Annotated in this window: 105 protein-coding genes, 1 tRNA gene and 1 pseudogene; 49 read left to right on the forward strand and 58 right to left on the reverse strand. The window is 61.3% G+C overall.

Features of this window, described 5'->3' with window-relative positions; translation table 11 throughout:
• Window positions 1-73 precede the first annotated feature (73 nt).
• Entirely contained in the window at window positions 74-1,531 is a 1,458-nt protein-coding gene (locus E5X34_RS11305; RefSeq protein ID WP_292564201.1) for an NCS1 family nucleobase:cation symporter-1, read from the reverse strand.
• 305 nt (window positions 1,532-1,836) lie between these two features.
• Here E5X34_RS11305 and E5X34_RS11310 point away from each other — a divergent pair, with 305 nt between their 5' ends.
• Together E5X34_RS11310 and E5X34_RS11315 are read left to right on the forward strand one after the other, a co-directional pair.
• Window positions 1,837-2,139 carry a DUF982 domain-containing protein gene (locus tag E5X34_RS11310; RefSeq protein ID WP_042642716.1) on the forward strand — a complete coding sequence of 101 codons (303 nt, stop codon included), beginning with the start codon at window positions 1,837-1,839 and terminating at the stop codon, window positions 2,137-2,139.
• A 471-nt stretch (window positions 2,140-2,610) separates the two neighbouring features.
• Entirely contained in the window at window positions 2,611-4,656 is a 2,046-nt protein-coding gene (locus E5X34_RS11315) for an SPFH domain-containing protein (protein WP_292564204.1), read from the forward strand.
• A 159-nt stretch (window positions 4,657-4,815) separates the two neighbouring features.
• Here the strand turns inward: E5X34_RS11315 and E5X34_RS11320 are convergent, their stop codons facing one another.
• From E5X34_RS11320 to E5X34_RS11365, 10 genes are all read right to left on the reverse strand, one after another.
• Complete coding sequence (locus E5X34_RS11320) at window positions 4,816-6,177, reverse strand: Xaa-Pro aminopeptidase (protein ID WP_292564207.1); 1,362 nt, start codon at window positions 6,175-6,177, stop codon at window positions 4,816-4,818.
• 65 nt (window positions 6,178-6,242) lie between these two features.
• Complete coding sequence (locus tag E5X34_RS11325) at window positions 6,243-7,301, reverse strand: ABC transporter ATP-binding protein (RefSeq protein ID WP_292564210.1); 1,059 nt, start codon at window positions 7,299-7,301, stop codon at window positions 6,243-6,245.
• Complete coding sequence (locus tag E5X34_RS11330; RefSeq protein WP_292564213.1) at window positions 7,302-8,321, reverse strand: arginine deiminase family protein; 1,020 nt, start codon at window positions 8,319-8,321, stop codon at window positions 7,302-7,304.
• A gap of 40 nt (window positions 8,322-8,361) precedes the next feature.
• Window positions 8,362-9,171 (reverse strand): ABC transporter permease, encoded by an 810-nt coding sequence (locus E5X34_RS11335; RefSeq protein ID WP_292564216.1) that lies wholly within the window; start codon window positions 9,169-9,171, stop codon window positions 8,362-8,364.
• A complete protein-coding gene (locus E5X34_RS11340; protein ID WP_292564219.1) occupies window positions 9,168-10,007 on the reverse strand; it encodes an ABC transporter permease in 840 nt (279 codons plus the stop codon). The genes E5X34_RS11335 and E5X34_RS11340 overlap by 4 nt, the downstream gene beginning before the upstream one ends.
• 44 nt (window positions 10,008-10,051) lie before the next feature.
• Window positions 10,052-11,152 (reverse strand): ABC transporter substrate-binding protein, encoded by a 1,101-nt coding sequence (locus tag E5X34_RS11345; protein WP_292564222.1) that lies wholly within the window; start codon window positions 11,150-11,152, stop codon window positions 10,052-10,054.
• Between the two features lie 32 nt (window positions 11,153-11,184).
• Window positions 11,185-12,291, reverse strand: coding sequence for a LacI family DNA-binding transcriptional regulator (locus E5X34_RS11350; protein WP_292564225.1), 1,107 nt, complete (start codon window positions 12,289-12,291; stop codon window positions 11,185-11,187).
• 122 nt (window positions 12,292-12,413) lie between these two features.
• Window positions 12,414-13,103 carry a GntR family transcriptional regulator gene (locus E5X34_RS11355; RefSeq protein ID WP_292564228.1) on the reverse strand — a complete coding sequence of 230 codons (690 nt, stop codon included), beginning with the start codon at window positions 13,101-13,103 and terminating at the stop codon, window positions 12,414-12,416.
• Window positions 13,104-13,143: 40 nt separating this feature from the next.
• Window positions 13,144-14,079 (reverse strand): NAD(P)-dependent oxidoreductase, encoded by a 936-nt coding sequence (locus E5X34_RS11360; protein ID WP_292564231.1) that lies wholly within the window; start codon window positions 14,077-14,079, stop codon window positions 13,144-13,146.
• Window positions 14,080-14,092: 13 nt separating this feature from the next.
• Complete coding sequence (locus tag E5X34_RS11365; RefSeq protein ID WP_292564235.1) at window positions 14,093-14,818, reverse strand: class II aldolase/adducin family protein; 726 nt, start codon at window positions 14,816-14,818, stop codon at window positions 14,093-14,095.
• Window positions 14,819-15,242: 424 nt separating this feature from the next.
• On the opposite strand from E5X34_RS11365, the gene E5X34_RS11370 reads away from it, so the two are divergent.
• Window positions 15,243-17,069 carry an EAL domain-containing protein gene (locus E5X34_RS11370; protein WP_292564238.1) on the forward strand — a complete coding sequence of 609 codons (1,827 nt, stop codon included), beginning with the start codon at window positions 15,243-15,245 and terminating at the stop codon, window positions 17,067-17,069.
• 214 nt (window positions 17,070-17,283) lie between these two features.
• Here E5X34_RS11370 and E5X34_RS11375 read toward each other — a convergent pair whose 3' ends face one another.
• The 3 genes and pseudogenes from E5X34_RS11375 to E5X34_RS11385 form a co-directional block, all read right to left on the reverse strand.
• Entirely contained in the window at window positions 17,284-17,919 is a 636-nt protein-coding gene (locus tag E5X34_RS11375; protein WP_292564240.1) for a Crp/Fnr family transcriptional regulator, read from the reverse strand.
• A gap of 791 nt (window positions 17,920-18,710) precedes the next feature.
• Complete coding sequence (locus E5X34_RS11380; protein WP_292564243.1) at window positions 18,711-21,011, reverse strand: mannose-1-phosphate guanylyltransferase/mannose-6-phosphate isomerase; 2,301 nt, start codon at window positions 21,009-21,011, stop codon at window positions 18,711-18,713.
• Window positions 21,012-21,104: 93 nt separating this feature from the next.
• Window positions 21,105-21,344: pseudogene (locus tag E5X34_RS11385) on the reverse strand (phosphomannomutase/phosphoglucomutase); the annotation flags it as partial.
• 206 nt (window positions 21,345-21,550) lie between these two features.
• On the opposite strand from E5X34_RS11385, the gene E5X34_RS11390 reads away from it, so the two are divergent.
• From E5X34_RS11390 to E5X34_RS11400, 3 genes are all read left to right on the forward strand, one after another.
• Window positions 21,551-21,889 (forward strand): hypothetical protein, encoded by a 339-nt coding sequence (locus tag E5X34_RS11390; RefSeq protein WP_292564246.1) that lies wholly within the window; start codon window positions 21,551-21,553, stop codon window positions 21,887-21,889.
• Between the two features lie 144 nt (window positions 21,890-22,033).
• Complete coding sequence (locus E5X34_RS11395; RefSeq protein ID WP_292564249.1) at window positions 22,034-23,902, forward strand: GNVR domain-containing protein; 1,869 nt, start codon at window positions 22,034-22,036, stop codon at window positions 23,900-23,902.
• Between the two features lie 128 nt (window positions 23,903-24,030).
• A complete protein-coding gene (locus tag E5X34_RS11400) occupies window positions 24,031-24,825 on the forward strand; it encodes a sugar transferase (RefSeq protein ID WP_292564252.1) in 795 nt (264 codons plus the stop codon).
• Window positions 24,826-25,380: 555 nt separating this feature from the next.
• Here the strand turns inward: E5X34_RS11400 and E5X34_RS11405 are convergent.
• Window positions 25,381-26,694: a polysaccharide biosynthesis/export family protein gene (locus E5X34_RS11405; RefSeq protein ID WP_292564255.1), complete on the reverse strand. Its 1,314-nt coding sequence runs from the start codon at window positions 26,692-26,694 to the stop codon at window positions 25,381-25,383.
• 14 nt (window positions 26,695-26,708) lie between these two features.
• Window positions 26,709-27,581 (reverse strand): glycosyltransferase, encoded by an 873-nt coding sequence (locus tag E5X34_RS11410; protein WP_292564258.1) that lies wholly within the window; start codon window positions 27,579-27,581, stop codon window positions 26,709-26,711.
• Between the two features lie 294 nt (window positions 27,582-27,875).
• On the opposite strand from E5X34_RS11410, the gene E5X34_RS11415 reads away from it, so the two are divergent.
• Window positions 27,876-29,057, forward strand: a complete 1,182-nt coding sequence (locus tag E5X34_RS11415) for a glycosyltransferase (RefSeq protein WP_292564671.1) — start codon at window positions 27,876-27,878, stop codon at window positions 29,055-29,057.
• On the opposite strand, the gene E5X34_RS11420 is transcribed toward E5X34_RS11415, so the two are convergent.
• Window positions 29,050-30,180, reverse strand: coding sequence for a glycosyltransferase family 1 protein (locus E5X34_RS11420; RefSeq protein ID WP_292564260.1), 1,131 nt, complete (start codon window positions 30,178-30,180; stop codon window positions 29,050-29,052). The two genes, E5X34_RS11415 and E5X34_RS11420, sit on opposite strands and share 8 nt — an antisense overlap.
• A 188-nt stretch (window positions 30,181-30,368) precedes the next feature.
• Here E5X34_RS11420 and E5X34_RS11425 point away from each other — a divergent pair, with 188 nt between their 5' ends.
• The 4 genes from E5X34_RS11425 (at window position 30,369) to E5X34_RS11440 (ending at window position 35,950) form a co-directional block, all read left to right on the forward strand.
• Window positions 30,369-31,637 carry a glycosyltransferase family 1 protein gene (locus E5X34_RS11425; RefSeq protein WP_292564263.1) on the forward strand — a complete coding sequence of 423 codons (1,269 nt, stop codon included), beginning with the start codon at window positions 30,369-30,371 and terminating at the stop codon, window positions 31,635-31,637.
• Window positions 31,638-31,882: 245 nt separating this feature from the next.
• Entirely contained in the window at window positions 31,883-33,322 is a 1,440-nt protein-coding gene (locus E5X34_RS11430) for a DUF4214 domain-containing protein (RefSeq protein ID WP_292564266.1), read from the forward strand.
• 238 nt (window positions 33,323-33,560) lie between these two features.
• Entirely contained in the window at window positions 33,561-34,622 is a 1,062-nt protein-coding gene (locus tag E5X34_RS11435) for an NAD(P)-dependent oxidoreductase (protein WP_042642465.1), read from the forward strand.
• A gap of 5 nt (window positions 34,623-34,627) precedes the next feature.
• Window positions 34,628-35,950: a DUF4910 domain-containing protein gene (locus tag E5X34_RS11440; RefSeq protein WP_292564271.1), complete on the forward strand. Its 1,323-nt coding sequence runs from the start codon at window positions 34,628-34,630 to the stop codon at window positions 35,948-35,950.
• Here E5X34_RS11440 and rfbC read toward each other — a convergent pair.
• Entirely contained in the window at window positions 35,945-36,496 is a 552-nt protein-coding gene (rfbC, locus tag E5X34_RS11445) for a dTDP-4-dehydrorhamnose 3,5-epimerase (RefSeq protein WP_292564274.1), read from the reverse strand. The two genes, E5X34_RS11440 and rfbC, sit on opposite strands and share 6 nt — an antisense overlap.
• A 326-nt stretch (window positions 36,497-36,822) precedes the next feature.
• On the opposite strand from rfbC, the gene E5X34_RS11450 reads away from it, so the two are divergent.
• Genes E5X34_RS11450 through E5X34_RS11460 form a run of 3 tightly spaced genes read left to right on the forward strand, consistent with a single transcriptional unit; the run spans window position 36,823 to window position 39,580 of the window.
• Entirely contained in the window at window positions 36,823-38,118 is a 1,296-nt protein-coding gene (locus E5X34_RS11450; protein WP_292564276.1) for a class I SAM-dependent methyltransferase, read from the forward strand.
• Window positions 38,115-38,930, forward strand: a complete 816-nt coding sequence (locus E5X34_RS11455; RefSeq protein ID WP_292564308.1) for a sugar phosphate nucleotidyltransferase — start codon at window positions 38,115-38,117, stop codon at window positions 38,928-38,930. The genes E5X34_RS11450 and E5X34_RS11455 overlap by 4 nt, the downstream gene beginning before the upstream one ends.
• Complete coding sequence (locus tag E5X34_RS11460; RefSeq protein ID WP_292564310.1) at window positions 38,927-39,580, forward strand: PIG-L deacetylase family protein; 654 nt, start codon at window positions 38,927-38,929, stop codon at window positions 39,578-39,580. The genes E5X34_RS11455 and E5X34_RS11460 overlap by 4 nt, the downstream gene beginning before the upstream one ends.
• Before the next feature lie 77 nt (window positions 39,581-39,657).
• On the opposite strand, the gene E5X34_RS11465 is transcribed toward E5X34_RS11460, so the two are convergent.
• From E5X34_RS11465 to E5X34_RS11475, 3 genes are all read right to left on the reverse strand, one after another.
• Window positions 39,658-41,016: a glutamate-1-semialdehyde 2,1-aminomutase gene (locus tag E5X34_RS11465; RefSeq protein WP_292564313.1), complete on the reverse strand. Its 1,359-nt coding sequence runs from the start codon at window positions 41,014-41,016 to the stop codon at window positions 39,658-39,660.
• A gap of 221 nt (window positions 41,017-41,237) precedes the next feature.
• Window positions 41,238-41,993 (reverse strand): response regulator transcription factor, encoded by a 756-nt coding sequence (locus E5X34_RS11470; protein WP_292564316.1) that lies wholly within the window; start codon window positions 41,991-41,993, stop codon window positions 41,238-41,240.
• Between the two features lie 600 nt (window positions 41,994-42,593).
• Window positions 42,594-42,812: a hypothetical protein gene (locus E5X34_RS11475; protein ID WP_126060797.1), complete on the reverse strand. Its 219-nt coding sequence runs from the start codon at window positions 42,810-42,812 to the stop codon at window positions 42,594-42,596.
• A 515-nt stretch (window positions 42,813-43,327) separates the two neighbouring features.
• Between E5X34_RS11475 and E5X34_RS11480 the strand changes: the two genes are divergently transcribed.
• The 4 genes from E5X34_RS11480 (at window position 43,328) to E5X34_RS11495 (ending at window position 48,856) form a co-directional block, all read left to right on the forward strand.
• A complete protein-coding gene (locus tag E5X34_RS11480; protein ID WP_292564319.1) occupies window positions 43,328-44,785 on the forward strand; it encodes a hypothetical protein in 1,458 nt (485 codons plus the stop codon).
• A 170-nt stretch (window positions 44,786-44,955) separates the two neighbouring features.
• A complete protein-coding gene (locus E5X34_RS11485; protein WP_292564322.1) occupies window positions 44,956-45,981 on the forward strand; it encodes a GNAT family N-acetyltransferase in 1,026 nt (341 codons plus the stop codon).
• A gap of 50 nt (window positions 45,982-46,031) precedes the next feature.
• On the forward strand, window positions 46,032-47,552 hold the full coding sequence (locus E5X34_RS11490) for an oligosaccharide flippase family protein (protein ID WP_292564325.1): 1,521 nt from the start codon (window positions 46,032-46,034) through the stop codon (window positions 47,550-47,552).
• A 167-nt stretch (window positions 47,553-47,719) separates the two neighbouring features.
• Complete coding sequence (locus E5X34_RS11495; RefSeq protein ID WP_292564327.1) at window positions 47,720-48,856, forward strand: glycosyltransferase family 2 protein; 1,137 nt, start codon at window positions 47,720-47,722, stop codon at window positions 48,854-48,856.
• Window positions 48,857-48,906: 50 nt separating this feature from the next.
• On the opposite strand, the gene E5X34_RS11500 is transcribed toward E5X34_RS11495, so the two are convergent.
• From E5X34_RS11500 to E5X34_RS11510, 3 genes are all read right to left on the reverse strand, one after another.
• Window positions 48,907-49,872, reverse strand: a complete 966-nt coding sequence (locus tag E5X34_RS11500; RefSeq protein ID WP_292564329.1) for a glycosyltransferase family 2 protein — start codon at window positions 49,870-49,872, stop codon at window positions 48,907-48,909.
• 36 nt (window positions 49,873-49,908) lie between these two features.
• Window positions 49,909-51,225 (reverse strand): polysaccharide pyruvyl transferase family protein, encoded by a 1,317-nt coding sequence (locus tag E5X34_RS11505; protein ID WP_292564332.1) that lies wholly within the window; start codon window positions 51,223-51,225, stop codon window positions 49,909-49,911.
• A 288-nt stretch (window positions 51,226-51,513) separates the two neighbouring features.
• The gene (locus E5X34_RS11510; protein ID WP_292564334.1) at window positions 51,514-52,671 is read right to left on the reverse strand and encodes a glycosyltransferase; all 1,158 of its coding nucleotides are present in this window, start codon (window positions 52,669-52,671) and stop codon (window positions 51,514-51,516) included.
• A gap of 285 nt (window positions 52,672-52,956) precedes the next feature.
• On the opposite strand from E5X34_RS11510, the gene E5X34_RS11515 reads away from it, so the two are divergent.
• Window positions 52,957-53,343: a hypothetical protein gene (locus tag E5X34_RS11515; RefSeq protein WP_292564336.1), complete on the forward strand. Its 387-nt coding sequence runs from the start codon at window positions 52,957-52,959 to the stop codon at window positions 53,341-53,343.
• Window positions 53,344-53,477: 134 nt separating this feature from the next.
• The gene (gene dusA / locus E5X34_RS11520; protein WP_292564339.1) at window positions 53,478-54,476 is read left to right on the forward strand and encodes a tRNA dihydrouridine(20/20a) synthase DusA; all 999 of its coding nucleotides are present in this window, start codon (window positions 53,478-53,480) and stop codon (window positions 54,474-54,476) included.
• A gap of 10 nt (window positions 54,477-54,486) precedes the next feature.
• Here the strand turns inward: dusA and E5X34_RS11525 are convergent, their stop codons facing one another.
• Together E5X34_RS11525 and E5X34_RS11530 are read right to left on the reverse strand one after the other, a co-directional pair.
• Window positions 54,487-55,191 carry a TIGR02281 family clan AA aspartic protease gene (locus E5X34_RS11525; protein WP_292564342.1) on the reverse strand — a complete coding sequence of 235 codons (705 nt, stop codon included), beginning with the start codon at window positions 55,189-55,191 and terminating at the stop codon, window positions 54,487-54,489.
• Window positions 55,192-55,201: 10 nt separating this feature from the next.
• Window positions 55,202-55,432, reverse strand: a complete 231-nt coding sequence (locus tag E5X34_RS11530) for a DUF1289 domain-containing protein (RefSeq protein WP_292564345.1) — start codon at window positions 55,430-55,432, stop codon at window positions 55,202-55,204.
• A 165-nt stretch (window positions 55,433-55,597) separates the two neighbouring features.
• Between E5X34_RS11530 and E5X34_RS11535 the strand changes: the two genes are divergently transcribed.
• Window positions 55,598-56,593, forward strand: coding sequence for a nicotinate-nucleotide--dimethylbenzimidazole phosphoribosyltransferase (locus E5X34_RS11535; protein WP_292564348.1), 996 nt, complete (start codon window positions 55,598-55,600; stop codon window positions 56,591-56,593).
• Between the two features lie 14 nt (window positions 56,594-56,607).
• Here the strand turns inward: E5X34_RS11535 and E5X34_RS11540 are convergent, their stop codons facing one another.
• On the reverse strand, window positions 56,608-58,131 hold the full coding sequence (locus E5X34_RS11540) for a HAMP domain-containing sensor histidine kinase (RefSeq protein ID WP_292564351.1): 1,524 nt from the start codon (window positions 58,129-58,131) through the stop codon (window positions 56,608-56,610).
• A gap of 76 nt (window positions 58,132-58,207) precedes the next feature.
• On the opposite strand from E5X34_RS11540, the gene E5X34_RS11545 reads away from it, so the two are divergent.
• The 4 genes from E5X34_RS11545 (at window position 58,208) to E5X34_RS11560 (ending at window position 60,736) form a co-directional block, all read left to right on the forward strand.
• Window positions 58,208-58,831, forward strand: coding sequence for a thermonuclease family protein (locus E5X34_RS11545; protein WP_292564354.1), 624 nt, complete (start codon window positions 58,208-58,210; stop codon window positions 58,829-58,831).
• Between the two features lie 47 nt (window positions 58,832-58,878).
• Window positions 58,879-59,490, forward strand: a complete 612-nt coding sequence (locus E5X34_RS11550; protein ID WP_292564357.1) for a glutathione S-transferase — start codon at window positions 58,879-58,881, stop codon at window positions 59,488-59,490.
• A gap of 28 nt (window positions 59,491-59,518) precedes the next feature.
• The gene (locus E5X34_RS11555; protein ID WP_292564359.1) at window positions 59,519-60,136 is read left to right on the forward strand and encodes a uracil-DNA glycosylase family protein; all 618 of its coding nucleotides are present in this window, start codon (window positions 59,519-59,521) and stop codon (window positions 60,134-60,136) included.
• Between the two features lie 108 nt (window positions 60,137-60,244).
• Entirely contained in the window at window positions 60,245-60,736 is a 492-nt protein-coding gene (locus E5X34_RS11560; protein ID WP_006205209.1) for an Lrp/AsnC family transcriptional regulator, read from the forward strand.
• A gap of 22 nt (window positions 60,737-60,758) precedes the next feature.
• Here the strand turns inward: E5X34_RS11560 and E5X34_RS11565 are convergent, their stop codons facing one another.
• The 13 genes from E5X34_RS11565 to moaA form a co-directional block, all read right to left on the reverse strand.
• Entirely contained in the window at window positions 60,759-61,331 is a 573-nt protein-coding gene (locus E5X34_RS11565) for a DUF3299 domain-containing protein (RefSeq protein WP_292564362.1), read from the reverse strand.
• A 64-nt stretch (window positions 61,332-61,395) separates the two neighbouring features.
• Window positions 61,396-61,974 (reverse strand): GNAT family N-acetyltransferase, encoded by a 579-nt coding sequence (locus tag E5X34_RS11570; protein WP_292564365.1) that lies wholly within the window; start codon window positions 61,972-61,974, stop codon window positions 61,396-61,398.
• Entirely contained in the window at window positions 61,934-62,638 is a 705-nt protein-coding gene (locus tag E5X34_RS11575) for a DNA alkylation repair protein (protein ID WP_292564368.1), read from the reverse strand. The genes E5X34_RS11570 and E5X34_RS11575 overlap by 41 nt, the downstream gene beginning before the upstream one ends.
• Before the next feature lie 7 nt (window positions 62,639-62,645).
• Window positions 62,646-63,515 carry an NAD(P)-dependent oxidoreductase gene (locus tag E5X34_RS11580; protein ID WP_292564371.1) on the reverse strand — a complete coding sequence of 290 codons (870 nt, stop codon included), beginning with the start codon at window positions 63,513-63,515 and terminating at the stop codon, window positions 62,646-62,648.
• Between the two features lie 166 nt (window positions 63,516-63,681).
• Window positions 63,682-64,506: an ABC transporter permease gene (locus E5X34_RS11585; protein WP_292564374.1), complete on the reverse strand. Its 825-nt coding sequence runs from the start codon at window positions 64,504-64,506 to the stop codon at window positions 63,682-63,684.
• Window positions 64,503-65,219, reverse strand: coding sequence for an ABC transporter permease (locus E5X34_RS11590; protein WP_292564377.1), 717 nt, complete (start codon window positions 65,217-65,219; stop codon window positions 64,503-64,505). Before E5X34_RS11590 ends, E5X34_RS11585 begins: the two co-directional genes overlap by 4 nt.
• A gap of 78 nt (window positions 65,220-65,297) precedes the next feature.
• Window positions 65,298-66,083, reverse strand: coding sequence for an ABC transporter substrate-binding protein (locus tag E5X34_RS11595; RefSeq protein WP_292564379.1), 786 nt, complete (start codon window positions 66,081-66,083; stop codon window positions 65,298-65,300).
• Window positions 66,084-66,234: 151 nt separating this feature from the next.
• On the reverse strand, window positions 66,235-66,750 hold the full coding sequence (mobB, locus tag E5X34_RS11600) for a molybdopterin-guanine dinucleotide biosynthesis protein B (protein ID WP_292564382.1): 516 nt from the start codon (window positions 66,748-66,750) through the stop codon (window positions 66,235-66,237).
• Window positions 66,747-67,379, reverse strand: a complete 633-nt coding sequence (gene mobA / locus E5X34_RS11605; protein WP_292564385.1) for a molybdenum cofactor guanylyltransferase MobA — start codon at window positions 67,377-67,379, stop codon at window positions 66,747-66,749. Before mobA ends, mobB begins: the two co-directional genes overlap by 4 nt.
• A gap of 4 nt (window positions 67,380-67,383) precedes the next feature.
• Window positions 67,384-68,304, reverse strand: coding sequence for a DMT family transporter (locus E5X34_RS11610; protein ID WP_127868085.1), 921 nt, complete (start codon window positions 68,302-68,304; stop codon window positions 67,384-67,386).
• A 124-nt stretch (window positions 68,305-68,428) separates the two neighbouring features.
• Window positions 68,429-68,785, reverse strand: coding sequence for a hypothetical protein (locus E5X34_RS11615; protein ID WP_127878665.1), 357 nt, complete (start codon window positions 68,783-68,785; stop codon window positions 68,429-68,431).
• Window positions 68,786-68,898: 113 nt separating this feature from the next.
• Window positions 68,899-69,393 (reverse strand): hypothetical protein, encoded by a 495-nt coding sequence (locus E5X34_RS11620; RefSeq protein WP_127868083.1) that lies wholly within the window; start codon window positions 69,391-69,393, stop codon window positions 68,899-68,901.
• Between the two features lie 55 nt (window positions 69,394-69,448).
• Window positions 69,449-70,444, reverse strand: a complete 996-nt coding sequence (gene moaA / locus E5X34_RS11625) for a GTP 3',8-cyclase MoaA (RefSeq protein ID WP_292564391.1) — start codon at window positions 70,442-70,444, stop codon at window positions 69,449-69,451.
• A 311-nt stretch (window positions 70,445-70,755) separates the two neighbouring features.
• Here moaA and E5X34_RS11630 point away from each other — a divergent pair, with 311 nt between their 5' ends.
• Together E5X34_RS11630 and E5X34_RS11635 are read left to right on the forward strand one after the other, a co-directional pair.
• Complete coding sequence (locus E5X34_RS11630) at window positions 70,756-71,109, forward strand: DUF971 domain-containing protein (protein ID WP_127878661.1); 354 nt, start codon at window positions 70,756-70,758, stop codon at window positions 71,107-71,109.
• Between the two features lie 93 nt (window positions 71,110-71,202).
• The gene (locus E5X34_RS11635; RefSeq protein ID WP_292564395.1) at window positions 71,203-71,814 is read left to right on the forward strand and encodes a pyridoxamine 5'-phosphate oxidase family protein; all 612 of its coding nucleotides are present in this window, start codon (window positions 71,203-71,205) and stop codon (window positions 71,812-71,814) included.
• A gap of 12 nt (window positions 71,815-71,826) precedes the next feature.
• Here the strand turns inward: E5X34_RS11635 and E5X34_RS11640 are convergent, their stop codons facing one another.
• Window positions 71,827-72,279: a MarR family transcriptional regulator gene (locus E5X34_RS11640; RefSeq protein WP_127878657.1), complete on the reverse strand. Its 453-nt coding sequence runs from the start codon at window positions 72,277-72,279 to the stop codon at window positions 71,827-71,829.
• 47 nt (window positions 72,280-72,326) lie between these two features.
• On the opposite strand from E5X34_RS11640, the gene E5X34_RS11645 reads away from it, so the two are divergent.
• Window positions 72,327-73,235, forward strand: coding sequence for an alpha/beta hydrolase (locus tag E5X34_RS11645; protein WP_292564400.1), 909 nt, complete (start codon window positions 72,327-72,329; stop codon window positions 73,233-73,235).
• An 8-nt stretch (window positions 73,236-73,243) separates the two neighbouring features.
• Here E5X34_RS11645 and E5X34_RS11650 read toward each other — a convergent pair whose 3' ends face one another.
• Window positions 73,244-73,645 carry a rhodanese-like domain-containing protein gene (locus tag E5X34_RS11650; protein ID WP_040982805.1) on the reverse strand — a complete coding sequence of 134 codons (402 nt, stop codon included), beginning with the start codon at window positions 73,643-73,645 and terminating at the stop codon, window positions 73,244-73,246.
• Between the two features lie 301 nt (window positions 73,646-73,946).
• On the opposite strand from E5X34_RS11650, the gene E5X34_RS11655 reads away from it, so the two are divergent.
• Window positions 73,947-75,821 (forward strand): murein L,D-transpeptidase, encoded by a 1,875-nt coding sequence (locus tag E5X34_RS11655; protein ID WP_292564404.1) that lies wholly within the window; start codon window positions 73,947-73,949, stop codon window positions 75,819-75,821.
• Window positions 75,822-75,884: 63 nt separating this feature from the next.
• Here E5X34_RS11655 and E5X34_RS11660 read toward each other — a convergent pair whose 3' ends face one another.
• The 3 genes from E5X34_RS11660 to E5X34_RS11670 form a co-directional block, all read right to left on the reverse strand.
• Window positions 75,885-76,370 carry a hypothetical protein gene (locus E5X34_RS11660; protein ID WP_292564407.1) on the reverse strand — a complete coding sequence of 162 codons (486 nt, stop codon included), beginning with the start codon at window positions 76,368-76,370 and terminating at the stop codon, window positions 75,885-75,887.
• 101 nt (window positions 76,371-76,471) lie between these two features.
• The gene (locus E5X34_RS11665) at window positions 76,472-77,056 is read right to left on the reverse strand and encodes a hypothetical protein (RefSeq protein ID WP_292564410.1); all 585 of its coding nucleotides are present in this window, start codon (window positions 77,054-77,056) and stop codon (window positions 76,472-76,474) included.
• A 229-nt stretch (window positions 77,057-77,285) separates the two neighbouring features.
• Window positions 77,286-77,543 carry a PepSY domain-containing protein gene (locus tag E5X34_RS11670; protein WP_292564413.1) on the reverse strand — a complete coding sequence of 86 codons (258 nt, stop codon included), beginning with the start codon at window positions 77,541-77,543 and terminating at the stop codon, window positions 77,286-77,288.
• A 439-nt stretch (window positions 77,544-77,982) separates the two neighbouring features.
• On the opposite strand from E5X34_RS11670, the gene E5X34_RS11675 reads away from it, so the two are divergent.
• Together E5X34_RS11675 and E5X34_RS11680 are read left to right on the forward strand one after the other, a co-directional pair.
• Window positions 77,983-79,764 (forward strand): adenylate/guanylate cyclase domain-containing protein, encoded by a 1,782-nt coding sequence (locus E5X34_RS11675; RefSeq protein WP_292564416.1) that lies wholly within the window; start codon window positions 77,983-77,985, stop codon window positions 79,762-79,764.
• A gap of 117 nt (window positions 79,765-79,881) precedes the next feature.
• Window positions 79,882-84,108 (forward strand): cytochrome P450, encoded by a 4,227-nt coding sequence (locus tag E5X34_RS11680; RefSeq protein WP_292564419.1) that lies wholly within the window; start codon window positions 79,882-79,884, stop codon window positions 84,106-84,108.
• A 49-nt stretch (window positions 84,109-84,157) separates the two neighbouring features.
• Here the strand turns inward: E5X34_RS11680 and E5X34_RS11685 are convergent, their stop codons facing one another.
• Complete coding sequence (locus E5X34_RS11685; protein WP_126064666.1) at window positions 84,158-84,841, reverse strand: Crp/Fnr family transcriptional regulator; 684 nt, start codon at window positions 84,839-84,841, stop codon at window positions 84,158-84,160.
• A gap of 504 nt (window positions 84,842-85,345) precedes the next feature.
• Between E5X34_RS11685 and E5X34_RS11690 the strand changes: the two genes are divergently transcribed.
• Both E5X34_RS11690 and E5X34_RS11695 read left to right on the forward strand, forming a co-directional pair.
• On the forward strand, window positions 85,346-85,516 hold the full coding sequence (locus tag E5X34_RS11690) for a hypothetical protein (protein WP_181164840.1): 171 nt from the start codon (window positions 85,346-85,348) through the stop codon (window positions 85,514-85,516).
• 111 nt (window positions 85,517-85,627) lie between these two features.
• A tRNA-Val gene (locus E5X34_RS11695) sits at window positions 85,628-85,702 on the forward strand.
• Window positions 85,703-85,768: 66 nt separating this feature from the next.
• On the opposite strand, the gene E5X34_RS11700 is transcribed toward E5X34_RS11695, so the two are convergent.
• Complete coding sequence (locus tag E5X34_RS11700; protein WP_292564425.1) at window positions 85,769-86,449, reverse strand: phosphoglycolate phosphatase; 681 nt, start codon at window positions 86,447-86,449, stop codon at window positions 85,769-85,771.
• Between the two features lie 160 nt (window positions 86,450-86,609).
• Between E5X34_RS11700 and rpiA the strand changes: the two genes are divergently transcribed.
• The 3 genes from rpiA (at window position 86,610) to gor (ending at window position 89,435) form a co-directional block, all read left to right on the forward strand.
• Window positions 86,610-87,341: a ribose-5-phosphate isomerase RpiA gene (gene rpiA, locus E5X34_RS11705; RefSeq protein ID WP_292564428.1), complete on the forward strand. Its 732-nt coding sequence runs from the start codon at window positions 86,610-86,612 to the stop codon at window positions 87,339-87,341.
• Window positions 87,328-87,927, forward strand: a complete 600-nt coding sequence (locus E5X34_RS11710) for a DUF2059 domain-containing protein (protein ID WP_292564431.1) — start codon at window positions 87,328-87,330, stop codon at window positions 87,925-87,927. The genes rpiA and E5X34_RS11710 overlap by 14 nt, the downstream gene beginning before the upstream one ends.
• 119 nt (window positions 87,928-88,046) lie before the next feature.
• Window positions 88,047-89,435, forward strand: coding sequence for a glutathione-disulfide reductase (gene gor / locus E5X34_RS11715; protein WP_292564433.1), 1,389 nt, complete (start codon window positions 88,047-88,049; stop codon window positions 89,433-89,435).
• A 44-nt stretch (window positions 89,436-89,479) separates the two neighbouring features.
• On the opposite strand, the gene mgtE is transcribed toward gor, so the two are convergent.
• From mgtE to E5X34_RS11730, 3 genes are all read right to left on the reverse strand, one after another.
• Window positions 89,480-90,844: a magnesium transporter gene (gene mgtE / locus E5X34_RS11720; RefSeq protein ID WP_292564436.1), complete on the reverse strand. Its 1,365-nt coding sequence runs from the start codon at window positions 90,842-90,844 to the stop codon at window positions 89,480-89,482.
• Between the two features lie 283 nt (window positions 90,845-91,127).
• Window positions 91,128-93,020, reverse strand: coding sequence for an ABC transporter ATP-binding protein/permease (locus tag E5X34_RS11725; protein ID WP_292564439.1), 1,893 nt, complete (start codon window positions 93,018-93,020; stop codon window positions 91,128-91,130).
• A 358-nt stretch (window positions 93,021-93,378) separates the two neighbouring features.
• A complete protein-coding gene (locus E5X34_RS11730) occupies window positions 93,379-93,876 on the reverse strand; it encodes a DUF6252 family protein (protein WP_292564441.1) in 498 nt (165 codons plus the stop codon).
• A 159-nt stretch (window positions 93,877-94,035) separates the two neighbouring features.
• On the opposite strand from E5X34_RS11730, the gene E5X34_RS11735 reads away from it, so the two are divergent.
• Window positions 94,036-94,470 (forward strand): hypothetical protein, encoded by a 435-nt coding sequence (locus tag E5X34_RS11735; RefSeq protein ID WP_292564444.1) that lies wholly within the window; start codon window positions 94,036-94,038, stop codon window positions 94,468-94,470.
• A gap of 36 nt (window positions 94,471-94,506) precedes the next feature.
• Here E5X34_RS11735 and E5X34_RS11740 read toward each other — a convergent pair whose 3' ends face one another.
• On the reverse strand, window positions 94,507-95,187 hold the full coding sequence (locus tag E5X34_RS11740; protein ID WP_292564446.1) for a DsbA family oxidoreductase: 681 nt from the start codon (window positions 95,185-95,187) through the stop codon (window positions 94,507-94,509).
• A 39-nt stretch (window positions 95,188-95,226) separates the two neighbouring features.
• On the reverse strand, window positions 95,227-97,047 hold the full coding sequence (locus E5X34_RS11745) for an extracellular solute-binding protein (protein ID WP_292564449.1): 1,821 nt from the start codon (window positions 97,045-97,047) through the stop codon (window positions 95,227-95,229).
• A gap of 296 nt (window positions 97,048-97,343) precedes the next feature.
• Between E5X34_RS11745 and E5X34_RS11750 the strand changes: the two genes are divergently transcribed.
• Complete coding sequence (locus E5X34_RS11750) at window positions 97,344-97,964, forward strand: invasion associated locus B family protein (protein ID WP_126082728.1); 621 nt, start codon at window positions 97,344-97,346, stop codon at window positions 97,962-97,964.
• Between the two features lie 74 nt (window positions 97,965-98,038).
• On the opposite strand, the gene hspQ is transcribed toward E5X34_RS11750, so the two are convergent.
• Window positions 98,039-98,362: a heat shock protein HspQ gene (hspQ, locus tag E5X34_RS11755; RefSeq protein WP_042642369.1), complete on the reverse strand. Its 324-nt coding sequence runs from the start codon at window positions 98,360-98,362 to the stop codon at window positions 98,039-98,041.
• A 211-nt stretch (window positions 98,363-98,573) separates the two neighbouring features.
• Between hspQ and E5X34_RS11760 the strand changes: the two genes are divergently transcribed.
• Entirely contained in the window at window positions 98,574-99,536 is a 963-nt protein-coding gene (locus E5X34_RS11760; protein ID WP_292564452.1) for an AEC family transporter, read from the forward strand.
• On the opposite strand, the gene E5X34_RS11765 is transcribed toward E5X34_RS11760, so the two are convergent.
• Window positions 99,513-100,724 (reverse strand): UbiH/UbiF family hydroxylase, encoded by a 1,212-nt coding sequence (locus E5X34_RS11765; RefSeq protein ID WP_292564455.1) that lies wholly within the window; start codon window positions 100,722-100,724, stop codon window positions 99,513-99,515. The two genes, E5X34_RS11760 and E5X34_RS11765, sit on opposite strands and share 24 nt — an antisense overlap.
• A 102-nt stretch (window positions 100,725-100,826) precedes the next feature.
• Between E5X34_RS11765 and E5X34_RS11770 the strand changes: the two genes are divergently transcribed.
• From E5X34_RS11770 to E5X34_RS11805, 8 genes are all read left to right on the forward strand, one after another.
• Window positions 100,827-101,717, forward strand: coding sequence for a DUF2182 domain-containing protein (locus tag E5X34_RS11770; protein WP_292564458.1), 891 nt, complete (start codon window positions 100,827-100,829; stop codon window positions 101,715-101,717).
• Between the two features lie 12 nt (window positions 101,718-101,729).
• Window positions 101,730-102,344 (forward strand): DUF1326 domain-containing protein, encoded by a 615-nt coding sequence (locus E5X34_RS11775; protein ID WP_292564460.1) that lies wholly within the window; start codon window positions 101,730-101,732, stop codon window positions 102,342-102,344.
• On the forward strand, window positions 102,341-103,159 hold the full coding sequence (gene pcsA / locus E5X34_RS11780) for a phosphatidylcholine synthase (RefSeq protein ID WP_292564462.1): 819 nt from the start codon (window positions 102,341-102,343) through the stop codon (window positions 103,157-103,159). The genes E5X34_RS11775 and pcsA overlap by 4 nt, the downstream gene beginning before the upstream one ends.
• A 130-nt stretch (window positions 103,160-103,289) precedes the next feature.
• Window positions 103,290-104,267, forward strand: coding sequence for a quinone oxidoreductase (locus E5X34_RS11785; protein ID WP_292564465.1), 978 nt, complete (start codon window positions 103,290-103,292; stop codon window positions 104,265-104,267).
• 214 nt (window positions 104,268-104,481) lie between these two features.
• Window positions 104,482-106,059 (forward strand): ABC transporter ATP-binding protein, encoded by a 1,578-nt coding sequence (locus tag E5X34_RS11790; protein ID WP_292564468.1) that lies wholly within the window; start codon window positions 104,482-104,484, stop codon window positions 106,057-106,059.
• Complete coding sequence (locus E5X34_RS11795; protein ID WP_127305904.1) at window positions 106,056-107,183, forward strand: ABC transporter permease; 1,128 nt, start codon at window positions 106,056-106,058, stop codon at window positions 107,181-107,183. The genes E5X34_RS11790 and E5X34_RS11795 overlap by 4 nt, the downstream gene beginning before the upstream one ends.
• A complete protein-coding gene (locus E5X34_RS11800) occupies window positions 107,183-108,103 on the forward strand; it encodes an ABC transporter permease (RefSeq protein WP_127305903.1) in 921 nt (306 codons plus the stop codon). Before E5X34_RS11795 ends, E5X34_RS11800 begins: the two co-directional genes overlap by 1 nt.
• A 51-nt stretch (window positions 108,104-108,154) precedes the next feature.
• Window positions 108,155-109,222 carry a BMP family ABC transporter substrate-binding protein gene (locus E5X34_RS11805; protein ID WP_292564473.1) on the forward strand — a complete coding sequence of 356 codons (1,068 nt, stop codon included), beginning with the start codon at window positions 108,155-108,157 and terminating at the stop codon, window positions 109,220-109,222.
• Between the two features lie 82 nt (window positions 109,223-109,304).
• Here E5X34_RS11805 and rimO read toward each other — a convergent pair whose 3' ends face one another.
• The 4 genes from rimO to E5X34_RS11825 all read right to left on the reverse strand — a co-directional run bounded on the left by rimO (window position 109,305) and on the right by E5X34_RS11825 (window position 112,609).
• Complete coding sequence (gene rimO, locus E5X34_RS11810) at window positions 109,305-110,618, reverse strand: 30S ribosomal protein S12 methylthiotransferase RimO (RefSeq protein WP_292564476.1); 1,314 nt, start codon at window positions 110,616-110,618, stop codon at window positions 109,305-109,307.
• Between the two features lie 179 nt (window positions 110,619-110,797).
• Window positions 110,798-111,484, reverse strand: a complete 687-nt coding sequence (locus E5X34_RS11815) for a TerC family protein (RefSeq protein ID WP_292564478.1) — start codon at window positions 111,482-111,484, stop codon at window positions 110,798-110,800.
• A 267-nt stretch (window positions 111,485-111,751) separates the two neighbouring features.
• Entirely contained in the window at window positions 111,752-112,159 is a 408-nt protein-coding gene (locus E5X34_RS11820) for a DUF930 domain-containing protein (protein WP_042642342.1), read from the reverse strand.
• Between the two features lie 264 nt (window positions 112,160-112,423).
• Window positions 112,424-112,609: a DUF3606 domain-containing protein gene (locus E5X34_RS11825; protein ID WP_292564481.1), complete on the reverse strand. Its 186-nt coding sequence runs from the start codon at window positions 112,607-112,609 to the stop codon at window positions 112,424-112,426.
• A 72-nt stretch (window positions 112,610-112,681) separates the two neighbouring features.
• Between E5X34_RS11825 and E5X34_RS11830 the strand changes: the two genes are divergently transcribed.
• Together E5X34_RS11830 and E5X34_RS11835 are read left to right on the forward strand one after the other, a co-directional pair.
• Complete coding sequence (locus tag E5X34_RS11830; protein ID WP_292564484.1) at window positions 112,682-112,969, forward strand: DUF982 domain-containing protein; 288 nt, start codon at window positions 112,682-112,684, stop codon at window positions 112,967-112,969.
• A gap of 24 nt (window positions 112,970-112,993) precedes the next feature.
• Complete coding sequence (locus E5X34_RS11835; protein ID WP_292564487.1) at window positions 112,994-113,587, forward strand: SOS response-associated peptidase; 594 nt, start codon at window positions 112,994-112,996, stop codon at window positions 113,585-113,587.
• The last annotated feature ends 202 nt before the right edge of the window (window positions 113,588-113,789 follow it).

A 113,789-nucleotide genomic window follows, 5' to 3' on the forward strand; every position in this document is an offset into this window, starting at 1 on the left:
ACACCCCTCATCCGTCTCGGCGCTATCGCGCCGATCCACCTTCTCCCACAAGGGGGAGAAGGGGAAAGTGCGCTCAGGCTTTAGCCGTCCTGGCACCCGCGCCGAGCGCCATGGTGCGCAGGACGTAATAGACGGCGCCGGCGATGGCCACGCCGAAGAACCAGCCATAGACACCCCACCAGGACGGCAGCAGGCTCGTGAAGTTGGGCAGGATCGAGGAGAAGATCGCGCCGATGCCGGCGGCGATGAAGGCATTGACATGCCAGCCGCCCTGGAAGCGGAATTCGCCGTCCTCGCGATAGAGCGCCGGTACATCGACCTCGCTTTTGCGGATCAGATAGTAGTCGACCATCATCACGCCGAAGATCGGCCCCATCGTCGCGCCGATGATGCCGACGAAATGCGCTGCGCTGCCTTCCCAGGGCGCGAAGGGATAGAGCACCAGCGCGATCAACGCCGCGATGTAGCCGCCTTTCTTGAAGTCGATCTGGCGCGGGAAGACATTGGAGAAGTCGAAGGCAGGCGAGACGAAATTCGCCACCACGTTGATGCCCAGCGTCGCCACCGCGAAGGTGAGCGCTGCAAGGGCCGCCAGGAACCAGCTGTCGAACTTGGCCGAGATCTGGTCGGGGTGGAGCAGCACCTCGTGGTACACGTCGTAGGCGGCGATCGTCGTGACGCCGGCGACCAGCGAGAACAGGATCAGATTGACCGGCAGGCCCCAGATGTTGCCCTTGCGAAGGGCCGCATTGTCCGGCGCGTAGCGAGCGAAATCGCAAAAGTTGAGATAGAGCGCCGAGAAATAGGTCACCCAGATCGCCGCGGCACCGAAGAGCGCGGTCCACGACCCCGGATCGCCTGGAATGCCGGCGTCGGCGGTCTTCTCGCGCAGCACATCCATGGGAATGTCGCTGGTGAAAGCGAAAGTTCCGGACTTCACGCAGAGATAGATGGCCAGGAGCAGCATCATCACCCACACGGCGGGGCCGGCCCAGTCCTGGAAGCGGCGCACGGTCTCCATGCCCTTCTGGATGATTAGCAACTGCAAAGCCCAGATGACGACGAAGCAGATCACTTCCAGGGTCGAATGTCCCAGAAGATGTGAGCTCTTGTTGAACTCGTCGAACCATTGCAGGCGCGTCAGCAGCGCCACGATGGCGCCCGACGCCGCGGCCGTCTGAGCGCCATACCAGAAGCAGGCGACGATGGCGCGCACCAGCGCCGGAATGTTGGCGCCCCAGATGCCGAAGGAGGCGCGGGCTAGCACGGGGTAGGGCACGCCGGTCTTCACGCCGGCATAGCCGACCATGTTCATCAGCGCGTAGATGATCAGCGAGCCGATGCCGATGGCGATTATGAAATTGACGAAGCCGCCGCAGAACAGAAACAGGCTGGCCGCCAGATAGTAGCCCCAGAGGCTGTGGACGTCCGAAGTCCAGACATTGAAGATCGAAAACGGTCCCCAGTTCCTGACCGTTGCCGGAGCCAGATCCTCGTTATAGAGGTCAGGCGAAGCGCCTTGAATGGTCATGTCGTTGTTCCCCTTCTAGCAAACGCGCCCTCACGCGTTTGACCGCAGAGGTTAAGCCTGACGCCGGGGAACCGGCAAGCAATCCATTTGCCGGCTTTCGCCTTAAAGACATTCAATGAGAATCGCCGTTATACGCCGCCTCGAAGCCTGCATCGGTCGAGTCGCCATGGGCGCTCTCGATCGCACAGGTGCCGGCCGGCGGGTTCCGAAGTTTTTCCATCGGCAACCGAATTTGTTTGGAACCAATCCGCCGAACGTGCGTTTATGCGGGTTCGACTGCGCTGCGGTCGGCCGGGAGGATGATCATGGATCGCTTGCATTTCTTTACCCCAGTGCGAATTGCGCGTGGGCAGGGATACCCTGTGGAGGAAGTCGATAGCGTCTCCGAGGCGATGGTGTTCCTGCGGAAATGGCCAACGGGAAGACGCGGCCCGGTTTATCAATGCGCCCTGAATTGCTGTACGGCGGCTATGTCGGGCAAGATGTCGGCCGAGGAAGCGCGGAAAGCCTTTGTCGGCTTCGCACGCATCACCCGGCTGCTCGACGACGACATGGCGCTGCCACTGGGTGGCGCGTCGATGGACAATGTCTACGCGCTGCGGCGCTAGGCTCGTAGAATCCCTTTGAAATCAATGTGCTGCGTCGGCGATGGCGCAGCACGTCGGTCTTTTATGGTTCCCAGATTCCGCACCAGGATGGCTTGGGAGGCGATGTTTTGACTCGTCAAGAACGCCGTTTTGCTCTCTGCTAATTTCTAGAAGTCGACGCTTCGAAACAACAAAGGCGTTGAAAATACTTATACGATTTCGGCGTGAAGTATCTTTAAACCTGTTGGCGCTATCCCTACGTCATCGTTGTTATGTCTATCAAGGCAACACCGATGTAACATCACTTACGCCACGCCTTTCTCACGGGGGACTCGGGAGGCGCGGTCACTTTTCCAAACAATGAGCAGCCCGAACGTTCGACACGCCCTTGGTGCGTCGAGCGTCTCGGCGCGAAATCTCCCCGCTTTGTCAATCAACACCAGCCGGGTGGCGGCCGGGTGAATGAACCCGCGCGCTCTTAGGAGACAAGACATGGAAGCCCTAGAATATCTCGGCCCGATGAAATGGACTGCGATCGAGATCGCCGTGCCGGTTGTCGTGCTGGCGATCCTGTTCTGGCGGAGCGGCATGATCCGCTACATCCCGAACGACAGGCTCGGCATCCTGGAAAAACTATGGAGTTTTCGCGGCTCCGTCAGTGATGGCTTCATAGCGCTCAACCGTGAGGCTGGCTACCAGCCGGAAGTGGTGCGCGGCGGCCTGCATTTCTTCATGCCGTTCCAATATTCGATGCACCGCGCCAATCTCGTCACGATCCCGCAGGGCCAGATCGGCTATGTCTTTGCCCGTGACGGCAAGCCGCTGCCTCCGACGCAGACACTTGCCTCCAACACCGACGCCGATGATTTCCAGGATGTGCGCGGCTTTCTCGAAAAGGGCGGACAGAAGGGGCCGCAGCGCAAGATTTTGCGTGAAGGCACCTATGCCATCAATCTCGCGCAATTCGTCGTGCTCACCGCTCAATCGACCTATGCCGTCAATCTGAGTTCGTCGGAACAAAGCCTTTTTTCCAACATGTCCAGTTTGATCTCGGAGCGGGGCGGCTTTGAGCCGGTGGTCATCCACAATGCCGAGGACATGATCGGTATCGTCACCATCCATGACGGCCCGGCCCTGCCGGACGGCGAGATTATCGCGCCGACCGTGGCCAACGATCCGAACGACCCGAACTTCCACAACAATTTCCAGGACCCCGAGAAGTTTCTCAAGGCCGGCGGCTACCGCGGCCGGCAGCTGCAGGTGCTGGCAGACGGCAGCTACTTCCTCAATCGCATTTTCGCGACCGTCGAACTGGTCGAGAAGACGATCATCGACGTCGGCACGGTGGGTGTCGTCGTCTCCTATAACGGCCGCCACGGCACGGACATATCCGGGCAGGCCTACCGTCACGGCGAGCTGGTCGAAATCGGCGCGCGCGGCGTCTGGTCAACGCCGCTGCTGCCGGGCAAGTATGCGTTCAATACTTACGCCGGCAATATCATCACCGTGCCGACCACCAACTTCGTGCTCAAATGGACGAAGGAGCAGTTCGGCGATCACAGGCTGGATGAGAACCTGTCCGAGGTGTCGTTGATCACCAAGGATGCGTTCGAGCCTGTGCTGCCGCTCTCCGTCGTCGTGCATATCGACTATATGAAGGCGCCGCTCGTGGTGCAGCGTTTCGGTGACATCAAGCGGCTGGTCGAACAGACGCTCGATCCGATGGTTTCCGCCTATTTCAAGAACATCGCCCAGACAAAGACGCTGATCCAGCTTCTGCAGGAGCGCAGCGACATCCAGCGCAAGTCGGGCGAGGAGATGCGCGAGAAATTCAATTCCTACAGCCTCGAGCTGCAGGAAGTGTTGATTGGCACGCCGCGCGCCGCCAATGGCCAGAACAGCATAGAGCAGATCCTGATCCAGCTGCGCGAGCGCCAGATCGCAGTCGAAAAGGTCGAGACTTACAAATTGCAGGAGAGGGCGGCCACTCAGGAACGCACGTTGCGCGAGAAGGAGGCGCTCGCCGAACAGCAAGCCAAGATCACGACCTCGGCACTTACCATCGAGATCAGCGAGAACGAGGGCAAGGCGCAACTCGCCCGCACCCGCCAGGAGGCGGAAACCATTCAGGTCACCGCCAAGGCGGAGGCGGAGAAGGTGCGCCTCGCCGGCCAGGGCGAGGCCGACATGATCAAGGCCGTCGCGCTGGCCGATGCCGAACGCATCAAGGCGACCGGTTTCGCGGAGGCCGAGAAGGTGCGCGCGCTCGGCCTGGCGGAAGCCGAGGCCAGCGAGAAGAAGGTCGCGGCCTTCGGCGGACCGGACTATCAGCTCAACTCGCAGGTTCTCATGCGCTTCGCGGAGGCGATCGAGAATGGCAGGCTGCCGCTCGTGCCGCAGATTCAGATCGGCGCCAATGGCGGCGAGAAGGGGGCCGCCAATGGCCTTGTCGAGATGATGCTCTCGATGCTCGTCGCAGACCGGGTTGGACGACAAAACCTGCCGGATGCAATCCCGGAACCCCGTGAGGAGGAATGATTGGGAAATGGGCCGGTCGCACCGGCCCATTTCGCGTGGCGCGTCGATGGGCAATGTCTACGCCTTGAGGCGCGGCGCTAGGCTGAGCCACAATCCTGGACGCGGGCCCCGTGCCGGTGTCGGCGCGGCAGGCTCTTTTTTTCGACGAGGTCGGCCGCCTCAGTTCCGTATCAACAGTTTTTGGGGCGTCAGCCAGAATGGCGGCAGGCAAAGCGGGATGGCCGACAGCAGAAGCATCTCGTCCTTGACCTCGACGCCGAGCTCGTCGGCGACGAAGCGCCGGCGCGCGGCGAAGCGGGCCGCGAGCGCCGGGTAGCGCTCGGCGATCGTCGCACGCAGGCCCTTGTCGGCGAAGGTCACGGCGTCCTCGCAGTTGAGCGTCACGCCGTCAGGCATCGGCACGGGAATGATGTCGACCTGGAACGGCATGCCGGAGGCCAGGCGTTCCGTTGAGCCCGGACGTATAGGCGAATGCATCCATTCGTCGAGCCCGACCAGATGGCCGGGATTGAGGGCCGGCCGCACCCCGCCACGGGCCAGGGTAGAGATCACCGCTTCGTGGATCGCGCCGCCTTCGACACCGATTCCGGCCGTTTCATACCAGGCGATCAGTCCGTCGAAATAGGCCTTGGCCACCTCCAGGAAAGCGGTGTCGGCCTCGGCGATCAGGCCGCCGCGGGCCGTCAGGCCACCCCAGTACCCGACCGCGGTGGTGGCACCCTCGCCGCGCCGCGGCACACGGGCGGTCGGGCTGCGCAGGCCGATGACTGGGCCGCTCGCATCGTTGGAGGCGAACATCGGATGGCAGCTCATCGGTTCGCCGGCATAGCCCATGCGGGACGCGGCCGTGAGCTCGCTGTCGCCAAGAGTGAAGCCCGTGACGATCCGCCAGACCGCCATCGATGCCCTTGACGCTCCCCATTCGGCCTCGGCGATCTGGTCTGCGTCGACGACCGCCCGCAGGCCCTCGACCGGGTGCATCAGCACGCGGGTGGCGTCCACGAGGGCGGACTCTCCGACGATCGCGGCAATGGCGTCGACGATGAAGGACGGTGCGAAGAAGGTCGGCTTCGCCAAATCCCACTCCTCGCCTTCAAGATACTTCCAGCCGACGATGCCAATCCTATCGCCGGACCCGAGCCCAGCTTCGCGCAGTACCGCGACAAGATCCGGTTTCTGGCTGCGATCCTGGCCCATCAGGCTCAGTGATTGGGCAAGCATGGTGACGATGCCGGGCAGGCCGGCGATCGGCGTGTAGCCGATGTTCTCGTTGCCGGTGACTATGACGCGCTGGCCTGCCTTGCCCAGAAGCAGCAGAGCCTCCTCGAAGCGAGGCTCGAAGCCGGTCAGGAAGGCGATGTTGGCGGCGTGCTCGCGGTCGGCATACACGACCAGCCAGTCGGCGCCGGACTTGTTGATGGCGCGGGCGCAGCGCGTTTCATACGTCGCGGCCGGGATGGCGGGGCGCTCGACCGGAAGGCCGAAATCAGGGATGTCCACGTTGCGCAGGATGACGGTCATTTCTGTCCTCGTTGATGCTGTGCCGATGGCGCCGCGACGGACGACCGGCTTGGGGTGCAGGCACGCTATTCGCGCGCCAGAAATCCGATGGCCGACGGCAAGAGAGCGCAGGATGCCGCGCTGCCGGGGGTCAACTCGCGGGCTATTGCGGAGGGCGCGAGCACACTCAGTTCCTGGCCGTCGGCCGTGATGACAGTGACGCGTTCCGACGTGCCGACGAAGGACACGTCGGCGACGGTGACGGAGAACGAAACCGCGCCAGGCGCCACATCGCCCAGGGTGATGTCTTCCGGGCGGACCCAGACCGTAATCGCGCCGTCGCCGTGGCGCGTCCGGTCATAGGCTGCAGGCATCGGCATGCGGATGCCGAACAAATCGAGTTGCGCGCCGTCCGTTTGAGCCGACAGGATGTTGTTGCCGCCGAGGAAGCCGGCGACGAAGCGCGAGGCCGGCGCGCGGTATATTTCGCGCGGACTGCCGATCTGAACGATATTGCCGTTCTGGAAGACGGCAATACGGTCCGACATGGCGTAGGCCTCTTCCTGGTCGTGCGTGACGAAAACGAACGTGACGCCGGTTTCCTGGTGGAGACGCTTCAGCTCACGCTGCATGGTGTCGCGCAGCTTGCGATCGAGCGCCGAGAGGGGCTCGTCGAGCAGCAGGATCTTCGGTCCAAAAGCAAGCGCGCGGCCGATGGCCACGCGCTGCTGCTGGCCGCCGGACAATTCGCGCGGCTTGCGCGCGGCGAGCTTGTCGAGGCCGACCAGCTTCATCACTTCATCAACGCGCGCGGCGATGCGCGCCTTGTCCCAGTTGCGCACGCGCAAGGGGAAGGCGATGTTGTTCGCCACCGACAGATGGGGAAACAGCGCATAACCCTGGAAAACCAGGCCGAAGTTGCGGTCCTCGGGATCGACGCCGGTGATGTCGGCGCCGTCGAGCAGGATCGTTCCTGAGTCCGGCCTGGTAAAACCGGCGATCGACATCAGCAGGGTTGTCTTGCCCGAGCCGGATGGGCCGAGCAAGGTGACGAATTCGCCCTCGTTGATCGACAGGTCGACGCCGTCGAGCGCGATTGCCGATCCGTAGGCCTTGCGAAGCGTGCGGATGTCGAGGAAGGCCATTCAGTTCGGATCCCGAGCGAGCGGCCCTGTCGAGCAATGGATGCCGCCGCCGTTCAGTTCGATGCATTCATAGTCGAGCGTCAAGATGGTGATGCCCGCCTTGTCCAGCCGCTCGGCGAGCCGGGGAGTGCGGGTGGCATGCATGACGACCCTGCCGGGCGCGATCGCCAGGCAGTTCAATGAGAAGGCATTGTCCTCAGGCGGCAGCTCGATCAGATTCATGCCGCGCTTTTTGAGACGGTCGATGAAGAAGTAAGGGAGCTCGTTGATGTTGATGATGGCGGTCTCGTGATCGATCATCATGAAGCTGCCGTCGATGTGGATTCGATAGCCCGGCATCGGCACTTTGATCAATTCGACGCCGAGGCTGTTCAGGATCATCTCGACCTGACGGATGCCTTCCTCGTTGCAGGCGATGGAGAGCGAGCAGACCGCCGTCTTGTCGTCGATCAGCGCGAAGCCGCCACCTTCGAACACCGCTTCGCCATGCAACGTTCCCAGAATCGGGCAGCCGGCCTTTGCAAGCGCCTGAGTGACCATCAGTTCCTCGCCGCGGCGAGCGCGCCGGGCAAGGCGGGTGACGATGGCGCCGCCTTTGACACCGATGACGCTGTCACGGCAGAAGGTCGACTTGAGCGCACCGGGCGCCGCCTTCTCGGTGAGGATCACATCGACGCCTTCCGAGCGAAGCAGCGCGGTGAAGGCGTCATGGGCGGCCTGCATGGCGGCGAGATCCGGCGGCGTCTTGCCCATGAAGTACCAGCCCTTCTCCGGGTCGCCGAAGCCGCCGATCTCGGGCATTGGCTTGTTCTTGTCGACGACGTTGATCTCCTCGCCAGGGCGGTGCATCAGCACCGCGCGCAGCTTGCCGACATCGTTGGTGCAGCCCCATGGGCGCCCCCAGACCCGTGTCTGTTCCTCGGGATCGTGGAAAGCCGGCGTCGGCACCGATCCGAATGTCTGGAAGAACTTCGCCTCGCGATATTCGTGTTCGCTCATTGCGGCGGTATGTGTTGACATGTCCTTGATTTCCTTTCTGAATTTGTGGAATGGATGAGGTTCACGACCGGCGCTGCGCAAGGCGTTCCCAAACGGTCATGCGCAGCAACAGGCAGACGATGGTGACGACGAGCATGACGGTGGCGATGGCGGCCAGCGCCGGGTCGACGGCGTCGGCGATGCTTGTCCATATCTTGCGCGGCAGCGTCACCAGCCGGCGGCTGGTGATGAAGAGCGTCACCGTGATCTCGTCCCAGGAGACGATGAAGGCCAGGATGGCGCCGGCGATCGTGCCCGGCAGGATATTGGGCAGGATCACCCTGCCAAAGACGGTGGGCGGGCGGGCGCCCAGTGAGCGCGCGGCCTGGACGAGGCGCGGATCGAGATTGGACAGCGAGGCGCCGATCGCCAGAACCGCAAGCGGCATCGCCAGGATGACATGGACGATGGTGACGCCGAGCCAGCTGTCGAGCAGCGACAGCTTCGACCACAGCCGCACCATGCCGACGGCATAGATGATCGGCGGCACGATAAGCGGCGAGAGCAGAATGATGCGCAGGGTCGAGGGCCATCGCCCGGCATACACCCAGGCGCCGATGGCGAAGGCCGCCGACACGCCGGTCGCGGCGATGCTGGAGGCGAGCGCTATGCCCAGGCTGGTCAGGATGCTCGGCAGCCAGCCGGCGCGCCAGTCGGCAAGCGAGGCAAAGTGCTGGAATGAGATGCCGGTGGTCGGCAACGACAAATAATCCTTCGCCGTCAGCGCCACCGGCACGACCACCAGGACGGGCACGAACAGGAACGCAAGCAGCAGCCATGCCAGGGTCCAGGGTAGCCAGCGCTCGCCTATGCGACGCAAACGCGGGCTCATCGGCGTCCGCCCTCGAAGGCGGCGCGAAGCGCGGGACTGCGCGCGGCGACCGCGACCAGCACTCCGACGACAAGCAGCAGCGTCGTGGAGAGGGCGGTTGCCACCCCCCAGCGCAAAGTCGAGGAGATCTGCACCGAGATATATTCGGCGACCATGAGCACGCGGCCGGCGCCGAGTATGGCCGGCGTCACCAGGAAGCCGAGCGAGAAGATGACAATGAACAGGCTGGCGATCGCAAGCCCGGGCAGGCTGAGCGGCAGCCAGACGCGGGTGAAGATGGTAACGGGCCTCGCCCCAAGCGACCGCGCTGCCTGAATGATGCGCGGGTCGATTTCGGAAAGGTTGGCGTAGAGCAGCAGGATCGCGAACGGCATCATGTAGTGGACCATGCCGACGATCACGCCGAACTGATTGTAGACGAGCTCCAGCGGCTCGGCGATCGCGCCGCTGCCGACCAGCGCCGAATTGAGCACGCCGTTACGGCGCAGGATGGTGATCCAGGCAAAGGCGCGCACCAGCACCGAGACCCAGAACGGCACCATGACCATGAACAGCGCGACGCGGCGCGCGGCCGGCCGCATGTGGACCAGCGCGAAGGCGACCGCATAGCTCATGACGATCGTCAGCACGGTCGTCACCGCCGAGACGATCATCGTCGTGCGCACGACCCGCCCGATCGCGGCGCTGCCGAACATCTCGACATAGTTGCCGAAGCCGAAGGTCGGCTCGGTGAATGAGAGCGCCAGCACCTGAAGGATGGGGACCACGTAGAGACAGATCGTCAATAGCGCGGCCGGCACCGTCAGGCCGAAGGCCCAACGCTGGAAAGACGACATGGCGGCTATCCGGCCACCGGCCTGAAGCCGGTGGCCGTCCCTGATCAGCTAGAGATGAAATCGAGGAACTTGTTCTGCAGCGCGGCTTCGTTGTCGGCGTAATACTGGGCCGAGATCTTCAAGCCTGTCTTGGCGTTCTCCGGCGCCAGCGAATAGACCGCCTTGTCTTCCTCTGTCATGAGAGCGAGCGCCTTGGGATTGGACGGGCCGTTCCCCATGATGCGCAGCAGGGTGATCTGGCCCTCCGGCTCCATCGACGAGTTGATGAAGTCGAACACCTTCTTGCCGGCGGGGTTGCCCTTCGGCACGGACCATGCGCTGGCAAACATCAGGTTGTTGTTCCAGGTCCAGGTGAACTGGGGGTTCTCCTTGCGCAGCAGGTTGGCGCGGGTGTGCCAGATGTTGCCCATCACCACCTCGCCGTCACGGAAGAGCTGCTGGCTCTGCGCGCCCGACTCCCAGAAGATCAGGTTCGGCAGAAGCGGTTCCAGCTTCTTGAAGGCGCGGTCGACGTCGAGCGGATAGATATCCTGCGGCTTGACGCCGTCGGCGAGCAGGACCGCCTCGAGCTGGCCCTGGATCCATTTGCACATCGTGCGCTTGCCGGGGAATTTTTCGAGATCGAAGAAGTCGGCCCAGCTGGAAGGCGCGGTCGAGAGCTTCTTGGAATCGTAGGCGAGCACGTTGGAATAGGTGTAGTTGCAGATGCCGAATTCGGCGGCGAGGCCGTCGCCGACCAGGCTCTTGTCGACGATCGAGTAGTCGATCGGTTCGACATAGCCACCCTTGCCGAGCACGAGCGCGTCGGTCATGCCACCGTCGGTGGCGTCCCAGGTCACATTCTTGGAATCGACCATGGCGCGGATCGCTCCCGTCTCCGGGCCGGCGCCGTCGATCACGACCGGTATGCTCGACTTCTTGGTGAAGGGCTCGCCATAGGCCTTCTGGAAGGCGTCGAGCGCGGCGCCCCCCCAATTGCAGACGACGATCTCATTGGCTTCCGCCGATGCCGCGCCGGGCCGCATCGCGACAGCGAGGCCGAGGCCGGCCATGGCGGTAAGGAAGGAGCGACGGTCGATCCGACCGGATTTGAACTTCTCGATTGCTATTAACGCTGCGTCTTGACCAAAGCGGTTGCTGGACATGGCTGTTCCCCTTTTTATGTCCGTCTGGAGTCTTAGTTTTCGGTGACTTCCTCCCGGGCCGGCGCCAAGCCGCCGGTTGGCGGCTCGGAACCGGTATTGCTTGCAGACCGCCGTAGCCGGCGGCCTGATGGCGGCGCGACCGACGCACGGACGACGAGCTCGACGCCGATGCGTTCGGTGACCGCTTCTGTTTTTCTGCCTGTGATGAGGTCCAGCAGCATGGCGATGCCGCGCCGGCCGAATTCGGCCGGAGACTGCCGCACCGTCGTCAGCGCCGGCGAAAGAAGGTCGGCATTGCTGATGTCGTCGAACCCGATGAGCGAGACATCCTCGGGAATGCGCAGGCCCATGCCGCGCGCCGCGCGCATGGCGCCAAGCGCCAGCATGTCGCCGCAGGTAAAGACGGCGGTCGGCGGATCCGGCTGCTCGAACAGCTCCTTGAAAGCGCCGACAGCCTGGCTTTCATCGTAGTCGCAATGGACCACCAGCCGGTTGTCGAGCGCCATGCTCGCCGCTTCCAGCGCCTCTGCATAGCCAGACAGCCGCTCGGTCGTGCTGAGCAGGCCATCCGGGCCGGCGATCGCGCCGATGCGGCGATGGCCCTTCTCGATCAGGTGGCTGGTTGCCATGCGGGCGCCGTCGGCGTTCCTGGCAAACAGGCGCGGCGCCCGGGCGCCCGGCACATCCTCGTCGAGCAGGACCACGCCGCCGGTCCGGTTGATGCATTTGACCAGCCGGCCGTCGTCCGAATGGTTGGTGAGAAGCAGGATGCCGTCCACCTGGTGGTCCTCGATCCGCGCTAGGAAGGCGAGCTCATGATCCACCAGGTTGCGGCTGTTGAGCATCAGCAGGTTGTAGCCGTGCCGCGCCGCCTCCGCTTCGGATGCGGAGGCGATGGCGGCAAACAGCGGATAGGCGATGTCAGAGGTTATCAGGCCGAGCGTCTCGCTGCTGCCGCGCGTCAGCCGCCGGGCAATGGCGTTGGGACGATAGCCGAGGCGCGCAGCCGCCTGCTCGATCTTCAGCGCTGTCGAGTCGGGCAGGCTGATGCGGCCGTTGAGATGGCGCGACACGGAAGTTACCGAGACGCCCGCCGCCCGCGCGACATCACGGATGGTGATCTTCAATCGATCCGACAAACGCTTCAACGCTCCTGGCAGGATGATGTTGAACTTGGCTGGTAAACCGGTTTCGTAGACCGCCCAAAAAAAAGAGGCCGCCGGCTCCGGACCTGACAAGGCGAGGGCAGGGACGGGAGCGATCACAGGACGTCTCCCGCACGGAAGAACTCCTGATGCTCGCGCTTGAGGGTGGCCTGGTCGAAGTCGACATTGCGAATGTGCGCGGCCATGAGGCGCGCGGCCTCGCCAGTCTTGCCGGCGCGGACCTCGTCGAGGATCGCGCGATGCTCCGCGATGATCGAGCGGATATGATCCGGCTTCATGCCGATCAGGAACTGAACGCGCATCATGTCCGCCGATACGTGCTGGCAGGCAGCCCAGGCGCGGGGATGGGCGAAGGCGGCCGTCAGGCCCGAGTGGAAGGCCATATCGGCGCGGTGCAGGGCGCCCATGTCGCCGCTGTCGACCAGCCGTTCCTGGGCTCGCAAGGAGAGCTCGATCTCATCGAGCGTGCCGGGATCCGGATGGACGCCGCTGTTGGCGATGACCGCGCTTTCCAGGGTCGAGCGGATGAACACGGCTTCGCGCACCCGGGTCATGTCGATAAGCGAGACGCGGGTGCCGGTCTGCGGCGAAATCTCGATCAACCCCTCGTCGAAGAGGCGGGTGAAGGCCTCGCGCACCGGTGTGCGGCTGATGCCCATCGCCTGCGCGACGTCAGTCTCGGCAAGGCTGGCGCCAGGCAGGACACGCGCGGTGATGATCGCCTCGCGCAATTCCTTGTAGGCCTTGGCGGAGATCGTGTTCCGGCGCTCATTCTGCTCGGTCACGATTGGTGCATTCAGCTTCAGCATATCTGTATACTGGCATTCAGGAGTTTTGGGAGTCAAGAAGCGGCTTGCCGGAAACCAGCGGATTTCGCGGATCGTCTAGCGCCTTGATGGCCTCCGCGATCGCGGCCGCGGTCCCCTCGGGTGTTGGCAGGCCGCCGCAATGGGGTGTGATGCGCACGCTTTCATGCGCCCAGGCCCAATGGTCGGCCGGCAGCGGCTCCTGGAGGAAGACGTCGAGCCAGGCGCCGGCGATATGGCCGTTGTCCAGCGCTTGCCTGAGCGCGGTCTCGTCGAGATGATCGCCACGCCCCAGATTGACTACATAGGCGCCCGGCGCCAGCAGGCCGAAGACCCGCCTGTCGAGAATGCCGCGCGTGTGCTGATTGGACGGCAGCAGATTGACAAGCAGGTCGGCCCCCGTGACCGCCGGAACCAGTCCGCCCTCGCCATGAAAGGCGGTCACGCCGGCACGCTCGCGGGGCGTGCGCGACCAGCCCGAAACCCGGAAACCCGCTCCCGCTAGGCCCGACGCGACATGACCGCCGATCATGCCCAGGCCAAGCACCGCGACCGACAAAGTGCCGCGGTCGCGGATCTCGGAAACAGCCCGCTGCCACCTGCGTGCGCCCTGGTTGCGGCGAACGGAAAAATCGTCCTGCTGGCGGGCGAATGCCGCGTGCATGGCGTAGTCGAGAATTTGCTGTGCTTGCGCGGGATCGCGCAGGCGCAAGACAGGCATATCGTCGGGAAGGCGCGGATCGGAGGTCAATTGATCCGTGCCGGCGCCCAGGCAGAGCACAGCGCGCGTGGAAGCAGGCAGCTTCGTCATGTCCGGCGGAAATGCCCAGGTCACCAGCAGGTCGTAGTCGGTGTCCGGCGCGCATTCCGTCCAGCGGCGGAATTTCACGCCGGGACAGGCAGAGCGCAACGCGATATCGAACGCATCCGAATAGGCGAGAGGATCGGCAAGCACGACCCGCACGGCGTCAACGGCCGTCGAAGGCGAGGCCCAAAAGCCGACGCAATGCCAGCCACTCCAGTTCTGCGGCCCCGTCCGGGTCGGCCTCATATTGCGCGGCGGTGCGTTCGCACACGTCGCTGGAGGGAAGATGCACGGGCCGGCCGCTGCCAAGCACGGCAAGCTGGATGCGGCAGGCCTGCTCGAGATTGTACATCAGGGAAAACGCCTCGCCGACGGAACGGCCAACCGTCAGCAGGCCATGATTGCGCAGGATCATGGCGCGATTGTCGCCGAGATCGGCGACCAGGCGCTGCTGCTCGTCCCGGTCGAGAGCGATCCCCTCGAACGCGTGATATCCGACGCGACCGTAGAAGAGCAGGGCGGTCTGGTTAAGCGGCAGCAGGCCTTCTTCAAGGCAACTGACCGCCACGCCCGCGGCTGTGTGCGTGTGCATGACGCAGATGGCGTCGGGCCGTGCCGAATGGACCGCCGTGTGGATGACGATACCTGCCGTGTTGATCGGAACCTGCGTGCCCCGCACCTGGTGTCCTTCATGGTCGATCACCGCCAGCGAGTCCGCGGTGACTTCCCGGAACAGGTCGCCGTAACGGTTGATCAGCAGGTGGTTTGGCTCGTCGGGCAATCGTGCCGAAATATGGGTGTGGATCAGGTCGTCCATGCCGAAATGGGCAATGAGCCTGTAGGCCGCCGCAAGGTCCTGGCGCATCGCCGTCTCGGTGGATGAAGTCATTTGCAGGTCGCCTCCTGGGTTAACGATCGGCATACCTGAACTCCTGTATACAGGTCAATAGCGCATCTCGGCGTTGCGCGGCCGCCTTGGCAATGCGGCCTGCCGACGCCGCTGCACTCGGCCAACGGCTTTCGAAACGCGAAGCTGCGACAGGGGATTTTCGAAGATGTTAACTTTAGCCAATCAAAATGTTTGGTCGACTAGGTACGCCGCCGCGTTCGGCAATATAACATGCAATCATGGCACCTCGCCTCGTCACGTTGATTTCCAACACGGGACCGGCCGATGCCCCGAACATCTACTGATGTAGGTGCGGCACGCCAAACGATGAACGAGAAGTATCTGCGGGGACATCAACATGCAGAACAGGATAATCATGCTGCCGGCTCAACAGTCCAAGCAGAAGTGACTGCGGAGGAGCCTCGTGGCGGAGCAGCTTCAACAAGCCGTCTTGGACATGATCGCCAAGGGACGGTCGATCGAGGAAACCGCGGCCCATATCTGCCTTTATGCCGAACAGCTTTCTGCGGATACGCTCTGCTCGATCGTTACAATCGATCGCGAAGGGATCATCCATCCGCTGGCCGGGCCAAACATATCGAGTGACTACTGCTCGGCATTGGACGGGATACCGATCGGACCCAATGTCGGCTCATGTGGAACTGCCGCCTTTCGACGGACGCCTGTCGCGGTCCAAGACATCTTCACGGATCCCCTTTGGGGTCCCTATCAGGCGCTTGCCGGCATTTTGGCCAGGGAGCATAGCGTCAAGGCCTGCTGGTCCAGTCCGATCATGCAAAGTGACGGCCGTGTGCTCGGAGCCTTCGGATTCTATTATCGGGAGCATCGAGGACCGACTGACGAAGAGTGGTTGATCGTCAACCGATGCGTCGATCTTTGCTCACTCGCGCTGGAGCGAGAGGAAGCAAGGGCCGAAAACCAGCGCCTGGCATATTATGATCTGCTCACAGGGCTGGGAAATCGCGCCCATTTCATCAAGGCGTTGGAATTGGCTTCCAGTGCGGGCGAGGATCCACTCGCAATCTTGTTGGTTGATATCGATCACCTCGGCCGCGTCAATGACACCTTTGGTCATGCGACCGGCGACGAAGTGATCCGCAGCGTAGGCCGCACCATTGCGCGGATCGCCGCGCCCGAAAAGACTTTCAGGGTGGATGCGGATGAGTTTGCCGTGTTGATCGAGAGGATGAGCCCGGCCATCAGCCTGTCGAGAATTGCCTCGCAGATATTGAAGGCGACAGAGGAACACTCCTTTCCCGGCGAGGAGGCCACATTCTCCCTGTCGGTCAGTTCTGGCGGGGCATTGTCCAATCAATCGCAACCATGCCAGGTGCCAATACTCCTGCAGCATGCAAATCTTGCGCTTCACCATGCCAAGCAGGCGGCACGAGGAAGCTTCGTGCTCTACAATGACGATCTTGCCAGCACGATCGCTCAGCGGTTCCGCATTCTGCAAACGGCAACAAGCGCGCTGGCTGAAGGTCGCGTCGAAGCTCACTATCAACCGATCGTGGATCTGAGCAGCGAAAGAACGGTGGGCCTGGAGGCGCTTTGCCGCGTTCGCACCCGGGACGGCGAAATTATTTCGGCCGGCCTGCTGTCGGAAGCGCTGCAGGATTTTTCCATGGGAAATCTCCTGACCGACCGAATGCTGGATCAGGTGGCGAGCGCCATCAAATACTGGCTCGAGCAAGCGATACCGCCGCAATATGTCAGCGTGAACGTCTCCATGGCGGATTTTCAGAAAGGAAGCCTGCGCGAGCGGATTTCTCGCGCCTTTGCGCGTCATGGCATTCCGATCGGGCACGTCGTTCTTGAGGTGACGGAGTCTGTCTATATGGATGACCGCGATGGCAAGGTCGCCCGGGCAATCGGGGAATTGCGTGCCGATGGGCTGCTCGTGGCGCTGGACGATTTCGGAACAGGCTATGCCTCGCTCACCCATCTGCTGAACTTTCCCGTCGACATCATCAAGATCGACAAGAGCTTCGTGCATCAGATGTCCGATGGCGGCGCGGGCGAAATAATCGTCAAAGCCATTATCGATATGGCGAACGGGCTTGCCATGCGTGTCATTGCCGAAGGTGTCGAGACGGCCGATCAGGCGATGCAGCTCAAACGCCTTGGCTGCCGCTTCGCTCAAGGATACTTCTTCGACAGGGCCGCCGACCGCGATAGAACGACCGAAGCCTTACGGCTCGACATCCCGCGAAGATCGTTGCGGGCATAACGGGCGCGCGGCTTCCGCGCTCGTTTCGGCGGCATCTGCTTTCGGATGCCTCGTCCTAACTGCTCAATTCTCCCTGAAAGAGCGGGTAAGGGAAGCCTGCACCGGGGCCAGCATATAGTCGAGCCCGGCGTCAGGATGCTCCGCGTCGTTCTCCAGGAAGTCGGCCTAGTCTTGTAGAGCCGGAATTTTCGAGGGAAGCGTTTTGGAAGAGCCCTCAGTCCTTCACATAGTCGCCATCAAATCCCACAAACTTTGTCAGGCCGGCAGCATCGAGCAGGCGGACATGACCCTGGCGGAACTCGAGGAACTTGCGCTCGCGGAGCTCCCGCAACATTCGATTCACATGGATCGGGGTAAGGCCAAGGGCGTCAGCGAGATCGTATTGCGTGAGGGGGCAATCAAAGCCGTTGCGGTCAACGGCGCCAACACGCCGCAGACGCCCCGTCAATTCAAGCAGCAAATGCGCCGTTCGCTCCAAGGCGGTGCGCCGTCCTACATTGGCGAGGTGCTGAGCTATCACAGCACCGTTGCGCACCAGAGCGTCCATGATGAACGAGAACAGATGAGGCGATTTCATAGCGGCCAGCGTGAGCGTCTTGGTAGGCGCCACCAACACCGACAGTTCGGTTAAGCTCACGAACGTTTCGACGGTGCCACTTCCATATGATTGAGGCAGCACCACATCACCGGTTAAGCTAAAATCCAAAATTTGCCGCTGTCCCCCAGGTAGCTCGTGGGAAATGCAGCCCCACCCTGACTCAACGATGTATATACGATCGTTGCTGTCGCCCTGGCTGAAGATTACCGCGTCGGCTGGATATCGCTTGGCAGCCAACCCGAGCGTCTTCATCAAAGCGGCGTCGTCATCGTTAAGTCCAACGTATGACGAACGGTGCTCGTCCCCTTTCGAAAAAGAACGTGAAGCAAACGTCATCCGTACCCCTCGCCCTCAACTGCCTGTATACCTCCCTTAACCTCATCATGTATATGAAATTTCGCGTGATGAGCAACCTTTTTGAAGGCCGGAACGGGAAGGCATTGTGACATCGAACCGAGCGCCAACTCTGGCTCAAAACCAGTTGTGGTCCGGTTGATACCCGCGAGGTCGGGTATCATCTATGACTTACTTCGCTTAAAGTTCTCTCTCATTGACTCAACTATCTCACTGGCAACCAGACAGCTCCGGTTGTCCGCCTGGTCGGCAGCATTGCGCAAAGTCAGCGACGCGTCCCTCAGCAGCCCCCTGATCTCCGCCGGCGACAACACTTCCGAGGCCTCGAGTTCCAAAAGGACCGATTCACTCACATGCAGCGCGGCGAGCGCGACCGCCCGCGGCCTTGTTGCCAGCAACTTCAGGAGATCGCCACTACGCCTGCCTCTCGATTTCTTTTTTGCCATCGTCGTCTTAACTACCCGGACAAAAAGCTTCCTATTTCCAATATCTTGACGAGTGTGCGCAGTCCAAGAGACCGAGGGTTGGACCCTTCTCTTTAAGGTGTAGCAATGGTGACGGTAACCCAGTTTGCAGCGGTGACCCAGAGGCAAGGGGATACCGAATTAGCAGTACCTCGTGTTCTTCGGCATTAAAGACATCCCGCTTGGAGATCCGCCGCCGTCGCGAAGCGAGGCCCCGTCGCTTCTTCAGCCGTAGACCTGCTTCGATGAGGGGCTGTCCTTTTTCTGGGAAGGCAGCGGAAACGGTTCGACCTGTCCCTCGGTCTTGTCGAGATACTGCGTCAGCGCCGTCACCAGATGGTAGAAGATGCTGGCTGGAACCTCAGTCGCAAGCGACCGACCGCGCTCGTCGATCCTGTCCACCCACAAGCCAAGCGGTGCGGGATCGATATGCCATCTGAAAAGGCGCGCGACACGGGCTTCGATTTCGGGTTTCAGATCAGGCCCGCCGATATTGTCCAGCGCGATCGCCGCCTTGACAGCCTCGCATTGCGGCCAGCTGCGCGAGAGTCTGTCGAGAGGCATTCCTTGTCGCGACACGGCCGCATATGCCAGCCCTGTGGCTCGATTCAATCCGCTGGCAACTGCTGAGGAATAGAGTTTCCTGGCGTAAGCAGCCAAATCCTTTTGCCCGCTGGCCCGCGCGAAGTCCGCGAGCAGGGAGGCCCATTCGAAATGATGCCCCGGTTCGGTCCATTGCCCTTTGTCTCCGGGCAACGGCAGCCAGTCGGCGTCAAAATATTCGCCAAGCGTCCAACTTTCCTGATCGAAAAAATGACACCGGAAGAGATCGATCACGCGAGCCGCTCGACGAAGATATGTGCGGTCGCCGGTTGCGTCATGCCAGGCAAGGAACGATTCGAGCATGTGCATGTGCGGGTTCGAGGACCGGACGCCGTTCCAGCCGGGTGTCTCCAGGAAGCCATTCAGGCTGCCATCCTCAAGGTGGGAATCGATAAAATGAAATGTCTCCTGTGCGAGCTGCAAAGCCGTCTGGTGACCGCATCTATAGGCGTGGGCAAGCGCAAGAAGCACGCAGGAATGGTCGTAGGCATCCTCCATCGGATCGGCCACGCTTCCGTTGGAATTCAGGGCGCGCACCCAGCCGCCCCGGTCGGTGCGGCCGTGTTTTGCGATGAACTCAATTCCGTGGTCGATGAGCTTGTCGGCGGCCCCGGCCCAGCCCCGTTCCTTGGCTACAGCGAAAGCATAGATCTGGCGGGCCATCGTCCGCATCCGCTTGGGCTTGCCCAATGGCCTCGCATCGAAACCGAGCGCTTCGTGAAAGCCTCCATGAACAGTGTCGACCCCTGCGGTCGACCATAGCGGAAGAGTCTCGTTGAAAAGCCAGTGCTCGACGCGCTTGCGCCATGATCCGCTGACAATGACCCGGTCTTCCGATGCGGTGAACTTCGTCTCTAGTCGCCCGCTTTTCTCAAGTTGTTCCACGACTTTCTTCACATTCTGGCTATGGCTGACCGGGGCGACGAATATTGCGTCCGGTGTTGCGACCACCGCCACATCCTTCATTCCGATCACGGTGAGCAGCCGACCTTGGCTCCTGAGGTAGGAACCGTCGCAGTCCAGGGCGATGACATCGCCCGTTAACACGTTTCCGTTGCCGTCCGCGGGGCTGGACTCCAGCAATGATTGCCATGACCCAAGATCGTTCCAGCGGAACGAAGCCGTCACCATCGCGATGCGCTGCGCATGTTCCATGACGGCATAGTCGATGGATGTAGAAGGGATCGCCGAATAGAAGCCTTGGGGTAAGTAGAGGCCTGACACGTCGGTCCTTGCTGTCTTGAAGGCCCGTTCCGCAGTATGCCAGATTTCAGGCTGAAACCTGATCAAGGCTTTCTGCATCGTGTCTGCACGAAACAGGAAGATGCCTGCGTTCCAGTAGAACCTTCCCGACGACAGATATTTTTGCGCCGTCTCGCTGTCTGGCTTTTCGACAAACCGGGAAACCGCGGCCGCCCCATCGTCATTGGCGGCAACCTCGATGTACCCATATCCGGTCTCCGGATGAGTGGGCTTGATGCCAAACACGACAATGCTTCCCGAGTCAGCGGCAGGCATGCCCGCCTCCACGGTTTCCCAGAACTGCGTTTCGGTCGATATCTCGTGATCGGAAGGGACCACAAGCACAAGCGCATCCTTGCCGTGTTCGGAAATCGTCTGCAGTGTCGCTATTGCGACCGCCGCCGCAGTATTGCGGCCCAGGGGTTCGAAGATCGGCCTTCCACCGTTCAGTCCGAGCGGACTTATGTCAGAGATAACGCGTTCGGCATGACGTTCGGACGCTATCAGATAGATCGGCGTTTCGCTGCTCGGCCACGCCTTCAGGCGGCGGACCGTTTTCGCCAGCATGGAGCCATCCCCCGACAGATCGTGGAACTGCTTGGGATTGTCTTCGCGCGAGAGCGGCCATAGCCGCGATCCGACACCTCCGCTCATGACGAAACTTACGATCCGGTGTGCCATGCTTCAGTTCCTCTCAGAATGTCTGGTTGTACGCTCCGACCTCTGGATTGCGGCGCAGCACCGCGTCGATTGCCTCGAACATCTGTCGCCACCGCTCCGAAAGTCGTGACCGGCGATGATTTCCGGGCCGACGCCCATGCGGCGGATCAGAGTGCCGAGACCGATGCTCAGCGCTTGGGCGCCCATCAAGTTGAGTTCGGGTTCGCCCTCGGAGCCCGGATGCCCGAACCGCCAGCGCGCGTCATATTCCTGGAAACCAGTGGCCTTGATGAGCGCGCTGTTTTCGAACGCGAATGTGTTCGGCTTGGCCTGGCTGACTATCTTCAAGGTCACGGCTACCGCTCCGAAATTGTCGCAACTTTCCTAGCATGGCAGCGTGCCCCGGCCCCTTCATGAATTCGGGTAGCTCTACCCCCCGGTTCGCGCGCTATCATCCAATAGGTGATACCGATCGGTGATCGAAAGGATATCTCGCCCGGTCATAGCCATCAGGTATCGTAGGGTTGGTCCGCATCGGTGCCGACCCTGGTTGTGGCTGCATGATGCCGCTCACATCTCTCGAATTGATTTTTCGGAAGAGTGTCGATGACCGGCGCTTCAGAAGCTTGGCACGTGCGCTCGACGGCATTCAGTCGGAGATCGAAAAGGAAGCGGAGCAGCTTCGCCGGGCTCGAAACCGGATGATGGACTGTGCGGCGTTTTCCCTCGAGATGGTGGAAAATGGCGAGCGGAGCGAGCGCATGCCTGCCAAGCTCGATACTCTCGCCCGGGGCCTTGAGGCAAATCGGGCACGAAAGTTGCTGCTGGGGCATCAGATGTCATTGCTGACCACAATAAGAGACATCCTGCCGAACTTTCTCCGTTCTCATAGGGTGTAGGTCTACGCCAATTGGTGGCGTTTACCTTCCCTCGCGCCGGCGTAGTCTTTTTGGATAGTTTAGGATTGCGAGGGCCGCCATGAAGCACCTGTATCAGGGCGTCGTGCAGGAAGGATTGTCCTTCGTGCACGCCGAAGACGTTGTATGAACCGCCTTTTCGCCAACCAATGGCCTGTGGTGACCGATCAGCAGGCTAGTGCGGGACAGGAATTCATCGGCCTCTCTGACATAACCGGATTTCTGAGACACTACGTCGGAACCATCACGGCCTGTCTTGCGGCGGCTTTCTTGGTGGCATGGTTTTACAATTTGACCACGGATCCGGTTTTTACAGCCAGCGCGCAGATTCTGATCGAGCCGAAACTGCCGCAACATCTGCAGGAGGGCGGCGAAGTGAATCTGTCACTGGACACCGCCCAGGTGGAAAGCCAGATCGCCGTGATGCAATCCGAGAAGATCGCGTCCATGGTCATCGACCAGTTGAAACTTGTCGATGATCCCAAATTCAATCAGCCAGAGGCTCCGACATTGCCGGAGAGATTCAAAAAAGTCGGGAAAATCCTTGTCGGGGCTCTTGGGAACGGCACCTGGGCCACATCCCTTCAGCGACATCTCGGTTTGAGCGAACCCGATGCGCCCGTGACGCTGACGGAATACCAGAAGTCCCGGCGCAGTATGTCGATTTTCCGCAATGACCTCGACATTCGGAGGGTGGGCGTCTCGTACGCGATAGACATCTCTTTCACCTCCGCCGACCCCGAAGGCGCCGCTAATATTGCCAACGCGACTGCTAATGCCTTTGTGCATGAACAGATCGATACCAAGGCGGAGGCGGCAAAGGAGGGTGGGGCGTGGCTCGAGAAACGCCTCCAGCAACTACGCACACAGATGAACGAGGCGAGGGCGAGGGCACAAGAGTTCCGTTCCCGACACGATTACAGCGTGAGCGGTGAGGCCGGTGACGGTATCAATCCCGAACCGACTCTCGAAGAGTTGGAAGTGACTGCAGACACCTACCAGAAGATATATGAAAGCTTCTTGCAGGCTTATACCAATTCCGTAAGCCAGCAATCTTACCCGGTCGCCGATGCAAGGGTGATCACAGCCGCGACGGCTCCGCTTTCTCCTAGTGCGCCGAAGCCGAAGCTGGTGCTGGCTTTCGCGGCTGTCGCAGGGCTCATTCTTGGCATTGGCGTATCTTTCGTGCGGCATTCGTTCGATTGGACCATACGGTCGCCACGTCATATTCGCGACAATCTGGGAATGGAGTGCGTGGGTGAATTGCCCCCTACGAGCAAGCGGAGGGAATTCGGAAACGTCGACGAGGTGACCAGGCATCCTTGGTCGCGGTACAGCCAGAGCCTGAGGAAAGCGCGGACGGAAATCAGCCTCGCTGAAACGAGCAACCCGATGAAGTTCCTTGGACTAACCGCGGTCTCGAACAACAGCCAGAAGAGTGCCGTCGCAAGCAATCTCGCCACCCTTTACTCGATGTCCGGGCTGAAGACTTTGGTGATCGATGCCGATGTTCGGAGACCAACGACCACCACACGACTGATCGGGCGCTCCGATGGCCTGGGCATGGAGTGTCAGAATCCCGTTCGATACAACATCGTCCGCGCTCTGGGGCGGCGTTTCGACGTGCTTTCAAGTTTCGTCGTGGAATCAAGAGATCTGCTCGTGCCTAGGAATATGCAGGCTTTCCTCAGCGAGGTTACCGCCGGCGATCCGGCTGCCCAGGAGCTGGCTGCCTACGACATAGTCATCGTAGACCTGCCGACGCTTGAATCCGGACCCGATGATCTCGTTGTTGGATCGGTACTCGACGGTGTCGTGGTCGTCGCGGAGTGGGGCAAAACCCATGTCGACACGCTGCGAGAACTCGTCAGAACACTGCAAGCCTCCAGGACAAAGATATTTGGCGTGCTTCTCACGAACGCACGGGCGATGACGTCCAAGTACCGTGAGGTTGCGACCAGCCATGGCGCTTTCGGAAGCCGGCAAAGCGTGTAGAGCAATTCATACGTGAGGATTAGGGCGTAGCCTCTGCAGTATCGCGCTACCTCCTTTGCATTTCTTGCCCGAGAGTTCCGCACTTGGGAGACTGTTGGCGTCAAACAACTAAGAACAATGGCCGTCACATGACAAACGCCTTCGAAAAGCAGTCGCACCAGGGGGCGCCGATCTGGGCGCAGTCGGTTGTGCCGGCGGCGGTCGATAGCAGGGTTGTCCTGAATGTCGTTTCCTCGCGTGATTACGCCAGTGCCGGGGCGGTATTGAATGACCTGTCGAATGTCATTAACGGGGGAACGACAAACCCTCCGGTTGGAGGTCTGGTCAAAAGGATCATGGACCTGGTCATAGCCGGGATAGCACTCGTTTTGGCCGCGCCTGTCATGATTCTCGTCGGGGTGCTGATCAGGATTACGGCCGGAGGTCCGGCGATATTCTCGCACAGCCGTGTCGGGTTCGGTGGACGGCCGTTCAATTGCTACAAGTTTCGCTCGATGGTCGCAAATTCGGACCAGGTTCTCGACGCATACCTGGATGCCAACCCTGATGCACGCAAGGAGTGGGAAGAGACCCACAAGATCAGGAACGATCCCCGCGTTACGTTCTTCGGGCGGCTGTTGCGCAAGTCCAGCCTGGATGAGCTCCCCCAACTCATCAACATACTGCGCGGGGAGATGAGCTGCGTGGGTCCAAGACCGATCGTCAGGGATGAGCTCAGGCGTTATGGCGATCACCAGGGAGAGTATCTCGCAACGAGACCCGGCCTCACCGGCCTTTGGCAGGTGAGTGGAAGAAGCAGCATGGACTATGATAACCGCGTCGCGCTGGACAGCCAGTATGTGCGGAACTGGTCGATCTGGCTCGATATCGTGATCTTGCTGAGGACTATCGTCGCGGTCATGCGGGTCGACAGGGCCTCCTGAAACGTCGGCCGGATCACTCTTCGTTTCGATTCCGGAAGACCAACAGGGACAGGCCCACGAGGTAGGCGCCGGCCAAGAAAAATATCAGTATCAGAGATTTGCCCACAGTCACGTAGCCTGGCGATCCCAAGCTATTCCAGGCGACGATTCCGATCACCAGCAGAGCAGTCGCCGCGAGCAGCGCCGCAGCCCTGAAGCGAAAACCCAGTAGTATCCCTGCCACCGATACGGCGAGTATGCTTGTGAGCACCAATATCTCCAGTGGCACCCGCAGAACCGGTTTGGCTTGCCGCGGCAGGCAGTTTCGTCAGGGGTCAAGAGCTCAGCGTGCGCCAACTGATATGCGCCCTCGGAGTGCAAGGCAAGTGCTAAGGAAAGTGCTTGGGAATGCCGTTCGAAATATCGAAACCAGCTCTTGCAGAGGTTGGCGTTTTCCAACAATGGCCGACGACATCACCATGCGTGACTGTGACCGATCATCCAACCGCGACCTGCGGCAAGAACGGCATCGGCCGAGCCGGATGTAGCAACGGGTCGGCGCCGACATAGATCTGGTCAGTTCGTACTTCCAACAGCGTTTGTCTCCGCCTGGACGCTGGCATCCGCTGCAGGCAAGCTATCCAAGCCCGATTTCGGCAGCGGGATTTCGACTTTCACCGTATCGCCCGGCTCGACAAGAGTTGTCTCTTGGGCAGCAAGCTCTTCCGTGCCACCGTCTTTCGGCCTCACAATCGTGAAGATCGGCTTGGCCTTTGCGGCGTTTTGCCGGAGCGCCAGCAGAGCGGGGGCAGTAACTTGTGTCTCGTGCAGCAACTGCACCGCGGTGTCGGATTTGCTGGTGACCTCGTTGAGCTGTTGCTGTGTCTCGCGCAAGCTCTCTGCGATCTCGCTGGAACGCTGGTTGCCGAGGTTGAGGATTTCGATGTCGGTCTTGCTCATGTCCTGCCTGACACGCAGCATCGAGGTCTCGGCCGCCAACCGGTCGCTCTGCATCTGGGCGACGGTCCCCTCCAGGGAAAGTTCCCGCGGCGCAACGGCAAGACCTTTCTGGACGAGATTCGAGACACCGGCGAGTTCCTTTTGGATGAGCTCGATCTGTTTGTCATGGAAGGTCAGCTGTTGCTCGAGCGAGGCCAGTTCCTGTTGCAGAAATTCCTTGAGTTCGCGAAGTGAGCGGAGCTGGGTCGCCAGTGATTCCTTGCGGATGGCGAAAATCTTGCGTTCCTGGTCCATCGCCAGCGCGACGGTTTCGTTCGAAGCCCTGTCCCTCAGTTCAGAGGGGAAAGTTATATCCTCACTGCCGGCCAATTCTGCCTGCAACCGCGCCTTGCGAGCAAGCAGGCTGACATTGCTCAGAGCGAGCAGTCCGACATCGCCCTGGCTTGAGATGACCTCTCGTTGGAGCCGAGACACATCATCCTCGCGTATCGGCAAACCGCCGGCGATACCCAGCGCCTGTAGCACCGTCAGGCCGGGCCGGAAGGGAAATTCGCCGGGTTGCTTGACGTTGCCGACAATATAAAACGGTCTGTATTGCGCGATCTCCACCGCCACGTCCGGCTGGCGGCCAAGGCCCATATGTTGCATCAGCCGATCGCCTATGGAGCGGGCCAGATCGCCGGGAGCGGTCCCTTCGGCGCGTATCTGCCCGACAAAAGGCAGGAAGAGGGTGCCGTCAGCGCCGACGACGAAACTGTCGTTGAGAGCCGTCCATTCGAAGATCACATCACGCGATGCGCGCCATTCGTAAACCTTCAGCCTGACCTTGTCCTGCGGTCCAAGGAGGTACTCTGCAGCTGGTGCCGGCGAGGGGCAGGCAGCTGTTGCGGCTAATGAAATCCCTGCCACTGTTGAAAGCCATTTGCGCATTGTCATTCTCGCCGTCAGATTTTCAGGATGTATTCGGGTTCGATCCGGCCCATGGCGATGTGCAGGATCGCGAGCGCGTTGCCGAGGAGCCGGCCTCTGCGATCGACATACGGCTCGGGCCAAAGGCTCTTTGCGAGGTTGGCCGCTATGTTCCTGAACATGAGGGGAAGGGCAAAGGAGGCAGGGACCGTGCCTTTCCTTATTAGATAGATCGCATTGGCGACCTGGGAGTAGCCGAATCGCTTTCCGCTGACGCGGCCCGTCTTGATCCCGAGATGGACGCCCGTGATCGACGTCACGCATACAACGCGGCCCCTGGATCGCATTTGACTGGTGAAGTCGATGTCTTCCTGCCAGCCATAGAGGACCAGGCGCTCGTCGAACCGCAAATCGCCAATCAGCGAAGCGCGGAACGACATGTTGCATCCGTAGGCGCCAACATGATCGACCACTGATGGTCCAGTCGTTTCTCGGCCTTCCGAATCTCTTAGCGCAGCTTCTGCATCGTCCCAGGTCAGCCCGGCATTGGTAGCGCCGTCCTTGACGACCTTGCCCATCACTACCGCCCATCCGTCATTTTCAGCAAAAGCCTGCTCGATCTGCTCCAGGTACCGGGCGGACGGAACGAAATCGTCGTCGAAGAACGTTATGATGTCGAAGCGACCCAACGAGGGCACAAGGGCAGTGTTGCGTTGGGCAGCCAATCCTTTGGGCCCGAAAACACTCGACACCGAGAAAGGGCAGTGGCCCGGGAGTTCGACGTGCGTCGCATCGGGTGCCGACAGGATGACCTCGTCGGGAAGCCTTGTCTGGCCACCCAGATATCCCAGCAGGCGAGCAACTTGCTCGCTGCGACCGAGGGTCGGGATAATCACCGCAAGTTTCATTTTTCGTCCAGGTGTCGCTTGCACTGACCCTAGGACGACGCGAGGGCTCAAACAGCCTGCATAAAAGTGGGGCCGATCAACTCGGCCTACCCCTGGGCACCCGCTTTTGAAGTATTGGTCACCGGCAGCTCGCGACCATAAGCGGTAGGTGGAAAATGACCCGGAGCAATCCGTGACCGATCGGACAACTTGCGAGGCTCGTGGGACAAAACAGAAATTGAGGCTCCAAGGAGGAAGGGGACAACAATGCTGCATGAACGCTCTTCCGACCTGGCCGTCGCAGCCACGGTCGAAATGCCCATTGAGGATCTTCCGGCTGCCCCGCCCGACTTCGACAGATATGCCAGGATAGCGGTCGTCCACGACTGGTGCCCCAACTTTCGGGGCGGCGAGCGGGTCTTGGCCCAGATTTGCAAGCAGTTTCCCAATGCAGAGGTGTTCACACTTTTCGATTTCCTCCCGACCGAGGTGAAAGAGCAATACTTCCGCGACGTGGAATTCCACACTTCCGCGGCCAACCGGATACCGATGGTCCAGAAGTTCTACCGGTCTCTGTTTTTCTTTTGCCCCTTCCTGATCGAACAGTTCGACGTGACCGGGTATGATGCGGTGATCTCCTCTTCGGCCGCATTTTCGCGGGGCGTGATCACCAGACCTGATCAGCCGCATCTGTGCTACGTGCACAGCCCCGTCCGCTATGCCTGGGACGAGCAGTTTTCCTATCTGCAACAAGGCAAGCTCGGCTTTGGCCCGAAGGGAATGCTTTATCGGTACATGCTGCACCGACTGAGGACGTGGGATACGAGAACCGCTCACGGTCCGGACCTGATGCTGGCGAATTCGAACTATGTCCGTTCCCGGATACAGCATATCTATGGACGGGACGCGCGGGTTGTTTTCCCGCCCGTTGCGCTCAAGGAGTTGCCATGTGTCGACGACAAGGACGACTACTACGTCTCTGCGTCCTTCCTCGCGCCCTACAAGCGCACCGATCTCGTCATCAAGGCCTTCAACGAGATGCCATCGCGAAGGCTGGTTATCGTCGGCGAAGGCCAGCAATCTGCTAGCCTACGGTCGCTGGCAGGTCCGAATATCACATTTTCGGGGTTCCTTCCCCGCAAGGAGTATGTTGATACGCTTGCCCGGGCAAAGGCGATGGTCTTTGCGGGGTGCGAGGACTTCGGCATTGCGCTGGCCGAGGCGCAAGCCTGCGGGACGCCGCTGATTGCCTTCGGCCGCGGCGGCGCGATCGATATCGTGCGGCGCCTCGGAGCAGATCCCGAACCGACGGGGGTGCTGTTCAGGGCTCAGACCATCGAGCATCTGAAGGAGGCGGTCAAACGGTTCGAGGAAAACAGCCACCTTATCACGCCCAAAGCCTGCGCCACGAACGCACAGCGCTTTTCGGAAGAGAATTTCGACCGGGCCATCCTGGAATCGATCGGCGCGGTCCAGTCCCTTCATAGCATCATGTGAGCTCGTGCAGCCTGACGACCTTGGTCTCTGTATCGATGCCGTCGGCAGCGGCCATCGCCTGCAGGTAGCGCATCGCGCTCGCTCTCCAGCTATATGCCTCGGCTCTGGCTTTTCCCTTTGCTGCCAACCGCAGGCGCAGCGCTTTGGAGTTGCGCAGCCCCATGAAGCGGTCGAGCCATGCCAGTGGGTTGTCGGCAGCGGCATAAAGAGCTGCATTTGCGCAGACCTCCGGCAGGCTGGCACGTTCCGACACCACAACCGGACAGCCGAGCGCCATCGCCTCGACAACCGGAAGACCAAAGCCTTCGGTCAGCGAAGGAAAGGCCAGGCAGAGCGAGTCGGTCAGCAGCGCAGCCAGCTCGCTATCGGAAATGCGACCGAGCCAATGGATATTTCCAGCTTCAGCCCTGGCTGATCCTGTTTTGAAAATCTGCGAACCTGGCATGCCGACAACCGCGATCCTAAATCCGGCTTTGCCAAGGCGGTCGGACATGCCCAGAATGAGGTCCACATTTTTGTGTGGCGCGGCGCTGCCGATCATGACGATGGTATCCCGCGAGGCCGCCAGCCGCGTCGCGGCCGAGTGTTCGGGCTTCCACTGCAAGACGTGTTCGTGGCCATTCGGGGCAACGAAGACCTTTTGCGCCGAGACAATGTCGCGGCGAACCAATTCGCCCAGCGAGAAATTGGAAACAGTCGAGATGTTGCATGCTGTCTTGCCAAGGCATGGCAGCAGCGTTTTGTAAGAGGCCCTGAATCCAAGTGAATAGCTCTGTGGAGCATTCCACACATTTGCATCATGAATGCAGACAATATGCTTGCGAGCCAGAAGCGGTCCGGTATTGCACAGACTGAGCAGCCCGCCCCCGTGCAACGAGGTTGCTAGTTGGGTCTGCTCCCACAGATGCCCACCTGTGCTGCCAATTTCGCAACGTTCGATGGAATTGAGCAGGACGTCCGAGCTGCCCGGCGGACAGTGGAGCCTGATCTCGAGTCCACGGGTAAGTGGCGCACGCTCGGTGATTAAATCGTCCAGTGAACGGACGATCTCCCTTGCATAGCGCTGGACGCCAGTTGTCGATTGGGAAAGGAAACGTCCGTTGATAGTCCAGCGCCGTGCCATGTCACCCTCTCGATGTCCTAGTTTGAGACCGCCGGCGCGTGCGGTCACTACGGCCGTTGGGTCATTCGCAGGCGCGGAGGATCATCCAGCCAGGCGAGGGCAGACGCTGGAACTACCTCAAACGTTTGAGGGCCGTTGTGTCTCCTGGAGTGTTAGGGTGGCTGCTCGTCGGCAAGGCGGAGAAGGCGATGGACAATTCTGAGTTCAATGCGGCGCCGGCCGGGCGGTCCAGGCATTTGAACGGTCACAGCACTGCCGCACTGGTTGCCCAGTCGCTTCCAGAAAGCTCGCAATACCTGATTGGCCATCCCGGCAGGACATCGGCGGACTTCGAGCCGCCAAGACGACGTTGGACGATAAATGGCGACTTCACCACGCTTCGGCGCAACGGGGTAGCGCGTTACGGACTGGAGGTGACGACGGCTCTCGACGCCCTCATTTCGGAAGGGCATCCGCTTGGCCGTGATCTTGAAATCGATCTCGTGGTGCCGCGCCCGCTTGTCGAACCTCTTCCTCTGAAAGCTATAACAGTCCGGGTCGTTCCCGAGTTCAATAGGCCGCGACTTCCGCAGTTCTGGGTGCAAGCGCAACTGCCTTGGCATGTGCCTGGCGGATTGCTCAGCTTTTGCAACCTTGCGCCAGTCGTGATGAGGCGTCAGATCGCATGCATCCATGACATGCATACGAGGCTGATGCCGTCGAGCTATGCGCGGGGATTCCGTTGGGCGCATCGCCTGATCCTTCCGCTGGTTGGCAGGCGAGCCGCACGGATCACCACGGTTTCGCAACTTTCGCGGAGCCATCTGGTCAGGTTTGGGATTGCACCTGAGAAAAACATCGTCGTTACCTACAATGGCAGCGACCATGCGAAAAAGTGGGATGCGACCAGATCGTCCCTCGTCGTCAATCGAGACAGGCCATATGTCGTTTGCCTTGGCCGAGGTGATCAAGAATACAAGAACATGGGACTTTTGGCTAAGCTTGCCCCTCGTCTCGATGAAATGGGACTCGACCTCTGGATGCCGGGCGATGTCGACGAGGAAACGATCTTGCGGCACGTCCCCGAATTGCCGGGGAACATCATCCTTCTCGGGCGCATAGGCGATCACGACTTCAAAAAAGCGCTTGAGGGCGCGGTTTGCTTCCTGTTTCCATCCCGGATCGAAGGTTTTGGGTTGCCCGCCGTCGAGGCGATGGCGTCGGGATGTCCGGTCGTCGCCTCGACTTCACCGTGTCTGCCCGAAGTCTGTGGCGATTCTGCCCTCTATGCAGATCCGGACGATGTCCAATCGTGGGCGGAAAACGTTGGGAAGCTGGCGCTCGACCCGGATTTGCGCAAGCGAACGGTTGGCAAGGGCCATACCAGGGCGAGCAGCTATTCCTGGCGCTGGATTGCATGGAAGTATCTTGAACTCATGATCCAGGTCGACGCGGATTTCGGGGAAGTCTACGGATAAATGCTCAGAAGGTGTAGCCGGCCCGGTGGTTGTCGCACGAAGCGATCAATTCTATTCATCCGCGGCAGTCACCGCCAATCATCCGAGTGCTGACTCCAGAAGCGCAATCAAATAGTCATGCCGCCTGATGGCTAGGCTACAGCCTCCAAAAGAGGTAAAGCGCGGCCTCTCATACCCGTATGGGCAAATTGCTTCCGACTCCTGCAGTTCCGACTATCCCGATATTGAAAGTCGCGCAGGGAGGCATGATTGCCATGTCGTTTCGTTTCGCAGCGGCGGCTGCTTTGCTGCTGACAGCAGCCGCGCCCGCATCTGCTGATTTGCTCTGGGGGGTGAACGGCCATCCGGTGGTTTCCTACCCGGGTGTTCCAATCGAAAAACAACTCGATTTCATCAAGGACCTCGGTCTCAAATCATATAGGGTCAACATCACGGCCGAAGACGAGGCAGATACCCTGGCCCAAGTCGTCGAGGCCGGGAAAAGGAGAGGGATCGAAATCCTCCCAGTGATTACACCCGGGATGGACCTGGACAAGGAGAAACCGGACCAACTTTATGTTGAGGCCCGGAAACTGGCGGTTGCGCTCGGCACCAGGTTCAAGAACGACATCCGCGTTTGGGAACTGGGCAACGAGATGGAGGTCTACGCCATCATCAAGCCCTGCGAGCAGCGTGACGATGGATCGCAATATCCATGCGGCTGGGGGCCGGCAGGTGGAACTGGAGTGCTCGACTACTACGGTCCGCGCTGGGTGAAGGTAAGCGCAGTCCTTAAGGGGCTGTCCGATGGCATGACGGCCGTTGATCCGAGCATAAAAAAAGCCATGGGCACGGCTGGCTGGGGCCATACCGGCGCCTTCGCGCGGATGAAGCAGGATGGGATCGCCTGGGACATCTCTGTCTGGCACATGTACGGGGAAGACCCCGAATGGGCTTTCCGCGAGATTTCTTCCTACGGCAAGCCGATTTGGGTTACCGAATTCAATAACCCCTACGGAAGCCAGCGGAGCGAGCGGCAGCAGGCTGACGGCGTCAAACAGACGATGACACGGCTCCGCGAACTCCAGGAGAAGTACAAGCTGGAGGCAGCGCATATCTATGAGCTGCTGGATGAGACTTACTGGGCCCCGAGCTTCGAAGCCAATATGGGTCTGGTTAGACTCGTCGCGAATAACAATGGCAAATGGATAACCGGCGAACCGAAGCCCGCCTATAAGGCTGTCCGCGACATCACGCGCGGCCCGCAACCGTTGCCCAAGCCGCAGCGGGGGTGCAACCCCGAGGCGACGTTTGCCGATGGGTTCACCTATGTCCATCAGGCAAGTTTTGCCTATTGTCTCGTCCTTGGCCATGACGGTGACACCGCAGGATTGGATCGCTTGTCGGCAGCGCTCGAGAACGGAGACGCTCGGCTTACCGACGTGGTCATGGAGTTGATTCGCTCTGAAGAATTCGAGGCCAAATATGCCACTATAGGCCTGACGGACCGCGCCTATATCGGGTTTCTTTACATGCTTTTGTTGGATCGCCCAGCGGACGGCTACGGGATGGAAACCTATTCCCGACAGTTGCGCAGAGGATCAATGACGCGCGATGCCATTGCCTTGGGCATCGTCGGCTCTAGTGAGTTCAAATCGCGGCATGCCGTCATGCGCGACGCGTCGGACATGCCCGCGCCCGGCTAGGCGAGGAAGCGACCATTGCATGGCAGGTGGCCCGCAAGTCCATTGCCTTGCCACCTGACACGAAACTTCAGGCCATCGCCGGCAGATACGCCTTCGAAAGGCTTAGCCTGGACCTCCCCGAAAGAGGTAGCCGACGGCTCGACCAACAGGGCGTCCTGACCGCCTATTGGCGTTCTCCCCGAGCCTTGGTCGCCCAAGTAGCTTTCAGGGTAATCAATCCACTCTTGAGAGGTGTACGATGAAAGTCATGGTAACCGGCCATCAAGGCTATATCGGGTCGGTGATGGTGCCGATGCTGCTTCGCGCGGGGCATGCGGTGACCGGCTACGACAGCGACCTTTACCGGCGCTGCACCTTTGCGGCGGGAGGGGAGCGAGCATCCGTTCCATCCATTCAAAAGGACGTCCGGGACGTGCAGCCTCGCGATCTCGAAGGTTTCGACGCCGTAATACACTTGGCAGCCCTCTCGAATGACCCGCTCTCCGATCTCGATCCGGAGATCACATACGAGATTAACCACAAGGGCAGCGTTCGCTTCGCGAAAGCGGCCAAGGAAGCGGGCGTGTCACGCTTTCTCTTCGCTTCGTCCTGCAGCAATTACGGACAGGCGGGCGATGACATGGTGGACGAAACCGGAGAGCTCAATCCGGTCACGCCCTATGGCTGGTCCAAGGTACTTTCCGAACGCGATATTTCCGAACTCGCCGACGGCAGCTTCTCTCCGACCTACTTCCGGCCTGCCACGGCCTATGGCTTGTCGCGCCGGCTTCGCTTCGACATCGTGCTGAACAATCTCGTTGCCTGGGCGGTGACCAAAGGCGTGATCCTGCTCAAATCCGATGGGACCCCGTGGCGGCCCATCGTTCACATCGAGGATATTTCTCGCGCTTTCATCGCCGGCCTCGAAGCCCCGCGGGATGTGATCCACAACGAGGCTTTCAATGTGGGGCAGACGGCCCACAACTACAGGATCCGCGACATAGCCGAGATCGTCGCCGATGTGGTGCCCGGCTGCCGCCTGGAGTTCGCGGCCGATGCCGGCCCCGACAAACGTTCCTATCGGGTAAGCTTCGAGAAGATTGCGCGCGCTCTTCCGAGCTTCCGGCCGCAATGGGACGCCCGCAAAGGCGCCGAACAGCTTTACCGGGCCTATCGGCAATCAAATGTCACCTTGGAGGAATTCGAGGGTCCTCGCTTCCAGCGCATCGGCCACATAAGATATCTGTTGGCGAACGGACTTCTGGACGAGCGCATGCGTGCCGTGGAGGCCTCAATAGCCCTGGAGGCTGCGGCGGGCTAATCCCAATGGCGTATGCGGGTCCAACTTGGCTCGGCTCGGCGCCGCCGGCCGCCGCCGGGGTCGGCCAGGAGATTTATGACCTGGCCGAACGGCTATTTCCGATTTGCCGAAGCATCACCGGCGATGGCGTGCGGAAGACCTTGGACGTTTTGTCGGGGCACATTGACTTGCGGCGGCATGAGGTTCCCACCGGCACGCAGGTATTCGATTGGACGATTCCGAAAGAATGGAACATCCGGTCGGCCAGGATCGCCGCGCCCGACGGTCGGACGATCGTGGACTTTGCCGATTCCAACCTCCACGTGGTCAACTACAGCGTACCCTTCAAAGGTACCTTGCCGCTCAATGAGTTGAGGCAGCATATCCATACCTTGCCTGAACAGCCGGAAGTGATTCCCTATCGAACCAGCTACTACGCCCCGACATGGGGGTTCTGCATGGCGCATGATCGTTTGCTGGAGATGACCGACGGTCTCTACCAGGTAGAGATTGATGCTGAGCTCAAGGACGGCAGCTTGACCTATGGAGAATACCTGCACCGCGGACAGACCGAGCGGGAATTCCTTCTTTCAGCTCATATATGCCATCCGTCACTGGCCAATGATAACTGTTCGGGCCTCGCTCTCCTGGCGACGCTGGCGAGGACCCTCAGCACCCGGAAGACAAAGTATAGCTACCGCTTCCTCTTTGCTCCAGGAACGATCGGCGCGCTCACATGGCTGTCCCGCAATGAGAACCGCATACACCTCATCGATCATGGGCTGGTAGTGTCGTGCGTGGGTGATGCTGGATGCCCGGCATACAAGCGCAGCCGTCGCGGCGACGCCTTCATTGACCGGGCTATGGCGCACCTGCTCGGCGGTCGGCCCGGGGCGAAGCTGATCGATTTCTCCCCCTATGGTTACGACGAAAGGCAATATTGCTCGCCGGGCTTCAATCTTCCCGTCGGCATGTTCCAGCGGAGCGTCCACGGCACCTTCCCCGAGTATCATACGTCGGCCGACAATCTCGGCTTCATCGCGCCGAAGTACCTGGAGGACTCCTTCGCGGTTCTCATGGATCTGATCGACATCGTCGAAGGGGACTGGACGCCCTTGAATCTCTTCCCCAAGGGCGAGCCGCAACTCGGCAGGCGGGGCCTCTACAGCGCCTTGGGAGGGCAAAAGGCGTCAGGCATAACTTCGATGTCCCTGCTATGGGTGCTCAATCTGGCCGATGGACAGCACTCGATTTTGTCGATGGCCGAGCGCTCCGGACTGCCGTTCAAGGAGCTGGAAGCCGCTGCCAGGTTGCTGTCGGAGCATGGGCTCTTGGCTGCGGCCCTATAAGGCCTCGATTGCGGCCCGCTGCTTGACCAGCGGCCATGTCCTGTCCCTTTCCGACATCGCGGTCGGCATCAAGGGCCAGTTTATTGAAAAGGCGGGATCGTTGAAGCGGACGCCCGTCGCTGAGTGCGGCGTGTAGAACTGCGATATCAGGTACGAAACCTCGGTATCGTCTGTAAGTGTCTGCAGTCCATGCGCGAATCCGGCGGGAATATAGACCTGCCTCATGTTTGCGGGCGTCAGTTCGAAGCCCAACCACTTGTAGCGCGTCGGCGAGTTCGCGCGCATGTCAACCACGACGTCGAAGATCGCGCCACGGACGCAGGAGACGAGTTTCACCTCGGCATAGGGGTCCTCCTGAAAATGTAGCCCCCGCAGCGTTCCTTTTTTGACCGAATGTGCCCGGCTGTGCTGGACAAAGCGCGTCGCCAACCCGCAATCGGCCATTTCCTTCTCGCAGAACAGGCGCGTAAAGGAGCCGCGATCGTCGACCACGGGTGTCGGCTCGATCAGCCACACGCCTTTCAATTCGGTCTCGGCAAACTGCATGTCGCTTCAAGCCCCTTTGGCGGGCAAAAACCGATGGAATTCTTGGCGTCGCGAGTACCGGCTGGAAGAGCTACCAAAGCCTTAGGTGGCTTCATCGATAGCGGTATGCCGGATGGTCAATCTTACTCGTTCGGCTTGCCTGATGGGGTCATTGCCTCACCCCCTTGCCCTTTAAGGATTAAGGCAGCCGACGCATTGGCAAATCGGACTCGAAGGCGCGTCGCCCTAGACTTGCGTACATTCCACGGAGACGCGACGGCAGCAGGTACTTCGTCAGGCCACCGCGTCTCCATTTTTTCTCCAGGCAGGCGGACAGGGAGCAGCCAATGAACATACAAGCCGTCGAAGTCGTCCGCGACCAAAACCCGATACGCCGCGGCGTCGGCTGCAGGCTTTGTGGTACGCGTCTGCGGCATACGCTGGTCGATCTTGGCATGTCGCCGCCTTGCGAAAACTTCCTGCGGGCCGACCAACTGGATCAGGTGGAACTGTACTATCCGCTGAACGTCCTGGTTTGCGACACCTGCTATCTGGTGCAGCTCAAGGAATACATGAGTCCCGAAACCATCTTCAGCGAGTATGCTTATTTTTCTTCTTTTTCGACAAGCTGGGTGGCCCACGCGAAAGCCTATTGCGAGGCCATTACGAAACGCCTCGGCCTTGGTTCTGACAGTCTCGCGGTCGAGCTCGCCAGCAACGACGGCTACCTGCTCCAGCACTTTCTTCCGCTTGGCGTTCCCGTTCTAGGTGTCGAGCCAGCCGCAAACGTTGCGAGCGCCGCGCTTGAGAAGGGTGTGCCGACCAGGGTTGATTTCTTCGGGGTTCGCCTGGCTCTCCAGATGGTGGCCGAGGGCCTGCGCGCCGATCTTATCATCGGCAACAATGTTCTGGCCCAAGTGCCCGACCTGAATGACTTCGTCGCAGGAATGAAGGTCCTCCTCAAGCCGGAAGGCGTCATCACCATCGAGTTTCCGCACATCGAGCGACTGATGGCCGAGAACCAGTTTGATACCATCTACCACGAGCATTTCTCATACTTCTCGTTATTGACCATCGACCTTATGGCTACCCGCCACGGGCTGCGGCTGATCGACGTCGAGGAGCTGCCTACGCATGGCGGTTCGCTTCGCATCTATCTCGCGAACGAGGAAAGCAGCTGGCGCGTGAACGACCGCGTTCAACTGCTGCTCGATCGCGAAAAGCGGCATGGGCTGACCGACATGTGGACCTACGCCTCCTTCGGCGACAAGGCGCAGCGAGCGAAGCGAGATCTCCTCGCCTTCCTGATCTCGGCCAAGAACGAGGGCAAGAAGATTTGCGGCTATGGCGCGCCCGGCAAAGGCAACACGTTGCTTAACTATTGCGCAATCGGCCCCGATTTTCTCGACTTCACGGTCGACCGGAACCCCTACAAGCACGGTCGTTTCACGCCCGGCATGCACATACCGATCAAGCCGATAGAGGCGATCGACCATGCCAAGCCGGACTACATCCTGATCCTTCCATGGAACTTGAAGGACGAGATCATCAAGCAGATGCATCACGTCGCCAGCTGGGGCGCGAAATTCGTGGTGCCGATTCCTTTCGTGACAGTGATCGATCCATCGGAGTTGCCGAGATGAAAGTCGTCCTATTCTGTGGCGGGCGCGGCACGCGCATACGTGACTATTCCGACAGCATACCGAAGCCGATGATTCCTCTGGGCCACCAGCCGATCCTGCGCCACGTGATGCAGTGGTACAGCGAATACGGGCATGACGAGTTCATCCTTTGCCTGGGCTATAAGGCCAACGTCATCAAGGATTTCTTCTTGAACACCAGGCCGCAGACGTTCTCTGACTGCGTCGTCACGCAAGGCGGTCGGGATGTGAAGCTGCTCGGCGATACTCCAAAGGACTGGAGCATTACGCTGCTCGACACAGGTATCTGGCGCAACATTGGAGAGCGACTCTGGGCTGCCAGGGATCATGTCAGGAACGAGAAAATGTTCCTGGCCAACTACTCCGATGGCCTGACCAATGTCGACCTCGACGACGTGATTGCGAAGTTCGAGGCCAGCGGCAAGATCGGCTGCTTCCTCGCCGTGCGCGCGCCGCTGACCTACCATCTGGCCGACATCGCTGAAGATGGCCGCGTGCGCGAGTTCCGCACGACGGATACATCCGAGATATGGATCAACGGTGGGTACTTTGTCTTCCGGCAGGAAATCTTCGACTACATGCGCGACGGCGAGGAGCTCGTCCTCGAACCGTTCAAACGATTGATCGACGACAACATGCTGATGGCCTACAAGCACGAAGGCTTCTGGCGCTCGATGGATACGCTGCGCGACTGGCAGTCGCTCGAGGACATGGTCGAAAAAGGCGATATGCCCTGGAGCCGCAAGGTCACCGCCGAGAAGATCAAGCGTAGCATGGTGATGGCTGCATCATGAAGGGGCTTGGCCTCGCGCGCCGAGGGGAGGAACTCTCGCTCCTCTGCCTTGGAGCCCATTCCGACGACATTGAAATAGGCGCCGGCGGCACAATTCTCAGCTTGATCGCTTCAGGAGTGAAGCTCCACGTCCATTGGTGCGTGTTGAGCGGCGGCGGCCCCCGTTCGGCCGAAGCCAAGGCATCGGCCGAGGCCTTCCTTGAAGGGTCGAGCTCGTCCAAAGTCGAGATCGCGGATTTTGAAGACAGCTACTTCCCAATCCATAGCCGATCGATAAAACACTGGTTGATCGATGTGAGGTCGCGCATCAATCCCGACATAGTGCTCACGCATGCCAGGCTCGATGCCCACCAGGACCATCGGGAAGTCAATCAATTGACCTGGAATGTCTTTCGCGACCATCTGGTGCTCGAATACGAGATCCCGAAGTGGGATGGCGACCTCGGCCGGCCGAATGCATATGTTCCGCTTGCGGCCGACGTACTGGAACGCAAGGTCCAGTTTCTCCATAAGTACTTCGGGACGCAGCGCTCCAAGGACTGGTTCGACCGTGACACTTTTGTTGGGCTTGCCAGATTGCGCGGAATGGAATGCAGAGCGCCCGAGCGTTTCGCCGAGGCGTTCACGGTCAGAAAAGCCATGATTTTCTAACAGTCGGCAATGCCTATCGCCGAAGGGACTTCCGCCTCGAGCGGACCCGCTCAGCGGCGGAAGTGCACGCCGCTCCGTTAGCTGGCCGCGGCGGAAACCCGTACTTCGGCCCCTTCGTTAAATCGACGGAAGACCACCTGGGATGGCCGGCCGACCAAAAACCGGTCCGTCCCCGCTTCCAGGGCCTGGGCATACACCGCCAATGCGCTGTCGACCGCCTCTATGGTCTTCATGATCGCCGGGTTGTCGTGAGTATAGCTGACGACCAGTGATGGCATCAGCACTCCGCGCTTGATTGTCTCTTGAAGGAAAAGCGAGCGATATGCCTGCGACGGCTTGCCGTTGGGATCGAGCGTGGCGAATGCCAGGCAAGAGGGGCGGCCGACGACCTTGAAGTGGTCTTCCACGCCGTGGCGTTTGGCAGCCTCGGTGATACCATCCTTGAGCTTTGTGCCTTGGATGTGCAGGTGCTCTATAACAGGTTCGGAGTGGTATGTTCGCATGGTCGCGATGGCCGCGGCGAGCGCATGGGTCTCCGCTCCGTGCGTGGTTGACAACAGGAATACCCTTGGGCGGTCCATATGCTCTAACCCGCCAAGCCGCATATATTCGCGCTTGCCCGCCAAGGCAGAGACCGAGAAGCCATTGCCAAGTGCCTTGCCGAACGTCGTCAAGTCCGGTTCGATGCCATAGAGTTTCTGGGCTCCGGCGGCATGCCATCGGAATCCGGTGATCATCTCGTCGAGGATGAGCAGGGCGCCTTTTTCCCTGCAGAGGCGCTGGACCTCGTGCAGGAAGCCGTCTGCCGGGTCATCGCCGCGGGACGGCTCCAGAATCAAGGCTGCGAGCTTGCCGGGATATTTATCGAACAGATCCCTGACGCTGGCGATATCGTTGTATCGGAAGGTGACGGTGAGATTTCGGACCACCTCCGGAATACCGGCATTCATCGGTGTCGTGCCGATGAACCAATCGTCCGTCGAAAAGAATGGATGATCGGCGCAGCAGGCCACGAGGTCGCGCCCTGTATAAGCGCGGGCCAGGCGCACGGCGCCGGACGTCGCATCCGAGCCATCCTTGCAGAATTTTACCATCTGCGCCCCGACAAGCTCCAGAAACGTCTCGGCGCAGTCGACTTCGATCCTAGCCGGTCGCGTGAAATTGGAACCGCCACTCAACGCTGCCTCAACCGCTCTCAGGACGGTCGGGTAGGCATGCCCCAATCCAACGGAACGATTGCCCATGCCGTATTCGATATATTCGTTGCCATCGACGTCCCAGACATGACATCCAAGCCCACGCTCAATGAAACCCGGGGCGAGAATGGGATACTGATCATCGCCCTTCGCGTATGTATGGCAGCCACCTGGGATCAGTTGGCGCGCGCGATCCTGCAAACGGAGAGATTTGCGAAAACAAGGGCTCTGCTCAGACATGTACCACACTCCAGCTGCTGGAAAGTCTACATGTCCGGCCCAAAATTTCGCGATCACCAAATGGCTGCCGATTTAGCACTTATGGTGGATGTTGGAGTCCAATACCGGCGTTTTATAACGAAGACGCCATTTGCAGCGGCTGCGGAACAGCCGATCGCGAAACGAGGCTAACAAAGACGACCCGCAGAAGTGAACTCTGGCGGGCCGTCTGAAGCCACCTGTCATTCTTCCGCGAGAGCACCTTCCCCGAAAAGGTCGTTCACCTTGTAGGCAACCTCAGTCCTGTTGGTCGCCTTCAGTTTCTTCATGATATTGCGGATGTGAACTTTCACGGTGCTTTCGCGCAAGTTCAGTTCGTAGGCTATGATCTTGTTCGCCTTGCCGCGCCGAAGCGCCTGAGCCACTTCAGCTTGCCGGTGCGTGAACATAGTCGTCAGCGGACGTGCGTCGCGGCTGCCTGAATCGATCAGATGCCGCATGGACAGCACGCTACTGGCCGGTACGAAGATACCGCCAGCCGCCGCAAGGTTGACGGCTTCGACACAGACGTCAATGCCAACAGAAGTCGGAATGTATCCGCGCGCGCCGCTTTCAAGGGCGGTCAGTATCTGTGTAAGATCTTCCGTGTCAGCCAGCAGAATCACTGGAACGGAACTGAACTCTGAAGAGATCATCCGAACCTCTTCAGCTATGCTTTGGTCGGTAACTTTGCGCCCACCAAGATTAAATAGGATGGCGGCTAGAGGAGGGTATGCTTCCTTCTTTATCCGCCATTCTTCGATCCTGCCCATGGCGGCAACAGCCATGCCAAGGTCATGGTCCTCCAGAGCCGATGCTAGACATTCCCGGTCTAGCGCCCTTCCGTCAAGAATAAGTAGGCATTCCTTGTCTAGTTGTTCGTTGCTCTTTGCGCTGCTCGACGAGATTTCTGATTGATTTGTCGAAGCAAGATTATGCAGTCCGATTGCAGAACTCATACTAGCACCCCAACTTTTGCCCAACACGACCGCCTCATGGCGGCCGACAGCCCCCTCAAATCCTGGATTTTTTGGAATTTTCTACCAATCTGAGAGTCCAGCCAGGCCCCCCCAGCTTGGACACTCATCGCTTCTCCCCTACACCACCTAGGATTCAGTAGTTGATGCTTTACTAGCGAGAGCTAATCTAAGTTAATTTTCTGTAAATTTTTTTAGCTCTCAAGGATCCCGCTGATGGGCAGGCCATACGGGCCGAAACCATTGGGCCGGATTCCTGGAGTCGTGCACGCAAATGATTTCAGGCAAAGCAGCGCCGCCAAGCTCATCCGATAGGCGGAAGCAGGACCGTTAATCCACGGCGGCTTCTTACTCCAAAGGCTTCGTTGACGTCATGCAGTGCCAAAGAAGAACATCTGTTTGCCAGCGTTTGCCCGGGCTTACGCTGGTCTGTCTGCGGATAAAGCGAAGACAGGGTAGGGGAGCCATTCGCCCGCCCCAATGGCTCCCCTATCGCTTTTGCGGTGAGCGGCACAGCAGAAATCCGCCTGCCAGCAGTGTCTGGCAGGCGGATAGATGCTCCTGGAATTGACGATTGGAACCTCAGGCGTGTCCCTGGGGTTCAGTCTCGCTCAGCCAACGGCAGACCGCCTCATGGCTACGGGTCACTGTCTCAAACGCATCGATCAACTTCTTGGCGGCTTTGTTAGCGACGTGCGATTCAGGATACTGGGCGGTCACAGCCTGCGCTCGCTCATAAATTTCCTTGAGTTGCTTCACCTGCTTTGGTCCAAATGCGCCGTGTACAACACGGGTGGTCATACGGGTTGTCCTCCTCATCCTGGAACTCTAGAGAACCCACTCCATTGCCCAGAGCTCCCGATATCTCCAATTATCACGACATTTCACGATCGTAAGCAGAAATGTGCCCGCGAGCCTGTGTATAATGGTGACATAACTCACCGTCGAGCCGTTCTTTAGTGTGCGTTCGCGAGTTAGCCGTTTGCAGGAAGGGGTAGGCCGGACTCCGGCAGGCCGACGTGTCGACACATTCTGAACCTGCCAGCAGCCCAGACACGAGCGCTTCTCAGCCGCAGCGGATGGCATGCAGCCGGCGATCGTGGCTCGCGGTCGGTTGACGGGCCTCAACGGGCCGAGCCTGGTGCAAGTCGTGGGTATTTTCGGATCTCAAGGCGACCTACGGCTTCTTGCGGAATGCAGGACTACGCCGTTTGGCTCACTTGCCCAAGATACGTGCCCGTCGAAAGATACCCGCCGTCGGGTAGTGTCTTTCGTCAACATTGGCAGGACCAACCGAGCGAAAGGCTCGATCAACAATGCAGGTTTCTTTGCCGGGTCTGCTGGTGTGCGTGGCCATTCTTGCCATCGCATACTATGCCCGGGGAGTGCTGATTATCGGGCTGATTGCTTCCCAGGCGTTCGGCGCTACGGCCGTCATGACCCTGACTTTCCTGGGCGGGTCATCTCCGCTCATCTACACCATGTTCGAGGCTCTACTCGTCGCGGCCGTCGCAGCCAGGCGTCGTATATGGTTCGACCTCGGAAGCGTCTTCGGGAGTATCCGCCCGGTCTGGATACTCGCATGTCTCATGGTCTACGCGATCATCGGATCGTGGCTGTTTCCCAGGTTCTTCGCCGGGCAGACCGTCGTCTTCGTTCAGTCGAAGACCAGGGGAGCGGTGGTGGAAGCGTCCTTGGCGCCAGTTTCAGGCAACATCTCGCAGACGGGCTACTTTATCCTTGGCGGGCTTGCTGCCATCGCGCTTTGCGCCCTGACGCTGCGCTGTGACCGTATCGATCAGATTCGCCGCGGCTTCTTCGTTTTATGCTGCTTGCACGCGGGGATGGGACTGATTGACTTTGTCGGTAAAAATGCAGGACTGGGTGATCTCCTCGCCCCCATCAGAACTGCCAATTATGCGATTATAACGGGTGCGTACGAGGCTGGATTCGCTCGCATCACGGGACCTTTCTCCGAGGCATCTTCCTTCGCCGCTGCTTCTCTGGCCTGCCTTGCGTTCTGCTATACCTACTGGCGAAAGACCAAGTCGGCCGTTGCCCAATGGTTGTCGGGCATCTTGCTCTTCCTGACCATTCTGTCGACGTCGTCGACCGCCTATGTTGGGCTTATGGTGCTGTGCGTTCCCGTCGCCTTCTCGATGTTGGCCTCGGTCATAAAGGGGAAAATTGAGCGCGAGGATATACTGATAGCCGTTCTGATGGTTGTCGGCACGGCTGCGGTGTTGGGCATCAGCCTCTACAAGGCAAATGTCCTGGATTCCTTTGTTGGGCTCTTCAACAAAACCATCGTCAACAAAGCGAATTCCGGGTCAGGCCATGAGCGAACCTATTGGAACCTGAAAAGCCTGCAGTCGGTCATCGACACCAACGGCCTCGGCGTGGGTTTCGGCAGTTCGAGGACATCGAGTTGGCCGATCGCGGTCCTGTCCCAGCTCGGGTTTTTCGGATCATTGATGATGGCGATGCTGCTTGGTGTCTTGGCTCGAGGCATAGGCGGGGTGCGGCGGTGGTTGGACCCCGAGACGGACGCTGTGGTGACGAGTGTCAGGAATTCCGCTCTTGCCGGTTTAGTCGCCACCTCAATATCAGGTGGCAATGCCGATCCAGGCATTCTCTTCTTCGTCGCGCTGGCCGTTGTTTGGGTCGCACGGGTGCGCGCATTGGGCGCCACGCAACCGTATGATCGAGCCGGTGGCCAGTATCCGGAACCAGCGCCTTTTGCGCGCGCCATCGACGCCGCGCAGGTTAGATGACACTCCGCAACGACGCCAGTTGTCTCGCGAGGTTCAAGTGAAGCGTTGGGGCAAACCATCGCAGAAATTTGAACTACTGCTTTCGTACGCAATCGCAGCCTTTTTGGGAGGTTTGCACGCTATCCGCCCGCCCGTAGTGTGAACGCGACATTTGAATCCGGAGTAGTCGCATGAGGCAGGCGCAATCCGAAGCGATAGGGACCAGACCAATCCAGCCGGTCGTTGAGGAGAACCAGCCGGCGCGCGCCCAACGGCCCCGCCCTCACGTCACCTTGTTCAGGCAATGGAATTCGCAACTGGATGATGCATTGTCGCGGCTGCCTGAATCCGACGCGTGCCCGCATGAGCTGTTCCGGATACTGGCCACAAGTTCGATCGACAATAGAAAGCTCATCGCGCTTGTGCGTGAGCGGGACGCGCCTGTCGCAATAGTCGCCTTGCGCCGTACGCCTGATGGATGTTGGGTGCCCGTAACCCGTTACATCGTTCCCGGATTTGTCTTGCCGTCGCAACCTGGCCGGCTTCTGGATGCCGTGGCAAGCGTAGGCGTCACTGTCGAGCTTGGCTTCTGGCGCCCGGAAAAGGAACCGCAAAGCCACGGCGCGGTGCGCGCGCTGTGGTCTGAACCAACCTTCGGAATGGATGCCACGGACGACTTTGAAGCGTACTGGCGAAAGACTGGTCGATGGGACGCAATACGAAAATCTCGCAGAAAATGCAGTGGCTTCTCCGTTGGGATCAATCAGCCGGGCGCGGCGAGATTGATTGTCAAAGAGTGGGGTAAGACCTGGGGGATCGACGGCGCGGAGATAGCGGACCGTGTCGCGGCTGCGGAGTACATGGAGGCCACCGGCCGTCTTGTGTCCATCCTGCTCAGCGACGGTGATCGTCTAGTGGGGGGCGCGACTTGCCTGATACATGAAAATGAACTAGTTGCCCAAGTATATTTCAGAGATCATGAATACGATCGCTTCGATATAGGGACATATTTAATGTATCTGACATTCGAGATGGTCGGCAGATTCAATCTGCGGGGTATCGACTTGGGTGGGGGCCACGACTACAAGCAACGTTTTGCTCCGGCTAAAGGAGTCAAGCACGAAATGCGAATCTGCGGCAACATCATGAGATACCAGTTCGGCCGGGCAATGCGAAAGCTACGTCGAGTAACAAATATCAACCGACCTGCGGAATAATCGGAGATCAAGACCCCTCGCCAGACAATCCAACCCTGTGAAGTCGATCAATGAATTCGGTTAGACGAGCGCTCATTTATACCACTGCTGATCGATACTTCGGTCTTGCCGTCAATTTTGGCCTGACGATGGTCGTGTCGAGGCTTCTTACGCCGAGCGAAATCGGTATATCGGTGACTGGATCGGCTGTTGTCGGTCTTGCGTTGTCGCTGCGAGAGTTTTCCAGCACTGCATTCATAGTTCAACGGCCCAATCTTTCGAAAGAGGACGTGCGCGCAGCATTTACCGTGATGTTGTCGCTTACGTCCTTGATCTCAGCAGGGCTGCTTCTATTTGCCCCGTTGATCGCCCATGTCTACGGCGAGGATGGCCTTGGGCCCTATCTACGTCTGATATCGGCGGCTCTTGTCATCGAGGTGGTGGCCGCTCCCATACTGGCGCTCATGCGACGCGAGATGGCATTCGGACAGGTTGCCTTGGTGAACATTGCGATTGCTGTCTCCAGCGCCGTCACCGTACTCACGCTCACGTCACTCGGGTTCAGCTACATGAGCTTTGCCATGGCGTGGTTCGTCTCGGCCAGTTTCGGCAGCATCCTCGCGCTCCTGCTCCGAAGAGAGTTCTGGATATTCAAGCCGCTGTTCAGCAATTGGCGGGGCGTGATTGCCTTCGGCTATTACAATGGCCTTATCGTGATGCTTGCCCGAATGTATGACCAGATCCCATATCTGGTGCTGGGACGATTTCTCTCATTCAATGCGGCGGGGCTTTTTAATCGGACGCTTACAGTTGCCCAACTGCCCGACAAGATCTTTCTGGCCAGTTCAATCTCCGTTGTTTTCTCGGGATTTTCATCGGAGGCAAGGAAAGGTGGAGATCTCAAAAACCATTACCTGACCGCGCTGACCTACACCACGGCGGTCCACTGGCCGGCGCTCGGCGTGCTTGCTATCCTGGCTCACCCAGTCGTGACGTTCCTCTATGGAGACCAGTGGCTCGAGATAGTGCCGCTGGTCCGGATCGCTGCGATTGCGGCCTTTTTCTCGTTCAGCTATGCATTGAACTACTGCGTGCTCCTGGCGGTTGGCGCCATTCGCGATGCTTTCTTGCGTTCGCTTGTCATATGGCCGGTTTGCGCCGTCCTGCTTTTGCTAGCTGCTCCTTTCGGTTTGCGCGGCATGGTGCTCAGCCTGCTTCTGACGGTTCCTTTCCAAGCTCTGGTTTCGCTATTTTTCGTACGACGCCACATAAGCATGACTTGGACAGAGTTCGTCTTTGCCTTGTGGAAGAGTGCAGCGGTGACCATCGGTAGCGCCATTGGCCCCGCTGCGGTTGCCCTTGCGTGCTACCCTGCGCAGATCCACCTGGCTGCCGCAGCGGTTGCAGCCGTCCTTTCGGGGCTAGGCTGGGTGCTGGCGATCTGGCTGGTCAAACATCCGGCAATGCATGAACTCGACCACGTCGCCGAGTGGCTGGCCCGGATGCTGCGGAGAGGGCGGCAGCCCCGTCCGGATTTGTTGGCGATCGCCGAGCCTGTCCAGGCTGCGGTCCTGCCGAGCGAGGTGAAATGAAAGCTACAGCTATGTCGATGCCGCATCCCCTGCCGAACCTAGGGTCCGGCATGAGGAAGTGTTGTCCTGGACAACCCCAGGCGCATTGCCACAGCAGACGGTGACTACCCTGTTTCGAACATGCCGCAACGCCGGGGGGTGCAGGCAACATTCGAGAGTGAGTTTTGATGTATCGACCCCGTGCTGAAGTATCTATTATACTACCTACCTACAATCGCGCCGACACAGTCATGCGCGCAATAGATAGTATAATTGGCCAAACCTTCGAAGATTGGGAACTCATCATCGTTGACGACGGGTCAACCGATGATACCGCGCAACTGACTTTTGATTTCGACCCGCGTATCCACTTAATCCGGCAGAGAAACCAGGGCGTGGCCGCCGCGCGCAACGCCGGCATCGCAGCCAGCACTGGTCGACTGATTGCTTTCCTCGATTCTGATGACGAGTGGCTTCCGCATTTCCTGTCTCTTTCCGTTGCCTTCTTCAATGAATTTCCAGACGATCAGTACCTTACTTTCGAGTTTTTTCAGGACGATACCGATCATCGGATGATCAAAGGGACGATCGTCAATTGTTATCAGAGCATAGCCCGTATGATTGGCTCCGACGCGTTCGAACTCCCGGATGGCCAAACGGACGATTATCTGCGTGTTTTTCGTACAAAGAGCGCGCTCGGAACTTGGGCGAGGCGATGCTCGGCTGACATGGAAGCGTCCGAAGCATTTCTTTATCAGGGGCACATCTTTCGCTACACGCGTTGGGGGTATTTCGCCTGGCTTCCGGCCACGGTGATGACCCGCCAGGCGCTGGAGCTAGTCGGCCGCTTCGACGCCTCCAAGCGCAGCGCGGAAGATTACCCCTTCCAGGCATTACTCGCTCGTCATTTCCGCACGAATTTCATCTCGTTACCTTCCGCACGCAAACATGAACATGGCTTGCATTCCGATCCCCTCAAGGAAGATCACCTTGCGACGGGGCCGAACGCCTATGCTTTTCGCGTTAATCGTCTGCAGTATTTTGACCAGCTTCATTGGAACCAAAATCGTAGTGATCCCGAACTCTCGCTGTTGCGGAAGCATTATATTTACGAGACGGCCTGCCTCGCACTGAGATCAGGATTTCGAAACAAATCCATAGCGCTGTTCAAAGAGGCTGCATGTTTTCGCAACCGACTCTGGCACGCCTATTTTCTGGCGGCCCTGGCTGTTTGCTGCCCGTCCGACAAGACAGCTTCCGCTGCTTACGGCACATTGCGCCTTGTCCTGCGGGTGTTGCGGCAATTTCCCTGGGAAACGGCGTAGCAGGGCAGGCATTTGCAGCGACGAGCAGTAGCGCTCGGCGACTTGCGAGTTCAGTGAATTCCGGCCGATAAGAGTTCGGCTACCCGCTTGAGGGCACCATTCGTGCGAAACAAGTGGCTTACCGGCGGTATCAGTGCCAATGACGGTCTTAGGCCGAGGCTGTATTTGAACAGGCCAAGGCCAGCTGCGGTCTTGCCTCTGTAGATGTGCGAAACCGCCGACCAAAATGCAGTTTCAGCTGTTCGCCGCGTTGCTACGCGATGTAGTTCAAGAGAACGCGGAATATTTCGCCCTTCCTGACGAAAGAAGCTGTCGAAGGCTGCCTGTTGCTCCCGAAGATCCTTGAGACGATCTTCCCACAGAACATTACTCAAATTCGCAGCGTGCAGGCGCTGAATTGCCAAGGCCGCGTGAAGACATACAACCGATCCCATGCAGCCGAGTCTGAGGGCCATCTCCAGGTCGTCCATGTGCTTCAGCGAAGCTCGGTAATGCCCTGCTGCTTTTTGCGCCGAAGTCCTCACCAGTATTGCGTGCACCCCGGGGTTCTTCCCGATTGCCTGGCAGCAGAGCTCTATATAGTCCAGCCCGGATTGAACGCTCCAGCCTTCAGGCTGGTCCGTCGGTTGGGGTGGCATTTGGCCCGCCCACGGCGTGCTGGCGCCGACAACAAAAATCGCACCGGGGTTCTGTTCGAGCGCCTCGATCCCACGCTTCAGAGATCCTGCCTGCATGAGGTCATCGGCGCACAGGATGACAAAGTAGTCCGCGCGTGCCAAGTCGATCCCTTCATTGAACGAGGCATGCGGGCCGAGATTTTCCGGATGGCAGACGAGCTCTATTCTCGGATCCGACTCAGCCAGATGTCTTGCAACCGCGACGCTGTTGTCAGTCGAGGCATTGTCGATGATGACAATTCTGACCTCAGAGACACCTTGGGAGAGCACGCTGTCGACGCATTGAGGCAAATAATCCGCGTAGTTGTAGCAGGGGATTATGACGTCCACACTTGGCATCCCAGAGTCTCCAGAAACTACCAGCCAGCAGCATGTTCACGACAAAATTTCCGACAGAAGTCGCTTGTCCTGCAGATCGAGTTGCTCCATGAAAGCGAGATTGCCCGCACGGATCGCGTTTTTGATCTTCTGGGTCTCGATAATGCCCTTCTCAAATTGGGCGATAAGCACCTCGACGTCGAATGTGTCCACATGCTGGCAGTATTCATCGAGGCCCATCTCTGCCAACAGCGCGTCGTTCTTCGCCGAATATCCCAGGGAGATAACGGGTTTTTCCATCTTCAACGCGCAGACGATGTTGTGAAAGCGTGTGGCGATGACGATATCTGTCTCGGAAATCTCTTCCATCAGATCATGCAGCGAACTCACCAACCCGGTGGATACGCGTTCCGCCGCTGAGCCGGCGGCGACCACGCGCAGCCGTGCAAGCAGTGCATCCACGGCCTCCATGTCGGTGGTTTCTCCCGTCAGCAATTTGACGCGATGTCCGCGTTCCAGCAGATGCCTGACGAATTGTGCCAACTTATCCAGATAGAGATCGAAGACTGCCCCGCCGTCGTGGGCAAATCCGTACCAGCCATCGTATTTCATCACCCCGAGGCCGACGGTCAGGACGCCGGTTCTTGAAGTGACCGAGGTCGACTCCGCCGAATTGGCCGGCTTCGGGGTAGGCAGTTTGAAAACGACATCGGGATATACCGCGTCGTTCTCCACGTTCAAACCCGCATTCCGCATGAATTCCTTCGAGCGGGCGTCGCGGTAGGATCGATAATGCGCCAGCTTCGCGGCCGAGACCATCAGCCATCGGCTGACGGGATGGCCAATCGGACCGGCTCCTATGCTGGCAAAGGCCACCTTCGTGCCTGACATCCGTGCTGCGAAACACCACATCAAGATATCAAGAGGCATCCCATGCGGCGGTTCACCGAAATCGTCAAGAATTCCCGTTCCGGGAATGATCATGACGTCGGCGCGCCGGATATCTCGGAATGCCTTGGCGAGGTTGCGAACCCTGCCCAATACCTTGAGAGGAATCCTGACAATCCTGTGCGATAGCTCACCAAAGTGCCCGGATCGCCGGATTGGAATGGCGGGCATTCCAAGTGAGTCCCCGATGGCGGAGGGGTCGGTGCATATGCAGAAAAGCCTCGCCTCGGGCCGCTCGCGGCGGAGGAACTCCACCATTGCAAGAAGCGATCCTTCATTGCCGAAATTGTTGCTTCCAAAATTCCCGAAGAGAGCAATTGTGGAAGTCGTGCTGGCCGGGCGTTCCTTGCGGGACAACCAACCTCGCGTGGCAGCGGGCGGCGTCGCCGCCAGGTCGTCTACATGGATGTCGGCGCGTGTGTTCATCTAGATTCCGTTAGCGCGACTTCTCAAGGCGCTTCGCGCCGAAAGAGGTTCAGGCGACGCTTTCATGTCTTGGCAATGATGCATGTTGATCGACATACATTGAACGCTGCAGCGCAGATAATAACCCCAAAACTCAATGTAAGAGCGCGGTCACGTTGCGGGCTATTTGCCAATTTTGATGCAGCACGGCTACCACTTTTGGATAAAGCCTAATGCGGGATGTATTTCATAGTCGAAACATCGGACTTCGATGGACATGCCTTGGGCAAATTAGGCGGAATTTTGTTCCTACCGCGCCTGCAACAGGCTTCTCCAGCTCTGCAGAAAGCGCTCTTTCGAGGCGCGCGCGGCAACGGCCTGCAGTTCGCGGCTAGTCTGCGCTTTTTCGGCTGAGCTTCGTGAAAGCGCATGCCGCATTGCCTGTCCGATTGCGATTGTGTCTTTTGGAGAGACTTGAACGCAGACGCCCTCCACCGCTTCGACCAATGCGCTTCCCTCCGACACGATCGGCAAGAGGCCCATATAGGCCGCCTCCAAGGCGGGCATTCCAAACCCTTCCAGGAGACTCGGCAGTACGAATGCTTCGGCGTTAGCGTACAGCCAACGCAATTGGCCGTCCGGCACATATCCTGGCAACACCGTCCCGGGTATTGATTTCGCAAGATCGATGATCTTATCGCGGCCCTCGCCTCGCGGGCCGCAAAGCACGTATCTGACACCATGGTTGTTGAACCCGCCGTCTCGATACGCCTCGAGCGCGGCAATCTGGTTCTTGCGGGTTTCAAAGGCACCGACTGTCAGGAAAAACCGTCCGTCGAAACCAGGAAGGGTTTCCTGGGGGCCGTCGAACAGGCCTGTTCGCACGTACAGCGGAATTGTGGTCAAGAACCGGAAGTTCGATCCATGGATCGCAACGAAATTATCTTTCGACCAGTCGCTGACAAATACGATTCCAGGTCCGTGCCGGCGAATTTTTTCATAGGCGACCCGGTAATTTTGAACAGTCACAGCGTCATAGAGGAAACTGTGACTCAAGGGGCCGACGTCGTGGCAAAGCACGATGTCTTTTTCAGCCAACTCTGACCTGAGCACGAACAGCGGGTCGAGAAAGACCGTCGAATTGGCATCAGAGGCTTTGCTGCCGATCAAGCTGTGTCGACTGTCCCTGAGCCAACTGATTTCCAGCATCATCAGCCTGGCTGCGAGCTTTCGAGCCAGGCCCTCGGGAGCATACGCGCCAAGTCGCCAATATCGAACCCGAGCGTGTTCCGGTACGAACTCCTGACAAAGGTCCTTGGCGATATGCCAAGCACCGGTCCGGTTCAGGATGGATAGAGAGTTTTCAAAAACCGGCCGACCGGATGCAGCGCCCGCAAAAGTCATCGAGCGAGCCGTTAGGCTAGCCTCCGATGCTTCAATACCTTGCCTACCGGTGAGATTCAGCACAACTTCCACCCGACTCTTGGTGTCAAACCGGCGACGACGCCGACCTCGACGCAAAAGGCTATCGACCAGCACGCTTTGTCAACGAAACACGTGGGCAAGGCTTCGTCGAACGAGGTAGGAAGCGTCTAAGCTGATGGGATGAACGAGTTGAAGCGACGCCGCGTTCACCGATTCAGGAACTGCCCCTTGGCTTGGCTGCGCAACGCTCCAGCTTGGCCGGCTACAGTGCGATACGCGCGAGATCGGCGGGTTCGACCTTGACCGGTAGCCGTGGACGGCCGCAGCATGACACAGGACAAGTTTTACAAAGCCGATGTCTATGCCGAGAGTCATCGGTCCGGCGCCTTGCGCGGCCCGGTCACGGCCAAAACGGATGAGCCGTTCGCGATCGAGAGCCGCGATGTTGCATTTTTTCAGATGTCGTTGGAGCATATCGAGGGCGACGGCCTTGGAGCGGCGAGGGGACTTGCCTACATCGCACATGTCGTCGATATGGAGGTCGATGAGTTCGCCGAAGTTTTAAGGCGCGCTACACAAGACTTGGTCGGTGTCTCGCCGCGGTCGACTTGGTTCGGTTTCGGTTGGCCATCGCCGTGCGTTGTCTCGGCGCAAGAACGTCTCGCTGACGTAGCGACCTTTGCGACGAACCTGCACGAACCAGGAACCGGATGAGAGCTTCGTATAGGTGGCCATTTTTTCGTGTGCGCTCCGTGTGCACTGAGAGATCGAAACTTGGCGAAGAGGTCGTATTCTGGCGTAAATTCGTGTGCACTTGGCAGGCCCAAGAAATTGATGTCAGATGAAAAATGATGAAAAATCAAGAGCATAGGGTAGCCGTTGCGCCCATGATGGACTGGACGGATCGGCATTGCCGGTTCTTCCACCGTCAGTTGACGAGACGCGCGCTGCTCTACACCGAGATGGTTGTAGCGGACGCGGTCATCCACGGCGCGCGTGAAAGGTTGCTCGGTTTCGACGATGTCGAGCATCCGGTGGCGCTGCAGCTTGGCGGATCGGATCCGGCAAAGCTCGCCGAGGCGGCGCGGATCGGCGAGGCCTTCGGCTATGACGAGATCAACCTCAATGTCGGCTGCCCGTCAGATCGTGTCCAGTCGGGGACGTTCGGCGCCTGCCTGATGAAGACGCCGGCCCTGGTCGCCGCGTGCGTCGCGGCGATGAAGGCTTCCGTGAAAATCCCCGTCACGGTCAAATGCCGCATCGGTGTCGACGATCAGGATCCGGAGCCCGCGCTCGACACGCTTGCCGACGGCGTGCTCGCGGCCGGCGCCGACGCGCTCTGGGTGCATGCCCGAAAGGCCTGGCTGGAAGGGCTGAGCCCCAAGGAGAACCGCGACATCCCGCCGCTTGATTATGCGCGCGTCTACCGGCTGAAGGCCACAAAGCCGAACGACTTCATTGGCATCAACGGCGGCATTCAATCACTCGGCGAGGCGTCTGAGCATCTCGGCCATGTCGACGGCGCTATGCTCGGCCGTGCAGCCTACCATACGCCGGGCATCCTGACCGGCGTCGATACCGCGTTCTATGGCGAGGCGCCTGCCGCCTTCGACCACGCGGCACTGATCGACGCCATGGCCGGTTACGCCGCGCGCCATATCGAGCGCGGCGGACGGCTCGGCCACATCACCCGCCATATGGTCGGGTTGTTCCACGGCCTGCCCGGCGCGCGCCGCTTCCGGCAGATACTTTCCACGGATGCGAACAAACCCGGTGCCGGGCCGGAGGTGCTGAAGACCGCTTTCGCGGCAATCGATTTCGCGGCGGCGGAAGCCGAGGCGGCCTGACTCGATCCGATTAATCCCGCAGGATCATGCGGTCGCCGCGCACGTCGAAACCCGACAACGAACCGATGAAGTTCATGCCAAGCAGGCTTTGTTCCAGCATGCCGGGCGCGGCGACCATCACCGTCATATCCTTGCGCACGATGCCGCCGATCGCCACCTCGTTGGTCCTGACCGTCGCTGCGCGCGCCATGCCGTTGGCGGTGGAGACGTCGACGCTGTAGCTGAGCGCCGCCGGGTTGAAACCCGCGGCCTGGGCGTCTTGCGATGTCAGCACGGTGCTGGTCGCGCCGGTGTCGACGACGGCGCGCACCGGCGCGCCGTTGACCAGGATGTGGGCCTCGAAATGGCCATTGTCGGCCTTGTCGAGCGTGACGGTCGGTCGGCCATTCTCCACACCGAGCGCCAGCGGGCTGCCCGGCACCAGGCCGGCGGTCACGCGGCTCACGACATCCTGCAGCTCGTAGCGATACTGATAGCCGGCGATCAGCACGAGGATCAGTGCGGCCCAGATTCCGATATTGCGTGCCATGTCGCCTAGCGGCCGGCCCGAGCGGAGCAGGCTCGCGCCGATCACCATGACCAGCACGCCGACCCAGATCAGCCGGCCGAAATCATTGTTGTTCATGCCGAAAGTGTGGCCGGCCGAGTTGTTGAGCATCAGCAGCACCAGCCCGACGCCGATCACCGCCATGACGATCCAGAACAGCCGGTTCATCAGTTTCTTCTCACAGAACGCCGCGTTCGCGCGCCATGCGGGCACGGCGGGTTTCGCGGCGCGGCCGGCGCTCCACCGTTTCGAGCCGCGCCGGCAGTTCGGCCATCACCGCCCGGCGTGTGTCAGGGGTCATCGCGAGCCAACCGGAAATTTCGTCGCGCGTGCGGCCACAACCGAAGCAGAACCCGGTTTTCATATCGATCGAACAGACCAGGATGCAGGGGGATTCGATGGCGGTCATAGTGTTCTCTTGCGTTCATTCCACATGGTGCAACCGCCGGAGCAATGCAAGCCCTCCGCAATGCGCCGCAAGGCAACGCGTTCGCGGCATCGTCGGGCGGTTGTGCCGGCTGCAGAAGGCGGCTATGCCGCTTGCGATTTCCGCAACGAACCGCGACCGACGCAAATGCCTGCTAAGCCTTTCGATGATTTCCGAAGCCTCCTGACGGCGCTGCCGCCTGCCGATGACGCGGCGGCCGCGCGTGTCCGCGCGCTGTTTGCCAAGGCGGACAAGCCGAACGAATCGCTGGGCAGGATCGAGGACATCGCGGCCTGGATTGCCGCTTGGAGCGGGCGGGCGCCGCCGGCGTTCAACCGGCCGCTGGTGGCCATCTTCGCCGGCAATCACGGCGCCGTCAGGCAGGGCATTTCGCCGCGGCGTGTGGCTGCGACCGCCAATGAGGTCGAGCTCTGCGCCGCCGGCGGGGCCGCGATCAACCAGGTCTGCATCGCCAACGATCTTGGCCTGAAAGTCTTCGACCTGGCATTGGATATCCCCACAGGCGACATCACCGAGGAAGCCGCGCTCGACGAGCGCGGCTGCGCCGCGACCATGGCCTTCGGCATGGAGGCGGTCGCCGGCGGCGCCGACCTGTTGTGCCTGGGTGATCTCGGGGTTGGCAATTCGACGATCGCCGCCGCGCTCTGCGCCGCGCTGTTCGGCGGCAAGGGTACGGATTGGGTTGGGCCGGGGTCTGGCGCCGATGCGGCGATGATGGCGCGAAAAGCCGAGGTCGTGGACCGGGCGCTGGCGTTTCATGGCTCCGGCCTCGGCGATCCGCTGGAGGCCCTGCGACGGATCGGCGGCCGCGAGTTCGCGGCGATCTGCGGCGCTATTCTTGCGGCCCGCATGGAGAAGATTCCTGTTTTGCTCGACGGATTCGTGGCGACTGCCGCAGCCGCTGTTCTGCACGCCGCCAGCCCCGGTGCGCTCGATCATTGTCTGCTTGCCGGTCTGTCGCCCGAGCCTGGCCATGCCAAGGCCGCCGAAAGGCTCGGACTGCGGCCGCTGCTCGATTTCGGCATCAGCCATGGCGAAGGGGTAGGGGCTGCGCTCGCTGCCGGCATCGTCAAAGCCGCGGCGCTGACCAGCTCGGGCATGGCGATGGCTGTCCGGCTATAACGCCGCGGATGACGTCAGCGGCGGCCGCGCGTGGCGACCGTCTTGGTCGGCAGGGCAGGCAGTTCCTCCATCACCCGGCTCAGCGGGAAAATGGCAATCGCCTCCGTGCCTTCACGCAACTTGGAATGAAGCTCGAACGTGCCGCCATGCATCGCGAGCAGGCCTTGCACGATCGGCAGGCCCAGGCCGGTTCCCTGTTCGGCGCTCTTGATAGCAATCGAGCCCTGGCCGAAAGCGGAAAGCACCACCGGGATTTCTTCTTCCGGTATGCCCGGACCATTGTCCTTGACCGAAACGTACTGGCCGCCGCCGGCGGTCCAGCCGACGCGCACGCGCACTTCGCCGCCGGACGGGGTGAACTTAATCGAATTGGACAGGAGGTTGAGCGTGATCTGACGCACCGCGCGCTCGTCGGCAAAAAGGCGCGGCAAGGTCTCCTCGAACTCCTGGAGGATGCGGATGTCCTTGTTGCGGGCCCGCAATTCCATCATGTGGCAGCAGTCCTCGACGATGGTCACCAGCATCACCGGCTCCTCGTTGAGCTGGTAGCGGCCGGCCTCGATGCGCGACAGGTCAAGGATCTCGTTGATCAGGTCGAGCAAATGCTGGCCGGACTCGTGCACATCATGCGCATAGTCGCGGTAGGTCGGATTGTTCATCGGACCCAGCACTTCATTGGCCATCACTTCGGAGAAGCCAAGAATGGCGTTGAGCGGCGTCCTGAGCTCGTGGCTCATCGAGGCGAGAAAGCGCGATTTCGCAAGGTTGGCATCTTCGGCGCGCCGCCTTGCTTCGTCCGACATCGATTTCGCCGTCTCCACCTCGGCAATGAGCGCGTCCTTCTCCGAGCGGAAGGACAGCACCATCAACGAGGCCTGATTGAGGTGGCGCGCCACATAGCCGAAGAACGGAAGTGCTGCGATGAGCAATGCTGCCATCGTGGCTTCGATCGGCGTCCACAGATGCATAATAGTGTAGACATAAACGGCAACAGGAATGGCGAAGGTCGCGAACAGCGCGCCGCCAAGCGAGGAGGCCATCACCGCGGTCGTCGCCATGGCGATCAGCAGCACCATGGCCTTGGCGACATGGAACTGGTCGATCTGGCAGGTGTCGCAGCCGATCCATGCGAACCACGCCCAGCCAAGGCCACACAGGAAATGGCCGATCAGGAAGTCGCGGCGCGTCTGCGCCGGGTCGAGTTCGGCGGCCTCGGTTCGCTCGACGCGACGCGCCATGAAAGCGACGATGGTGTAGCAAAGCAGCGTCGCCAAAGCCCAGATGGTGACTTGGCCGTCCATGCCCGCCAGCCGGCCGATGGCCGCTACGGCGAGCACGAGCAGGGGAATCGCGACCGCGCTGACCACCATGGCGCGCGCATGGAGTTTCAGGAGTTCGCGATCGAAGTCGAGGCTGCCGGCCTGTTGCGAAAGGCGGTCGCGCGTCTTGCGCACCGCGCGCGCCACATCGCTGTTGCGGTGTGGTTTGCGGCGGTCCACAATGAATTTATCCGCTGTGTTCGAGCGTAGCAAAGGCATACGGACTTCAATTTCTGCGCGCAGCGATTTTCAGTTCGTTAAGCTACGTTCGAATGATTAAGAGACTGTTTGCCATATGAGCCGTTTCGGGCCGCGAGGACCGCGCCGGCGCTATGCGGCGAGCCCGCCGCGCAGCCCGTGGCGCAAGCTGCTGGACTATGGGCTGGCCTTCCTCCTGCTCGGGTTGCTGATCCTGGTGGCGGCGCGGCTCGATCGCTTCGAGACTCGCAAGGAGCAAGGCACGGCGATCGTCAATGACGGCGATTCGATCACGCTCGGGACCGAGCGCATCCGCATGCGCGGCATCGATGCTCCCGAGTACCAGCAGACCTGCCAGAAGGCCGGCGCCGACTATCCCTGCGGCAAGCTGGCGCGGCAATCGCTGGTACGGCTGATCGCCGGCAGGCCGGTTTCCTGCAGCGGCTGGCAGCGCGACCGTTACGGCAGGCTGCTCGGCTACTGCAGGGCAGGCGACACCGACCTGAACCAGGCCCAGGTGCAGGCCGGATGGGCGGTTGCTTTCGGCGACTTCGAAACCGAGGAAGCGGTGGCGAGAGCGGCCAAGGTCGGCATCTGGGCGGGCACTTTCGAGGAGCCTCGGGACTGGCGCGACAGCCATCATGACGCGCCGGTCGAGAGAAAGCACGGCACGCTTGCCTCGCTGAGCGACGCGTTGCGCGAGTTCTTTCGCTTCTGGTGACGGGCGTATCCGAGCCCTATGATCCGGTGGAGAAACTGGAGGATGGAATGAAGCTGTTCGACGGCGGCCGCGCGCCCAATCCCCGGCGTGTGCGCGTCTTTCTTGCCGAGAAGGGACTGACGGTGCCGCTTGTGCCCGTCGACATGGCTGCGCTGGAGCATCGCGGCGAAGAAGTGGCGCAGCGCAATCCGCTGCGGCGCCTGCCGGTGCTCGAGCTCGATGACGGTACCGTCATCACCGAATCGATCGCCATTTGCCGCTATTTCGAGGAGCTGCATCCCGAGCCCGCGCTGTTCGGCACGGGTGCGCTCGGCAAGGCAAAAGTCGAGATGTGGCAAAGACGCCTGGAACTGAATCTCATGGTCAGCGTCGCGGCCGCGTTCCGGCATATCCATCCGGCTATGAAGGAATGGGAAGTGCCGCAGATCCCGGAATGGGGCGAGGCCAACAAGCCGAAGGCGATCGATTTCCTGCACCTGCTCGATCATGAACTGGCGCAGCGCGAATTCGCCGCCGGCGATGCCTATTCGGTCGCCGATATCACCGGAATGATCGCTATCGATTTCATGAAGCCGGCCCGCATCAAGGTGCCTGAGGAGTTCACGAATGTGCTGCGCTGGTACGCGGCGCTGACGAGCCGGCCAAGCGCGACGGCCTGAGCGACGAAGATTGGATAATCCGCCCGATATGAGCCAAGCATTGGAGCGCTTCACGGCGAGGGTGCGGGGCTGCCGCATCTGCGTAGACCAGCCGCTTGGCCGGGCGTTGCCGCACGAGCCGCGCCCGGTATTGCGACCGTCCGCGAGCGCCCGCATCCTGCTCGCCAGCCAGGCGCCGGGCACCAAGGTTCACATCTCGGGCATGCCCTTCACAGACGCTTCCGGAGATCGCCTCAGAAGCTGGCTCGGCGTCAGCAGCGAAGAGTTCTACGACACGGAAAAGTTCGCCATCGTGCCGATGGGCTTCTGCTTTCCCGGCCAAGACGCCAAGGGCGGCGACCTGCCGCCGCGTCGCGAATGCGCGCCGGCCTGGCGCGCTCAGTTGATGGCGCTGATGCCGCAGATCGACCTGGTGCTGACCATAGGCGGCTACGCACAGGCATGGCATATGGGCACGACGCGACTGCCGTCGCTCACCGAGACGGTCAGGAATTGGCGCGCCATCTGGGATGCGCCGGCCAGTCCAAAAGTGCTGCCGCTGCCGCATCCATCGTGGCGGAACAGCGGCTGGCTGAAGAAGAATCCATGGTTTGAAATGGATTTGCTGCCCTTCCTGAGGTCGGAAATCCGCTATCGCATTGGTTAGGCATTCCGCAAGATATCACTCGCATTTGGCGCCTTCGGCAGAATTTCTTTCTTGTGAAAGGCTCCGATAAAAGGGATTATAGCCAAACTATTCCCCTGGAGCCTCCCCATGGATCGCCTCGACAGAAAAATTCTCCGCCTCCTGCAGGAGGACGCCACGCTTGCGGTGGCCGACGTCGCCAAGAAAGTCGGCCTGTCGACCACGCCCTGCTGGCGGCGTATCCAGAAGCTCGAGGAAGAGGGCGTCATCAAGCGGCGCGTCGCCATCCTCGACCATGAGAAGGTCAATGTGCGCGTCACCGTCTTCGTGTCGATCCGCACCAATTCGCACAGCCATGAATGGCTGCGGCGCTTCTCCGAGGTCATCCAGGAATTTCCGGAGGTGGTCGAGTTCTACCGCATGAGCGGCGACGTCGATTACCTGCTGCGCGTCGTGGTGCCCGACATCGCCGCCTATGACGCCTTCTACAAGCGCCTGATCGCCAAGATCGAGATCCGCGACGTGTCCTCGTCCTTCGCCATGGAGCAGATCAAGTACACGACGGAAATTCCGCTCGACTACATGGTGCTGGACAAGGAATCGGGCGCTAACGCTGCGTGAGCGCGATGCCAGATCCCGGGCGTTAGTTCTTCTTTTTGTTGAGAAAACTCCACGGCGAGCTGACCGGCAGGGTGACCGTGTCCGGCACGCTGTCGACGCTGGCCACCTCGGCCTTTCGCACCGTGTAGCCGGACTGCACGATCGAGACGCCGTCCAGGATGAAGAGCTGGCTCTTCTCCATTCCAGGCTGCAACACGCCGGTGATGGCGACCGGGTCGTAAGCCTCTTTCATCTTGTAGGGATGCGCCGGCGTCACCAGCACGATCTGGTTCGGCGGCGGCGTCGGCATGTGGCTGCAGGCGCCGGTCCACGGCACCAGCAGGAACTGGTAGACGAGGTCGCCGTCGCGATCGACCGGCAACGCATAGCCGGCTAATTGTATGGCCTTGTCCTGCAGATTGAGCGACAGTGTCTCGCCATGGTCGGGCAGTTTTGCCGCGATCATCGGCAGGTTCGCGTCCTCGGCGATCGCTTGCGTGGCTGGGCGCAGATCCTTCCAGAGGATATGCGCGACATCAGCCGCGGCGTCGGCTCCCGAGGCGGCGAGCAGGAGCGCGGCTGTCAGCGCCGCAAATGATTTGAAACGCTTGCTCATGGTCGCCCCATCCTCCGTCAGTCCGTTTGCGGAATCGAGTAAAAGCGTTGTGACCAATCCGCGTTCACCGGTCCAGCCGCATCACATGCCGGCGTGTACCGGCGGTGCCGATTTCATGGAAGCCCCGCGCGACGAACATGTCGCGAAAGCCCATGAAGCGATAGCTGGGCGCGGCCTCGTCGACGGGATAGGCTTCGATGACGCGCGCGCCTTTGCCGAAGGCGTGGTCGATCGCTGCGTCGAGCAGGGCGGAGGCCAGGCCGCCGCCACGCAAAGCCCTCGGCACATAGAAGCAGACGATCGACCATATGCCGGTCTCGCTATCGTCCTGCTGCTTTGAAAGTTTCCGATAGGTCTCGCGCGGCGCGACCGAGCACCAGCCGACCGCTTTGCCGTCCAGCTCGGCGACGATGCCCACGGGAGTTCCGGCGTCGATGAGCGCCATTATCATGCGCTTCTTCTCATCGTTCTCAATGTGCTCGCGACTGGAATGGCGCCAGGCCATGCACCAGCAATATTTCGGCGCGCCGGGCTGCTCGAACAGGTCTTCGAGACGGCCACGCGTTTGTTGCGTCACCTCGACAAAGCGGATGCCGATCAGGTCAGGCTTTTGCGGCTGCGAGCCTTGCGAGCTGTTTGGCATCCGTCAGTTCCTTCACCGCATCCCTGCCGATCCAGCGCGCCGTCCTGTCCGACGATGCGGCCAGTTTTTCCGCCAGCGCAAGGGCAGGGGCATGCAGGCTCATCGAGCGCTTGCCGATCTGCCGCAGCGCCCAATTGACCGCCTTGCGGACGAAATTGCGCGGATCGCGGGCATGTTTCTCGATCAGCGGCAGATAGGCAAGGAAGGTTGCGTCCGGCTCTTTCTTGAGATGGACGGTGCTCCAGGCGAGCATGGCTAAGGCGGTGCGGCGGACGAATTCGCGGTCGTCTTCGGCGAATTCGTCGATCAGGTCGCGCCAGAACGGCGTTTCGGCAAACAGGTCGGCAACGGTGTCGACGATCTCCCAGCTGTCGAAATCCGCGGCCCAGCGCCGGCATAGGTCGATGTCGACCTTCTTCGGCTCGCCGGTGAAGGCCGCCAGCAGCCGCGCCTCCCGGATGCCGCTGTCCCACAGCAGAAGCGATCGCTCGTGGTTCTTCTTGAGCGTGCGCGCCAGCGGCCGCAAATCGGAATTGCCGATGCCAAGCGCGCTCGCCGTGTTGATGCCGAAGCGCGCCATGCCTGCCAAATTCGCTTCCGTGCCGATCGCGCGTAGGTGCGCGACGATGTCGTCGGCGCTCCAGCTCGGATCGGGCAGGCCCATCCGTCGCCTATTTTTCCAGGCGCGCAAGCAGCGAGGAAGTGTCCCAGCGCTTGCCGCCCATGTCCTGCACATCCTTGTAGAACTGGTCGATAAGCGCGGTCACCGGCAGCTTGGCGCCGTTGCGGTTGGCTTCCGCCAGGCAGATGCCCAGGTCCTTGCGCATCCAGTCGACGGCGAAGCCGAATTCATATTTGCCGGCGTTCATCGTCTTGTGGCGGTTCTCCATCTGCCAGGAGCCGGCGGCGCCTTTCGAGATCACCTCGACCACCTTTTCGATGTCGAGGCCGGCTTTCTTACCGAAATGGATGCCTTCGGCCAGGCCCTGGACGAGGCCTGCGATGCAGATCTGGTTGATCATTTTCGTCAGCTGGCCGGCGCCGGCCGAGCCCATCAGCCCGACCATGCGGGCGTAGGAGTCGATGACGGGCCTCGCCTTGTCGAAAGCGGCCTCATCGCCGCCGACCATGACGGTCAGGACACCGTTCTCGGCGCCGGCCTGGCCGCCGGACACGGGCGCATCGAGAAAGGAGAAGCCTGCCTTGCGCGCGGCTTCGTCCAACTCGCGCGCGACCTCGGCCGAGGCGGTGGTGTTGTCGATGAAGACGGAACCCTTCTTCATCGCGGCGAAGGCGCCATTCGCGCCGGTCGTCACCGAACGCAAATCGTCGTCATTGCCGACGCAAGAGAAGACGAAGTCCTTGCCTTCGGCTGCTTCGGCCGGCGTTAGCGCCAGCTTGCCGCCATGCTGGGCCACCCACTTCTCGGCTTTTGCCCTGGTGCGGTTGTAGACGGTGACGTCGTGGCCGCCCTTGTTTCTGAGGTGCCCGGCCATCGGATAGCCCATGACGCCAAGACCGAGAAATGCAACCGATGCCATAGACCTGCCTTCCAACACAGAGATTTCAGTGCCGGAACGTCTAGGCCATGCAGCGAATTCGTCAAGGCGTGGCAAGCCGCATCGACTGGCACAGGCGATGCCGGGATGTCTCTTTGTTTAGCTCAATTCCGGACGGAAAACCGCTTCACACTTTTCCTGGAATTGCTTAGCGATGCAGGTGGACGGTGATGCGGCGCTCGATCCATTCGACACCGTGGCGCAGGATCTCGACCATCACCAGGTAGACGATCGCCACCCAGATATAGGCCTGGATGTCGAAGGATTTCGCATAGGCGAGCTTGGCGTTGCCCATCAGATCGTAGACCGTGATGATGGCGACGATCGCCGAGGCCTTGATCATCAGGATGAGCTCGTTGCCGTAGGGCCTGAGCGCGACGATGATCGCTTGCGGCAGGATGACCTTGCGCAGCGTCTGCAATTTGTGCAGGCCGAGCGAGGCAGCGCCCTCCCATTGGCCGCGCGGCACGCTTTCGATGGCGCCGCGCAGGATTTCGGCCTGATAGGCAGCGGTGTTGAGCGAGAAGGCAAAGACACCGCAATAGAAGGCTTCACGGAAGAACCACCACAATCCGACCGTTTCCAGCTCCGGCCGGAAGGAACCGACGCCGTAATATACGAGATAGGTCTGCACCAGCAGCGGCGTGCCGCGGAAGAAATAGACATAGCAATAGGCAAGCCCGGACAGGATCCAGTTCTTCGACATGCGGCCATAGGCGACCGGCAGCGAGAAGATCGCTCCCAGCACCATCGAGATGGAAACCAGCGACAGGGTCGTTCCCAGGCCCTGCAGATAGGCCGGCGCGTAACGGGCGAAGAACTCTGGATTCCAGGCGTAGACGAGATAGGCGACGATGCCGAGACCGAAGAGGATCCATACGCCGACCAGTGCGTAGCCGACGATGCGGGCGCGCGGCCAGCCGCGGGCCAGAGGGGGCGGCTTGTCGACAACGATGGCCTGGCTGACGCTCATCGCACCGCCCTCCGCCCGAGATGACGCAGAATATGGCCGGTGGCGATCGACGACAGGATGGCGAGAGCCAGGAAGATCAGCGCCGCGACGCTGTAGAACAGGAAGGCATGCTTGGTGACGCGCGCCGCGACCCCGGACTGGCGCAAGGTCTCGGCGAGATTGACCACCGAGACCAGCGAGGTGTCCTTCAGCAGGCTCAGCCAGCAATTCTCGAGGCCGGGGAAGGCGATGCGTATCAGCTGCGGCAGGATGATCAGCCGCATCGTCTGCCATTTCGCCAGGCCGATGGCGTAGCCGCCCTCATACTGGCCTTTCGGAATGGCACGAAACGCGGAAAGGAAGACTTCGCTGGCATAGGAGGAGAAGATGAGCGACAGCACGATCATGCCGGCGATGAAGCTGTTGACGTCGACCGTGGCATTCGGATTGAACAGCCGCACCAAGTATTGCAGCAGAAGCGGCATGCCGAAGAAGAACAGGAAGAGCGTCACCAGTTCCGGCAGGCCGCGAAAGACCGTGGTGTAGATGTTGGCGGCGAGCCGCAGCGACGGCTCTTCATGCTGCTTGGCAAAGGCGACGAAAAAGCCGATCGTCAGGCCGATCGGCAGTGTGGCGAGCGCCAGCACGATGGTAACCAGAACGCCAGACGCAATGTCGTCACTCCAGCCGTCCGGTCCCCAGCTGAGAAGTGTCCAAATACTTTGGGCCGGCATTGACGGGTCGTGTCTCCGTGGCGATCCCGGGAGAAGAGAGGGGCGGCGAGGGGTGCCTCACCGCCCTTGGCGTGACGATCAGGATTCGGCGCCGTAGACGTCGAACTTGAAGTATTTGTCGTTGATTTCCTTGTACTTTCCGTTCTTGCGAATAGTGTCGATCGCTTCGTTCAGCTTGTTGACAAGATCGGTCTCGCCCTTGCGCACGGCAATGCCGGCGCCCGGTCCGAAGATCTCGACCGGCTGCGGCGAGGGCTGGCCGAGGATCTTGCAGCAGGCGCCGTCTGGCGTATCCAGCCATTGCTGCAGCACGACGATATCGTCCTCAATCGCGTCGAGACGGCCATTGGCGAGGTCGGCCTGCTCCTCGGGGCTGCTCGGATAGCCCTTGATGGTGCTGTCCGTGTAGGTCTTGGAGGCATAATTGTAGTGCGTGGTCGTGGTGGCGACGCCGATATTCTTGCCGGCCAGGTCTTCCTTGGTCACGCCCTTGAGCGGCGAATCCTTCGGCACGGCGATAGCCGAGGGGGTGTTGTAGTATTTGTGGGTGAAGTCGACCTTTTCCTGGCGCTCGGGCGTGATCGACATCGAGGCCACGATGGCGTCGAACTTGCCGGCCTGGAGCGCCGGGATGATGCCGTCCCAATCCTGCGCGACGAAGGTGCACTTCACCTTCATCTCGTCGCAAAGCGCCTTGGCGATATCGATGTCGAAGCCGACCAGCTGGCCGTCCGAAGTCAGGTTGTTGAAGGGCGGGTACGCGCCTTCGGTGCCGATCCTCAGGGTCTTTTCCTGAGCCTGGGCGACGCCAAGTGTCAGCAGCGCGGCCGAAGCGGCAAGCGCGAAACGCAGTGCAATACGCATGATAATCCTCTCATATTGTCATGGCCGCTGTCCCGTGCGGCTCTTGTGGGCGGAGCTTCGTTACCGCCCGCTGAGGCGGATACTCCCACTCTTTGCGAGAAAAAAGCAACTGCAAATCAACGGCAAACGACAATCCCGATCTGCCGCTGCGTTACTCGGTTTCAGCGACGAGACCTGTGCTGCGCTCGACGAAGTCGGCTATCGATTTGGTGTCGTTGAGGTCGAAAACCGGCAGGCCTTCGCCTTCGACCGGAAAGTCGGCGGCGACCGCGACTATGTTGGGATCGTTGGCTGAAAGCGGCGTCCGGTCCTTGGCCTCGAGCCGCCTTGCCTCGATCTTCTTGTGCGCTTCGCGCTTGTAGCCTTCGACCAGCACGATGTCCGAGGGCGCTAGGCGCGCCAGAATATTGTCGAGCGTCGGCTCGTCCTCGCCCCGCAATTCGTGCATCAGCGCCCAGCGCCGGCCGGAAACGATCGCGACCTCGGTGGCGCCCGCCTGCCGATGGCGAAAGGAGTCGGTACCCGGCTTGTCGATGTCGAAGTCATGGTGGGCATGCTTCACCGTCGAAACCGTCCAGCCGCGCGCCACCAGCTCGGTGACCAGCTTTTCCGTCAGGGTTGTCTTGCCGGAATTTTTCCAGCCGGTGATGCCGAATATACGTCTCATGGCCGAAGGCTTTGCAACAGACGCTCCGCTGCCGCAAGATCGTCCGGCGTGTTGACGTTGAAGAACGGATCGATCTTCTGGCTGCCGGCCTCGATCATCGGGAATTCGACCTCGACATAGCCCTGGCGCTCCATGAAGGCCGAAACCCGCCGGTTGTCTTCGTCTACGAGGAAATGGCGCAGGGTGTCGCGCAGGCCGAGCGGCCAGAGCGCGAAGGTTGGATGCCACCTGCCGCCCGAACTGGCGACGGCAATCGCGCCTGGCCGCTCGCGGGTTGCGGCGGCGAGGCGCTCGACGAGGGTGTCGGGGAAGAATGGCGTGTCGCCGGCGGCGCTCATCAGCCACCGGCAGGTTGTTTGCTTCGCCGCCCATTCAAGGCCGGCGAGGATGCCTGCCAGCGGTCCGGCATGGCCCGGCACCGTGTCCTCGATCACCGGCAGGCCCGTGCCGGCAAATCGCGCCGGATCGCCGTTCGCGTTGAGCCCGAGCGTCGCGACCTGCGGCTTCAATCGCGCGGCGACATGGTCGATCAGCCTGGCTTTGCCCAATGAAAGCAGCGGCTTGTCGCCGCCGCCCATTCGGCGCGACTGGCCTCCCGCCAGAATGATCCCCGCAACATTTCGGTCCATCGGCCTATATGCCGTCCGGCGCCATGTCGGGTCCAGCGCTTTCAGCGGCAGGCTGCTGCCTGCCGACGACGCGCTCGCGGTAGAGCGCATAGAGGCCGGAGCCGATGATAATGGCGGCGCCGACGATCATGGGCAGGTCGGGAACATCGCCGAAAATGACGAGGCCGAGCAGGATCGACCAGAGCAGGGCGGTGTAGCGGAACGGCGCGATGAAGGAGATGTCGCCCGAGCGCATCGCCATGATGATGAACTGGTAGCCGATGAGCACCAGCACCGCCGCGAGCGCCAGAAGCATGGTCGACCGGCCGCTCATCGGCGTCCAGCCGCCCATCGGCGACAAAAGCAGCGCTCCCAGCACGGTCATGGCGAGCGCGGTCGCTGTCGACACCAGCATCGTCGGGATCGCTTGCGGGATGCGCTTGGTGGAAAGGTCACGCACCGCGCAGCAGGCGACGCTGGCCAACGCCACCAGCGAATAGACGCTGAAACCGTCGAATCCCGGCCGCACGATGATCAGCACGCCGACGAAGCCGGCGGCAATGGCGGTCCAGCGTCGCCAGCCGACGCTTTCGCCGAATACCAGCGCCGCGCCCATGGTGACCGCCAGCGGCAATGCCTGCATGACGGCGGAGACATTGCCGATCGGCAGATGCGCAAGCGCGATCAGGAACGACACCGTGGCGCCGGCTTCGCCGGCCACGCGCATGGCCACCATCGGCTGCAGCATGGCGGCCGGATTGACGAGCGCGCCGCGCCGCCAGGCAAGCAGGCCGACGAAGAGAGACGCGAAGGCGCCGCGCACCAGCATGACCTGCGCCATGTTCATCGATTCGGAAGAAAATTTGGTGATCGCATCGTTCAAGGTGAAGCCGACCATGGCCACGATCATGAACAGCGCGCCGCGCAGGTTTGGTGAAAGAGGCAAAGGCGTTTCCGGATTCTTTTTCTAGATCAAGCCGTAGCAGGCGACCGGAAAACAGCAACGGCAAAGAAATGGGCCACGAAGTTCTGCGTGGCCCACGAGATCGATTTGCCAAGGTTCGGAAGACTTATTTCGGCGTCAGCACTTCGGTGCCGTTGCCGTTCTGGCCGGCGATGGTCCACAGCCCATGCAGGGAGCCGTCCTTCTCGATCTTGTAGACGACGAGACCGACTTCCTTGCCCATCGCATAGCCGGCAGAAAACGCATTGTCGTTACGCATGCAGATACCGTCCGAGGTCGAGCCGCCGGTTTCCCAGTGGATCGTGCAGGTTGTGTCGCTGGTCAGCGTGATGGTGGCTTCGCCATCATATTTCGAGCCGTCGAAGTTGGTGCCGGCGACGGTATAGGTGCCGCCGATCGACTGAGCGGCGGCCGGTATGGAAGCAATCCCAAGCATTGCAAGTGAAAGTATGAATGTGCGCATGGCACTCCCCCTGAGAGCGAAAATCGCGCCCGAAGGCTAGGCCGGAAAAGGCCGGCGGTAAATCGGGCGGAAGGTGGGTGCGAGCGCATTATTTTCAGGGGAGCCGGTCCGCCTCAAGGGCCGCTGAGGCTCTTGGCGATCGCGCCGGCCAGAGGGTCGTATTTCGCCTTGAGCGCGGCGGGATATTCGATCCAGACGGTGCGGATGACGTCGTCCTTTCCGAACAGGCGCCGTTCGTAGAAGACCTTGCCGTCCTTGCTTCCAGAGAGCACCGCCCAGTTCTTGCCGGTCTTGCTGTAGGTGACCTTGTAGCCCGGTTCGGTGCTTGCTTTCTCTTGGGCAACGAAACCCTTCGGGGTGTCGTTATCGACATTGTAGATGCCGGAACAGGTCAGGCTGGCGCCGTCGGCGCTAAGCCATTGCTGCCCATCGCCATTTTCCGGTTCGGGCATCGGCTTGTCGAAGATATCGTCGGGAAATGTGCATGACTGGCCGAACCGCGCATTCACGTAGGTGAACGGCTTGGCGGTTGCCGTTGTCGTGATGATTGCCGACAGGAAAAGGATAGCCGCCGGTGACGGGCAGCCGATGCGCCGACGATTCTGCATGTTCCCCCCTTTGGCCAACAACCAAAGGCGATCATGCATCAAGCCGCGAAAAAAATCAGCCGCCGGTGACGCTCATATGCCGCGAGACCGAAGGACGGCTGGTGCGGCGGTCGATGATGAAATCATGGCCCTTGGGTTTGCGGCCGATGGCCTCGTCGATCGCCGCGTCGAGCAGTTCGTTGCCCTCGGAGGCACGCAACGGCGCCCTGAGGTCGGCAGCGTCCTCCTGGCCGAGGCACATGTAGAGTGTGCCGGTGCAGGTCAGTCGCACGCGGTTGCAGCTCTCGCAGAAATTATGCGTCATCGGTGTGATGAAGCCGAGCCGGCCGCCGGTCTCCGTGACATGGACATAGCGGGCAGGGCCGCCGGTCTTGTAGGGGATATCGGCGAGCGTGAACTGGCGCTCCAGCGATGCGCGCAGCAGCGACAGCGGCAGATACTGGTCGGTGCGGTCGGCCTCGATCTCGCCCATCGGCATCGTCTCGATAAGGGTGAGGTCCATGCCGCGGCCGTGCGCCCAGCGCATCAGTTCGGGGATCTCGGCATCGTTGAAGTCGCGCAGCGCGACCGCGTTGAGCTTGATCTTCAAGCCTGCCTTCTGCGCGGCATCGATGCCTTCCATCACCTTGCCGAGATTGCCCCAGCGCGTGATCTGGTGGAATTTTTCGGCATCGAGCGTATCCAGCGAGACATTGATGCGCTTGACGCCGCAATCGGCGAGCTCTGCGGCGAAGCGCGACAGCTGCGAGCCGTTGGTGGTCAGCGTCAGCTCTTCCAGCGCGCCGCTGTCCAGATGACGCGACAGCTGGCGCACCAGGTGCATGATGTTCTTGCGCACCAGCGGCTCACCGCCGGTTAGCCTGAGCTTCTTCACGCCCTTCTCGATGAAGACGGTGCAGAGCCGGTCAAGCTCTTCCAGCGACAGAAGATCCCTCTTCGGCAGGAAGGTCATGTCCTCGGCCATGCAATAGGTGCAACGGAAATCGCAGCGGTCGGTGACCGACACGCGCAGGTAGCTGATCGTGCGACCGAAGGGGTCGATCATGTCCATTGGCAAGCGTTTCCCGTGGCCTTTAGCGGCGTCGTTATATATGGCTATGTGATACGATCCGATGCCGCATTCAAGATAGAAGGTCTTGATCTTTGGTAACATTCCCCGACCGACATCGCGTGTCGGCTGACCTCAAGTGGCTTTCCGCATCGCTCGAAGCGGCGTAGGGAAGGGCGCAACTCAGAGCATGATGCCGAAAAGTGTGAAGCGGTTTTTCGGACGACATCATGCTCTATCTCTTTGACTTAGAGACGGATTCAGATTTCAGGTCGATTCGACCTGAAATCATCCGGCTCTAGACAGGACCAATCATGACCGCGCCAAAGGAACTCAGGGTCTCCAAGGACCGCAAGCTCTTGACCGTGACCTTTCCGGGGCATCAGCCGTTCGAATTGCCGGCGGAGTTCCTGCGCGTGGCTTCGCCGTCGGCGGAAGTGCAGGGCCATTCGCCGGAGCAGCGGGTGACGGTCCCCGGCAAGCGCGATGTCGCGATCCTCAAGATCGAGCCGGTCGGGAACTACGCGGTGCGCATCACCTTCGACGATTTCCACGACACCGGCATCTTCACCTGGAACTATCTGCATACGCTCGGCCATGAGAAGGACCAGCGCTGGAACGCTTATCTGGCGGAGCTGGCCGAGAAGGGGCTGAGCCGGGACCGTTAGCCTGGCACATCGCAATCCAATGTCGACAGCCGGCTGTCGTCAAGGCGTCATGGTCATGGGGTAGCGCCGGCAAAAGGTCAGGAGGCAAAGAAGATGTCGCGCATCACATCCGTCGAACAGCTCGAGGCGCTTTACGGGCTGCCGGGCGAAGCTTCGATCGTCAAGGAGCTCGACCATGTGATTCCCGAATACGCCGCCTTCATCGAGGCCTCGCCCTTCGTAGCGCTGGCGACCAGCAGGCCGGAAGGGCTGGATTGCTCACCGCGCGGCGATCTCGCGGGCTTCGTGCGTCTCGTCGACCAGAAGACGCTGATGATGCCGGACAGGCGCGGCAACAACCGCGCCGATTCGCTGAAGAACATCATTCGCGATCCGCGCGTCGGGCTGCTGTTTCTTGTGCCGGGCTCGGGCACCACGCTGCGCATCAACGGCCGCGCGCATATCACGACCGATGCCGGGCTTTGCGCGTCCTTCATGGTCGACGGCAAGCCGGCTCGCTCGGTCACCGTCATCGATGTCGACACGGTCTATTTCCAATGCGCCCGCGCCATCGTGCGCTCGGAACTCTGGAATCCGGCCAGGCATGTCGACCCGAAGTCGCTGCCGACGCCCGGCCAGATCCTCGAGGTCACCAGCCGCAAGAACATCGACGGCCAGAAGTACGACCAGGAATGGCCGGAGCGGGCGAAGAAAACCATGTGGTGATTGGAAGCCGGCTCAGGCTTCCTTCAGAACGTCGGCGATCTTGCGCATCTGCTCGCCGATCATGTCGCATTGTTCCGGAGTCGACTGGCTCATCGCCTTCTCGATCAGCGCCATGTGAACCTTCAGCGCCTTCATCAGCAGGGCTTCGCCGGCCTCGGTGAGGTTCAGCCGCAGCACGCGCTTGTCCTTCTCGTCGCTTTCGCGGCGCAGCAGGCCGCGGGCTTCCAACTGCGGCAACAGCATCGTGATGTTGGAGCGGCCGACCAGCAGCTTGCGGGCAAGGTCGTGCTGCGACATGCCTGGATGACGGTAGAGGTTCATCAGCACGTCGAGCTGCGCCGGCTTGAGGTCGAGCGGCGCCAGCTTCACGGCCAGCGTGCGCTCCAGCACATGGCAGGCGCGCGCCACCGCCACCCAGTTGCGGAAGCGCGGGTTATCCCAGGGCAGCTCTTGCTTAATGTTCATGTTTGAACTATTATGTTCATGCTTGAACGAATGGATGGACTGCCAATATGGCATCATTTGGAATGAAGGTCATCCGGGGCGTTTTCGGCGCAGCCGAGCATGTTGCACCGCGTCTTGGCGGCCGCGCCGCGTTCGAATTGTTTTGCCGCACACCCAGTGCCAAATCGCTGAGCGACGGCGAGCGCCGTGCAGTCGAGCGTGCCTCCGCCTTCATGGCCGAGGCCCGCCATCACCGGCTGAAGACAAGGACGGATTGCATCGCCGTGCATGAATTCCGGCCGGAGCCGGGCACCGAATCGCGCGGCACGGTGCTCATCATTCATGGCTGGCGCTCGCGCACCGAATATATGCGCGCCTTGATCGAAGGGTTCCGCGGCGCCGGCTACAAGGTCGTCTCGCTCGATTTGCCTGGGCATGGCCATTCGCTCGGCCGCCGTCTCAACATGGTGAATGCGGTGGATGCGGCGCGGGTCGCGGGCGAATGGTTCGGCCCCTTTGCCGCCGTCGTCGGCCACTCCTTCGGCGGCGCGATTGCCGCCAATGCGGTTGCGGCCTCGGTCAAGGGCATACCGCCGCTCAAGGCGCAAAAGCTGGTGCTGATCGCGGCGCCGAGCTCGCTGCCGGCAATCTTCGACGACTTCAGCGACATGATGAATGTTGGGCCGCGTTCCCGCATCGCCATGGCGGATCGGGTGAAACATCTGTCGGGCCGGCCGCTGAGCGAGTTCACCGGCGACCGCCAGCTTGCCACGGCACCGGTGCCGACGCTGATCATCCACGCGCCGGACGATCGCGAGGTCCATGCCGACCATGCCAGGCGTTACGCGGGCGCCGGCGAGCATGTCCATCTGCATTGGGCCGATGGGCTCGGCCACCGCCGGATCCTCGCCGACAGGGATGTCGTTGCGCGAGCGGTGGGTTTCGTGACCGGTCAGCGCGAATCGATCCTGCACTAATCAGCCTGTTAGTCTGCCTTCTTTTTCTGCCCCGGCTCGACCGGCAGGCCGGCCGCCTTCCAGGCGGTGTAGCCACCGAGGATATGCTTGACCGGGGTCAAGCCCATGTCCTGCGCCGTCTTGGTGGCTAAAGCCGAGCGCCAGCCGCCGGCGCAGAAGAAAACGAAGGTCTTGCCCGAAGCGAAGAACGGCTTGTGGTAGGGGCTTTCGGGATCGATCCAGAATTCCAGCATGCCGCGCGTCACATGCTTGGCGCCGGGGATCTTGCCGTCGCGCTCGACCTCGCGCGGGTCGCGCAGGTCGACGAAGATCGTGGCGTCATCCTCCAGCAGCCCCGCTGCCTCCTCCGGCGACACGACCTCGATCTCGGCATTCGCCTCGTCGAGAAGCTGGCGATACCCTTTCTTCACTGCGCATCCTCCAGGCCACGGCTCAAGCGACCAGGATTTCGAGCATAACGGCCGGGGTTTGTCACGTCCGAGCCGGTTCCGCCAATGTCTGGCGCAATGGCGCAAGCATCGCGGGAACCGAGGCTGGCCGCATGGGTCTCACAAGGATGTGAAACCGTTCTGCAACATGGCCATGGAAATTTATGGAAGCTTAACGAAATCGGTATGAATCAGTATAGTTGCGCCTTACATCCGCCATGCGGTGGGCGAGATCGTTTAGCGGCGCGGAACGGGAACCGGTGACAACCGGAGCGAGTGATTCATGAAATTCCTCGGGAACAAAAAGGCGGTGCCGATCGCGATCGCGGCGACGCTTGCCCTCGGGCACCAGCCGGCAAGCGCGCAAGGGCTGTTCGACATGCTGTTCGGCGGCGGCATCCGGCACGATCCGCAGGGCGAATTTCCGCCGCCGCCGAAGCCACGCAAGATACGGCCGCCAGGAGAGGATGGCGGCAGCGTCCGAATCAGTAGCCCGACCTACAACACCTACCGGGCCGACAAGCTTGTACGCGTCGACTTCAAGTCGCTGGTGCCTGCGACACCGCCCGCAACGGCGCAGGATGCCGCCTTTGTCCCGTCGGTGACGAGCTCCGCGTTCCGAGATGCTGTTGCCGGCCTGAGCGACTATGAGCTGTTCGCCGAGCCTGACATCGCCAAGGCGCTGATTGCCTATTACTCGGCCAATCCGGATTTCATCTGGGTGAGCGACAACGCGCCCAACAGCAGGGCACAGGATGCCGTGCGCGTGCTGGGCGAGGCGGCGAGTTATGGTCTGACGCCGGCCGACTATTCCGTCGATATCCCCGCGGCCGCGACTTCCGCCACGCCGGAAGAGCGGACTAGGGAACTGGTCCACTTCGAGATGGCGCTGTCGGCGCGCGTGTTGCGTTATGCCCATGATGCCCAGAGCGGCCGCGTCGATCCCAACCGGATGACCGGCTATTACGATTTCCCGGCCAAGCCGTTCGATCTGGAAGGCGCGTTGAAGACGCTGGCCCATACCCAGGAAGTGCGTACCTATCTCGAATCGCGGCATCCGCAGAACGCCGAGTACCAGGCGCTGCGCGTCGAGCTGGAGGCGCTTGAAGCCAGCGAGGAAAACGAGATCGTCGTCGATCCCAAGCTGTTGCTCAAGCCCGGCGAGAGCAGCCCGGAACTGCCGAAGTTGCTGACGCTGATTGCCCGCAATCTCGATGACGACATGGGCGGCAGCTACGGCGAGGTTCTTGCCAGGCTGGGCAAGAGCGAAGTCTACGAACCTGAGCTGGTGCCGGTGATCAAGGCGGTGCAGCAGCGGGAAGGCATGAAGGGCGACGGCGTCATCGGCCCGCGCACAGTGGCCTTGCTGGCCGGGGCTTCGAAAGCCGACAGGATCGAGAAGGTCAAGGTGGCGCTCGAGGAACTGCGTTGGCTGCCATCGGATCTCGGCAGTCCACGCGTCTTCATCAACCAGCCGGCCTTCACCGCCAGCTATATCGACAATGGCGAGGAGAAGCTGAAGACCCGCGCGGTCATCGGCCGGGTCACCAACCAGACCGCCTTCTTCTACAACCAGATCAAGCAGGTTGACTTCCACCCCTATTGGGGCGTGCCGCAGTCGATCATCGTCAATGAGATGCTGCCGAGACTGCGCAGCGATCCGGGTTATCTCGACCGGGCCGGCTATGAGGTGACGGATTCGCGCGGCAGGCAGATCCCGTCGTCGGAGGTGGACTGGGGCGCCTACGGCTCCAAGATCCCGTTCAGCGTGCGTCAGCAGCCAAGCGAGGCCAACGCGCTCGGCGAGTTGAAGATACTCTTCCCCAACAAGCACGCTATCTACATGCACGACACACCGCAGAAGTCGTTCTTCGCGCGAGACATGCGGGCGCTCAGCCATGGCTGCATCCGCCTGCAGGATCCGCGGGGCATGGCGGCGGCGGTGCTTGGCACCTCTGTCGACGATATCGCCGAGAAGCTGAAGCACGGGCATTCGACCGAGAATGTCACACGCGTCATCCCGGTCTATGTCGCCTATTTCACCGCCTGGCCCGACATGTCCGGCAAGGTCGAGTATTTCGACGACGTCTATGACCGCGATTCCAAGCTGATGCAGGCGCTGGACGCGACCGAAGCGGTGCGTACGCCTTCAAGCTGAGCGCTGTTAACGTCAAGCAATTCCGGACGGAAGGCTACGGCGATGCCGCCGAGCCTGACCGCTTCACACTTTTCCTGGAATTGCTTTGATGAGCGGCCGGCGGAAGCCGGCGTCGCGCCCGGCGATCAGCCAGTAGATCAGGCCGGCCACGAGGCCGCCGCCCGCGATGATGCCGATGTCGGCCCAGCGTTCCGGGTCATCGGCGGCGTCAGGCCATATCAGCATGAAGCCGGCCGCCGCAGCGGCGGCGCCGAACAGGATATGCAGCCAGAAGCTGCGCAGCGAAAAGAATTCGGCGATCAATGCGAAGACCAGCGTCTGCATCCCCGTCAGGATAATCGTCAGGAAATAGACGAACATGCCGAGCGGCGGCACGACCAGGACGGCGACGGGGGTGAATTCCATAAGTCCGAAGTAGCCCGGCGCGTTGGGCAGCGAACTCAATATCGCGTAGATCACCACCACCGCGATCAAGCCAGCAAGCACCGCGACCAGATAGCCGGCGAGCACCATCAGGATGCGCTTCAGGACGTAGCCGATCACTGCCATGCACCCCCGTGCCCGCAATCAGGAGGGCAGTCAGCCACCAAAGTTGTGACGATGCAAGGCCGGCCGCCGCGCCGGACTCCACGGCGCGGTGCCGGGGGTCCTCAGGCGCCACCGCACAGGTGCTGCGAGTCCGGCAGGGCCCATGCGCCTTTGGCGGCGAGGTCGACGGCGTAGTAAACCCTGCCGCGCAGATCGTCTTTCGGACAGTCGCGCGGGATGGCGATCAGGCACATGACGACCGGATCGCCGACCTTGGAACTCGCCAGTCCCGGTTCGCGGTCGTAGGAGACCGCCGTGCCGCCATTGGTGAACGTCGCGGCGCTGCCGGCATCCGGACTGGCGGTTTCCAGCGGGTCGTCGCCCAGCCTTGTCGTCAGCGTCTTGATGCGGGTGAAGCCGCAATTTCCGATCGACGCGGGCAGGGGCTGGTCAGTCGGCTTCGGCGTCCTTGCAGCAAAGTCGAGCGCCTTCTTGCCGATCAGCGCGATGTTGTAGTCCTGTACCCATGACGGCGCGCTGCCATATGTCTGCAGCGCATTGTTCTGGGCGCTGACGATGCAGGAAGCATCTGTCTTGCAGGCATTCCGGTCAGCGACCAACTGCCTGGCGATCTTGCGCTTGTCGCCGCCGAAGGCAGGTTCAAAACCGCCATAGGCCTTGGTGACCAAAGCGTCGATGGCTGACATTTGCGGGTCGGCGCAGATCGCCTTTTCGGTGGGCAACCGCGCCTTTCGGCAATCGAAGGACCGGCCGTCCGCCCGCGCCAGGCCGGACATACCCACAATCGATGCGGTCACAATCAGGGCGCTCGCGCAGGTATCAAGCCGCATGTTCTCCTCGGGCGCTTGTTTCGACGATCGAGTCTTTGCCGAATGCAAGTCCCGCGGAATGGCAGAGGGGGCAAGCGATCGCGGCCTATTTGGGCTCGCCGGTCACCGGGTCATAGGTGATTTGGACCTTGGCCTTGTCGGTGGTGTAGTAGGTGATGGTGTAGCCGTCGCTATCCCAATCGACCTCCTTCACATAGCGGAAGTCGGTGCGGTGCTCGACCTTGGCAATGATCTCCGACAGCTTCTTGGCATTTTGCGGCGGCAGTGGCTGGTCGTCCGCCGCAAAGGCCGATCCGCCGGCAAGGAAGGCCGCGATACCGGTTGCTAAAACAACAGTGCGCATGAGAGCCCTCAAATCGCGTAATTGGCCAAGTTTCATATGGGCCTGGGTGCCGTCAGAAACCAGCACGCGGGCAGGTTGGTTCCGTAGCGTGAAAATAGCGCCTTGTGAAGCGTCTGGCTCGACATGGCCGATCCTCGGCTGGCAACAGCCAAATCCAACATTGCCCGAGGACAAAAGAGCGCGTGATTTCAATGGGTAACGGCACGATGCGGATGTCCCTTCCGATATAACGAATGACTAACCATGCGCTGGACAGGGCGTTCGCCATATTAGCTGTTCGTGGTAGAGCTTTCGGCAAGACCCTGATAGAATTCTGGTCATAACAGGGTGGCAACAGCGCGCCGGACCTGCCGGGGATATCCATCGGCAGACGGCGACACGTTTCTTTTGAGCGCAGGTCGCCTGTTCTGGATTGGAAGCGGGGACTGGGGGCTCAATCATGGCTGAACGGAATTACACCCGTCAGCTTGCGACAATCATTTCGATCGACGCCGTAGGGTTCTCGAGGCTGATGGGCATCGACGACGAGCTCGCCGTTGCCGCGTTCGAGGAGAGGCGCGACATCATCGCCGGCAGTTGCGGCGCATTTGGCGGGCGCACATTCGGCGATGCCGGCGACAGCATCATGGCCGAATTCGGCAATCCGATCGAAGCCTTGCGGGCGGCCTTCGATTTCCAGGCGCGGATCGCAGCGCTGAATGCCGCGGTTGCCGAGAACATGCGCATGCCGTTTCGCGCCGGAATCAATACCGGCGATGTGATTGTCCGCGAGGGCCGTCTCTACGGCGACGACGTGAACATCGCCGCCCGGCTTCAGGAATTCGCGCCCCACGACGGCGTCGCCATCTCGGCTACGACCTGGCACCATGTGAAGGACAAGACAGCGGCGGTCTTTACCGATCTCGGCGAGTTCAGCCTGAAGAACATCGCCCTGCCGGTGCGGGTCCTGATCGCGGGCCGCGGCGGCAACGGGCCTGCCACGCCGGCCTCCTTCGCTTCTATCCCGGCCGCGCCCGGCCATTACAAACCCGTCCCCAAGGGGCCACCGGCAATCGCGGTGCTGCCGTTCCAGGGCAACGGAAGCGAACCGGACGTCGGCTATATGGCCGACGGCATTGCCGAGGACATCATCTACGGTCTTTCCAACACGCGCTGGCTTTCGGTCATCGCCAAGGGATCCAGCTTTCAGTTTCGCGACGACAGCCTGGGCACAAGGCTCATCGGCAATGCGCTTGGCGCGCGCTACATCGTCAGCGGCACGCTGGCGCGCCACGACAGGCATATCCGTCTCAACGCATCGCTCACAGACACCTCGAACGGGCGCCTGGTCTGGTCGCAACGCTTCGACCGCGATCTGGTCGACATCTTCAGGCTGCGCGATCAGGTCGGCAGCGAGATCGTTTCCATCCTCGACAAGGAGGTCGATCGCGCCGAGCAGGCGCGTACGTTCCAGGTGCCGTGGGAGAGCCTCGAAACCTGGCAATTGGTCAGGCGCGGCCGCTGGCACATGAACAGGCGCACACGTCGCGACACCGACATCGCGCTCGACTTCTTCGACAGAGCCTACCGGGACGATCCGAACTCGAGCGCCGTACTCAACGAACTGGCCTGGTGGTATTTCTGGCGGGCCTGGCTGCGTTTCGGCGACAGCGACGACCTGGAAAAGGTAGAGGAGCTTGCGCGCAAGGCGCTGCTGATGGACAGCCTCGACGCGCGCCCGCATGCCTATCTCGGCGCGGCCGACATCATGCGCGGCCTGCCGGCATTGGCGGCCGAGCACCTTGCCGAGGCGATCCACATCAATCCGAGCTTCGCCTTCGCCCGCTCGGCCATGGGCAGCGCGCGCCTTTTGCTTGGCGACGCGACCGGCGCGATCCCGTTCTTTCTCGATACCGAGCGGTTGAGCCCGTTCGACCTCTATCGCTTCCACAATCTGGGTGAACTGGCCGCCGCTTATTGCTTCGTCGAGGACTGGCCGGCCGCGATCGCCACAGCCGAGCGCTCGCTCAACCTGTCGCCAAGTTACTTCTACGCCAGGTTCCTGAAGATAGGCGCCCTGATCAGAAGCGGCAGGCATGACGAGGCAGAGCGCGAGCTTGCGATTTTCATGACCCGGCATCCTGACTTTTCCGAGCAGCGGATACGCTGGATACCGTTCGTTGACCCGGCCAAGAACAATTTCCTGATCGCCAATTTCGATCGGGCCAAGTCAGCCGCATGATTGCCGGGCCGACAACAGATGACTGTGAGCGAATTCACATACGCCGGACCGATGCAAACCTAGGCCAGACGGTGCCGGCATCGCATTGACGTGGACAGCCGGGGGGCTTGAACGCGCATGATCACACTGAAGTACTTCGCCGCTGTCCGGGCCGCCCAGAAGAGCCAGCGCCCCGTCGCCGAAATGCCGCCGTTCGACATCTATCGACTGCGTTCCAAGGGCGGCATTGCTTCGCGCATCGCCGGCTTTCTTCTCGGCGATCCGCGCTGGCTTCTGGCCCTGCTGCGCCGCTTCTGGCCGAATCCCGGCTTCGGCAATTTCCTGCTCGTCACCAAGGGCGCGGATGTGCGCGACATATTGGAGCGCGGCGACGAGTTCGAGACGCCTTACGGGCCGGAAATGGCCGAGCTGGCCCGGGGCTCGAATTTCATTCTCGGCATGCAGGACGGCGCCGCGTACCGGCAGATGAAATCGGCCGTGCTGAGCGCGTTCCCGCCGGCGGAGGTCGAAGCAACCGTCAGGCCGATCGCCGAGCGCCATTCGCGCGAGATCATGACCCGCGCCAGCCCCGGCTTCGATGCCATTGCAGGCTTGATGAAGATCGTTCCGGTGCGCATCTGCCGCGATTATTTCGGCCTTCAGATCGACGATGAGACCGAATTCGCCGACTGGTCAATCGCGCTCAGCGCGCTGTTCTTTTCCGATCCGACGGCAAATCCCACCACGCGCCAGCTTGCCGTGGTCGCGGGAGATCGCCTGATCAAAATTATCGACCGCTCGATCGCCGCGGTCCGGGAAAAGGCGAACAAGGATGACAGGCCGCTGGCTCGCTTGGTCGCGCTGATGGACCAGGGACGCCTGTCGCTGCCCGACATTCATTCCATCATGCTCGGCATGGTCGCCGGCTTCGTGCCGACCAATGTGCTCGCCGGCAGCAATTGCCTGGATGTGATCCTGTCGCGAACCGATGCACGGCGGGCCGTGGATGAGGCCCTCGGCGCCGGCGACACCGGCAAGCTCGACCGGGCAATCATGGAAGCCATGCGCTTCAAGCCGATCTGGATCGGACCCTGGCGCTACACCAGGCGTGATGCGGTCATCGGCAAGGGCACCCGCCGCGAGCGCGTGGTCAAAGCCGGAACGGTCGTCATGCCGGCGACACTCTCGGCGATGTTCGATCCGGAGATCGTACAGCGGCCGAACGCGTTCGATACGTCGCGCCCGCATCGCGACTACATGGTGTTCGGTTACGGCATCCATTTGTGCATCGGCGCCGAAATCGCCCGCATTCAGATCGGTGAATGCATCCGCGCCCTGTTCAGCAAACCGAAGCTGACCCGCGCGCGGGGCAGGGCCGGCAAGATGGTCAATGTCGGCGCCTACCCGGCAAGCCTCAAGGTCGATTTCGAGCGCTCGCCGCTTTGCCGCACAGCCGAGCAGTCGATGGTGACCGTGGTCTGCCCGATCACCCGACCGATGCCGCTCGATGCGGTGCGCGACAAGGTAGCGGATTTCGGCAATCCGGCGATCGGCGAGATCAGCGCCGCGCTCGACAAGGTCGGCACCATCCATTTCACCAGCCTGGCCGTCGCTCCCACCGGCAAAGACGAAAAATCGGGGACCGAGACCGGCGCGCTGGTGTTGGAGATCTCCGGCGACGGCAGCACCGACGATGTCATTGCCGCCATAGCGCACGCGATCGGTCACCGGCTGCGACCGATCTTCAGGGATGTCTGCGGCCTGCCGGATGGCGGTTCGCTGGAAGACTTCCTGAAGAGGAAGCACATCGAGATATCGCCGTCTTTCGGCAGCGCCGCCGGGCTGGTTTTCTCCGGCACGCCGGGACATTCCGTGCGGCGGATCCTGGCCGAGGCCAAGCTCGCCGACAGCGTGCGTGAGATCGTCGAAAAGCCGCGCGCCGGCGCCGGCAATGCGATGGATGTGCTTGCCGAGGCGCGCCGCCATGTCCGCGGCCTCGGGCAATTCGGCTGGGCGTTCGAGCCAGCCGAAAGCCTGCTGGAAAGGCCACCCGGCCACTGGTCGCGCGCGCTGACGACGACGCTGCTGACGCCGGCGATGTTCGCCACCGTCGCGATCGTCATCCTGGCCTTCTGGCGCATGACTTATGTGCTCGTGTTCGGAAACCCGCATGGGATCACCTTCACCAACATCGCGATTGCGGGCACATCCCTTCTGCTTTCAATCCTCGGTCTGCTGGCCATTCTCGCCCTGTTCGTCGGGCTTTGCTTCCTGGCGTTGCGGCGGCTCGAGGACAAGGACCAGCCGGCGAGTACCCCTGTCGAGATCGGCGCGCTCGAAAAGATCCTCGCCCATGAGGACCACACCGCGCAGAACAATCTGACGGCGATCTCGACGATGAAGGCGGGCATCTTGCGGCGGCTGGCGCTGCGGCTCTCCTTCTATCTGATCTCGATATCTGCGCAGAAGGTGTTCAGGCCAGGCTTCCTCGCCACCATCAACACCATTCATTTCGCCCGTTGGGTGCTGTTGCCTGGCACCAACAGGCTGATGTTCTTCTCCAATTACGGAGGCAGTTGGGAAAGCTATCTCGAGGACTTCATCGCCAAGGCCTCGGCCGGCTTGACCGGTGTGTGGAGCAACACCGACGGCTATCCGCGCACGCGCTGGCTGTTCCTGGACGGCGCGCGCGACGGCGATCGCTTCAAGCGCTGGGCGCGGCGCCAGCAGGTGCCGACGCTGTTCTGGTACACCGCCTATCCGCACCTCAACACCACGCGTATCCGCATCAACTCCAGGATCAGGCGCGGCATCGCCTCGGCTACCGGCAACGAGGCGCGCGACTGGCTGAGCCTTTTCGGTTCCCTGCCGCGTCCGCAAGCGCTGCCGGCTGATGCGAAGAGCCTGCCAGAGCCCCCGTCCTCGCCCCTCGAAGCGCTGGAATCCGGCGAAATCCAGTCGATCTTCTTCGGGCCGTTTGGCGCGCTGGGCGACGCGCATATGCTTGCGATCCAGGTGCCGGAAGGCCTGCCGGCGGCGAAGCGCAAGGCGTGGCTCGACTTCGTCATCGGCAAAACCAGCTTCGGCGACGGGGTGCCCGCGGGCCGCGCCATGACGGTGGCGTTCGGCCCCAACGGACTGCGCCGGCTCGGGCTCGAAGGCGGCGTCGACGACGAACCGCTGGACACGTTCCCGGTCGCCTTCCGGCAAGGCATGGGCACGCCCGAGCGCAGCCGCATCCTCAACGACACCGGCCCCGACGCGCCCGACAAATGGCAGTGGGGGTCTTCCGCCAACCCCGTCGATGCCGTCATCGTCTGCTATGCCGAGACGCCAGCCTCGCTGAAGGCCGAGATCACGGCCATGAAGCGACAGACGGCAGGCGCCGGGATGTCGGTGACCGCCGAAGTGCCGCTGAAGGTGAAGCGCGAAGGCAAGCGGGCGGTCGAGCATTTCGGCTTCGTCGACGGCATCTCGCAACCGATCGTTCGGGGTACGGCGCGCGCCGCCAAGGGAGCCGCGCCCATGCATCTGCTCGCACCGGGCGAGTTCCTGTTCGGTTATCGCGACGAGCATGGCTTCTACCCGTCGTCGCCGTCGGTCGAGGCGGCGCTGGACCGCGCCGGCATCCTGTCGCAGGTGCGGCGCAACCGCCAGATACCCGGGCAACCGCCTCCGCCGCGCGATTTCGGCCGCAACGGCACGTTCCTCGTCATGCGCCAGTTCGAGCAGCATGTCGAATTGTTCGACGATTATTGCAGGCGGGCGGCGACGCAGGCCGCAAATGAGAGCGGCGATCCCGCCATCGATCAACGCTGGGTGGCCGCAAAGATGCTCGGCCGCTGGCAGGACGGCAGCTCGCTCGTGCGCAATCCGACTGGGCGGCCGGGCCGCGGCGTCGACAATGATTTCGCGCTCGGCGCCGAGGATCCGCAGGGGCACGCCTGTCCACTCGGCTCCCACATACGCCGTTCCAACCCGCGCGATTCGCTCGGCGAGGACCGCGAGACGCAGATCAGGATCGGCAAGCGCCATCGCATCCTGCGCGTCGGCCGCACCTACGAGAAAAAGGACAGAAGCGGGAAGACAGAGAAGGGACTGCTCTTCATGTGTCTCAACGCCGATATCGAGCGCCAATACGAGTTCATCCAGCAGACCTGGGTCTCGTCCAGCTCGTTCCAGGGTCTTGTCGGGGAGACGGATCCGACGATCGGGGCAAGGGGCGGCGGCGGCCGGTTCTCGATCCCGTCCTGGGAAAAGGTCACCGTGCTCAAGGATGTGCCGAAGTTCGTCACCACGAAAGGCGGCGGCTATTTCTTCATGCCGAGCCGCTCGGCGCTGCGCTACATGATCTCGCGGTTGTGATCAGGGGCGCTTAGGCTGTCTGCTGCTTGGGCGAAGTCGCCGAGCCTGCTCAGTCGTCGTCCTGCGACTCGGCGATGTGGTTCAGCGCCGCGGCGTTGATGATGCGCAGGCCGCCGCGCTTGATGGCGATCATCTGCCGGTTGCGCCAGTCGTTGAGCGTCTTGTTGACGGATTCGCGCGTCGCGCCGAGGAATTCGCCGAGCTCGGATTGCGAAATCGGAATCCAGCCGGCGGAGTCGGCCATGACCCCGCTCAGGAACACCAGCCGCTTCGCCAGCCGGGCCTCGATGCCGAAAAAGGCCTGGTCGCCCAACTCGCCGCTGACCCAGCGCAGCCGCGTGCACAGCAATTCGATCATCGCTCGCGCGAGAGACGGGTTTTTCTCAATGCGGTCAAAGAGCTGTGTCCGGCTCAGCGAAACCAGCTCGCATGCCGTGAGACAGCTGGCGGTGGCCGTGCGCGGGCGTCCGTCCAGCGCCCCGATCTCGCCGACAAGGCTGCGCGACAGCTCGATATTTGCCACCAGCTTCTGCCCGCCCGGCGAATAGATCGAGATCTCGACCGTGCCGCTTATCACACCATAGATGCGGTCGGAGGCATCCTCCTGGACGAACAAATGCTGGCCGGCGGCGTAGCGCTCCAGCTTGCAGCCGCCGAACAGCAGGTCGAAGTGGCGCGGGTCGATGCGCGCCAGGCGCGGCAGGTTGCTGTCGTCCGCGCCGTTTGTAGCCATGATACGATTCCGCCTCTGGTTAGACGGAAATTGTAGGATAAGTGCGTGCTCGATCAAAGCGTCGTCTCCTTCTACGGTGACTCTCCGAATTCGGCGGGTGGCTGACAGACGTTCCAATGTAATGCCCGACACGTCGAAACCGGATAAGCCGGCAAACTGTAAGGAGACCGGGCGCACTGGCGGTTACGGACCGATCCTTCGAGAACGCCGTCCGCGCGCTTGGGTGGGAGGTGCCCAGCGCGCAGACAGCAAATCTGAAAATGGCTAGGTGATCAAATTCCTTCCTGCGAAACCGCATGCAGTCCGGAAGCCGCCATTGGACCTTGTAAGTCGGACAGGTCCTTGGTGTCGCCGTTGCCTTATCTGCGCGCAAACCCCGTCCGACGTATGTGAAGGTGGTCACAGATACGCCAATGGGCCTGATTGCGAAAAATCGAAAACCGCTCTATGGAGCGATCGGCCGAATTGAGGGCGGCCAGTCAACACATTGCACAAGGTCGCCCCATGCCCGATGCCTTCTCTCGCGTCATCGCCTTCCTTGCCGTGGTCACGGCCCTGCTGTTTGCCGGGCTGCATTTCCACCAAGGCCACATCATCGCCACGCTCTATTTCATGACCGGCGCAATCCTGGTGACGGCGGTAACGCGCATGAATGTGAGACGGGGGCTGATTTAGACGCCTGCGTGATCGAGGTTTGGCGGCCTTGAAAGATCGTCGGCAGATCGCCTTGACTTCGAGAGCCTGCCTCCCTTATATCGCGGCTCGCTTGGCCTTCGGGCGACGAGCGGGCGATTAGCTCAGCGGGAGAGCACACCCTTCACACGGGTGGGGTCGTAGGTTCAATCCCTACATCGCCCACCATCCAACCTTATGAAAAGGCTGGATGATCCCACGAATTTTCATTGAGTACAGTTCGGCATATAAGGCTCAGCGCGCCGCCGCGATCAGCCGTTCCGCCAGGTGCGGCGTCAGCGTGTCGAAATGCGAGATCACCAGGGTTGGTTCGAATTCGCTCACATGGCGGTCGGTGTAGCCGAAGTCGACGGCGACCACCGGAATGCCGGCTGCCTTGGCGGTGTCGATGTCGGTCTGCGAATCGCCAACCATTACGGCGCTGCTCGGATCGCCGCCGGCCAGCCGGATCGTCTCGGTGAGATGGCGCGGGTCGGGCTTGCGGAAGGCAAACGTATCCTGGCCGCAGATCGCGGCAAAATAATCCGACATGCCAAGCGCGCCGATCAGCGTCGCGGAATTGGCTTCGTATTTGTTGGTGCAGACCGCCATCAGGTATCCGGCGGCCTGGAAACGGTCGAGCGCGGCGATCACGCCGGGGTAGGGGCGCGACTTTCCCGGGATGTTCAGCGTGTAATGCTCGAGGAAGAGCTTCAGCAGCCGGTCGTGCTCTTCGACCATCAGCGCCTTGTTCTGCGCGGCATGCGCGCGTTCGATCATGACGCGGCCGCCATGGCCGACGAAGCGCCTGAAACCGGCTTCGTCGACGGCGGCCAGATCACTTGCCGCCAGGCTGTGATTGAGGCTGTCGAGCAAGTCCGGCGCCGTGTCGACCAGCGTACCGTCGAGGTCGAAGACAATGATCGGGCGGGTCATGGTCGGTCCTGCGAAATTCTCGTTGCTGCAGCCGATACAGGCTGGCCAGGGTTCAAGCAAGAAGCCTCGATCGGTCCACAGAGCCTTTGACGAGGGAGCCTTTGACGGGACAGGCAAAAATGCTAGGAGGCGCGCGAAACCGGCGAAATCGGGGCTCCGCATGGATGCAAGGCAGTTGAAGGTCGAAGCCGCGCGGGCAGCGCTCGCCCATGTCGGCGACGGCATGCGGCTCGGCATCGGCACCGGCACCACAGCGGAAGAGTTCGTGCGGCTGCTGGCCGAGAAGGTCGCGACCGGCCTCAAGGTGATCGGCGTGCCTACTTCCGAGCGCACCGCGGCGCTCTGTCGCGAGTTGGGTGTGCCGCTGTCCACGCTCGAAGACACGCCGGAACTCGACCTTACCATCGACGGCGCCGACGAAATCGATCCGGACCTCACCTTGATCAAGGGCGGCGGCGGAGCGCTGCTGCGCGAGAAGATTGTCGCGGCCGCATCCGGGCGCATGATCGTGATCGCCGACAAGTCCAAGCTGGTCGGGACCCTCGGCCGCTTCCCGCTGCCGGTCGAGGTCAACCAATTCGGCCTGCGCGCCACCGAGATCGCGGTTCGCGCCGCCGCGGCGAAGCTCGGCCTTTCCGGCCCGGTTACATTGAGGATGACGGGAAGCCAGCCATTTGTTACAGACGGCGGCCACTTTATCCTCGATGCATCTTTTGGCCGCATTCCGGATACAAGAGCGCTTTCGAATGCTCTCTTCGCCATTCCGGGCGTTGTCGAGCACGGTCTATTCATCGGGTTGGCGTCAACGGCCATCATCGCCGGCGGCGACGGGATCGAAACCGTCCATGTCACCCGAAAACCAGGGAGTTCTATCGACCATGATGTTGCATAAACGGGTTCGCCGCCTTTCGATGTTTCTGGCGGCCTCGGCCGTCCTCGCGCTGTCCTCGCCGGTGTTTGCGCAGGATGTCAGCGAATCGCATCTGAAGGCCGCGCGCGCGGCCGTCGCGGCGATCCATGCCACGGACTCGTTCGACAACATCCTGCCGCAGGCCGCTGCCGCGCTGGAGTCGCAGCTCATCCAGAAGAACCCCGACATGCAGGAATTGATCGGCAAGACCGTAACCGAGAAGGCGCTCGGCCTGGCATCGCGGCGCGCCGACCTCGAAAAGGAGGCAGCGCTTGCCTATGCCAAGGTGTTCTCCGAGAAGGACCTCAACGACATCGCCGCCTTCTACAGCTCGGAAGCCGGCAAGAAGCTGCTGGACAGCGGCCCCGCGGTGACGCGTGACCTCGTGAAGGCTGCCGACATCTGGCAGAACGGCGTTGCTCGCGACCTCGCGCAGCAGGTTGGCGAGACGCTTGCTGCCGCCGCCAAGGCCGCGGCGCCGGCAGCGCCGGCTCCGGACGCCACCGCGCCGGCCGACAATTCCGCTCCGGCCGATGGCTCGGCGCCCGCCGACAATTCCGCGAACTGATCGGCTTCAATTCGGCCGTCGGCCGCTGGACCACAAAGCCCGGCTTCGCCCGGGCTTTTCTTTTGCCGCTTGGCAGCCTACCTGTGACCCGTCTTTCTCATCCCCAGGAGCCCACCACGATGGCCGGTTATGACTATGATCTGTTCGTCATCGGCGGCGGCTCCGGTGGGGTCAGGGCGGCCCGGGTGGCGGCGGCCCTCGGCAAGCGCGTCGCCATCGCCGAGGAATACCGCTTCGGCGGCACCTGCGTCATCCGCGGCTGCGTGCCGAAGAAGCTCTATGTCTATGCCTCGCAATTTCCCGAGCATTTCACTGATGCCGCCGGCTATGGCTGGACGGTGCCCGAGGCAAGCTTCGACTGGCAGACGCTGGTCGCCAACAAGGACAAGGAGATCGCGCGGCTCGAGGCGATCTACAAGCGGAATGTCGAGGGCTCAGGCGGCGAGACCTTCCACTCGCGCGCCGTGCTTGTTGACCAGCACAGCATCTATCTGCAAGCCGAGGACCGAACGGTCAGCGCCGACCAGATCCTGATCGCGACCGGGGGGCGTCCGGCGCCGCATCCGGCGTTGTCGGGCCACGAGTACTGCGTCTTCTCCAACGAGGCCTTCGATCTCAAGGAACTGCCAAAGGCGATCATGATCGAGGGCGGTGGCTACATCGCCGTCGAATTCGCCAACATTTTCCACGGCCTGGGCGTCGACACCACGCTGGTTTATCGCGGCCAGGAGATCCTCAGCCGCTTCGACATGGATCTGCGCCGCTCGCTGCATGAGACCATGGAGAAGAAGGGCATAAAGATCCTTTGTCCCGCGGTTTCGGAATGGGTGCGCAAGACCCCGGAAGGCAGGCTCGACGTGCTTTTGTCTTCCGGCCAGACCCTGACGGTCGACCAGGTGATGCTGGCGATCGGGCGCATTCCCAACACCGAGAATATGGGCCTGGAAGGCGTCGGCGTCGAACTCAGCAAGACGGGCGCGATCGTGGTCGACAAATATTCGCGCACCAACCTCGACAACATCTGGGCGATCGGCGACGTCACCCATCGCGTGCAACTGACGCCGGTCGCCATCCACGAGGCGATGTGCTTCATCGAGACCGCCTTCAAGGGCAATCCGATCGCGCCGGATCACGACACTATCCCGACCGCTGTATTCTCGCAGCCGGAGATTGGAACCGTCGGCCTGTCGGAGGACGACGCGGTCAAGCGCTTCCCCGACGTCGAGATCTATCGCGCGTCCTTCCGTCCGATGCGGCACACGCTGTCCGGCCGCGACGAGAAGATGCTGATGAAGCTGGTGGTCGACGGCGCGTCCAGGAAGGTAGTCGGCGCTCATATCCTGGGTCCCGATGCCGGCGAGATGGCGCAGCTTCTGGGTATCCCGCTGAAGGCGGGGCTGACCAAGGACGATTTCGACCGCACCATGGCCGTGCATCCGACCGCGGCAGAGGAACTGGTCACGATGTACAAGCCGACCTACCGCGTGAAGAACGGCGAACGCATTTGATTGCAGCTTTGGGGCCGCTGGCGACGCCAGCGACCCCAAGATCTTTAAAGCAGCGTCCCGCGCAGGATCACCAGCGCCACCGAGAAGTAGATTACCAGCCCCGTGACGTCGACCAGCGTGGCGACGAACGGCGCAGAGGCGCTTGCCGGGTCGAAGCCGATCCGCTTCAGCGCGAAAGGCAGCATCGATCCCGACAGCGAGCCGAAGGTGACGATGCCGATCAGCGCCGCGCCCACCGTCGCCGCGATCAGCATCCAGTGCGGGCCGTAGTCGTAGAAGCCGAAATACTGCCAGAGCGCGATGCGGCAGATGCCGACGACGCCAAGGATCGAGCCGAGCACCACACCGGTCGGCAGCTCGCGCAGCGCCACCCGCCACCAGTCGCGCAGACCGATCTCGCGCAGCGCCAGCGCGCGGATGACGAGCGACGTCGCCTGCGAGCCGGAATTGCCGCCGGAACTCATGATCAGTGGGATGAACAGCGTCAGCACGATCGCCTTCTCCAGCTCACCCTCGTAGCTCTGCATGGCGTTGGCCGTCAGCATCTCGCTGAGGAACAGCGCGCTTAGCCAGCCGGCGCGCTTCTGGATCATGGCGAGGAAGCCCATCTTCATATAGGGCTCGTCCAGCGCCTCCATGCCGCCGAAACGATGCACGTCCTCGGTCGTTTCCTCGATCATCGTGTCGATGATGTCGTCGACGGTGACGATGCCGAGGATCCTGCCGTGGTCGACGACAGGCAGCGCGAGGAGGTCGTATTTCGAGATGGTCTGCGCCAGGTTCTCGCGATCGGTGAGCGGCGTCACCGTCACCGGCATGCGGTCAGGCGCCACCGACAGGATCGAATCCTCGGGATTGCCCGTGATCAACCGACGCAACCCGGTCGAACGCAGCAGGAGCTGCGTCTCCGGATCGACTATGTAGATGGCGTAGATGGTTTCGCGCGTACGCTCGACCTTGCGGATGTAGTCGAGCGTGCGGCCGACGGTCCAGTCGGAAGGCACGCTGACGAATTCGGTCGTCATGATCGAGGCGGCGCTGCCTTCCGGGTATCCCAGGATGGACAGCAGCGTGGCGCGCAGCGGCGGGGCAAGCGCGCCGAGCAGCTCCGAGCGGGCCGGTTCATCCAGCTCGCGCAGAATGTCGGCCGCGCGGTCGACCGACATGGCGGTCAACAGCTTGCTCGCCTTGGCGCGTGGCAGTGCTTCCGCGAGTTCCGGAGCGCGTTCGAGTTCCGGCTGATCGAAAATCTCGACCAGCCGCTCGAACGGCACGGCGCAGAGCAGCTCGATGGCTGTCTCGCGAGGCTCGTGGTTGAGGGCTTCGACGACGTCGGCGACGTGGTCGTTGGCAAGAACACGGGCGACGGCGACGGCTTCGTCGTCCGATACGGGTGCGAATTCGTTCATGGGCTCACTCCTTGCCGTCCGGCAGGACGTGAGCCGTTCAGGTCACGTCAGGGCGGACGGCGGTTGCGTTCGACTGTGACTGTCGCCAGGCATGGCGGGTTGACCTTTCTGCTCGCGGGGGTTCGAGTTTGAATTTGGCGAGCGCGCGCAACATAGGCACGGTTTTTGCCGAGTCAATCGCGAAGGGCGCTGAAAACGGACGCGGGGAGGCCGGATCGCGAGACTGTGATCGAGGGCGGCCTAAGCGGGGCCACGGCTGCCGATCAAGGGCTTGGTATGACTGCTATTTCTGCTTCAGCCGACGGAAGCGCAGCCATTTGTCCTCGGTCGGCCGCGGCGGCTGGGTGAGGATGGTGGTGAGCTCGCGCGGCAGGCTGGGAGCGATCGGCTTCTTGGTGGCGACGCCGTCGGCGATCGCGACCACGCTGTGATAGAACTCCTCGCCGGAAAGCGAGCGCGGCGCCACTGCCTCGTGCATGACGCTGATGACGGTGACGTTCGGACAATTGTCCTTGATCGCCTGGTGGAAGGCTATCTTGCCATCGGGGTCGAGAGCGCCGGTCGCCTCATCGAGGAAGAGAAGCCCGGGCTGCTGTAGGATGATGCGCGCGACCACCAGCTTCTGCTTCTGGCCGCCCGAAAGTACCTGATCCCAAATCTTGCCTTCGCGGCTCTCGTCGGCCAGGTGTTCGATGAAGTCGCCCAGACCGGCTTTGTGCAAAGCCGCCGCTACCTGGGTGTCGCTATGGTCGTTCTCTGAACCCGGCAGGCAGACGAGTTGCTTCAGCGACACCTGCTGCAGCTTGACCTCCTGGGCAGCGTAGAAATTGGTGACGCCTTCCGGGAAGACGATGGTGCCGCGGCCATAAGGCCACAGGCCATTGATCGCCTTGATCAGCGATGTCTTGCCGCAGCCGGACTCGCCCTTGAGGAAGGTCCATTCGCCGCGGCGGAAACGGAGGTTTGCAGCGCTGAGGAAAGGTGTGGCGTCCTCGCCTTGGTGGGCGAGTTCCAGCTTCTGGATGGTGAGACCGAAAACCGGATTCTGGCTCGCGTAGCTGAAGTCGGATCGGCCGGTCTGCTGGTAGAATTCCCGCGGGCGCTGGACGTTCTCGATCGCGTTGGCGAGCTCGGTCACGCGCTGGCTGTTGGCTCTGAGCGTCGCAATCGCCGGCATGACATGGATGAACCACGAGCACTGGCTGATCAACTGGGCGACCATTTCGGAACCGGTGATGTAGCCTTTGTAGTCGAGGCGGTTGTGGATGAACGACAAGAGGCCTGGCGCGTAGGCAATGATACGGGCGCCGACGAAATTGTAGATCAGCTCGAATGAGGTGTAACTGGTGTTGACGATATTCAGTCGGCCCCATGTCTTGTCGATATCGACATAGAGCCTGTCATGCATCGACTTCTGCACGTCCTCGCCATGCGAGGCGGCAACGTGGAAGCTGCGGCGCAGGAATGTAATGAGTTCGCTGCGGTAGCTGCCCTCCGCCTGCTGCATGCGGACATTGAGCCGCTCGAGCAGGCGTCCGAGCTTGACCGCGATCCAGGTGTTCAGCGGCACGTAGATGGCGACGGCAAGGAAAGCCAGCACCGCGGTGCCATAGCCGCCCAGGAATTCCAGGCCTTTGACCTCGACCGACGATCCGATCAGGTTTTCGCCGATGAAGTAGAGCGACGTCGCCACGCCAAGCACGCCCATGGCAAGCCCGATGGCTCCGCCGGTCATGTCCTTGATCGATTCCTGGATGCGCTGGTCGATATTGTCGGGAGCGACGATGCCGCCGGCCGCCGAACCATGCTGGGCATGGAAATGGGTATGATTGCCGTCTAGCAGGGCTTGGTTGAACTGGTTGTCCAGCCAACCGCGCCATTTGCGGTGCAGGGTCGTTGAAACGAGATTGCGCACCCCGGTGAAGCCGGCATCCTTCAGGATCACCAGCAGTACCAGTATGCCGGCATTGGTCAGGATGGTCTGCAGCGGATGGGTGTTGGCGGCATCATGGAGGAAAGCGATCGAATTGCCGAGTTCGCCCAACGCCACGGCAAACCAAACGCCGGCCTTGCTGGAGAGAGCGGTGAGGGCGGCGATGACGAAGGTGAGCGTCCAGGCTTCCTTCCACCGGTCGGAGAACCAGTAGGCTCGCATCAGCCCCCAGAATGTACGCATCGACGATACCGGCGTCAGGGGCGAGGTCTTTGCCTCGCTGGATGTTTGCTCCGGTACTGCACGTTGCGGTCTACCGACCTCAGTCACGATCCCGCCCAAACCTTTCTTAGTTTTGTTACACATGGTAACACCAATTGATCATTTTCCATTAATTTTCTGCCGAGGAATGTGAACGGTGTTACCCCGCCGTGGCGCGAGGGCAACAGAAAGCCAATGCCCAGAGGCCACCCACCGCGCTGATTTCGGCTTTTATTCCAGTGTGTTAAAGGCAATTGAGCCAACAGACGGAAAGCTTCCCTTAGGGAAGCAAAAAACACGGGTTTGTGAATGAAAAAGGGGCGCCGGTCAGCCGAAATGGCTACTGGACGGTGACCGGAATGCCCGAAAATTTACCGTCGGTGACCTCTTCGGGCTTGCCCGATTCGTCTTTTCCGGAGGCGCTGAAATGACCGGAAATGGTCTTTGCGGCTGCATCGTATTTGTCGACGACGATCTTCCCGCTGCTGAAACGGACGTGGCCTACCATGGCGCCGGAATCGAGAATGTTGAAGTTGGCGCTGTTGGCGGGGGAGCCCGTCTTGAGCGGATAGCCGCCGGTAAGGTCGTTCGGATCCTTCAGCTCGAGCATCGAATTGAAGGTCATGGTCGGCGCCCCCTGTTCTGTTCCCGACAAGTTCAGCATCGGCTTGCCGCCCATCTGCATCGTCTGGGCCAGGGTGAAGGACGCAGTCCAGGGCTTGCCCTCGAAAGTCGCCGACATGACGGCTTCCTCGGCGGACACGCGCTGCAATGTCTGCGGAAGCCCAAGGGCGAGAGCCAAGCACAACAGCGACAATGCGCGACGCCTGACCGCCATTCGGTGCCCCTTCAAATCAGCTAAACCCTTGCCGATCCTAGCTCAGCGCCGTGATCGAGGCGATTCACCAGATCGTGTTTTGGCGGCTGAACAGGATTTGACAACGTCCGCCTGCCGGGTCGAATCTACCCGGCGATGGTTTATGTCGGGGGGGATGACATGCCCGCACGGACAATCGCACTCGCGTTGCTCGCGGTTTTCACCTGTCTGTCGGTCGCGCATGCCGGCAGCCAGAACATTCCGGCCAGCGCGGAAGGCCAGGTCCAATTCAACACGCCGTCCGGCAATATCGGCTGCATCTACACGTCGAAGGGTGGCACCAGCACCTACCAGCCGCGGGACGGCGGACCGGAGCTTTCCTGCTCGCGCGTCGAACCGAGCTACGTCACGGTGATTTTGGGACCCAAAGGGCCAGCGACGCTGATCAAGAATCCCGGCGAGCAGGGTTGTTGCAGCGACGTGACCAAGCTCCGCTACGGCAACAGCTGGAGCGAGGGACCGTTTTCCTGCCAGTCGTCGACGAAGGGGCTGAGCTGCACCGGCAGCAATGGCCACGGATTCTTCCTGAGCAAGGCCAAGGTGACTGCGAAGTAGAAGCGCAATCCCGGAGCGCGCGCGGCGAGGGAACGTTCAGTTCGCGGTTTCCAGCTCGCCGCGCGCCTTGAGCTGGGCGACCTGGCGGATCGCGTCGGCAAGCGTGTCGGCATCCTGCGCGCCCATCACCGCATATTTGCCCTCAAGCAGGAAGCAGGGCACACCGGTGATGCCCATGCGCGAAGCGGTAGCGATCTCGTTGCGGACGGCTTCGACATCGGCGTCGGTCGGCAGCAGCGTCTCGACCACGGACGCATCCATGCCGGCCTCGCCGGCGGCCTCCACCAGCACGGCATGGTCGCCGATGTTGACGCCTTCCTCGAAATTCAGCTGGAAGAGGCGGCGCACCAGCCGGTTCTGCACATCTTCGCCCGCGGCGCCCGCCCAGCGGATGACGCGATGCGCGTCCAGCGTGTTGGCCGCGACCTTGATGGCACCGAATGCGAAGTGGATTCCCTCCGCTTCGCCCAGCGGCTCGATGCGCGCGTGGATCTGTTGAATACGTTCCTCGCTGCCGAACTTGCCGAGCATGTATTGGCGGCGATCCATGCCTCCAGGCGGGATGGTCGGATCGAGCTGGAATGGTCGCCAACTGACACGCACGTCGACATCGCTTGCGGCGGCAATGGCCTTGTCCAACCGCTTCTGGCCGATGAAGCACCAGGGGCAGACGACATCGGACACAACATCGACGGTGATGGAGTTCTCGGCGCTCATGCTCGTCTCCTGTCTGGTCTCGATTGGGCTGGGCTTGCGTCAGTTGGGCTTTCGCCACCAGGTCGGCAGCTGATAACCGAATATGGGGGTCTTTTGCGGATGTTCCAGATAGCTCCAGTAAGCGAGCCATTGCTGGGTGTTGTATTGCATCGGCACGATATAGTAGCCCGAGATCAGAAGGCGATCGAGGACACGGACGGCAGCGACATAGTCTTCCTTGGTGCGGGCGTTCAGCATCGCGTCGATCGCGGCGTCGATCGCCGGATCGGCGACGCCGGCGAGATTGAACGACCCTTCTGTTTTCGCCGCGACCGATCCCCAGCGGCCAAGCTGCTCGCTGCCGGGCGACAATGAGTTGCTGAAGCCGCTGGTGCCGATCAGCACCTCGAAGTCGTAACGCTGCTTGCGCGACTGGATCTGGTCGCCATCGAGCGTGCGGATGCCGACGTCGATACCGATCTTTTCCAGCGTACGCTGGTAGATCGCCGCCAGCCGCTCCTCATCCTGCGATGAGGTCAGGATCTCGAAGCCGAACGGATTTCCCTGCGGGTCGAGCATCCTGCCGTCCTGGACGCGGAAGCCTGCGCTCCTCAGCAATTCGAAGGCGGCTTTGAGCACCTTGCGATCCTGGCCCGAACCATCCGTCACGGGCGGCCGCCAGGTGCCGTCCATGACATCGGCAGGCACACGGCCGGGGTAGGGGGCAAGCAGCGCCTTTTCGCGATCGTCGGCCGGATGGCCGAGCGCGGACAGCTCGGAATTCTGCCAATAGCTCATGGTGCGGTTGAACTTGCCACCGAACAGGTTCTTGTTCGCCCATTCGAAGTCGTAGAGCATGCCAAGCGCGCGGCGCACGACCGGATTGGCGAATTTCGGCAGCCTGGTGTTGAACAGGAAGCCGGTCACCACCGGGGGAATGCCGGTGTTGAAATACTCTTCCTTCACATCGCCCTTTCGGAAGGCCGGAAAGTCGATGTCGCGCTCGCGTTTGACCGGATCGGTCTCGTCGTCGAGGGCGCAGATGCCTTTCTTGAACGCCTCCGTCTTGGCATTGGCGTTGAGAAAATACTCGATGGTGACCTGGTCGAAATTGTCGAAGCCGCGCTTGGACGGGACGTCCTTGCCCCAATAATCCGGATTGCGCTTGAAGACGATGCGCTGCCCGGGCAACACCTTGTCCACGATGTAGGGGCCGCTGCCGATCAGCGGCTTCAACGTCGTCTTGTCGAACGTCTCCTTGTCGAAGGCGTGCTTGGGGACGATGGGCGTCAGCGCGACGATCAGCGGGAATTCGCGATTGGCCTTGTCGTTGAAGGTGAATTTCACGCTGTGCTCGCCGGTCTTCTCCAGCTTGGCGATCATGCTCATGCGGTCGCTATAGGGCGGGCGGCCCTTGTCCTTGAAAACGTCGTAGGTGAACAGCACGTCCTCCGGCGTCACCGGCTGGCCGTCCGACCATTTTGCATTGGGATTGAGGTGGAACTCGATCGACTTGCGCTCCTGATCCATGTCGGCGCTCTCGGCAAGCAGGCCGTAAAGGCTGAAAGGCTCGTTATAGTTGCGCTGCATCAGCGGCTCGAAGACGAGATTGCCGTAAACCGTATCGATCATGCCGCGCGCCGTGGTGCGCAAGCTTTTCAGGATGAAGGGGTTGAGGTTGTCGAAGGAGCCGACGACGCAATAGGTGACGCTTCCGCCTTTCGGCGCGTCCGGATTGACGTAGTCGAAATGCTTATAGTCGGGCGGCAGCGCCGGCTCACCCTGCATGGCAATGCCGTGCTTCGGCTCCGATTGCGCCGGAAGGAGCGAAAGAGCCAGAAACGAGGTCGCGGCGATCAGTTGGACGAGAACGCGGTCCATGACCGTCTCCTTGCCGGGCGGCTTTGTGATTCGCCATGCACCGTAGAGCATTTCGCCATCTGATTGAATCGGCGCGCCAACGGGAATCGGGGTCAGCCGCTCCATCGCCGATCGATGCTCGCTCTTGGGGACACGAAACCACCAAGAAATCGCGGAAACCGGGCTGGATTCGACGCCGCTGGCGGTGTAACACGCGCTCCGAAGTCATCCTGTTGCCTCATTTGGGCAACAGGTAGCTGGACCGCACGGCACGAAGAAGCCGGTCCCCGGGATCATTTGAGAGGAAAGTGCACCATATGACGATCAACGCGTACCGCCTTTCGGTGCTGGCCGCAGGCGTGGTCGGCGTTCTGGGCGCCGGGCTTTTCACTGCCTCGGCCCAACAGCAGCCGCAGATTCCTCAGGGCTGGTTCAAGGCCTGCACCAAGCAGGCAGACGTCGACATCTGCAACGTGCAGAACATCGTCACCGCCGGCAATGGCCAGCTCGTCACCGGCGTCAGCCTGATCGAGCTCAAGGGCAAGGTGAACCGCAAGGTCTTCCAGGTCACCGTCCCGACCGGCCGCCTCGTGCCTCCCGGCATCGGCCTGCAGATCGATGGCGGCAAAGCGCAGAAGCTTGACTATGTGATCTGCTTCCCGGACCGCTGCGTCGCCGAAGTGCCGCTGACGGACCAACTCGTGGCGTCTTTCAAGAAGGGTCAGGCGATTTCGCTGACCTCGATCAACTTCCAGAACCAGCCGAACCCGATCAAGATCGCGCTCACCGGCTTCAGCGGCGCCTATGACGGCCCGCCGCTGCAGCAGTCGGACATCGAGGATCGGCAGAAGAAGCTGCAGGACTTCGTTGCCAAGAACAACCAGGATTTCGCCAAGAAGCTCAAGGACGAGCAGGAAAAGGCCAAGACCGCGAACTGATCGCGCAAGCGCGTTTCTCGTGCAAAAAAGCGGGGCAAATGCCCCGCTTTTTTGTTACCTCAAGGCCATCGCATTCAATGCTTCGACTGGCGCTTAGGCTCGTAGCGGCCGTCCGGCAGCTTGTCGAACATCTCACCGATCTGCGGATGCCGCACCGGCTCGCCCGACCGGTCCTCGAGCAGGTTCTGCTCGGACACATAGGCGATGTACTCGGTCTCCGAATTTTCCGCCAGAAGATGGTAGAAAGGCTGGTCCTTGCGCGGCCGCACGTCAGCGGGAATAGCTTCGTACCATTCGTCGGTGTTGGCGAATTCGGGGTCGACGTCGAAGATCACGCCGCGAAACGGAAACAGCCTGTGGCGAACCACTTGCCCGATCGAGAATTTGGCCGTTTTCATCGCATTCACCACTCAGGTTCCGAGGCGCCTTCCGTGGCTGCGCACAGGGCGCCTAAGACCTTGAATTTACACGTCACGCAGCCAAAAATCGACTCCGACTTTCGGCTGGGCCTATTTGGCGCAGGCGCCGCCGCAATTCAATAGCCAAGTCCTTGACCACGGGCGAAGCAACGGGCTAGCCCGCGCGGGAGTTTTCCCGCCTGAGCGAAAAATGTCTGACGTCATCGGTCTCGTCCTTCCCTTCTTCGGCATGATCTTCATCGGTTTCCTGGTGGCGCGCATCACCCGGCAACCGCTGGAGGCGCTCGGCTGGATGAACATTTTCATCATCTATGTCGCGCTGCCGGCGCTGTTCTTCCAACTGCTCGCCAGGACGCCGTTCGAGCGGTTGACGGAATGGAGCTTCATCCTTGGCTCGCTCATCGCCACCTATGCCATCTTCACGCTGATGTTCGCCTGGTCGGTTCTCGTCTCCCGCGGCGGCATCGCGCCCGCGACGATCACCGCCCTTGCCGCGGCGTACGGCAACATCGGCTATATGGGGCCAGGTCTTGCCTTGCTGGCGTTCGGCGAGCAGGCGGCGGTTCCCGTGGCGCTGATTTTCTGCTTCGAGAACATCGTGCATTTCACGGTGGCGCCGATGATGATGGCGCTCTCAGGCAAGGAGAAGGCGCCGCCGCTCCAGCTCGCGCTCGGCGTCGTGAAGAAGATCGCGCTGCACCCCTTCATCATAGCGACGGCGCTTGGCGTCGGCGCCGCCTATGTGGAGTTCCACCCGCCGCTGCCAGTTGACCGTTTCCTCGACTATCTCGCCCGCGCGGCCGCGCCTTGCGCCTTGTTCGCCATGGGCGTGACGCTGGCGCTGAGGCCGCTCAACCGCGTTCCGCACGAGCTGGCATTGATCGCCGGGCTGAAGCTGATCGTCCATCCGCTGCTCTGCTATGTCGTATTGAGCTGGATCGGCAATTTCTCACCGACCTGGGTCTTTTCGGCGATGCTGCTGGCGGCGCTTCCGACGGCGACCAATGTCTTCGTGATCGCGCAGCAGTACGACGTATGGGTGCAGCGCGCTTCGGCCAGCGTGCTGATCACGACATGCTTCTCGGTGGTGACGGTGACCGCGCTGCTCTACGCGATCCGACACGGAATCCTACCGGCCGACCTCTTTCCGTAAGCCGCCGGCAATGGCGCGAAAGCCGCTGCCCGGCCGCAGTCCCTCGCGCATGAAGAAGGCCCGCAGCGGCGCGAAGCTGCCCAGCGCATTGAGGCCGGCGCTGCGCGCCAGCTGTGCAGGCAGCATGTCGGACAGCAGCGACATGTTGAGCAGGTTCACCGCGCCGCTGCGCGCCCATATGTCGGGCCGGCGCCTGGTGTCATAGGCGGCAAGACTCCTGCTCGCCCCCGGATCGTCGCGGTTTTCGCTGGCGATTCCAATCAGATCGTCGATGTCCCTGATGCCAAGGTTGAGCCCTTGGGCGCCGATTGGAGGAAATACATGCGCCGCCTCGCCGACGAGCGCGACACGATTCTGCGCGAACCGGGCGGGCGAAGCCGCCGACAAGGGATAGATTTGGCGACCCGGCTCGACCGAGACCCGGCCAAGCACCGATTGCATCTGGTGCTCGATACGCTCCGACAGGGTTGCATCATCGAGCGCGGCAAGCTCTTGCGCCGTCTCCGGCTTCACGACCCAGACAAGGCTCGAGCGCCTGCCGGGCAGCGGCACCTGGGTGAACGGCCCTGTTTCGGTGTGGAACTCGGTCGAAACGAAGCCGTGGTCGCTGCGGTGGCCGAAATTGAGGACAAGCGCCGATTGCGGATAAGGCCGCGCGAAAGCGCGAATGCCGGCGGCCTCCCGCGCGGGAGACAGGCGCCCGTCGGCGGCGACCGCCAGGGATGCGGAGACTTCGCCGCCTTCGGCCAGCCTTGCACGGGCCTGGTCGGCGTCGAGGCTCCAGGATTCGACGGTGGATTTCAGCCAATGAATGCCGTCATGCGCTGAAGCCGCCTTGGCGAGGATCGGAATAAGGGCATTGTTCGGCAGATTGAGGCCGAACTGCTCTTCGCCGATCTCGCTGGCGCGGAAGGTCACGGTTGGGCTGCGGATCAGGCGCCTTGTGGCGTCGACGATGCGCATCACCTTGAGCGCCGCGGCCTGCGGCTTGAGCTCGGCAAGGACGCCCAGCCGTTCAAGAACTTTCAGGGCCGGGTTCATGAGGGCAGTGGTGCGGCCGTCGGTGGTGTTGGCCTCGGGCCCGACCAGCGTCACCTGAAAGCCAGCCTGGGCAAAGCCGAGCGCCGCGATAAGGCCGGCCGGACCGCTGCCGGCAACCAGGATGCGGGCTCTGTTGTTATGATCCACGTCATGCTTCCACGTTGGAAGGCGCCCCGTCGGGCCCTTATCCAAGATATAGGTCGGATCAGCCGGCTTGATCAACGCGGCGATTCAGCCCATTCGGTTGCCATGAGCGGGGAGCAGCAGGATTTCAATCATCTCGACCGCGCGGGACGCGCGACGGCCGGCGTGGCGCGCAGTCCGCGCCTTGCGGTGACGCTCACGGTGGGCGTCGCCATCGTCCTTGCATGGCTGCTTCTTGGCGCGATGGCGATCCGCGGCGCTGAAGGCAGCCTTGCCGGCGGGCCCGGCGATTTGCTGCTCAAGAATCTCCCGAGCCTGCCTTTGCCGGATTTTCTCGACCGGTTCTTTGCTCTCTGCCTTGCGCCGGCGCCGCTTGCCGGCCCGGATGGCCTGCAGGTACCGGCGCTTGTGCTGATGTGGTTCCTGATGGCGGTTGCGACGATGCTGCCTTCCGCCGCGCCGCTGATCCGCACCTATTGCGAGATTGCCGACACGGCGAGGATCAAGGGCGAGCCGGTTGTTCATCCGCTGGTGCTCGTTACCGGATACCTCACCACTTGGCTTGGCGCGTCCGCGGCTTTCGCCGTGCTGACGCTCGTGGTCTACGCTTTTGCCGATTCCGGCCGGATGCTCGATCCCGCAGTCGGTATTGCCGGCGCCGCGGCACTGCTTGTCGCCGGCCTCTATCAGTTCAGCGGCTTGAAACAGGCGTGCCTGGAAAAATGCCGCAACCCGTTCTCGATGCTGTTCGCCAATTGGAGCGCGAAACCCAGCCGCATCTTCAAATTAGGAGTGGAGCAGGGCGTCTGGTGCCTCGGCTGCTGCTGGGCGCTGATGCTGGTGATGTTCGCCGTCGGCGCGATGAATGTCTTCTGGATGGCGCTGATCGGCCTTTTCACCCTGATCGAAAAACAGACCGCCGGCAGGGTGGCCAGCCGGGTTGCCGGTACGATACTGCTTGTGTGGGCGGCAGCCCTGCTATTAGTTTCGGCGTAAGGGGAGAATTCGATGACCGACCAAAGCTGGGCGATGAAAGGGGAGCTGGTACTCTCCTGCAATTGCACGGTTTTCTGCCCCTGCGTGCTGTCGCTCGGCAGCCATCCGCCGACGGAAGGCTACTGCCAGACCTGGGCCGGCTTCCGCATCGATGCCGGCCATTTCGGCGAGACCGACCTTTCCGGTCTCAATCTCGGCCTGGTCATGGAAATCCCCGGCTATATGAGCCGCGGCAACTGGAGCGCCGGACTGTTCATCGACAAGCGGGCGTCGGTCTATGCGGTCAAAGCGCTGACCAAGATATTCACTGGAAAGGCCGGCGGCACCACCTCGCTGCTGTCGATCCTTGTCGGGAAATTCCTCGGCGTCGAGCAGGTGCCGATCACCTATGAGACGCGCGACAAGACCCGCGTCTTCCAGATACCGAAGATCATCGATGGCGCCGTGACGCCGATCCCCGGCAAGGACCGCGAGAAGAATACGGTGATCACCAATTCCGAATATTGGATCGCACCGGAAATCATCGTGGCGAAGTCCGACAAGAGCAAGATGCGGGCCTTCGGCCGCAACTGGAATTTTGCCGGCCGATCGGCCGAAATCTGCAAGCTGGACTGGCGGGGACCGTGAGCAAGAACACAACGGCCAGGAAGGCGGCGAAGAAGATCGCGCAGCGGATTCCGTTGCCGAAGAAGAAGGTGACGTGGCCGCAGGCGCGCGCGTTTTCCGTTCATCTGCTGACCGCGTCAGGATCGTTCCTGGCCTTCCTGTCGCTGGTGGCGGCGAGCGAGGAACGCTGGACGGCAATGTTCTGGTGGCTGGGGCTGGCGCTGTTCGTCGACGGCATCGACGGGCCGATCGCCCGCAAGCTCGAGGTCAAGGAAATCCTGCCGACATGGTCGGGAGAACTCCTCGACAACATCATCGACTACGTCACCTATGTGCTCATCCCGGCCTTCGCACTCTATCAGCGCGGCTTCATGGGCGAGAATCTCTCTTTCCTGTCGGCGGCCATCATCGTCGTTTCCAGCGCGATCTACTATGCCGACACCGGCATGAAGACGAAGGAGAACTTCTTCAAAGGATTCCCGGTCGTCTGGAACATGGTGGTGTTCACGCTCTTCGTCATCGAGCCGGGGCAATGGGTATCGTTCGCCGTGGTGGTGGTTGCCGGCATTTTGACCTTCCTGCCGATCAACTTCATCCATCCGGTGCGCGTCGTGCGGCTGAGGCCGGTCAATCTTGGCATGACGCTCTTGTGGTGCGCCTTCGGCGCGCTGGCGCTGGCGCAGGCAGCGCTTGCCGCCTTCTACGACAAGATCGGCGTGCTGGGAGAACAGGTCAGCGACTTCACCAAGATCGGCATCACGATCACCGGCCTCTATCTCGCCTGCATAGGCGGCATCATGCAGATGTTCCCCAATCTGGGCGCCAGAAAACCCTGATCCTGGATCAGGATATTTTTGGTCGAATGGCCATCCTGACCTAGCTATCTATCGGCGCATGATCTTCCGAACATCGGCGCTCCCTTTCGGGGTCATGCTCCAGTCTACGTATCCTTCAGAGAGTTGAGCGATGTCCAAGGCAATCCGCATCCACGCCCATGGCGGCCCCGAAGTCCTGGCCTATGAAGATGCCGATCCCGGCCAGCCGGGAGAAGGCCAGATCCTGATCCGACACACGGCCATCGGCCTCAACTTCATCGACGTCTACCACCGCTCGGGGCTTTACCCGCCACCCGGCGGCTTCCCGCTGATCCCGGGCGGCGAGGCAGCGGGCGTCGTGCTGGCGCTCGGCACCGGTGTCGACTGGCTGAAGCCCGGCGACCGTATCGCCTATGCAGTCAATGTCGGCGCCTATAGTGAGCAGCGCGTGATCGCAGCCGACCGCGTGGTCAAGGTGCCGGACGGCATCAGCGACGAGCAGGCTGCGGCGATGATGCTGAAGGGCATGACGGCGGAATATCTGTTGCGCCGTACCTTCCCGGTCAAGGCCGGCGACACGATCCTCTACCATGCGGCGGCCGGCGGCGTCGGCCTGATCCTCGGCCAATGGGCAAAGCATCTCGGCGCGACGGTTATCGGCACCGCGAGCTCCTCCGACAAGATCGAGCTCGCCCGGGCGCATGGCTTCGATCATGTCATCAACTACAAGGAGCAGGATTTCGTCGCCGGCGTCGCGGCGCTCACCGGCGGGAAGAAATGCGACGTCGTCTACGATTCCGTCGGCGCCGACACTTTTCCCGCCTCGCTCGATTGCCTGCGGCCGCTCGGCATGTTCGTCAGCTTCGGCTCGTCGTCGGGACCGGTCCCGCCTTTCCCCATGTCGCTTCTCGCGCAGAAAGGCTCGCTCTATGCGACCCGGCCGACGCTGTTCGTCTACAACGCCAGACGCGAGGATCTGGTGAGGTCGGCCGAAGCGCTTTTCGACGTGGTCAAGAGCGGCGCCGTCGAGATCAAGATCAACCAGCGCTACGCGCTGAAGGACGCGGGAAAGGCGCAAGCTGATCTCGAAGCCCGCAAGACGACGGGCACGACCGTTCTCATTCCTTAAGCCACCTGCCGTGTTTTTCAGCGACTTGCCGTGCCCGAAGGCACGGCTTGCCTGAAAAGCGCTGTGGATTTGCCACTGTTCTCAAGAGGTCTATCTTAGCCCTTGAGTTTCCGCTGAAATTCTTGAAGCTCTTTCAAGTTGGGTGCTGCTTTCCGATGGGAGCCGGCCGCGCATACCATGCTTTCGGGAACACAGAACATATCCGGTAAGCCGGATGGGAGGCACTGTGAGTGCAAATCATGACAGGTCGAACCTGCTTGAGGTTCGTGGTCTTACCAAGATTTTTGGCTCGCTGACGGCGTGCGATTACATCGATCTCAACATCGCGAAGGGCGAGATCCACGCGCTGCTCGGCGAGAACGGCGCCGGCAAGTCGACGCTGGTCAAGATGCTGTTCGGCTCGCTCGAGCCGAACGCGGGCGAGATCTTCTGGGGCGGCAAGCCGGTCAAGATCACCAGTCCGGGCGTGGCGAAGAAGCTCGGCATCGGCATGGTGTTCCAGCATTTCTCGCTGTTCGAGGCGCTGACGGCGGCCGAAAACATCGCGCTTTCGCTCAATGACGGCTCGCCGATCAGCACCATCGCGGCGAAGGCGAGAGCGCTTTCCTTCAGCTATGGGCTGCCGCTCGATCCGGACTCCCTGGTCGGCGACCTCTCCGTCGGCGAACGCCAGCGCATCGAGATCATCCGCTGCCTCTTGCAGACGCCGCAGCTCATCATCCTCGACGAGCCGACCTCGGTGCTGACGCCGCAGGAAGCCGACAAGTTGTTCGAGACGCTGGAGCGGCTGCGCTCGGAGGGCAAATCGATCCTCTACATCTCGCACCGGCTGGAGGAGGTCAAACGCATCTGCGACCGCGCCACGGTGCTTCGCCACGGCAAGGTGGTCGGCCACTGCAATCCGCGCGAGGAGACGGCGGCATCGCTTGCCCGCATGATGGTCGGCAGCGAAGTCAAGGCCGTGGAGCGCGCGCCGGCCGAAGGCATCGAGACCGCGCCGGCGCTGCTGGAAATCCGTGGGCTGACGCGCAAGCCGGCGACGCCCTTCGCCATCCCGCTGAAGAACATCAATCTCACCGTGCGCGCCGGCGAAGTGATCGGCATTGCCGGCGTTGCCGGCAACGGCCAGGGCGAGTTCTTCGAATCCGTCTCCGGCGAAGTGCTACAGCAGGATGCGGGTTCGGTGCGCATCCGCGGCAAGGACGCCGGTGCGCTCTCCATCACCGGCCGGCGGCTGATGGGCGCCGCCTTTGTGCCCGAAGAACGCCTGGGGCACGGCGCCGCCCCGCGCATGAAGCTATCGGAGAACCTGCTGCTGTCCCGTCACGCCACCGACGGCAAGGCTTTCGTCGGCTCCGGCGGCATGGTCAAGAACAGCGCCGTCTATAGCGCCGCCCAGCGCATCATCACCGCCATGGACGTGCGCAAGAGCGCGCCCGATCCGGAGGCGGCCGCGCTTTCGGGGGGCAATCTGCAGAAATTCATCGTCGGCCGCGAGCTCGACCGCAAGCCGAGCGTCATGATCGTCAACCAGCCGACCTGGGGCGTGGACGCAGGCGCGGCCGCTCGCATTCGCCAGGCCCTGATCGAGCTTGCCCGCAGCGGCTCCGCCGTCCTGGTCATCAGCCAGGACCTCGACGAATTGTTCGAGCTGTCGGATGCGATCGCGGTCATGCACAACGGGCAATTGTCGGCGCCGCTGCCGATCGCCGAGGCGACTTTCGAGAAGATCGGCCTCTTGATGGGCGGCGCCGAGCCCGGCCACGCAGAACACAGCCTGGAGATCGCATGATGCGCATCGAACTGGTCAAACGTCCGCAGCGCTCGGCGCTGTTTTCGGTGCTGTCGCCGTTCATTGCCTTTGCGCTGACGATGATCGCCGGCGCCATCATGTTTGCCTTGCTCGGCGTCAATCCGCTGGATGCATTCAACATCTATTTCATCCAGCCGATCAGCGAAGTCTGGCAGTTGCACGAGCTGGCCATCAAGGCGGCGCCCCTTATCCTGATCGCGGTCGGACTGTCGGTCTGCTACAAGGCCAACATCTGGAACATCGGCGCCGAAGGCCAATTCATCTTCGGCGCAATCTTCGGGTCGATCATCCCGGTGCTGTTCCCGCAATTCGAAGGCCCGCTGGTGATCCCGCTAATGCTGTTGCTGGGCATGGTCGGCGGCGCCTTCTACGCGTCGATCCCGGCGTTTTTGAAAACGCGCTTCAGCACCAATGAGATCCTGACCAGCCTGATGCTGGTCTATGTTGCGCAGCTTTTCCTCGACTGGCTGGTGCGCGGCCCATGGCGTGACCCGCAAGGCCATGGCTTCCCGCAGACCATCCAGTTTGGCGATTCCGCGGTGCTGCCGGAGCTGATGCCCGATGCCGGCCGCGCCAATTGGGGCTTTGTCTTCGCTCTGGTCGCCGCGGTGGCGATCTGGCTGATGATGAGCCGCATGCTGAAAGGTTTCGAGGTGCGCGTGCTGGGTTCCAGCCCAAGGGCAGGGCGCTTTGCCGGCTTCGGGTTGAACCGGATGGTGTTCTTCACCTTCCTTTTGTCCGGCGCGCTGGCCGGTCTGGCCGGCATTTCGGAAGTTTCCGGCGCCATCGGCCAATTGCAGCCGGTGATCTCGCCCGGCTACGGCTTCACCGCCATCATCGTCGCCTTCCTCGGCAGGCTCAATCCGCTGGGGATCGTGGCCGCGGGCCTTGTGCTGGCGCTGACCTATCTCGGCGGCGAGGCGGTGCAGAGCGCGCTCGGCATCTCCGACAAGGTGGCGCGCGTGTTCCAGGGCATGCTTCTGTTCTTCGTGCTCGGCTGCGACACGCTCATCCACTACCGCATTCGCCTGATCGGCGTGACACTGATGAAGCCGAACGCCGCGAAGCTCGATGCAGCGCCCAAGCTCGAGGAGGCCCGCTGATGGACATCACCGTCAACATCCTTTTGACCATCGCGACCGCGGCGACGCCGCTTCTGATCGCGGCGATCGGCGAACTGGTGGTCGAACGCTCGGGCGTGCTCAATCTCGGCGTCGAAGGCATGATGATCATGGGCGCCGTCGGCGGCTTCGGCGCCGGCTACCTCACCGGGTCACCGTGGATCGGCCTGCTCGCCGCAATCATCGTCGGTGCGCTGTTTTCGCTGCTGTTCGCCGTCATGACCCTGTCGCTCGCGACCAACCAGGTGGCGACCGGCCTGTCGCTGACGCTGCTCGGCCTCGGCCTCTCCGGCATGATCGGCACCAGCTTCGTTGGCCAGCCGGGCGTGAGGCTGCCCAATCTCGATATCCCGGTGATCAGCTCGATTCCGGTCGTCGGCAAGCTGATCTTCGGCCAGGATCCGGTCTTCTACATCTCCATCGCGCTGACCGCGGCGGTCATGTGGTTCCTGTTCAGGACGCGCACGGGGCTTACGCTTCGCTCGATCGGCGACAGCCATACGTCGGCGCATGCGCTGGGCATCAAGGTCATCCGCTACCGGTACCTGGCGGTGATCTTCGGTGGCGCCTGCGCCGGGCTTGCCGGCGGGCATCTGTCGCTGGTCTACACGCCGCAATGGGTGGAGAACATGAGCGCGGGCCGCGGCTGGATCGCGCTGGCTCTGGTGGTGTTCGCGTCCTGGCGTCCGTGGCGGGTGCTGGCAGGCGCCTACATCTTCGGCGCGGTGTGGATCGGCCAGCTTCATGCACAGGCTTTTGGCATTCCTGTGCCTTCGCAGTTTCTTTCTTCACTGCCCTATCTGGCAACCATCGTGGTTCTCGTTCTAATCTCGCGCAACAAGCGGCTGACGATGATGAACACGCCGGCTTCGTTGGGGCAGCCATTCGTTCCGGATCGTTGACAACAACAAAAAGACGGGAAGCTCCAAGGCTTAACTCAGAGAGGTAACACAATGAAAAAACTGCTTATTGCATTGATGACCACGGCTGCGGCCCTGTCGCTGGCGGCGACCGCCGAGGCCGCCGGCAAGCTGAAGGCCTGCTGGGTCTATACGGGTCCGATCGGCGACTTCGGCTATTCGTATCAGCACGACCAGGGCCGGCTCGAGGTCGAGAAGGCGCTGGGCGACAAGGTCGAGACCGCGTATCTCGAAAACGTCTCGGAAGGCCCCGACGCCGACCGCGCCTTCGAGCGCCTGGCGCGCGAGAAATGCAAGATCATCTTCGGCACTTCCTTCGGCTTCATGGACGCCGAAGTGAAGGTCGCCAAGAAATTTCCCAAGGTGATGTTCGAACATGCCACCGGCTTCAAGACCGGTGCCAATCTCGGCATCTACAATGCCCGCTTCTATGAAGGCCGCTACGTGCTCGGCCAGATCGCGGCCAAGGAATCGAAGAAGGGCCTTGCCGGCTACATCGTCTCCTTCCCGATCCCGGAAGTGGTGATGGGCATCAACTCCTTCATGCTCGGCGCGCAGTCGGTCAATCCCGACTTCAAGGTGAAGATCGTGTGGGTGAACTCCTGGTTCGACCCGGGCAAGGAAGCCGACGCCGCCAAGGCGCTATTCGACCAGGGCGCCGACATCATCGTCCAGCACACCGATTCCACCGCCGCGCTGCAGGTCGCCGAGGAGCGCAAGCTGCATGGCTTCGGCCAGTCGTCGGACATGATCAAGTTCGCGCCGAACGCGCAGCTCACCTCGCTCACGGACGAATGGGGTCCCTACTATATCAGCCGTGTGCAGGCGGCCCTCGACGGCACCTGGAAGCCGGACAATGTGTGGCTCGGCATCAAGGATGGCGCCGTCAAGCTCGCGCCCTTCACCAACATGCCTGACGACGTGAAGGCTATGGCGGAGGCGACCACGAAGAAGATCGCCGGCGGCTGGAACCCCTTTACCGGACCGGTTTCCAAGCAGGACGGCTCGCCCTGGCTGAAGGACGGCGAGGTTGCCGATGACGGCACGCTGCTCGGCATGAATTTCTACGTCAAGGGCGTTGACGACAAGCTGCCGCAGTAAGCTGCACGTTGTTGATGTTAAAACTGAAAGGGCGCCGCGCGGCGCCCTTTCTCATTCGATGTGCCTTCGCTTTGGACGACGATCAGACGGCCGATCCATAAAGATCGTAAGCGTCCGCGCGATCGATCTTGACGGTGACGATATCGCCGGCGCGCAGCGGCCGCCGCGACTGGATGTGCACCGAGCCGTCGATCTCCGGCGCGTCGTATTTGGTGCGGCCTTTGCCGGATGCGCCATGCGCCTCGTCGATCAGCACCGGCAGGCGCTTGCCAACTTTCTTGGCCAACTGCGCGGCGGAAATCTTTTGCTGGCGCTGCATGAAGCGGTGCCAGCGCGCTTCCTTGATCTCCTGCGGCACCTGTTCCAACCCGAGGTCGTTGGAGCGCGCGCCCTTGACCGGCTCGTATTTGAAGCAGCCGGCGCGGTCGATCTTCGCTTCGTCCAGCCAGTCGAGCAGCATCTGGAAATCGTCTTCGGTCTCGCCGGGGAAGCCAACGATGAAGGTCGAGCGGATGGCGAGGTCGGGGCACACTTCGCGCCAGCCGCGGATGCGGTCCAGCGTCTTTTCGCCATGCGCGGGGCGGCGCATGTTCTTCAGCACCTGCGGCGAGGCGTGCTGGAAGGGGATGTCGAGATAGGGCAGGATCTTTCCTTCCGCCATCAGCGGAATGACGTCGGCGACATGCGGGTAGGGGTACACATAATGCATGCGTATCCAGATGCCGAGCTTGCCGAGCTCCTCGGCAAGGTCGAGGAATTTCGCTCGCACCTCGCGGTCGCCGAACATCGACGTCTGGTACTTGATGTCGACGCCGTAGGCGCTGGTGTCCTGCGAGATGACGAGGATTTCCTTGACGCCGGCCTTGGCGAGTTTTTCGGCTTCGCGCAGCACATCCGCCGCCGGCCGCGAGACGAGATCGCCGCGCAGCGCCGGGATGATGCAGAAGGTGCAGCGGTTGTTGCAGCCCTCGGAAATCTTCAGATAGGCGTAGTGGCGCGGGGTGAGCTTCACGCCCTGCGGCGGCAGAAGATCGACATAGGGATCGTGGCTGGGCGGAGCCGCCTCGTGCACCGCCGCCATCACGCTCTCATAGGCCTGCGGCCCGGTGATCGCCAGCACATTGGGATGCTTCTCGCGGATGACCTCCGGCTCGGCGCCGAGGCAGCCGGTGACGATGACGCGGCCGTTTTCGGAAAGGGCGGAACCGATGGCGTTGAGCGACTCGTCGCGGGCCGAATCCAGGAAGCCGCAAGTGTTGACGACGACGAGGTCGGCGCCGTCATGCTTGCGCGCGATCTCATAGCCTTCGGCGCGGAGCCGCGTGATGATGCGCTCGGAATCGACAAGCGCTTTCGGACATCCAAGACTGACGAAACTGACGCGTGGGGCGGACATAAATTTTGTTTTCCAAGAGGTGAAGGCGAGATCGAGGATTGAGCCTTTGGCTCTGAAGGTCGATCTACGGCGCGGCTTTGAGCCATTTCGCGCGGCGCAATAGCACGCTTCGGTACAGAAGCAAACCTGCCGCCGGCCAGGACAAGAGGCGTGCGTCAGACATTCGCCCCTGAAGAGCGCTAGTGACCGTCCGATCCGAACCAGGGCGCCAGGAAGGCAAAATGGTCGGGGAACTGCTGCACGGCACCGCCGAGAAGCATGTTGATCGCCACGTACAAGATGATCAGCAGGCCGATATAGGCGATCCAGCGATATCGATGCAGCAGCCGGGCGACGAAGGATGCGGCAAAACCCATCAGGGCGATCGAAAGGGCCAGCCCGATGATCAACACCGTCGGATGCTTCATGGCGGCGCCGGCGACGGCGAGCACGTTGTCGAGCGACATCGAGACATCGGCAATCACGATCTGCCAGGCGGCCTGCGAAAAGGTCTTCCGTGCTCCCTTGCCGGCGACGGATCCGTCCTTGTTGTAGTCGCTGTTCGACAGCGCTTCGGTCGCGTCGCGCTCGTCGTCATGGCTGACGCGCAATTCGCGCCACATCTTCCAGCAGACCCACAGAAGCAGAAGCCCCCCGGCGATGAGCAGCATCGGGCCGATGCTCAGCAGCCATTGCGTGATGAGGGCGAACATAATGCGCAGGACCGTGGCCGCGGCTATGCCGACAATGATGGCGCGCTTGCGCTGATCCGCGGGAAGGCCGGCCGCCGCGAGGCCGATCACAATTGCGTTGTCGCCGGCGAGCGCGAGATCGATTGCGACGACCTGGAGGAGAGCTGAAAGGCCTGCGGCAGTGAATATTTCCATAGACTAGAAATCCCTTGCCTGAAATGAACATGGCCCTTTGCCGGACGGGCCTAAAGGCATGGTCCATCGGCGTCAAGACGCAGGTTTGGCCATCGCCGGAAAACGGCGCGCCAGCGCAAGCCCTCAGTGATTTCGGGTGTTCGCCGGTCAGGCGGACGCGCGGAAACTAGAGCCGTTCACCGTTTCGCGGAAACGGCGAACCGCTCTATCCCTTTGTTTTGACGCAATTCCGGGCGGAAAACCGCTCACACTTTTCCTGGAATTGCTCTAATCGTAGAGATTGTATTTGGCCCAGTCGGATTCCGGGATCTCGTCGCCGATCTTGTAGCGGAACTGCAGCACCTGCATATGATCCGGCGCGGTCTGGCATTTGAACTTGAGCCGGTACCATTGGCCCTTGCTGCGGAAAGCGGCGCCCGAGCTCTTGATGGCATCGGCACTCATCTGCGGCGTGGCGAAGGCGTAGGCCACGACCCGGTCGGCCTTGTAGTTGCGATCGTCGTGACTGATCCGGTCGAGCACTTCGGCGTCGCATCGCTGCTCGAGGCGGGTTTCGGGATCAAGTTTCATCAGGCCGGCGCGCAACGCGTTGTCCATCGCCTTGGCCGGCAAGACTGGCGTGAGCGACGCCAGAACCATCAGGCAGAGCTTTTTCATGGGCGCGAGCAGCAGCATATTTTGTCCGAGAAATCAAATAAACGGTGTTTTACCGATGGGGCGCGGCAGGCGCGGGGGCGGTCGCCATCAAGTCAAATCGACACTCCGGGGGGTGATGGGCGATTGGCTCGTCGAGAACGGGGTCGAATCCGACACCGTTATGCTCTAGCAAGCTTACGCGGCGTTGCCGCGCTGGGGTTTTCTGGGAAGACAGCTGAAAGCCGAGGCCTTGCCAACTCCCACATCGTCAACCCTTTGGGAGGGTCAAGTTCGGAAGCCTCGTCATCCTCGAAGCTTCCTTGCCTCGCGCTCTAAGATCTTTCGATTATTGCCATGCTCTTTAATCAGATCGAGCACCTTCTCGGGGCTGATCCGGTGCTGCTTGGCGAAATAGCGGACTTCATAGTCCTCGTCGGCTGACACGCGGTCGCGGTCACCGAAATCGCGTTTGGTCCTGTCGTCTGCCATGACTGATCCTCCTAGTCAGAAGGAACAGAAATCGATTGTGATTGTTCCCATTAGCTGCCGCTAAAGGAACGGATGCCCTTCGGCGAATTGAGTCCGGTCGCGCAAGGAGGCTGTGTGCAGGATCAGCGATCCGATACGCCAGTGCGTGTCGCGCTCGGCAAATCAGGCAACACGATCTATACCGTGGATCGCGTTGCTCAGGCGGCCGATATTCTCCTCAATCGATGGCCGACGCCAACCGGAAAGAAGCACACGGCCGCCCGTAAGGCTTGCCTCAGCGTCCTCCAGGGGCTCAGGGAAGTGCAGCACGCGCGAAAAGCCTTCGTTGAGGCCGCTGCTGAGGCTGATATCCTATTGTAGCGCAATGCATTCGGATGACCTTCCATGTGCAATGATTATGAGCAGCATATCGCCTGGGCCGAATATTGCCGGATGATGGAGTCGCTGGCACTGAAGATCCCGAGCCATCAAACTGAGCTCGATCTTCCCCAAGCAGACGACATTCGCATCAACGATCCGGCGCCCATCATGCGCGCTGCCGGCGACGAGATTGAACTTGCGTCGATGACGTTTGGCTTTCCCCCGTCTGGGCCGAAGGGAGGACCGGTGTTCAACTTCCGATCGGAAGGCCGCCGGTTCGCTGACAGCAAGCGCTGTCTTGTGCCGGCATCGGCATTCTTCGAATTCACGGGCACGAAATATCCGAAAGCCAAGCATCGCTTCACGCTGAACGGCGCTCCGTTTTTGGCCATTGCCGGGCTCTGGCGAGAGGCGACAGGAAACAAGCCGCCCACCTTCACAATGCTGACAACCGATCCGGGGCCGGATGTCGCGCCGTATCACAATAGGCAGGTTGTCGTTCTTCAGCCCGAGAACTGGTCCGCGTGGCTGGATCTGTCGAAAGCCGAGAGCGATCTTTTGCGGCCGCTCCCGGCGGGATTGCTGTCGGTCAAGACAGTGCGGCCAGAGCGTGCCTGACCGATCCACCAGCTCGGCCTTACTGCCCGCGGCACTTCTGGCCAGTCCGCGCAACAAGCCCTTAAGGCTCCTCAAGCCCGAGCTGCCGGAGATCAACCCGGCAATCCTGCCTGCGAGTCGGATGCCAGCGTTGCTGTCCAACAACGATGCAGATTGCCGATAAATCGCGCTTTAGCGAACGAACTCGCAACAGCAGTGCAGC

The sequence above is a fragment of the Mesorhizobium sp. genome, assembly GCF_004963255.1.
Classification (GTDB): Bacteria; Pseudomonadota; Alphaproteobacteria; order Rhizobiales; family Rhizobiaceae; genus Mesorhizobium.

Coding starts and splice junctions, on each gene's coding strand:
- E5X34_RS11435 (WP_042642465.1), top strand. CDS start 33,561: ATGAAAGTCATGGTAACCGGCCATCAAGGCTATATCGGGTCGGTGATG.
- E5X34_RS11540 (WP_292564351.1), bottom strand. CDS start 58,131: ATGCCTTTGCTACGCTCGAACACAGCGGATAAATTCATTGTGGACCGC.
- E5X34_RS11515 (WP_292564336.1), top strand. CDS start 52,957: ATGACACAGGACAAGTTTTACAAAGCCGATGTCTATGCCGAGAGTCAT.
- E5X34_RS11660 (WP_292564407.1), bottom strand. CDS start 76,370: ATGGCAGTGATCGGCTACGTCCTGAAGCGCATCCTGATGGTGCTCGCC.
- mobB (WP_292564382.1), bottom strand. CDS start 66,750: ATGAGACGTATATTCGGCATCACCGGCTGGAAAAATTCCGGCAAGACA.
- E5X34_RS11375 (WP_292564240.1), bottom strand. CDS start 17,919: ATGAAGACGCTCGGGTTGGCTGCCAAGCGATATCCAGCCGACGCGGTA.
- E5X34_RS11590 (WP_292564377.1), bottom strand. CDS start 65,219: ATGCCGGCCCAAAGTATTTGGACACTTCTCAGCTGGGGACCGGACGGC.
- E5X34_RS11585 (WP_292564374.1), bottom strand. CDS start 64,506: ATGAGCGTCAGCCAGGCCATCGTTGTCGACAAGCCGCCCCCTCTGGCC.
- E5X34_RS11620 (WP_127868083.1), bottom strand. CDS start 69,393: ATGCAGAATCGTCGGCGCATCGGCTGCCCGTCACCGGCGGCTATCCTT.
- E5X34_RS11425 (WP_292564263.1), top strand. CDS start 30,369: ATGGACAATTCTGAGTTCAATGCGGCGCCGGCCGGGCGGTCCAGGCAT.
- E5X34_RS11790 (WP_292564468.1), top strand. CDS start 104,482: ATGGGAGGCACTGTGAGTGCAAATCATGACAGGTCGAACCTGCTTGAG.
- E5X34_RS11655 (WP_292564404.1), top strand. CDS start 73,947: ATGAAATTCCTCGGGAACAAAAAGGCGGTGCCGATCGCGATCGCGGCG.
- E5X34_RS11505 (WP_292564332.1), bottom strand. CDS start 51,225: ATGAACACACGCGCCGACATCCATGTAGACGACCTGGCGGCGACGCCG.
- E5X34_RS11395 (WP_292564249.1), top strand. CDS start 22,034: ATGAACCGCCTTTTCGCCAACCAATGGCCTGTGGTGACCGATCAGCAG.
- dusA (WP_292564339.1), top strand. CDS start 53,478: ATGATGAAAAATCAAGAGCATAGGGTAGCCGTTGCGCCCATGATGGAC.
- E5X34_RS11490 (WP_292564325.1), top strand. CDS start 46,032: ATGAATTCGGTTAGACGAGCGCTCATTTATACCACTGCTGATCGATAC.
- E5X34_RS11440 (WP_292564271.1), top strand. CDS start 34,628: ATGGCGTATGCGGGTCCAACTTGGCTCGGCTCGGCGCCGCCGGCCGCC.
- E5X34_RS11675 (WP_292564416.1), top strand. CDS start 77,983: ATGGCTGAACGGAATTACACCCGTCAGCTTGCGACAATCATTTCGATC.
- E5X34_RS11615 (WP_127878665.1), bottom strand. CDS start 68,785: ATGCGCACATTCATACTTTCACTTGCAATGCTTGGGATTGCTTCCATA.
- mgtE (WP_292564436.1), bottom strand. CDS start 90,844: ATGAACGAATTCGCACCCGTATCGGACGACGAAGCCGTCGCCGTCGCC.
- E5X34_RS11460 (WP_292564310.1), top strand. CDS start 38,927: ATGAAGGGGCTTGGCCTCGCGCGCCGAGGGGAGGAACTCTCGCTCCTC.
- E5X34_RS11750 (WP_126082728.1), top strand. CDS start 97,344: ATGACGATCAACGCGTACCGCCTTTCGGTGCTGGCCGCAGGCGTGGTC.
- E5X34_RS11835 (WP_292564487.1), top strand. CDS start 112,994: ATGTGCAATGATTATGAGCAGCATATCGCCTGGGCCGAATATTGCCGG.
- E5X34_RS11670 (WP_292564413.1), bottom strand. CDS start 77,543: ATGCGCACTGTTGTTTTAGCAACCGGTATCGCGGCCTTCCTTGCCGGC.
- E5X34_RS11450 (WP_292564276.1), top strand. CDS start 36,823: ATGAACATACAAGCCGTCGAAGTCGTCCGCGACCAAAACCCGATACGC.
- E5X34_RS11335 (WP_292564216.1), bottom strand. CDS start 9,171: ATGAGCCCGCGTTTGCGTCGCATAGGCGAGCGCTGGCTACCCTGGACC.
- E5X34_RS11345 (WP_292564222.1), bottom strand. CDS start 11,152: ATGTCCAGCAACCGCTTTGGTCAAGACGCAGCGTTAATAGCAATCGAG.
- E5X34_RS11825 (WP_292564481.1), bottom strand. CDS start 112,609: ATGGCAGACGACAGGACCAAACGCGATTTCGGTGACCGCGACCGCGTG.
- E5X34_RS11480 (WP_292564319.1), top strand. CDS start 43,328: ATGCAGGTTTCTTTGCCGGGTCTGCTGGTGTGCGTGGCCATTCTTGCC.
- E5X34_RS11800 (WP_127305903.1), top strand. CDS start 107,183: ATGGACATCACCGTCAACATCCTTTTGACCATCGCGACCGCGGCGACG.
- E5X34_RS11580 (WP_292564371.1), bottom strand. CDS start 63,515: ATGGCATCGGTTGCATTTCTCGGTCTTGGCGTCATGGGCTATCCGATG.
- E5X34_RS11735 (WP_292564444.1), top strand. CDS start 94,036: ATGCCCGCACGGACAATCGCACTCGCGTTGCTCGCGGTTTTCACCTGT.
- mobA (WP_292564385.1), bottom strand. CDS start 67,379: ATGGACCGAAATGTTGCGGGGATCATTCTGGCGGGAGGCCAGTCGCGC.
- E5X34_RS11775 (WP_292564460.1), top strand. CDS start 101,730: ATGACCGACCAAAGCTGGGCGATGAAAGGGGAGCTGGTACTCTCCTGC.
- E5X34_RS11400 (WP_292564252.1), top strand. CDS start 24,031: ATGACAAACGCCTTCGAAAAGCAGTCGCACCAGGGGGCGCCGATCTGG.
- E5X34_RS11310 (WP_042642716.1), top strand. CDS start 1,837: ATGGATCGCTTGCATTTCTTTACCCCAGTGCGAATTGCGCGTGGGCAG.
- E5X34_RS11685 (WP_126064666.1), bottom strand. CDS start 84,841: ATGGCTACAAACGGCGCGGACGACAGCAACCTGCCGCGCCTGGCGCGC.
- E5X34_RS11680 (WP_292564419.1), top strand. CDS start 79,882: ATGATCACACTGAAGTACTTCGCCGCTGTCCGGGCCGCCCAGAAGAGC.
- E5X34_RS11760 (WP_292564452.1), top strand. CDS start 98,574: ATGTCTGACGTCATCGGTCTCGTCCTTCCCTTCTTCGGCATGATCTTC.
- E5X34_RS11640 (WP_127878657.1), bottom strand. CDS start 72,279: ATGAACATTAAGCAAGAGCTGCCCTGGGATAACCCGCGCTTCCGCAAC.
- E5X34_RS11325 (WP_292564210.1), bottom strand. CDS start 7,301: ATGGCCTTCCTCGACATCCGCACGCTTCGCAAGGCCTACGGATCGGCA.
- E5X34_RS11330 (WP_292564213.1), bottom strand. CDS start 8,321: ATGTCAACACATACCGCCGCAATGAGCGAACACGAATATCGCGAGGCG.
- rfbC (WP_292564274.1), bottom strand. CDS start 36,496: ATGCAGTTTGCCGAGACCGAATTGAAAGGCGTGTGGCTGATCGAGCCG.
- E5X34_RS11465 (WP_292564313.1), bottom strand. CDS start 41,016: ATGTCTGAGCAGAGCCCTTGTTTTCGCAAATCTCTCCGTTTGCAGGAT.
- E5X34_RS11645 (WP_292564400.1), top strand. CDS start 72,327: ATGGCATCATTTGGAATGAAGGTCATCCGGGGCGTTTTCGGCGCAGCC.
- E5X34_RS11710 (WP_292564431.1), top strand. CDS start 87,328: ATGATGTTGCATAAACGGGTTCGCCGCCTTTCGATGTTTCTGGCGGCC.
- E5X34_RS11535 (WP_292564348.1), top strand. CDS start 55,598: ATGCCTGCTAAGCCTTTCGATGATTTCCGAAGCCTCCTGACGGCGCTG.
- E5X34_RS11665 (WP_292564410.1), bottom strand. CDS start 77,056: ATGTCAGCCATCGACGCTTTGGTCACCAAGGCCTATGGCGGTTTTGAA.
- E5X34_RS11805 (WP_292564473.1), top strand. CDS start 108,155: ATGAAAAAACTGCTTATTGCATTGATGACCACGGCTGCGGCCCTGTCG.
- E5X34_RS11315 (WP_292564204.1), top strand. CDS start 2,611: ATGGAAGCCCTAGAATATCTCGGCCCGATGAAATGGACTGCGATCGAG.
- E5X34_RS11500 (WP_292564329.1), bottom strand. CDS start 49,872: ATGCCAAGTGTGGACGTCATAATCCCCTGCTACAACTACGCGGATTAT.
- E5X34_RS11405 (WP_292564255.1), bottom strand. CDS start 26,694: ATGCGCAAATGGCTTTCAACAGTGGCAGGGATTTCATTAGCCGCAACA.
- E5X34_RS11410 (WP_292564258.1), bottom strand. CDS start 27,581: ATGAAACTTGCGGTGATTATCCCGACCCTCGGTCGCAGCGAGCAAGTT.
- E5X34_RS11725 (WP_292564439.1), bottom strand. CDS start 93,020: ATGCGTACATTCTGGGGGCTGATGCGAGCCTACTGGTTCTCCGACCGG.
- E5X34_RS11555 (WP_292564359.1), top strand. CDS start 59,519: ATGAGCCAAGCATTGGAGCGCTTCACGGCGAGGGTGCGGGGCTGCCGC.
- E5X34_RS11545 (WP_292564354.1), top strand. CDS start 58,208: ATGAGCCGTTTCGGGCCGCGAGGACCGCGCCGGCGCTATGCGGCGAGC.
- E5X34_RS11820 (WP_042642342.1), bottom strand. CDS start 112,159: ATGCTGCTGCTCGCGCCCATGAAAAAGCTCTGCCTGATGGTTCTGGCG.
- E5X34_RS11560 (WP_006205209.1), top strand. CDS start 60,245: ATGGATCGCCTCGACAGAAAAATTCTCCGCCTCCTGCAGGAGGACGCC.
- rpiA (WP_292564428.1), top strand. CDS start 86,610: ATGGATGCAAGGCAGTTGAAGGTCGAAGCCGCGCGGGCAGCGCTCGCC.
- E5X34_RS11635 (WP_292564395.1), top strand. CDS start 71,203: ATGTCGCGCATCACATCCGTCGAACAGCTCGAGGCGCTTTACGGGCTG.
- E5X34_RS11770 (WP_292564458.1), top strand. CDS start 100,827: ATGAGCGGGGAGCAGCAGGATTTCAATCATCTCGACCGCGCGGGACGC.
- E5X34_RS11455 (WP_292564308.1), top strand. CDS start 38,115: ATGAAAGTCGTCCTATTCTGTGGCGGGCGCGGCACGCGCATACGTGAC.
- E5X34_RS11730 (WP_292564441.1), bottom strand. CDS start 93,876: ATGGCGGTCAGGCGTCGCGCATTGTCGCTGTTGTGCTTGGCTCTCGCC.
- E5X34_RS11740 (WP_292564446.1), bottom strand. CDS start 95,187: ATGAGCGCCGAGAACTCCATCACCGTCGATGTTGTGTCCGATGTCGTC.
- E5X34_RS11415 (WP_292564671.1), top strand. CDS start 27,876: ATGCCCATTGAGGATCTTCCGGCTGCCCCGCCCGACTTCGACAGATAT.
- hspQ (WP_042642369.1), bottom strand. CDS start 98,362: ATGAAAACGGCCAAATTCTCGATCGGGCAAGTGGTTCGCCACAGGCTG.
- E5X34_RS11630 (WP_127878661.1), top strand. CDS start 70,756: ATGACCGCGCCAAAGGAACTCAGGGTCTCCAAGGACCGCAAGCTCTTG.
- moaA (WP_292564391.1), bottom strand. CDS start 70,444: ATGGACATGATCGACCCCTTCGGTCGCACGATCAGCTACCTGCGCGTG.
- E5X34_RS11390 (WP_292564246.1), top strand. CDS start 21,551: ATGATGCCGCTCACATCTCTCGAATTGATTTTTCGGAAGAGTGTCGAT.
- E5X34_RS11525 (WP_292564342.1), bottom strand. CDS start 55,191: ATGAACCGGCTGTTCTGGATCGTCATGGCGGTGATCGGCGTCGGGCTG.
- E5X34_RS11795 (WP_127305904.1), top strand. CDS start 106,056: ATGATGCGCATCGAACTGGTCAAACGTCCGCAGCGCTCGGCGCTGTTT.
- rimO (WP_292564476.1), bottom strand. CDS start 110,618: ATGTCCGCCCCACGCGTCAGTTTCGTCAGTCTTGGATGTCCGAAAGCG.
- E5X34_RS11340 (WP_292564219.1), bottom strand. CDS start 10,007: ATGTCGTCTTTCCAGCGTTGGGCCTTCGGCCTGACGGTGCCGGCCGCG.
- E5X34_RS11365 (WP_292564235.1), bottom strand. CDS start 14,818: ATGACTTCATCCACCGAGACGGCGATGCGCCAGGACCTTGCGGCGGCC.
- gor (WP_292564433.1), top strand. CDS start 88,047: ATGGCCGGTTATGACTATGATCTGTTCGTCATCGGCGGCGGCTCCGGT.
- E5X34_RS11575 (WP_292564368.1), bottom strand. CDS start 62,638: ATGGGCCTGCCCGATCCGAGCTGGAGCGCCGACGACATCGTCGCGCAC.
- E5X34_RS11570 (WP_292564365.1), bottom strand. CDS start 61,974: ATGCCAAACAGCTCGCAAGGCTCGCAGCCGCAAAAGCCTGACCTGATC.
- E5X34_RS11815 (WP_292564478.1), bottom strand. CDS start 111,484: ATGGAAATATTCACTGCCGCAGGCCTTTCAGCTCTCCTCCAGGTCGTC.
- E5X34_RS11745 (WP_292564449.1), bottom strand. CDS start 97,047: ATGGACCGCGTTCTCGTCCAACTGATCGCCGCGACCTCGTTTCTGGCT.
- E5X34_RS11475 (WP_126060797.1), bottom strand. CDS start 42,812: ATGACCACCCGTGTTGTACACGGCGCATTTGGACCAAAGCAGGTGAAG.
- E5X34_RS11530 (WP_292564345.1), bottom strand. CDS start 55,432: ATGACCGCCATCGAATCCCCCTGCATCCTGGTCTGTTCGATCGATATG.
- E5X34_RS11785 (WP_292564465.1), top strand. CDS start 103,290: ATGTCCAAGGCAATCCGCATCCACGCCCATGGCGGCCCCGAAGTCCTG.
- E5X34_RS11305 (WP_292564201.1), bottom strand. CDS start 1,531: ATGACCATTCAAGGCGCTTCGCCTGACCTCTATAACGAGGATCTGGCT.
- E5X34_RS11495 (WP_292564327.1), top strand. CDS start 47,720: ATGTATCGACCCCGTGCTGAAGTATCTATTATACTACCTACCTACAAT.
- E5X34_RS11430 (WP_292564266.1), top strand. CDS start 31,883: ATGATTGCCATGTCGTTTCGTTTCGCAGCGGCGGCTGCTTTGCTGCTG.
- E5X34_RS11830 (WP_292564484.1), top strand. CDS start 112,682: ATGCCCTTCGGCGAATTGAGTCCGGTCGCGCAAGGAGGCTGTGTGCAG.
- E5X34_RS11595 (WP_292564379.1), bottom strand. CDS start 66,083: ATGCGTATTGCACTGCGTTTCGCGCTTGCCGCTTCGGCCGCGCTGCTG.
- E5X34_RS11470 (WP_292564316.1), bottom strand. CDS start 41,993: ATGAGTTCTGCAATCGGACTGCATAATCTTGCTTCGACAAATCAATCA.
- E5X34_RS11700 (WP_292564425.1), bottom strand. CDS start 86,449: ATGACCCGCCCGATCATTGTCTTCGACCTCGACGGTACGCTGGTCGAC.
- E5X34_RS11420 (WP_292564260.1), bottom strand. CDS start 30,180: ATGGCACGGCGCTGGACTATCAACGGACGTTTCCTTTCCCAATCGACA.
- E5X34_RS11550 (WP_292564357.1), top strand. CDS start 58,879: ATGAAGCTGTTCGACGGCGGCCGCGCGCCCAATCCCCGGCGTGTGCGC.
- E5X34_RS11380 (WP_292564243.1), bottom strand. CDS start 21,011: ATGGCACACCGGATCGTAAGTTTCGTCATGAGCGGAGGTGTCGGATCG.
- E5X34_RS11485 (WP_292564322.1), top strand. CDS start 44,956: ATGAGGCAGGCGCAATCCGAAGCGATAGGGACCAGACCAATCCAGCCG.
- E5X34_RS11690 (WP_181164840.1), top strand. CDS start 85,346: ATGCCCGATGCCTTCTCTCGCGTCATCGCCTTCCTTGCCGTGGTCACG.
- E5X34_RS11565 (WP_292564362.1), bottom strand. CDS start 61,331: ATGAGCAAGCGTTTCAAATCATTTGCGGCGCTGACAGCCGCGCTCCTG.
- E5X34_RS11320 (WP_292564207.1), bottom strand. CDS start 6,177: ATGACCGTCATCCTGCGCAACGTGGACATCCCTGATTTCGGCCTTCCG.